The organism is Aquicella siphonis (genome assembly GCF_902459485.1).
In the GTDB taxonomy this organism is placed as follows: domain Bacteria; phylum Pseudomonadota; class Gammaproteobacteria; order DSM-16500; family DSM-16500; genus Aquicella; species Aquicella siphonis.
The window spans coordinates 689,226-804,568 of the sequence record NZ_LR699119.1 but is presented as its reverse complement, the minus strand read 5'-3'; the positions used below and the strand labels follow the sequence as shown (position 1 = coordinate 804,568).

104 protein-coding genes and 1 pseudogene (1 of these 105 only partly in view) are annotated in these 115,343 nt (G+C 42.1%); 39 read left to right on the top strand and 66 right to left on the bottom strand.

All coding sequences use genetic code 11. The features are described 5' to 3' along the window. Positions 1 to 114: 114 nt before the first annotated feature. A complete protein-coding gene (locus AQULUS_RS03815) occupies positions 115 to 1,884 on the top strand; it encodes a cation:proton antiporter (protein WP_148338781.1) in 1,770 nt (589 codons plus the stop codon). Between the two features lie 145 nt (positions 1,885 to 2,029). Here AQULUS_RS03815 and AQULUS_RS03810 read toward each other — a convergent pair whose 3' ends face one another. From AQULUS_RS03810 to AQULUS_RS03795, 4 genes are all read right to left on the bottom strand, one after another. After that, positions 2,030 to 3,322: an APC family permease gene (locus AQULUS_RS03810; protein WP_148338780.1), complete on the bottom strand. Its 1,293-nt coding sequence runs from the start codon at positions 3,320 to 3,322 to the stop codon at positions 2,030 to 2,032. A gap of 176 nt (positions 3,323 to 3,498) precedes the next feature. Continuing rightward, positions 3,499 to 4,197, bottom strand: coding sequence for a hemerythrin domain-containing protein (locus tag AQULUS_RS03805; RefSeq protein WP_148338779.1), 699 nt, complete (start codon positions 4,195 to 4,197; stop codon positions 3,499 to 3,501). A 195-nt stretch (positions 4,198 to 4,392) separates the two neighbouring features. After that, a complete protein-coding gene (locus AQULUS_RS03800; RefSeq protein ID WP_197737286.1) occupies positions 4,393 to 5,487 on the bottom strand; it encodes a PQQ-dependent sugar dehydrogenase in 1,095 nt (364 codons plus the stop codon). A gap of 35 nt (positions 5,488 to 5,522) precedes the next feature. After that, complete coding sequence (locus tag AQULUS_RS03795) at positions 5,523 to 7,991, bottom strand: cation:proton antiporter (protein ID WP_148338777.1); 2,469 nt, start codon at positions 7,989 to 7,991, stop codon at positions 5,523 to 5,525. A gap of 289 nt (positions 7,992 to 8,280) precedes the next feature. Between AQULUS_RS03795 and AQULUS_RS03790 the strand changes: the two genes are divergently transcribed. Beyond that, complete coding sequence (locus AQULUS_RS03790; protein ID WP_148338776.1) at positions 8,281 to 8,760, top strand: hypothetical protein; 480 nt, start codon at positions 8,281 to 8,283, stop codon at positions 8,758 to 8,760. Positions 8,761 to 8,857: 97 nt separating this feature from the next. On the opposite strand, the gene AQULUS_RS03785 is transcribed toward AQULUS_RS03790, so the two are convergent. From AQULUS_RS03785 to AQULUS_RS03765, 5 genes are all read right to left on the bottom strand, one after another. Continuing rightward, on the bottom strand, positions 8,858 to 9,232 hold the full coding sequence (locus AQULUS_RS03785; protein WP_148338775.1) for a hypothetical protein: 375 nt from the start codon (positions 9,230 to 9,232) through the stop codon (positions 8,858 to 8,860). A 191-nt stretch (positions 9,233 to 9,423) separates the two neighbouring features. Further along, positions 9,424 to 10,152: a PEP-CTERM sorting domain-containing protein gene (locus tag AQULUS_RS03780; RefSeq protein WP_148338774.1), complete on the bottom strand. Its 729-nt coding sequence runs from the start codon at positions 10,150 to 10,152 to the stop codon at positions 9,424 to 9,426. A 102-nt stretch (positions 10,153 to 10,254) separates the two neighbouring features. Further along, positions 10,255 to 11,250 (bottom strand): hypothetical protein, encoded by a 996-nt coding sequence (locus AQULUS_RS03775; protein ID WP_148338773.1) that lies wholly within the window; start codon positions 11,248 to 11,250, stop codon positions 10,255 to 10,257. A 49-nt stretch (positions 11,251 to 11,299) separates the two neighbouring features. Then, positions 11,300 to 12,127: a hypothetical protein gene (locus tag AQULUS_RS03770; protein WP_148338772.1), complete on the bottom strand. Its 828-nt coding sequence runs from the start codon at positions 12,125 to 12,127 to the stop codon at positions 11,300 to 11,302. Positions 12,128 to 12,477: 350 nt separating this feature from the next. Continuing rightward, on the bottom strand, positions 12,478 to 14,343 hold the full coding sequence (locus tag AQULUS_RS03765) for a protein kinase domain-containing protein (RefSeq protein ID WP_148338771.1): 1,866 nt from the start codon (positions 14,341 to 14,343) through the stop codon (positions 12,478 to 12,480). Positions 14,344 to 14,752: 409 nt separating this feature from the next. On the opposite strand from AQULUS_RS03765, the gene AQULUS_RS03760 reads away from it, so the two are divergent. Further along, positions 14,753 to 16,624 carry a type III secretion system effector protein gene (locus AQULUS_RS03760; protein ID WP_148338770.1) on the top strand — a complete coding sequence of 624 codons (1,872 nt, stop codon included), beginning with the start codon at positions 14,753 to 14,755 and terminating at the stop codon, positions 16,622 to 16,624. 38 nt (positions 16,625 to 16,662) lie between these two features. Further along, entirely contained in the window at positions 16,663 to 17,433 is a 771-nt protein-coding gene (locus AQULUS_RS03755; RefSeq protein ID WP_148338769.1) for a class I SAM-dependent methyltransferase, read from the top strand. A gap of 22 nt (positions 17,434 to 17,455) precedes the next feature. On the opposite strand, the gene AQULUS_RS03750 is transcribed toward AQULUS_RS03755, so the two are convergent. Further along, a complete protein-coding gene (locus AQULUS_RS03750) occupies positions 17,456 to 17,821 on the bottom strand; it encodes a hypothetical protein (RefSeq protein ID WP_148338768.1) in 366 nt (121 codons plus the stop codon). Between the two features lie 76 nt (positions 17,822 to 17,897). Continuing rightward, entirely contained in the window at positions 17,898 to 18,731 is an 834-nt protein-coding gene (locus AQULUS_RS03745; RefSeq protein ID WP_148338767.1) for an alpha/beta fold hydrolase, read from the bottom strand. A 172-nt stretch (positions 18,732 to 18,903) separates the two neighbouring features. On the opposite strand from AQULUS_RS03745, the gene AQULUS_RS03740 reads away from it, so the two are divergent. Continuing rightward, positions 18,904 to 19,962 carry a histidine phosphatase family protein gene (locus tag AQULUS_RS03740; protein WP_148338766.1) on the top strand — a complete coding sequence of 353 codons (1,059 nt, stop codon included), beginning with the start codon at positions 18,904 to 18,906 and terminating at the stop codon, positions 19,960 to 19,962. Positions 19,963 to 20,049: 87 nt separating this feature from the next. Then, positions 20,050 to 20,670, top strand: coding sequence for a class I SAM-dependent methyltransferase (locus AQULUS_RS03735; RefSeq protein ID WP_148338765.1), 621 nt, complete (start codon positions 20,050 to 20,052; stop codon positions 20,668 to 20,670). A 5-nt stretch (positions 20,671 to 20,675) separates the two neighbouring features. Here the strand turns inward: AQULUS_RS03735 and AQULUS_RS03730 are convergent, their stop codons facing one another. Both AQULUS_RS03730 and AQULUS_RS03725 read right to left on the bottom strand, forming a co-directional pair. After that, positions 20,676 to 21,101 carry an MAPEG family protein gene (locus tag AQULUS_RS03730; protein WP_148338764.1) on the bottom strand — a complete coding sequence of 142 codons (426 nt, stop codon included), beginning with the start codon at positions 21,099 to 21,101 and terminating at the stop codon, positions 20,676 to 20,678. A gap of 53 nt (positions 21,102 to 21,154) precedes the next feature. Continuing rightward, complete coding sequence (locus tag AQULUS_RS03725; protein ID WP_148338763.1) at positions 21,155 to 22,576, bottom strand: CoA transferase; 1,422 nt, start codon at positions 22,574 to 22,576, stop codon at positions 21,155 to 21,157. A gap of 140 nt (positions 22,577 to 22,716) precedes the next feature. Here AQULUS_RS03725 and AQULUS_RS03720 point away from each other — a divergent pair, with 140 nt between their 5' ends. Further along, positions 22,717 to 23,907, top strand: a complete 1,191-nt coding sequence (locus AQULUS_RS03720) for an alpha/beta hydrolase family protein (RefSeq protein ID WP_148338762.1) — start codon at positions 22,717 to 22,719, stop codon at positions 23,905 to 23,907. Positions 23,908 to 23,997: 90 nt separating this feature from the next. Here the strand turns inward: AQULUS_RS03720 and AQULUS_RS03715 are convergent, their stop codons facing one another. Further along, positions 23,998 to 25,149: a hypothetical protein gene (locus AQULUS_RS03715; RefSeq protein WP_148338761.1), complete on the bottom strand. Its 1,152-nt coding sequence runs from the start codon at positions 25,147 to 25,149 to the stop codon at positions 23,998 to 24,000. 301 nt (positions 25,150 to 25,450) lie between these two features. Here AQULUS_RS03715 and AQULUS_RS03710 point away from each other — a divergent pair, with 301 nt between their 5' ends. Then, positions 25,451 to 27,064, top strand: a complete 1,614-nt coding sequence (locus tag AQULUS_RS03710) for a DUF2339 domain-containing protein (RefSeq protein WP_172622724.1) — start codon at positions 25,451 to 25,453, stop codon at positions 27,062 to 27,064. Between the two features lie 56 nt (positions 27,065 to 27,120). On the opposite strand, the gene AQULUS_RS03705 is transcribed toward AQULUS_RS03710, so the two are convergent. After that, positions 27,121 to 27,534 carry a hypothetical protein gene (locus tag AQULUS_RS03705; protein WP_148338759.1) on the bottom strand — a complete coding sequence of 138 codons (414 nt, stop codon included), beginning with the start codon at positions 27,532 to 27,534 and terminating at the stop codon, positions 27,121 to 27,123. 134 nt (positions 27,535 to 27,668) lie between these two features. Here AQULUS_RS03705 and AQULUS_RS03700 point away from each other — a divergent pair, with 134 nt between their 5' ends. Further along, entirely contained in the window at positions 27,669 to 28,514 is an 846-nt protein-coding gene (locus AQULUS_RS03700) for a polysaccharide deacetylase family protein (protein WP_197737285.1), read from the top strand. A gap of 16 nt (positions 28,515 to 28,530) precedes the next feature. Beyond that, entirely contained in the window at positions 28,531 to 28,992 is a 462-nt protein-coding gene (locus AQULUS_RS03695) for a motile sperm domain-containing protein (protein WP_148338758.1), read from the top strand. Positions 28,993 to 29,018: 26 nt separating this feature from the next. Here AQULUS_RS03695 and ceg17 read toward each other — a convergent pair whose 3' ends face one another. Next, the gene (gene ceg17 / locus AQULUS_RS03690) at positions 29,019 to 31,130 is read right to left on the bottom strand and encodes a Dot/Icm T4SS effector Ceg17 (protein ID WP_148338757.1); all 2,112 of its coding nucleotides are present in this window, start codon (positions 31,128 to 31,130) and stop codon (positions 29,019 to 29,021) included. Between the two features lie 183 nt (positions 31,131 to 31,313). Between ceg17 and AQULUS_RS03685 the strand changes: the two genes are divergently transcribed. Beyond that, entirely contained in the window at positions 31,314 to 32,546 is a 1,233-nt protein-coding gene (locus tag AQULUS_RS03685; RefSeq protein WP_148338756.1) for a hypothetical protein, read from the top strand. On the opposite strand, the gene AQULUS_RS03680 is transcribed toward AQULUS_RS03685, so the two are convergent. From AQULUS_RS03680 to AQULUS_RS03660, 5 genes are all read right to left on the bottom strand, one after another. Further along, complete coding sequence (locus AQULUS_RS03680) at positions 32,543 to 33,493, bottom strand: hypothetical protein (RefSeq protein ID WP_148338755.1); 951 nt, start codon at positions 33,491 to 33,493, stop codon at positions 32,543 to 32,545. The two genes, AQULUS_RS03685 and AQULUS_RS03680, sit on opposite strands and share 4 nt — an antisense overlap. Before the next feature lie 209 nt (positions 33,494 to 33,702). After that, positions 33,703 to 36,204, bottom strand: coding sequence for a serine hydrolase domain-containing protein (locus AQULUS_RS03675; protein ID WP_172622723.1), 2,502 nt, complete (start codon positions 36,202 to 36,204; stop codon positions 33,703 to 33,705). A gap of 127 nt (positions 36,205 to 36,331) precedes the next feature. Then, complete coding sequence (locus AQULUS_RS03670) at positions 36,332 to 37,552, bottom strand: poly(ADP-ribose) glycohydrolase domain-containing protein (RefSeq protein ID WP_148338753.1); 1,221 nt, start codon at positions 37,550 to 37,552, stop codon at positions 36,332 to 36,334. Positions 37,553 to 37,658: 106 nt separating this feature from the next. Continuing rightward, positions 37,659 to 38,780, bottom strand: coding sequence for a hypothetical protein (locus AQULUS_RS03665; protein WP_148338752.1), 1,122 nt, complete (start codon positions 38,778 to 38,780; stop codon positions 37,659 to 37,661). Positions 38,781 to 38,923: 143 nt separating this feature from the next. Further along, the gene (locus tag AQULUS_RS03660; protein WP_148338751.1) at positions 38,924 to 39,811 is read right to left on the bottom strand and encodes an arylamine N-acetyltransferase family protein; all 888 of its coding nucleotides are present in this window, start codon (positions 39,809 to 39,811) and stop codon (positions 38,924 to 38,926) included. 260 nt (positions 39,812 to 40,071) lie between these two features. Between AQULUS_RS03660 and AQULUS_RS03655 the strand changes: the two genes are divergently transcribed. Beyond that, positions 40,072 to 40,920 carry an AraC family transcriptional regulator gene (locus tag AQULUS_RS03655; protein ID WP_148338750.1) on the top strand — a complete coding sequence of 283 codons (849 nt, stop codon included), beginning with the start codon at positions 40,072 to 40,074 and terminating at the stop codon, positions 40,918 to 40,920. A gap of 346 nt (positions 40,921 to 41,266) precedes the next feature. After that, positions 41,267 to 41,626, top strand: a complete 360-nt coding sequence (locus tag AQULUS_RS03650) for a hypothetical protein (RefSeq protein ID WP_148338749.1) — start codon at positions 41,267 to 41,269, stop codon at positions 41,624 to 41,626. 118 nt (positions 41,627 to 41,744) lie between these two features. On the opposite strand, the pseudogene AQULUS_RS03645 reads toward AQULUS_RS03650, so the two are convergent. Further along, positions 41,745 to 42,917, bottom strand: a pseudogene (locus AQULUS_RS03645) (serine hydrolase domain-containing protein). A gap of 460 nt (positions 42,918 to 43,377) precedes the next feature. Here AQULUS_RS03645 and AQULUS_RS03635 point away from each other — a divergent pair. Together AQULUS_RS03635 and AQULUS_RS03630 are read left to right on the top strand one after the other, a co-directional pair. Then, a complete protein-coding gene (locus AQULUS_RS03635; protein ID WP_148338746.1) occupies positions 43,378 to 43,908 on the top strand; it encodes a hypothetical protein in 531 nt (176 codons plus the stop codon). Further along, positions 43,896 to 44,828 (top strand): cellulase family glycosylhydrolase, encoded by a 933-nt coding sequence (locus AQULUS_RS03630; protein WP_148338745.1) that lies wholly within the window; start codon positions 43,896 to 43,898, stop codon positions 44,826 to 44,828. The genes AQULUS_RS03635 and AQULUS_RS03630 overlap by 13 nt, the downstream gene beginning before the upstream one ends. A 485-nt stretch (positions 44,829 to 45,313) precedes the next feature. Here the strand turns inward: AQULUS_RS03630 and AQULUS_RS03625 are convergent, their stop codons facing one another. Continuing rightward, positions 45,314 to 46,264 carry an alpha/beta fold hydrolase gene (locus tag AQULUS_RS03625; RefSeq protein WP_172622721.1) on the bottom strand — a complete coding sequence of 317 codons (951 nt, stop codon included), beginning with the start codon at positions 46,262 to 46,264 and terminating at the stop codon, positions 45,314 to 45,316. Between the two features lie 252 nt (positions 46,265 to 46,516). On the opposite strand from AQULUS_RS03625, the gene AQULUS_RS03620 reads away from it, so the two are divergent. Then, positions 46,517 to 46,708 (top strand): hypothetical protein, encoded by a 192-nt coding sequence (locus AQULUS_RS03620; RefSeq protein ID WP_148338743.1) that lies wholly within the window; start codon positions 46,517 to 46,519, stop codon positions 46,706 to 46,708. Positions 46,709 to 46,759: 51 nt separating this feature from the next. Here AQULUS_RS03620 and AQULUS_RS03615 read toward each other — a convergent pair whose 3' ends face one another. The 3 genes from AQULUS_RS03615 to AQULUS_RS03605 form a co-directional block, all read right to left on the bottom strand. After that, positions 46,760 to 49,414 (bottom strand): hypothetical protein, encoded by a 2,655-nt coding sequence (locus AQULUS_RS03615; RefSeq protein ID WP_148338742.1) that lies wholly within the window; start codon positions 49,412 to 49,414, stop codon positions 46,760 to 46,762. Positions 49,415 to 49,424: 10 nt separating this feature from the next. After that, on the bottom strand, positions 49,425 to 50,177 hold the full coding sequence (locus AQULUS_RS03610) for a hypothetical protein (RefSeq protein WP_148338741.1): 753 nt from the start codon (positions 50,175 to 50,177) through the stop codon (positions 49,425 to 49,427). A 241-nt stretch (positions 50,178 to 50,418) separates the two neighbouring features. Next, a complete protein-coding gene (locus AQULUS_RS03605) occupies positions 50,419 to 51,531 on the bottom strand; it encodes a serine hydrolase domain-containing protein (RefSeq protein ID WP_148338740.1) in 1,113 nt (370 codons plus the stop codon). A gap of 125 nt (positions 51,532 to 51,656) precedes the next feature. Here AQULUS_RS03605 and AQULUS_RS13120 point away from each other — a divergent pair, with 125 nt between their 5' ends. Continuing rightward, on the top strand, positions 51,657 to 51,782 hold the full coding sequence (locus AQULUS_RS13120) for a hypothetical protein (protein WP_269472864.1): 126 nt from the start codon (positions 51,657 to 51,659) through the stop codon (positions 51,780 to 51,782). Here AQULUS_RS13120 and AQULUS_RS03600 read toward each other — a convergent pair. After that, positions 51,776 to 52,237 carry a methyltransferase family protein gene (locus AQULUS_RS03600; RefSeq protein ID WP_148338739.1) on the bottom strand — a complete coding sequence of 154 codons (462 nt, stop codon included), beginning with the start codon at positions 52,235 to 52,237 and terminating at the stop codon, positions 51,776 to 51,778. The two genes, AQULUS_RS13120 and AQULUS_RS03600, sit on opposite strands and share 7 nt — an antisense overlap. A gap of 313 nt (positions 52,238 to 52,550) precedes the next feature. Continuing rightward, entirely contained in the window at positions 52,551 to 53,639 is a 1,089-nt protein-coding gene (locus tag AQULUS_RS03595) for an Lpg1974 family pore-forming outer membrane protein (RefSeq protein WP_172622720.1), read from the bottom strand. Positions 53,640 to 53,915: 276 nt separating this feature from the next. On the opposite strand from AQULUS_RS03595, the gene AQULUS_RS03590 reads away from it, so the two are divergent. From AQULUS_RS03590 to AQULUS_RS03570, 5 genes are all read left to right on the top strand, one after another. Beyond that, positions 53,916 to 55,160 (top strand): nucleotidyltransferase domain-containing protein, encoded by a 1,245-nt coding sequence (locus tag AQULUS_RS03590; RefSeq protein WP_148338737.1) that lies wholly within the window; start codon positions 53,916 to 53,918, stop codon positions 55,158 to 55,160. A 113-nt stretch (positions 55,161 to 55,273) separates the two neighbouring features. Continuing rightward, positions 55,274 to 55,558, top strand: a complete 285-nt coding sequence (locus tag AQULUS_RS03585) for a hypothetical protein (RefSeq protein WP_148338736.1) — start codon at positions 55,274 to 55,276, stop codon at positions 55,556 to 55,558. A 215-nt stretch (positions 55,559 to 55,773) separates the two neighbouring features. Further along, positions 55,774 to 56,448, top strand: coding sequence for an ADP-ribosylation factor-like protein (locus tag AQULUS_RS03580; RefSeq protein WP_148338735.1), 675 nt, complete (start codon positions 55,774 to 55,776; stop codon positions 56,446 to 56,448). Positions 56,449 to 56,608: 160 nt separating this feature from the next. Then, entirely contained in the window at positions 56,609 to 57,100 is a 492-nt protein-coding gene (locus AQULUS_RS03575; protein WP_148338733.1) for a hypothetical protein, read from the top strand. A gap of 27 nt (positions 57,101 to 57,127) precedes the next feature. Next, the gene (locus AQULUS_RS03570) at positions 57,128 to 57,334 is read left to right on the top strand and encodes a hypothetical protein (protein WP_148338731.1); all 207 of its coding nucleotides are present in this window, start codon (positions 57,128 to 57,130) and stop codon (positions 57,332 to 57,334) included. 117 nt (positions 57,335 to 57,451) lie between these two features. Here AQULUS_RS03570 and AQULUS_RS03565 read toward each other — a convergent pair whose 3' ends face one another. Next, positions 57,452 to 58,303: a LysR family transcriptional regulator gene (locus AQULUS_RS03565; protein ID WP_148338729.1), complete on the bottom strand. Its 852-nt coding sequence runs from the start codon at positions 58,301 to 58,303 to the stop codon at positions 57,452 to 57,454. A 231-nt stretch (positions 58,304 to 58,534) separates the two neighbouring features. Between AQULUS_RS03565 and AQULUS_RS03560 the strand changes: the two genes are divergently transcribed. Further along, the gene (locus tag AQULUS_RS03560) at positions 58,535 to 58,876 is read left to right on the top strand and encodes a zinc ribbon domain-containing protein YjdM (RefSeq protein WP_148338727.1); all 342 of its coding nucleotides are present in this window, start codon (positions 58,535 to 58,537) and stop codon (positions 58,874 to 58,876) included. Positions 58,877 to 59,003: 127 nt separating this feature from the next. On the opposite strand, the gene AQULUS_RS03555 is transcribed toward AQULUS_RS03560, so the two are convergent. After that, positions 59,004 to 60,752, bottom strand: coding sequence for a M4 family metallopeptidase (locus tag AQULUS_RS03555; protein WP_148338725.1), 1,749 nt, complete (start codon positions 60,750 to 60,752; stop codon positions 59,004 to 59,006). A 311-nt stretch (positions 60,753 to 61,063) separates the two neighbouring features. Between AQULUS_RS03555 and AQULUS_RS03550 the strand changes: the two genes are divergently transcribed. Then, positions 61,064 to 62,026 (top strand): phosphotransferase, encoded by a 963-nt coding sequence (locus tag AQULUS_RS03550; protein WP_148338723.1) that lies wholly within the window; start codon positions 61,064 to 61,066, stop codon positions 62,024 to 62,026. On the opposite strand, the gene AQULUS_RS03545 is transcribed toward AQULUS_RS03550, so the two are convergent. From AQULUS_RS03545 to AQULUS_RS03515, 7 genes are all read right to left on the bottom strand, one after another. After that, positions 62,023 to 62,367, bottom strand: coding sequence for a DMT family protein (locus AQULUS_RS03545; protein ID WP_148338721.1), 345 nt, complete (start codon positions 62,365 to 62,367; stop codon positions 62,023 to 62,025). The two genes, AQULUS_RS03550 and AQULUS_RS03545, sit on opposite strands and share 4 nt — an antisense overlap. Positions 62,368 to 62,501: 134 nt before the next feature. Next, a complete protein-coding gene (locus tag AQULUS_RS03540; protein ID WP_148338718.1) occupies positions 62,502 to 63,290 on the bottom strand; it encodes a DUF3421 domain-containing protein in 789 nt (262 codons plus the stop codon). Between the two features lie 278 nt (positions 63,291 to 63,568). After that, positions 63,569 to 65,827 carry an EAL domain-containing protein gene (locus tag AQULUS_RS03535; protein WP_172622718.1) on the bottom strand — a complete coding sequence of 753 codons (2,259 nt, stop codon included), beginning with the start codon at positions 65,825 to 65,827 and terminating at the stop codon, positions 63,569 to 63,571. Beyond that, a complete protein-coding gene (locus AQULUS_RS03530) occupies positions 65,787 to 67,265 on the bottom strand; it encodes a sensor histidine kinase (protein ID WP_148338714.1) in 1,479 nt (492 codons plus the stop codon). The genes AQULUS_RS03535 and AQULUS_RS03530 overlap by 41 nt, the downstream gene beginning before the upstream one ends. A 16-nt stretch (positions 67,266 to 67,281) precedes the next feature. Continuing rightward, positions 67,282 to 68,436: an FIST signal transduction protein gene (locus AQULUS_RS03525; RefSeq protein WP_148338712.1), complete on the bottom strand. Its 1,155-nt coding sequence runs from the start codon at positions 68,434 to 68,436 to the stop codon at positions 67,282 to 67,284. A gap of 233 nt (positions 68,437 to 68,669) precedes the next feature. Then, on the bottom strand, positions 68,670 to 69,959 hold the full coding sequence (locus tag AQULUS_RS03520) for an MFS transporter (RefSeq protein ID WP_148338711.1): 1,290 nt from the start codon (positions 69,957 to 69,959) through the stop codon (positions 68,670 to 68,672). 215 nt (positions 69,960 to 70,174) lie between these two features. Beyond that, on the bottom strand, positions 70,175 to 71,533 hold the full coding sequence (locus AQULUS_RS03515) for an MATE family efflux transporter (RefSeq protein WP_148338709.1): 1,359 nt from the start codon (positions 71,531 to 71,533) through the stop codon (positions 70,175 to 70,177). 401 nt (positions 71,534 to 71,934) lie between these two features. Between AQULUS_RS03515 and AQULUS_RS03510 the strand changes: the two genes are divergently transcribed. Further along, the gene (locus tag AQULUS_RS03510) at positions 71,935 to 72,720 is read left to right on the top strand and encodes a hypothetical protein (protein ID WP_148338707.1); all 786 of its coding nucleotides are present in this window, start codon (positions 71,935 to 71,937) and stop codon (positions 72,718 to 72,720) included. A 317-nt stretch (positions 72,721 to 73,037) separates the two neighbouring features. Then, positions 73,038 to 73,892: a prohibitin family protein gene (locus AQULUS_RS03505; protein ID WP_148338704.1), complete on the top strand. Its 855-nt coding sequence runs from the start codon at positions 73,038 to 73,040 to the stop codon at positions 73,890 to 73,892. Between the two features lie 100 nt (positions 73,893 to 73,992). Here AQULUS_RS03505 and AQULUS_RS03500 read toward each other — a convergent pair whose 3' ends face one another. The 5 genes from AQULUS_RS03500 to AQULUS_RS03480 all read right to left on the bottom strand — a co-directional run bounded on the left by AQULUS_RS03500 (position 73,993) and on the right by AQULUS_RS03480 (position 79,068). Further along, on the bottom strand, positions 73,993 to 75,018 hold the full coding sequence (locus AQULUS_RS03500) for a DUF5630 domain-containing protein (protein ID WP_148338702.1): 1,026 nt from the start codon (positions 75,016 to 75,018) through the stop codon (positions 73,993 to 73,995). A gap of 34 nt (positions 75,019 to 75,052) precedes the next feature. Further along, positions 75,053 to 76,117, bottom strand: coding sequence for a hypothetical protein (locus tag AQULUS_RS03495; RefSeq protein WP_148338701.1), 1,065 nt, complete (start codon positions 76,115 to 76,117; stop codon positions 75,053 to 75,055). 228 nt (positions 76,118 to 76,345) lie between these two features. After that, positions 76,346 to 77,452, bottom strand: coding sequence for a hypothetical protein (locus AQULUS_RS03490; RefSeq protein WP_148338699.1), 1,107 nt, complete (start codon positions 77,450 to 77,452; stop codon positions 76,346 to 76,348). Between the two features lie 222 nt (positions 77,453 to 77,674). Then, on the bottom strand, positions 77,675 to 78,175 hold the full coding sequence (locus AQULUS_RS03485) for a hypothetical protein (protein ID WP_148338697.1): 501 nt from the start codon (positions 78,173 to 78,175) through the stop codon (positions 77,675 to 77,677). Between the two features lie 554 nt (positions 78,176 to 78,729). Then, positions 78,730 to 79,068: a hypothetical protein gene (locus tag AQULUS_RS03480; protein WP_148338695.1), complete on the bottom strand. Its 339-nt coding sequence runs from the start codon at positions 79,066 to 79,068 to the stop codon at positions 78,730 to 78,732. A 164-nt stretch (positions 79,069 to 79,232) separates the two neighbouring features. Between AQULUS_RS03480 and AQULUS_RS03475 the strand changes: the two genes are divergently transcribed. Beyond that, positions 79,233 to 80,543 (top strand): hypothetical protein, encoded by a 1,311-nt coding sequence (locus AQULUS_RS03475; protein ID WP_148338693.1) that lies wholly within the window; start codon positions 79,233 to 79,235, stop codon positions 80,541 to 80,543. A gap of 23 nt (positions 80,544 to 80,566) precedes the next feature. Here the strand turns inward: AQULUS_RS03475 and AQULUS_RS03470 are convergent, their stop codons facing one another. From AQULUS_RS03470 to budA, 7 genes are all read right to left on the bottom strand, one after another. Continuing rightward, positions 80,567 to 81,007 carry a Rap1a/Tai family immunity protein gene (locus AQULUS_RS03470; protein WP_148338691.1) on the bottom strand — a complete coding sequence of 147 codons (441 nt, stop codon included), beginning with the start codon at positions 81,005 to 81,007 and terminating at the stop codon, positions 80,567 to 80,569. A gap of 15 nt (positions 81,008 to 81,022) precedes the next feature. Then, on the bottom strand, positions 81,023 to 81,418 hold the full coding sequence (locus AQULUS_RS03465) for a Rap1a/Tai family immunity protein (RefSeq protein ID WP_148338689.1): 396 nt from the start codon (positions 81,416 to 81,418) through the stop codon (positions 81,023 to 81,025). 136 nt (positions 81,419 to 81,554) lie between these two features. Next, positions 81,555 to 82,280 carry an RraA family protein gene (locus AQULUS_RS03460; RefSeq protein ID WP_148338687.1) on the bottom strand — a complete coding sequence of 242 codons (726 nt, stop codon included), beginning with the start codon at positions 82,278 to 82,280 and terminating at the stop codon, positions 81,555 to 81,557. Positions 82,281 to 82,316: 36 nt separating this feature from the next. Further along, a complete protein-coding gene (locus tag AQULUS_RS03455; RefSeq protein WP_148338685.1) occupies positions 82,317 to 83,318 on the bottom strand; it encodes a c-type cytochrome in 1,002 nt (333 codons plus the stop codon). Positions 83,319 to 83,321: 3 nt separating this feature from the next. Beyond that, positions 83,322 to 84,896: an FAD/NAD(P)-binding protein gene (locus AQULUS_RS03450; RefSeq protein WP_148338683.1), complete on the bottom strand. Its 1,575-nt coding sequence runs from the start codon at positions 84,894 to 84,896 to the stop codon at positions 83,322 to 83,324. 7 nt (positions 84,897 to 84,903) lie between these two features. After that, positions 84,904 to 85,332 (bottom strand): cupin domain-containing protein, encoded by a 429-nt coding sequence (locus AQULUS_RS03445; protein ID WP_148338681.1) that lies wholly within the window; start codon positions 85,330 to 85,332, stop codon positions 84,904 to 84,906. Positions 85,333 to 85,347: 15 nt separating this feature from the next. Further along, on the bottom strand, positions 85,348 to 86,187 hold the full coding sequence (budA, locus tag AQULUS_RS03440; RefSeq protein ID WP_148338679.1) for an acetolactate decarboxylase: 840 nt from the start codon (positions 86,185 to 86,187) through the stop codon (positions 85,348 to 85,350). Between the two features lie 437 nt (positions 86,188 to 86,624). Here budA and AQULUS_RS03435 point away from each other — a divergent pair, with 437 nt between their 5' ends. Beyond that, the gene (locus AQULUS_RS03435) at positions 86,625 to 87,596 is read left to right on the top strand and encodes a response regulator transcription factor (RefSeq protein ID WP_172622717.1); all 972 of its coding nucleotides are present in this window, start codon (positions 86,625 to 86,627) and stop codon (positions 87,594 to 87,596) included. Positions 87,597 to 87,663: 67 nt separating this feature from the next. Here the strand turns inward: AQULUS_RS03435 and AQULUS_RS03430 are convergent, their stop codons facing one another. From AQULUS_RS03430 to AQULUS_RS03420, 3 genes are all read right to left on the bottom strand, one after another. After that, on the bottom strand, positions 87,664 to 88,152 hold the full coding sequence (locus AQULUS_RS03430) for a GyrI-like domain-containing protein (protein ID WP_148338675.1): 489 nt from the start codon (positions 88,150 to 88,152) through the stop codon (positions 87,664 to 87,666). A gap of 50 nt (positions 88,153 to 88,202) precedes the next feature. Next, complete coding sequence (locus tag AQULUS_RS03425; RefSeq protein ID WP_172622716.1) at positions 88,203 to 88,988, bottom strand: alpha/beta fold hydrolase; 786 nt, start codon at positions 88,986 to 88,988, stop codon at positions 88,203 to 88,205. A gap of 143 nt (positions 88,989 to 89,131) precedes the next feature. Beyond that, positions 89,132 to 89,377, bottom strand: a complete 246-nt coding sequence (locus AQULUS_RS03420) for a hypothetical protein (RefSeq protein WP_148338671.1) — start codon at positions 89,375 to 89,377, stop codon at positions 89,132 to 89,134. Positions 89,378 to 89,493: 116 nt separating this feature from the next. On the opposite strand from AQULUS_RS03420, the gene AQULUS_RS03415 reads away from it, so the two are divergent. The 5 genes from AQULUS_RS03415 (at position 89,494) to AQULUS_RS03395 (ending at position 96,384) form a co-directional block, all read left to right on the top strand. Further along, on the top strand, positions 89,494 to 89,985 hold the full coding sequence (locus AQULUS_RS03415) for a hypothetical protein (RefSeq protein ID WP_148338669.1): 492 nt from the start codon (positions 89,494 to 89,496) through the stop codon (positions 89,983 to 89,985). Positions 89,986 to 90,198: 213 nt separating this feature from the next. Further along, positions 90,199 to 91,338, top strand: coding sequence for a hypothetical protein (locus AQULUS_RS03410; protein ID WP_148338668.1), 1,140 nt, complete (start codon positions 90,199 to 90,201; stop codon positions 91,336 to 91,338). A 131-nt stretch (positions 91,339 to 91,469) separates the two neighbouring features. After that, positions 91,470 to 92,432 (top strand): hypothetical protein, encoded by a 963-nt coding sequence (locus tag AQULUS_RS03405; protein WP_148338666.1) that lies wholly within the window; start codon positions 91,470 to 91,472, stop codon positions 92,430 to 92,432. 133 nt (positions 92,433 to 92,565) lie between these two features. Continuing rightward, complete coding sequence (gene katG, locus AQULUS_RS03400; protein WP_148338664.1) at positions 92,566 to 94,746, top strand: catalase/peroxidase HPI; 2,181 nt, start codon at positions 92,566 to 92,568, stop codon at positions 94,744 to 94,746. A 282-nt stretch (positions 94,747 to 95,028) separates the two neighbouring features. Then, entirely contained in the window at positions 95,029 to 96,384 is a 1,356-nt protein-coding gene (locus AQULUS_RS03395) for a hypothetical protein (protein ID WP_148338662.1), read from the top strand. A gap of 92 nt (positions 96,385 to 96,476) precedes the next feature. Here the strand turns inward: AQULUS_RS03395 and AQULUS_RS03390 are convergent, their stop codons facing one another. After that, on the bottom strand, positions 96,477 to 97,163 hold the full coding sequence (locus AQULUS_RS03390; protein ID WP_148338660.1) for a hypothetical protein: 687 nt from the start codon (positions 97,161 to 97,163) through the stop codon (positions 96,477 to 96,479). Between the two features lie 324 nt (positions 97,164 to 97,487). Between AQULUS_RS03390 and AQULUS_RS03385 the strand changes: the two genes are divergently transcribed. Next, positions 97,488 to 98,468, top strand: coding sequence for a lytic murein transglycosylase (locus AQULUS_RS03385; protein ID WP_148338658.1), 981 nt, complete (start codon positions 97,488 to 97,490; stop codon positions 98,466 to 98,468). 91 nt (positions 98,469 to 98,559) lie between these two features. Here the strand turns inward: AQULUS_RS03385 and AQULUS_RS03380 are convergent, their stop codons facing one another. Genes AQULUS_RS03380 through AQULUS_RS03370 form a run of 3 tightly spaced genes read right to left on the bottom strand, consistent with a single transcriptional unit; the run spans position 98,560 to position 101,828 of the window. After that, a complete protein-coding gene (locus AQULUS_RS03380) occupies positions 98,560 to 98,916 on the bottom strand; it encodes a DUF488 domain-containing protein (protein WP_148338656.1) in 357 nt (118 codons plus the stop codon). Continuing rightward, complete coding sequence (locus AQULUS_RS03375; protein ID WP_148338654.1) at positions 98,885 to 99,832, bottom strand: DNA-3-methyladenine glycosylase family protein; 948 nt, start codon at positions 99,830 to 99,832, stop codon at positions 98,885 to 98,887. Before AQULUS_RS03375 ends, AQULUS_RS03380 begins: the two co-directional genes overlap by 32 nt. 49 nt (positions 99,833 to 99,881) lie before the next feature. Continuing rightward, a complete protein-coding gene (locus AQULUS_RS03370; RefSeq protein WP_232051824.1) occupies positions 99,882 to 101,828 on the bottom strand; it encodes an aconitate hydratase in 1,947 nt (648 codons plus the stop codon). 327 nt (positions 101,829 to 102,155) lie between these two features. Between AQULUS_RS03370 and AQULUS_RS03365 the strand changes: the two genes are divergently transcribed. The 3 genes from AQULUS_RS03365 (at position 102,156) to AQULUS_RS03355 (ending at position 103,555) form a co-directional block, all read left to right on the top strand. After that, positions 102,156 to 102,497, top strand: coding sequence for a hypothetical protein (locus AQULUS_RS03365; protein ID WP_148338652.1), 342 nt, complete (start codon positions 102,156 to 102,158; stop codon positions 102,495 to 102,497). Beyond that, the gene (locus tag AQULUS_RS03360; protein WP_148338650.1) at positions 102,497 to 102,982 is read left to right on the top strand and encodes a DUF2231 domain-containing protein; all 486 of its coding nucleotides are present in this window, start codon (positions 102,497 to 102,499) and stop codon (positions 102,980 to 102,982) included. The genes AQULUS_RS03365 and AQULUS_RS03360 overlap by 1 nt, the downstream gene beginning before the upstream one ends. A gap of 147 nt (positions 102,983 to 103,129) precedes the next feature. Continuing rightward, a complete protein-coding gene (locus AQULUS_RS03355; protein WP_148338648.1) occupies positions 103,130 to 103,555 on the top strand; it encodes a universal stress protein in 426 nt (141 codons plus the stop codon). Between the two features lie 223 nt (positions 103,556 to 103,778). Here AQULUS_RS03355 and AQULUS_RS03350 read toward each other — a convergent pair whose 3' ends face one another. Further along, a complete protein-coding gene (locus tag AQULUS_RS03350) occupies positions 103,779 to 105,752 on the bottom strand; it encodes a SagB/ThcOx family dehydrogenase (protein WP_172622715.1) in 1,974 nt (657 codons plus the stop codon). A gap of 382 nt (positions 105,753 to 106,134) precedes the next feature. Between AQULUS_RS03350 and AQULUS_RS03345 the strand changes: the two genes are divergently transcribed. Then, positions 106,135 to 106,602 carry a Crp/Fnr family transcriptional regulator gene (locus AQULUS_RS03345; protein ID WP_148338644.1) on the top strand — a complete coding sequence of 156 codons (468 nt, stop codon included), beginning with the start codon at positions 106,135 to 106,137 and terminating at the stop codon, positions 106,600 to 106,602. A 111-nt stretch (positions 106,603 to 106,713) separates the two neighbouring features. Here the strand turns inward: AQULUS_RS03345 and AQULUS_RS03340 are convergent, their stop codons facing one another. Further along, on the bottom strand, positions 106,714 to 108,009 hold the full coding sequence (locus AQULUS_RS03340; protein ID WP_148338642.1) for a hypothetical protein: 1,296 nt from the start codon (positions 108,007 to 108,009) through the stop codon (positions 106,714 to 106,716). 235 nt (positions 108,010 to 108,244) lie between these two features. Then, entirely contained in the window at positions 108,245 to 108,718 is a 474-nt protein-coding gene (locus AQULUS_RS03335; RefSeq protein WP_148338640.1) for a Cif family virulence factor, read from the bottom strand. A 221-nt stretch (positions 108,719 to 108,939) separates the two neighbouring features. On the opposite strand from AQULUS_RS03335, the gene AQULUS_RS03330 reads away from it, so the two are divergent. Continuing rightward, positions 108,940 to 109,851, top strand: coding sequence for a polysaccharide deacetylase family protein (locus AQULUS_RS03330; protein ID WP_148338638.1), 912 nt, complete (start codon positions 108,940 to 108,942; stop codon positions 109,849 to 109,851). Between the two features lie 119 nt (positions 109,852 to 109,970). On the opposite strand, the gene AQULUS_RS13180 is transcribed toward AQULUS_RS03330, so the two are convergent. From AQULUS_RS13180 to AQULUS_RS03295, 7 genes are all read right to left on the bottom strand, one after another. Further along, entirely contained in the window at positions 109,971 to 110,180 is a 210-nt protein-coding gene (locus tag AQULUS_RS13180; RefSeq protein ID WP_148338637.1) for an endo alpha-1,4 polygalactosaminidase, read from the bottom strand. Further along, on the bottom strand, positions 110,177 to 111,016 hold the full coding sequence (locus AQULUS_RS03320) for a hypothetical protein (protein WP_148338636.1): 840 nt from the start codon (positions 111,014 to 111,016) through the stop codon (positions 110,177 to 110,179). Before AQULUS_RS03320 ends, AQULUS_RS13180 begins: the two co-directional genes overlap by 4 nt. Before the next feature lie 174 nt (positions 111,017 to 111,190). After that, complete coding sequence (locus AQULUS_RS03315; protein ID WP_172622714.1) at positions 111,191 to 111,964, bottom strand: hypothetical protein; 774 nt, start codon at positions 111,962 to 111,964, stop codon at positions 111,191 to 111,193. A gap of 21 nt (positions 111,965 to 111,985) precedes the next feature. After that, complete coding sequence (locus AQULUS_RS03310) at positions 111,986 to 112,585, bottom strand: hypothetical protein (RefSeq protein ID WP_148338634.1); 600 nt, start codon at positions 112,583 to 112,585, stop codon at positions 111,986 to 111,988. A 174-nt stretch (positions 112,586 to 112,759) separates the two neighbouring features. Further along, the gene (locus AQULUS_RS03305; RefSeq protein WP_148338632.1) at positions 112,760 to 113,884 is read right to left on the bottom strand and encodes a GNAT family N-acetyltransferase; all 1,125 of its coding nucleotides are present in this window, start codon (positions 113,882 to 113,884) and stop codon (positions 112,760 to 112,762) included. Next, the gene (locus tag AQULUS_RS03300) at positions 113,881 to 114,417 is read right to left on the bottom strand and encodes a GNAT family N-acetyltransferase (RefSeq protein WP_148338630.1); all 537 of its coding nucleotides are present in this window, start codon (positions 114,415 to 114,417) and stop codon (positions 113,881 to 113,883) included. The genes AQULUS_RS03305 and AQULUS_RS03300 overlap by 4 nt, the downstream gene beginning before the upstream one ends. Beyond that, positions 114,381 to 115,343: the 3' portion of an MFS transporter gene (locus AQULUS_RS03295; protein WP_148338628.1), read on the bottom strand. It continues 198 nt past the right edge of the window; only the last 963 of its 1,161 coding nucleotides appear in the window; the start codon falls outside the window, past its right edge; it ends in the stop codon at positions 114,381 to 114,383. The genes AQULUS_RS03300 and AQULUS_RS03295 overlap by 37 nt, the downstream gene beginning before the upstream one ends.

Here is a 115,343-nt window from a genome sequence, read left to right as displayed (position 1 = left end):
ATGAAATAATATATAAATGGCAGATCCAGAAATGCCCCAAAGGACAAACCACATGATTTCATTGCCAGTGATTCGTCTCTGTTGCCAGGCTTGATAAAATTGGAAAGGATTTTAATGCATACTCCCGCCATGATATTTATACAGGATTTGGCTATCATCATGTTGATAGCCGGGTTTGTCATTCTATTGTGTCATCAGCTCAGGCAGCCTATCGTATTAGGCTATATCATCGCCGGCGTGATTATTGGCTCGCACACCCCTCCATTTTCTCTGATTACAGACGAAGCCACCATCAAGACCCTGGCTGAGTTAGGCGTTATTTTTCTAATGTTTTCATTAGGGCTGGAGTTTAACTTCCGCAAGCTGGGTAAGGTCGGAAAAACCGCTATTATTGCCGCCGGTTCGGAAATTATCTTCATGGTTTGGCTGGGTTATGAAATTGGTTTGCTGCTTGGCTGGACCCGGATAAACGCCATATTCCTTGGTGCCGTTTTATCAATATCCTCCACCACTATCATTGTGAAAGCCCTGACCGAGCTGAAAATGAAGAACGAAAGTTTCTCACAGATCATTTTCGGAATTCTCATTATAGAAGATATATTCGCCATTCTTATCCTGGCCCTGCTGTCCAGCATAGCCACCTCCGGCACGCTGCAGTTCAAGGACGCCGCCATTACCGCCGCCAAGCTGTCCTCATTTTTAACCGTTTCGCTGATTGCAGGGATCTTGTTTATTCCTCGCTTGCTTTCTTACATTGCCAAATTTAAAAATGATGAAGTGCTGTTGATTACGGTGCTGGGATTATGTTTCGGCTTTTGCCTGCTGGTGGTTGAATTCAATTACAGCGTGGCATTGGGCGCGTTTATCATCGGCGCTATTATTGCCGAATCAAACCAGATCACCAGAATTGAACATTTGATCAATCCCATCCGGGACATGTTCAGCGCCATTTTTTTTGTCTCTGTCGGACTGTTGTTTGATCCCGGAGTATTGGCAGAATATTTTATTCCGATTGTCGTCATTACGATGGTCGTGATTATAGGCAAGGTAATGAGTTGCAGCCTGGGCGTTCTCATCACAGGGCACAGCGGCAGGACTGCCATGCGCGCAGGCATGGGGCTGGCGCAAATTGGCGAATTTTCATTTATTATCGCTTCCCTGGGAATTACATTAAATGTGACAGGCAATTTCCTGTATTCAATTGCGGTATGCGTCTCCATCATCACAACGTTGACTACACCTTTTCTGATCAAATACTCCGATCCGTTTACGCGCCTGATGGCCGGCCTGATACCCCAAAAAATCGCCGCAACATTTAAAATTTACACAAACTGGCTGCAAAATATCCGTCCCTCGGAAGACCAGCTAATGTTAGAAAAAACGATTAACCGCAGCCTTGTTCAAGTGATTATCAATATATTCATTGTCATTGCCATTTTTCTTTCCGGCACTTATATAGCCAATACGGAACTGGGCAACACGATCATCAGGATAACCAATCATCATTTGCAGCAATCGATGATCTGGGCATCCGCTTTAATCATTTCACTGCCATTTTTAATTGCCGCCTACCGAAAAATAATCGCGCTTAGCATGATATTGGCCGAACTGGGCACCAAGGATCGCGCCGGCAGTCACATGACGTATAAAATCAGAAAAATCATATCCGGCGTCATCCCAATGATATTCATTTCCACCATGATGCTTTTAATTTCCCTTTTGAGCGCCAGCATATTGCCGCCGCTGGAATTATTATTCCTTATTCTTATTCTTGCCGGAATATTAATCGCTATTGTCTGGCCCTGGTTCGTTAAGTTGCATGCAAAGCTTCAGATCACCCTGATGGAATCCATTAATAAAGATCAAGGAAAAAAGAATTCATGACACATTCAGGAAACAGACATTATTATTTATATAAAATCATTACCAAAATGTTTCTGACGGTTCCATACCAGTTTTTATTCCGAGCGCTGCTGTAAGCCTTTCTGATCGCACACTTTATATATGTTAAGAAAAAATAGAAATTCACTTATCCATGATGCCATAAACGATTAGCAATCAAATGCCAAAAAAAACCGATTATGATTAATCCCAGTCCGATAGTCCAAATCTTTGCAGGAACCCAAAAGACCAAAAATAGACACGCGATTAATCCGCTTATTGCAAAAACAGGATGATAAAGACGATCCTGCTTTGGTAAATACAAAGCGGCAAGGTTGGTGATAGAGTAATAGATAAGTACTGTAAAAGCACTAAACGCCCATGTGGTTTCAACACTGCCCGTTAAAACAAGTCCAGTAATCGCGGCACCAACGCCAATGACCGCAGCAGATGGAGAACGTTTCCTATCAGATACATGAGCAAAAATAGGCGGTAAATCACCTTTCCTACCCATTGCCAATGCGACACGTGAAAGACCAAGAATCAGATTTAACAAAACACCTAACATCGAAGTGCATGCTCCGATAGCAACAATCGCTCCAAGCCCGGGTGTTCCTATTGCACGAGCAGCGATTTCAAGCGGCGTTGCTTGAGCATGCGCTTCTTGCGCAAGGTTACCTGCGCCAACAGTGCCCACCGCAACCAGGCCAACAGCCACATAAAGAATTGTGCTAACAATGAGTGTGGCAATAATGGCACGCGGAATAAACGTCTTTGGATTCTTTACTTCTTCGCCCAGTGTGGCGACACGGCCATAGCCTGTGTAAGCCACAAACATCAATGCAGTTGCATAGAAGAAACCGCCTGGTCCATTTTCAGAAAAAGGGGAAAATGGTTGTAGATTAGCCACAGAGACGTCTGCCAATCCCAAAAGGACAAATAATATGAGCGCGGTTATGGTCACAGAAACAATCACAATGTTTGTCCAATTGGCTTGTTTGAGGCCACTTAACACTAAAATAGTGAATAGGATAGAGATGGCCGTCGCTATGGGAACAATTGGAATAGGACCCATATTAAATAAATGAATAAGATAACCGGCAAATCCAAGCGCAGCAGTAGCAGCAGACGCGGTCTTTGCGCATAAGAACATCCAGCCCGCTGTAAAACCAAGCGACGGATGCAAATATTTGTACCCATATTCATACGTACCGCCGCTCAATGCGTGACTAGCAGCTAATTGAGCACTAGAAAGCGCATTGCACGCAGCAATGATGGCAGCCAATATAATAGCGAGAATGACGGATGGCCCTGCGTTGCCCGCAGCGATACCAATACTGACAAATATACCGGTGCCCACAATAGAGCCCAACCCCATCATTGTAGCGCCAAATATGCCTAATTCGCGTATTAATCTGTTATGCTGTGGTTTGTTACTCATCGTTTCCCTTATTATTTTGTAGTAGTCATGTCAGATCGGCGACAAATCCACGCACCAAAAGACCATTGACCGCCGCCTCAAAAATAATGACAAGGGAGATGGTGGCTAATCGAGTCATTAGTCCAATGAGCATTAATAAACCATAAGTTATTAACGAATCGATGGTCTTAAATAAATTAAGCGGGTGTAAATTTCGACAGCTCATAAATATTCAATGCCTTTTCTATATCTGCAACTTGCGAAACGATCCCATTAAAGCCACTTTTCCCAAATAATTTATGTTCTTCATTTTCAAATTTTTCGCCCATTTCCTTATACTCGCTTTCCGGAACTATTTTTTGTAAGGCAGGGAAAAGCACTGTGTCTTCTCGTGCGGCATGAGGTTCGTACATGCAAATAAATTGAGAGATAATATTAACAAAATCCTTACCATGAGATTTGAAGTTTTTAGATGCGGCTATTTCCATAATATGGTTTGTCAATTTCCTTCCTGTTCGATGTTGGTTTTTCAGTGCAGTAACAAGATCCGTTAATTGGCCTGCTTTTTCAAAACGAGGAAATAAGAAATTTTCTTCCAGTTTTTCGTGATAGTCTTCAATAAAATGTCGAATAAGATTGGCAGATTTTGTGATCAGAGCAGGGTCCAAGTCCTGTTTCTCCCGAACACGATGAACCGCCTCTCGATAAATAAGAATGATGCGGCGTAATACTCCGTGTTCCCGCATTAAATCTTCATTAGGAGAAACCTCTTCCTCTTTCTCTTCTGAGTTTAAAAGAGATTTTGCAAATGCAAGCGGGCTAATGATTAATGCGCCGCCAGCGATAATAGCAGCTTTTTTAATGAAGCCTCGACGCATTGACAGCTCAGATGACATAAGTTCCTCCTTGAAGAAAATGCGCTTGTTTTAAATGATAAATCACCTTAATAACTATACGCTCAATGTCTCTAATAGCGATACTTTACAGGCAATTATTAAGTAACTTTCTCATTAATTTTTCAACAACGAACACACAACATAGCTCTGACAATGGATATTAACGGCGGAAAGTTCATAAATTGCTCTGGTAAATTATTTTACATATGAGACTCTATAAATCACACCTGCGTGATCATCAGAAACCAGCAAAGCGCCATCCGGCATGACTAACAAATCCACCGGACGCCCCCATACTTTGCCCTCGCTTTCCCAGCCTGTAATAAATGGCCGCACGGAAACGACCTTATCCTTTAACAGGCTGACAACGATGACTTGGTATCCGGCTTTTTCCGTGCGGTTCCATGATCCGTGCTCCGCGATAAAAATCTGGTTTTTATAACTGTCCGGGAACATCTTGCCTGTATAAAATGCCATTCCCAGAGCCGCCACATGGGCAGGCAACTCCAAAACCGGGCCGGTGAAATGGAGAGACAATGAGTCGCCGGCATAATCAGGATCAGGAATTTTTCCATGATAGTAAGGAAAACCGAAATGCATGCCTTTCTGTGTAACATGATTCAATTCATCCGAGGGTAAATTGTCTCCCATCCAGTCTCTGCCATTATCGGTAAACCACAAATCCTTTGACACGGGATCCCAGTCAAATCCCACAGAATTGCGTATCCCACGCGCGTAGACTTCAAAATCCTTTCCGTCTGAATTCATGCGCACAATACTGGCAAAACGAGGGTCTTGTTCGAGACAGACATTGCATGGCGCGCCAATGGCCATATAGAGCTTCTTGTCCGGTCCAAAAGCTATATAACGCCAGCCATGATTTGCTTTGTCCGGGAGACGATTTATTACAATCTGTGGATGCGGCACATGATCAAGCTGGCTCTCAATGTTGACGAACTTTAAAATCCTGTCACGCTCAGCGACGTACAACGCCCCTTCATGAAATGCCACTCCGTTAGGCATCGTTAAATTTTCAGCCACGGTAACGACTTTCGTACCGTACAGCTGTTTTTTATCTGGTAAAATGGCATAAACCTTTCCTTCCTGCCGGGTTCCGACGAACACAATCCCCTTGCTCGCCAAAGTCATTTCACGGGCATCTTTTACCGGATAAGCATAGATTTCGATTTTAAATCCTTCAGGCAAATGCAGCGAATTTAACGGCAAAGGATTGGCCAGGCACAAACTGGAAATGAAGAATGGAATAAGGATGACCAACAGTCTTAGCATAAAAAGTTCCTTGTGCGTCATTCATTGATTTTATCTCAATTCGCATGTTCACCGCGCTTTTTCGCTTCTGTATCAATAGCTTCTTTGATCTGGGGATATCGTTGTATTAACTGATCAAAGCCACGGCGATGAAGCAAATAAAACAGACAGGGAGTAACTGTCTTGCAACTGGCAGTGCGCTTAACATTATATAAAAGCGACATTTCGCCAAAAAAATCCCCTGCAATTAATGTGGCGATTTCCATATTTCCATTATCTTTTTGCTTCATGACTCTGACTACGCCGCGCATGATAAGATAAAACGTATCCTCAACCGCACCCTCATGAATAATCATCATGCCTGAGGGAACATGACGCTCTTCAAACAATCGTATCAATTGGTCAATTTCGTCAGCCGGAACCAATTGTAAAAATGGCACTCGCTGCACCAGTTCATGTGGATCCAGTTTTAATTTTTCAGGATGGCGCCTGCGCAATAAACGGATTCTATGTTCATATTTCTGTATCATGGAGTCGGACACACCCGGAGGAAGCACTCCCTGTCTAAGCTCATCCGAAATCTTGTCCAGCTTTGCATGCAAGAGCAGCCGCGATCCGAGGCGGCGCTGCATGTCATTAACGAATTCTGGAAATTGCTCGGCAATCTCATCCAGATAGCGTGTGGTTACCGCGTGCCATTTGCAAAAGCAGGCGCGGACTTCATTCAAGACATCCTTATCAATAGACTCGATTTTTTCTATCGCATGCAGATAATTGAGAACTGTCACGCAACCCTGATGCAATCCCCACGTTTCTTCATAGTCATTAATGGTCTGGGAGATACGAAATTTCTCCGCCAACCTGTCGAAAAACGGAAATGATTCCAGTGCCTTGATAAATAATAGCGTTATTTTTTTAATGATGCTTACCGGCGTCTTTTCAGGAAGAGCAGAATGGTATCGCATCATATCCATTTCAAGCTCAACATCCTGGCTCAGGTTTCTATAAGCTTGTTCGCTTAAATGGCCCTTGCCATACATTTCATAATACAGATTCTTTTCAACGGAAAAACAGCGAAGATACAACAATCGCCGCTCGTCGCCGCTGGTTAATTTCTTTTCTTTTAAATGGTCAAGCTCTCTGCGACGAAGCGCAAGTCTGCCCTCATGCCTGCTTTGAAGTGCTTGCAGGATCTTGAGTGAAAACAATCCGCCTTTGTGTAATTCTGGTATTCTGGATAATGCCGCCTGCTCCGCTGAAAGCTCCGCTTCCAGTTTGGCAAAGCGATCAAACAACAATAATCTGTCCAGTTTCATCCATTTGATCAACCTATGGATAGTAAGACCTTGGGCGAGTATGGTAAATAACACGGAACCCGTCACCAGCGCTTCCAGGAGTTTCTGATCAGGGAGATGACTCAAACCCAATACTATCGCCAGAGCGATCGCTCCTCGTAACCCTCCCCACCACATGATCGTTTGATAGCGGAGATCAATAGGCTCCGCATTGGGGAGCTTTCCGATCACAGGAATCAGCCCGAATATGACCAACGCGCGCGAGATCAGCATCGCCAGAATCGTGACGCATAAGATACCGAACGAATCAGCCAAAGTCACTAGACTGATCGTAAAACCGACCATCAAAAATATCAGCGCGTTTGCTATATAGGAAAGGAATTCCAGCAGTTGGCGCAGCTGTTTTTCCGCGTTGGTTGACAATTTTGTCCGCCCCCAGCCTGCCATCATGATGCCGGCTGTTATCGTCGCCATAACACCGCTCACATGAAACATCTTGTCTGCGACAATAAATGAAAGATAAGCCAGTATCACTGTCAGGGACAATCCTATCACCGTTTCTTCTTCCGCTAATGCCACCATATAACCGGCAGCCAGAGCCATCACAAATCCCACCGCTATACCACCGAAAAACTCTTCGCAGAATTGCTGGAGACCATGCGCAACCGTTCCAGAAGTCAGGGATCCTGCCAGCATAATAAATAAAATGGTTTTGGCCGTAACAATGGCGGTGGAATCATTTAAAAGGCTTTCGCCCTCCACCAGAATGGTCAGGCGCTTGGGAACACCCAATTGCTTGAAAAGCGCGATGACCGCAACAGGATCAGTTGCGCTTAATATTGCCCCCAACAAAAGCGCCACCAAAAAATCAATGGGCGTGACCAGCCATATAATGGCTCCTATGACCGCAGTAGAAAGAAACAACCCGGGAATCGCAAGCGTCAAAACCGGCACGATATCCCGGCGCAGTAATTTCGCATCCATTGTAAACGCAGACTCAAATATCAGCGTTGGCAAACAGGCATACAATATGATATCCGGATCAATCTTGTAATTAGCAAAAGGCTGAACAAACGCAGGGCCGATTTTGGCGAGATGAGAGAGCAGATAACCCGATATAACCAATAGAATCGTAAAGGGAATTCGTAAATAATGACTTATCCATAATGTCACTCCCGCCATGACAAGAAGAATACTGACGAAGCTAATGACCATGATTGTCAGGTTCATTCATCCATTTCCCTATGATGTCCGTACGTTTTCGGATATGCGCTTGCATACCCTGTAAATGCCAAAAGACATGCGGTTAAAATATCACATCTCTGCATTGACAGATGCCACTGAACCATGATATCACACCACGTCCGAATGCGACATCTGACACCATTTATCCCGGCTTATACTCACCTCGGTCACGGGGCATTGCTCCATACAGGAATGATTTGTTATCTCAGGCCAGATGACACACGGCATTTGAATGAATGGTATTGACAATCACACAAATGAGGAAATCACATAAATGAAAATCAGAATCAAGATTACGCCTGAGCAAGCCGGAACAGAATTGGGGGAACTCTGCGACCCAACCTATCATTATGAATGCCGCGAGTGCGATAAAACCACGGCCGCACTGGATTATCCTGCCGATGGTGAAGCTGTTATCGAGCTGACTGTGGAAGAGATCAGCCCGTCGCTGAAAAACGCCTTTTTCATCTCATTAAATAATTATTTGAATAAAAAGTTCGAACGTGATATGCCCGGACAATGGGACAATGAAACTTATCAGGAGGTTGTAAACAGGATTAGAATGCAAACCATTGCCCGCTCGCCTCATTTTTCCATAGGCGCGGTCATGGGTTTGTTTGCTCCCCCGCTGTTAAGCGATCCAGCCAGCCTGATCCGAAGAGACTTAAGCAATCGTGATTGCCTCCATTCCGCTTCGACGTCAACCACAGCCAGAATCATCGCCATAAATAATACTTTTGGTAAAAGTGTTTAAGAGCGGCGTCTTAGGCATTTGTTTTATTGATTTATGCATTATTTTCTGAACCTGGAGGAAATACCAGGTTCACCAGCCACGTAAAAGAGTTACTGATTCAAATCAACTTGCCAACGTTGCTTGATGGGTTTATCTGATCCGGCTCTTCGCTTTCTGATTCAGCGAAAGACCAGTCAGCCCAAGGATCCATCTCGTTCATTGTTTCCAGCGCCGAGCTTAAGGATGGCCGTTTGGATTTGCTCTCTTTAACCACACGGGTATCATATTCATCCGGGCGGAAAGCAGTTTTGACAGCGGGTTTATTGCTTTGATAATTGACAACACAGGACTGATCATTTCCTGTAAATTGCAGGCTGCCGCCCTTTTTTCTCACTTCTACAGATATCGAATTTTCACTGTTCGCGATTGCAGAAATGATTGTTACTGTGGAGCTTTTGATATTGATATTATTTGCTTTTTTACGGCTTTCCATCTTCACACCTCGTCTTGGTCATTATTAGTTTATATGAATGACATTAGATTGTATCTGACAAGGGCTTGATTGTATATTAATTGATCAGTCATGTCACGGATTAAATCCCATGTCATAGCATGACACGCCCGCGTTAGACGGATTTATTTCGAAAAGCCATGGCTCGCTTGATTTTCATCAAGCGAACTGACTCAATCAGGTTGTTGCTGGAGTGAAACTTTTACTTCGCCGATATAATATTTTGATGCGCCTTCAAAACCAGAATCCGTGCCTGCAAATACCCAAATCTGGCCAGTCTTGTCACTTTTCACCGAGAGCGGGCTGCCAGAATTCGAAACTGTTTGCGGCATATACTGCACATTATCCGGGTTAACTAAAGGATTAGCCAGCTTTCCAACCACCACCGCGTTCTTGCCGCCCTGAAACTGATTACCCTTGTCTACATTGAGAAAATAAGCATTTTTTTTCAGGATTTTTTTAGGTTCTTGTGACGCCGCACCCACCTTAAAAGCGACAGAATCACCCGGTGAACCGCCTATGCCTGATAATCCCGGCGGCACATTACTGGCAAAAGTGACCGACAAAGTGACGGCGTAAGTGGTCTCCGGCTTTAAACCGGTAATCGGCGCTTTGACGAACATGAACAAGTCATCGCTGTGGTTGTTGCCTGAAAGATAAATTCCCTTGGCAAACACGGATTGATTGATAGCACTGTTTTGCGCAGCCGGAAGATTTTCCCAACCCCACGCCAGTTCATAAAACTGTTCTTCATTCTTGGGATAGTCTGTAAAATCACCCGTCCAGTTCTGGCTGCCGGTATCAAAAGTAAAATGGACTACTTTTTCCGGCTCTGAAGCCATGGCGGAAAATGATAATGAATAAACAAGACCAAACATTATAAACGTGCGCAAAGATATCATGACTTACTCCGGTTAGAACTGAAACAACATTAACGCAGCGAGGCGAAATCAACACTCCGCCTCTTGCGCATAGATGATAAACCACTGACAATCACTTATATTTTATGAAGCAGGACGATCAAAATACCTGCCCGGATTCGATAATCCAAAGTTCTGGAAGTGAATGTCCTGATCAGAGATACATTGTTTTAGTGTATCATAATCCATTTTCGCGCCTTCTATCGCTTTCGCCATGAAACAGGCGCTGGATTTTTCACTCGAATACATGAGCAAATCCGTATGACCACCCATATATTCATAAGTATTTGGGCCAGGATTGCGTAAAAAGTCTGACGCGAGCATTGCATTGCCATACATTATATTAGTACCAATAGGATAATTATAAACCTCACACGCGTTAATGACCACCGTTGTATTCTTGAAATTATTCATCATTTCCGGTTGATTGAAAAAACCATAACTGAGCACATCGCCTTTGCCAACAATCATTTCATCAGGCGCGCCATGCCCAACACTATAAACACCTTTCAGATTAGGGCACGAGAGCCAGTTTTTATAAGTTTGTCCATCCGCGTTTTCATCAACAATGGTCATGGTTTTGTATTTCTTTTTTGCCGCTTCCGAGACAATTTCAATAGATTCATTGACTGCCGCAACGCCAGGGTAGGCGGAGATAGCCAAAAATTGAATATTCGAATCCGGACAAACGCCCGGCTTGTCTGCATCGACAGGATTGGAATTGGTCTTGGATGTTAATTCCTTCAGCCCTCCCTGATAATGAGGAATCAGACTGATCATCTTGCCGGATGCATCGAGATCCACTCTGATTTTTTCAGCATCCCAGGTTTTTCCAGACAATGTATACAAGAGGTAATGGTTTTCATTTTTATAAACAATGATCTTATATGAATCCGGCTTGTTGCTCTGGATATCTCTAATGACATCATTCACGGCCTGAGGCGGTTTTCCTGCTTTATATGAATGACCAGTATTGCTTATATCTTTAAACAGCACGGACGGCGCCGAAATAGCCGCATGCGAACATAAAAGCATGGCCCAAGAGGATACTGTCAACAATCGTTTTAATTTGTTTTTCATGCGCTTACACTCCTTTTAATTGAGTCTGCCTGGTGTCGGCCGATAAGACTTATTTTATGACCGCTAGCAGCGGATTTGATGAAGCACTTTTTGTTTCCTGCGCCTCGGCCAACTGCCTTGACTGCCTGAGCTTGTCGGCACTCAAGACTTTTTCAGCCGAATAAGCTGATACCTGTGTTACATCACAAAAGCACGACGGAATAAAGTCTATAAATTTTTTGTAAACGGCTTCACAGGGCGATTTATCCGGCTTTGTCTCGCCTATTTTTTCAAAAAACCCCTTTTTCTTATATGCGCCTTTCCTGGTGTCATAATCATCCATCAAAATACTTAACGTCTGATAGAAGGGATGCTTAAGGAGATCTCCACCGTAATTTTCGTCAGCAGCGGTCTTCAGCATGGTCACAGCAGGCTCTTTTTTCAATAGCTCATACTGACTATCCAGATAGGCGCGCATGACGGGATAAATTGTCTCATATTCCTTGCGCATCAAACTCTTGTCTTCAACACAGGAAACAATCGTCTTTCCCAGATAAATCAGCCATTGCTGTTTGGGGTTATTTTGCGGTGAATAAGAATAGGAATAAAGCTCAAAAAGAGGGGCTGCGACATTACCCAGCAGAAAATTCAATGCAATGACAATATTTGCATTTCGGTGAATAGTTATACTGGGATTGGCCTTGTCCTTGGAAACCACTTCAAAATCTTCCTTTTCCTTAAGACCGCAATGGCAAACCAGTAATGCATGCAGAGCGGAAAGACCAGTCAGCGATTTTTCCCTGGAATCAGAAAGGTAATAATCTCCCCTGCTTGTGAAATCAATCGATAATTGACCTGCCGTCTTGATTTGCAAAGCGTAAGTATGCCTGAATGCCATATGATCAATTCCTCTGAATTGTTGATGGTGATATCAGGCAAGTAAAATATATTTAATTAAATGGACAGTCAAATGATATTGGGAACCATATCACACCTGCCTTGACCAGTATCCCAATGTACGTCTGTAAAGCGCATATAGTCAGATCGTGATTGAGCACGGCATAAGCGAGAGCATTCTCATGCTGCAGCCGGGTGATCACATTATTAACAATATCAGAGCAACAGGCATCCCCTCTATCAGTTTCCATGTTGCTTCTCCAGATACGCCGCTCATAATATGTATGCAGCCATGATGAAATAAACCCACAATAGTAACGTTGTTTACTGCGCCTTCATTTTGGATAACCTTTAATGAGCAGACATGCGCCCAACCAGCATATCCGATGATGAGTGGGATGGGGCAGCATGGCTTGCATCAGGGTTGATTGATATGGGTGGTGAATCCGGATTGGCGGTCATTCCGGATATCCGCGAGACAGAATTTGCCTGTCCAGCGGTTGACGGCGGATTAGAATCAAGCTTTTCGCAGAATGCGTTTGAAAAGAATGTCGAAGAACAGCTTAATGGAGGTATCATTGGCACCGGGCCTGAGGATGAAGATGAAGCAGGTCCGCATGAATTCCCGACTGGATAACCTGTTTCAAACTGAATAATATTAAACGCGGCAAGATATTGATAGTAAGCGTCGTTCATTTTGATACAAAAGAGTGAAAAGGCATCAAAACCGCCAGACAGTTTGCTTGCCTTACCCAGCACATGGCAAACACGGCCGTTCAACTCATCCAGTTTTTTTTGCACCAGAACGCCCGATTTGATTAATACACTGATGCGGCCTGACAATTCAAACAGTCTTTGTTTATTATATTCAAACTCATACATTATACGACCTAGAGTGTCTACAATCTCTTCTTTTGTCCGCATGCAATATAATGATCTTACAGCCAGTGTGTCAGTAAATTCCCTGATAGCGCATTCATCATTTGAAAGCTTGCTCAAATGACCGCATATCATGTTATAAATATCCTGCAAAGGCGCGTCATCTTGAAGCATTTTTGCATACAGCTTTCTCGCGGCCAGTCCTGCCTTATGCGACCTGGAAAGACTTTTGTCAAAACCGCGTATATGTTGGGCGTGCATCTGGCTCAGCCTGAACTGGAGACGTATTTCTTCAAATGCTTTCAATGCCGCCTCCACGGAAATGCGCCGCTCTCGCCTTGCTAGTGTCATGTGCGTAATAACTCTAAAAATGGATTTCCGCATACGGCTATTGAGACCAGGAAGATTATGGAAATCAGTTTTATCAAAGTTGGTATCTTTGTCTGCCAGCTTGAATATCTGCTGAATATCCTGAACGCCTATCGAATCAGCAAGCAAGCGCCACAAGATTGCAATGGTTTTTCCCATGGTATACACATCTGATTTTTCATCAGTGAACTTATTCCTGACCTGTTCACGAGGAGCATATAACGGCGAACCGACCGCCTCATGAATATTCCGTTCATATTTGAACTTGCTAAGCCCAAAGTCAAAGATATGGATCAGATTTGAATCCTTGCAGATTAAAATATTTTCCGGCTTAACATCACGGTGAATAATCCCATGATTATGTACTTGCTCTTGCAGCATTCGCAACAACTCAATACTCCAATCCAGACGCTGCTTCAACGTCAAGGGAGCAGTGCCATCAAGATCAGCCGCCATCACGTCAACAAGTAATTCGCCGGGCAAAAAATGCATGACGTTTAATACCCTGTCGGCCAGAATCACAGGGTCTTTCATGTGCATATGATTGGTCCGCTGTGTATACATAGCTTCATTCAGAATCAATTCCAGTGTATTGCTTTTGTTTATGGCCTGGATCTTAACCACACGCCTAATCTTATTGTTAAACACCAAACGCCCTGAATCATCAGGAGCAAGAGTTCCGACAATGCGCATGACTTTTCCGATTGCTCCCGCACCAATCTGTCCACCATCATCGATTATTTCATATCTGTCTTCGCCGGGTTTCGTGGCACGCTTGCGGTGCAAAATGGAATAGGCCAATTGGAACCGATAGATTCCATGATTATGCTTGATATGAAATGTTTGATATGCACTGAACAAACCAACTGTTTTACCATTCTCAAGAAATCGAGATAATACTTTGTTCTGCAGATCATCTGTCAAATTTGAAGGATCAATGATCCCCAGGTTGATATTTTTTTTACTCATGCAACTCTCCTGCAAGGCGATATAATTTATTAATTGACTGCAGTGTAGGGATTTCAACTTAAGACAATGTTAACAACGTTTTTGGCGGATCGCAGGAAGCATCATGGTCAAAAACATTTGTTCCATTTAACTTCTGATGAAAAGTTCATATTATATAGTAAATTAAATTGATATTTCGCCACTCTCGGCTGTAGCTGCATTCAGCAAATGAAAACCTGACATTTACATTCAATTAACCTTCTATTAAGAATAAGCGCATGTTTTTTTCACAGAGACAGCCGGTTACAAAGACACCGGCCTGCGAGGCACAAGTTACTGATATAATACGGCATATTGCAAAATCGAAACGGAGGAAGTCATTTCGTGCATCAATTATACTTAGTTATAGACTTAACAGACGAAACGCACAATGATGACTACAACTCGATTACAGGCTGACATACAGACTTTCAATTCATTAAAGCAGAGCGGCGCCGATGTTATCATATTAATGGCGTCGCTGGACGACATTCAACACCGTGCCTATCAATCAATAGAAAACCTGTATACTGCATACCATCCGAAGATGTCTAAGGAAGATCAAATTGCATTATTCAAGGATATTATTGCCATAAAACGCACCGTAAGGGATTTGCAATATGAACAAATGGATTTGACAAACAAGTTAATTGCCATACGCGGCATTTATATTGCTGATCCCTCCAAAGCGGAAGTATCCGATAAATATGTTATATCCAGCCTAAAAGAATACCCTCAATCAGAGATTGTAAAGGAAAATTTTTATCGATTATTGGAAAAAGTTCATCGCAATAACAAACTCAATCATGATGAAACTTCGTATATCAACTCGCTATTAATGCAAATTGCGGCAAGGCCTGCCGGACAGCGTTTGATAGTCAAACTTAACTACTTACTTGAAAGCAAAAACGCCGAAATTTCATTTGTGGCCAGCGAAAGCTTTACCTGCGGGAAAACCAGTGGAGGCGTCGCCAACCTGTCAGATACCTCTCAAGTCGAGCCGAGCGGACGAGATTATCAATCCATTATTAAAAAATCCATTTCCAGATCGGAAGGATCCAAAAGAAACCTGGTTATGGTCAAGGCTGACTATCTTAAATCGGATTCCGCGGTTGCGGTCGAAGCCTATGCCTCGACAGGCAAGGGACTGACAGATACAGGGCCGGCTTTCATATTGTTAGCTCATGAACTCATTCATGCGATTCATAACCTGGAAGGCAGCTCAAGAGACAATGTGCGCCCATTCTTTGAAAGCATCAGAAAAAACGATGACTTCATGATGGAAATGTTATATCCGGTTGAAAAAAGTTTTGGATCATACGGCCAGGAAGCGGAAGAATACTGGACCATTGAAGGAGGTAAACTCTGTGAAAATGCCATCAGGCTGGAAAACGGACTGTCGCTGCGAACTGGACATATGACAGCCGAACCTGGTGAGGAGGGATTTCGTGATTTGTACTATCTGGGTTTATGCAGAAGTTATCAGGCCGACCACATACAAACATACATTGAATTTATCAACGCCAAGGAATCCAGCGAAAGCACTGAAATTCAGAAAATGGCTGTTGATGACAAGTATGTTGCCAATACGCTTGAGCTGGAAATATTAAATTCGCGCCGGCTGTCAATTGACGATCTCCTTGAAAAAATTGAGAACATTGTCCCCAGACAAATCACCAGGGCTATTTCGTCCCTCATGAAATCCGCACACCCTGGCACTAAAACTGATGATCCCAGCGAAACCTGGATGTCATTTTTATTTACTCTGCCTGCGCAAATTCGTGAAATATTTTCCGCTGTCCGCGCCATGGATTTAAAGATGCTTCAAGCTGATCAGGACCATGACAATCGAGCGATCAGCTGGCGACAGTTATTAATGAGCAGCAAACATCACGCTGATTCGCAATATTTATCAGGCATCTTGGAAAAGTGGAAAAGTTTATCTACAATATTTAACTATTATTGTGATTCAAGTTTTGCCAGCCATTCCATGGAAAATTTTGCCAGCGCCATCACATCAGCAGCAACCTTGTCTCTACATCCGCATGAGCATGATTCCACACAAGCTGTTTTAAGCCTTTTGCATGCGTCAGGCGGAGTATCCTTTCAAGCCATGCACGAGCAGACAAAACTTTCTGATGAGACGCGCGCAGGCAATACATCAACCAGCTCCATGACAGATCCGCCCGGCACGGTCAAACCCGATATAAAGAAAAGGAATGATGACGAAGATGATTCAGAGCACGTTACCCCAAAAACTTAAGCTATTCCTATCAACATTTAACAGGTAATTTAAAAACAATGACATCCCACACCAGCGCCAAACCCTCTCACTACGATCAGGAAGCGAAATATTATGATGAATTCAATGAATCGAATTCCCGGGCAATCAATCGATTTCTGGAAAAATCGCTTAAATCTTATCAATCCAAAACCGTCCTCGACCTTGCCTGCGGCACCGGATCGCAGCTTTTCTGGCTTGCTAACCGCGGCTTTGATGTTACGGGATGCGACATCAACGCGAACATGTTAAAAATTGCCCGGTACAAGGCCAGGAAAAGAAAAATGGATATTCAGCTTATTAAAGGCGACATGCGCACTACTTATGCCGGCGAATTTGATGCTGTCATTACGATTTTCAACGCCATAGGACATCTTACCAAGCATGATTTTGAGAAAGCACTGCGTAATATTCACAGGAACCTGAAACGTGGCGGCATATACCTGTTCGACATTTTCAATCTGAATTATCTGATCAAAAACGACCGCATTACCACTCTCACGATAGACTGGCTAAAGCATACCGGCAAAACCCGCATGCGTGAAATCCAGTATAGCACGATAAACCAGCACGGTATTCTTGCTTCTTATACAACTTCCATAACCTGGACAAATCACGGTAAACCAGCGAAATCGACCCACTCCCAGACTTTGCAGATTTACACCGCGAAGCAGCTCAGGGAAATATTGACAAGAAATGGTTTTAAGGTTATCAGGCAATGTGGGATTGACGGATCAAGATTTTCTGACAACAAAACCGAGCGCTTTATCACCATTGCAGCCAAGCGGTAATCCTGTATATAAAGTGAGCGGCTTATAACATTAACGCCATACCCAGTGTAAGAGTTGCGAAACAGGTGAGCGCGGAAAACAGAACAGCCTTTTTTGAATACTGACTGTTGAATTTATTTTTCCGCAAAAATTTCACGTAGTCGATTTCAATATAAATTCCTATGCCTGTGCCCGCCAACAGATAAGCCGCCAAAGTCATTTTATATGGAAACAGATAAATACCCAGATAACCAAGCAATATGGCAATCAAACAAACCAGATCTTGCCTGCCCGCCAGGTCATTGTCCATTTTTCTGAGGGAGACATCCAGGGTTTTTCTTGCCATATACCAGTAATATTGGCATGGCAGAATAATCAGCAACAGTGCAATCAACACGAATGTTTTCATATATGCCCATGGCGCACACAGGTATCAACCAGGCAAAATGGCTGCTGCCTTCATAGGAAGACTGACACCGCACCGGCTATCCCTTGATAAATGCCAGCAAATCGTTATTTACCTGATTTTTGTGTGTAGCACACAAGCCATGCGAGGCGCCCGGATAGACTTTCAGAACAGCATCCTTAATTATCTTTGATGTCAGCATTGCCGAAGCGCTTATTGGCACGATTTGATCATCATCACCATGCATGACGAGAGTAGGAATATCGAACTTTTTAAGGTCTTCAGTAAAATCGGTTTCAGAAAACGCCTTGATGCAGTCAAACAAGCCTTTGAAACCGCCTTGCATGCCTTGCAGCCAGAATGAATCTTTCAAGCCTTGAGATACTTTGGAATCGGGTCTGTTAGCGCCATAGAATGGCACAGCCAGATCCTTGAAAAATTGTGAACGATCAGCAAGCGTGTTGGCGCGGATACCATCAAAAATCTCGATAGGCAGGCCGCCAGGATTAGCGCTGGTTTTCAGCATGAGAGGAGGTACGGCGCCAATCAAAACCGCTTTAGCCATATTTTTCGTGCCGTGACGGCCAATATATCTAGCCACTTCGCCGCCGCCTGTGGAATGGCCGACGTGAACGACATTCCTCAGTTCCAGTGTCTTGACAAGCATGGCCAGATCGTCAGCATAAGTATCCATGTTATTCCCGGTCCAGGGCTGACTAGAACGTCCATGACCACGGCGGTCATGCGCAATGCAACGGTATCCATGGGAAGCCAGAAAAAGCATTTGATCCTCCCAGGCATCTGCTGTCAATGGCCAGCCATGACTGAAAACAACAGGCTGTCCCGCGCCCCAATCCTTGTAATAAATTGTGATATCAACAGAATTTTCTTTGCCGACGATAATATGATTCATACCCGATATCCTTATCATGAAGAATTAATTGTTAATCAGCAGCTATATAATGTCAATCAACATAAAAATCGAATAATTGCTTATCGCTTGAAGATGGATTATAAAAGCAGGCGGCTCACCCTCTGAAATGAAGACGGACAACAATTTATTTATTCATGAAGGATTCTAACATATGAACAACAAGTTACGATTGGCTCTCGTATTTTTGCTGTGTACCCCTTCCCTCTTGTTCGCGGCTGACAGGCTTGTTTTTGCGGTTGATATCATCCGCCACGGCGACAGAACACCGATAGGATTGCTGCCCGCAGTTAACTTCCAATGGAAGGAAGGCCTGGGTCAATTAACCGCCGAAGGCATGCGGCAGGAATATGAAATGGGTGTTAGGTTTCGCAAAAGATATGTAGAACAGACACACCTTTTGCCTGAACATTATGCGGCGGGCACCTTGTATGTCCGCTCCACAAATTACGACCGCACCTTGATGAGCGCGGAATCGCTCTTGATGGGCCTTTATCCTCCCGGAACCGGGCCTGATACCTCGGAACCGGCGAAACCGGCCCTTCCCCACGCCTTTCAGCCCATCCCCGTTTTTTCCGCACCTTCTCAATATGACGATGTCATTATAAAAAACATAGACAATAGTGAACGCACCAAATTAATGCAGCGTTATGTATACTCAACCAGGGAATGGCAGCAAAAAAATAATGAACTGCAGCCCAAATTCGCGACATGGAGCCGGCTGACCGGCGTCAACATCAAGTCCCTGAATGACCTGATAATGGTCGGTGACACTTTATATATTCATCAAGTCCATAAGGCTCCGATGCCCCCAGGGTTAAGCGCCAGGGATATTGAAACCATTATCAACGCCAGCGACTGGGTCTTTGCGGCAGCAGAACGACCGCCGCAGGTAGCAGCCGTGTATAGCACACAACTTATGACGAACATCGCGAATTATCTTCAAAAAGGCAGCCAGGAAACTTCCAGACTAAAATATGTTTTATTATCTGCGCATGACACCACGATTGCCAGTGCTCTCAGTTATATGGGCGCGCCTTTAAACACGTCACCGCCTTATGCATCCAATCTTAATTTCTCGCTTTACGCAAGCGGCCCAAATCATTATACGGTAAAAATCACATATAATGGCTCACCCGTCCCTATTCCGGCTTGCGGCGGTACGGTGTGTGATTTGGAACAATTTGTGGAATTGGCCAAAGGATTCAAATAACCAAAGGCTGTCATGATGGAAGTGCATGTCATTGCCTTCCCTCATGTCTCGACAATGCTTGAAAATCCGTTAATTTGAGATGTGGCCATGTTAAAAATTCTTGCGGTTGTCATCGCTCTGGTAATATTTACTTCCATCATCTGGCGTTTGCTGTCCCGTCGTCACGCGCTTCCTTGCCCAACATGGTTAAGCTGGATGGTTGAAATGGACAATCCCTTCACCAAAGTGAATCGCGCCGCTGTCATTATTGAATGCTTGAATTTGAAGCCGGACATGACACTTCTGGATGCAGGCTGCGGACCTGGCAGAATCAGCATTCCCGCCTCCAGGCTTGTGAAAGAAGTCGTCGCCATGGATATTCAAACCGGCATGCTGCAACGAGTGCAGCAAAAAGCAAAAAATGCCGGCATCAGCAATATTCAATACCTGCATGCCGGACTTGGCGAAGGAAAACTCGATATAAACAGATTTGACCGGGCGGTATTAGTGACTGTTTTGGGAGAAATTCCCAACCGCTTGGCAGCACTAAAGGAAATATTCCATGCACTCAAACCGGGCGGGATACTCTCGGTCACTGAAATTATTTTCGATCCGCATTTCCAGCGCCGAAAAACCGTTCTTGACCTGGCAAAAACCATAGGATTTCGGGAAAAATCCCGCTTTGGAAACAGTATTGCGTATACCCTGCATCTGGAAAAGCCTGAATGATTTCCTCAAGCGCTCGCAACACAAACTGCCCATACAGCCATCCAGAACATGATAATCAACTGAGTAAAGAAGAACGCAAATCTGATCAAGACCATGCGGTTTGTATCGGTAAAAGCCACATGGGTAATGGTCTGACAGATTCTCGCGGTCATAAAAGTGACTGCCAGGACATCAAGTAACGCATTATCCAGTTTCAACAAAGTAATGATGAATATTATGGAGCCATACACAGGCAGGTTTTCCACGCAATTAACATGCGCCCGCATGGCGCGGCGATAGCGGGGACTGCCATGCGGCTCATCAGCGCGAAATTCTCTAGGCTGGTTTTGACCACATAAAATCAAATACCAGCGCGTGATTCCTATGGTGGATATAAGAACCAGTAAAGTCCAAACGGCAAAACCAAGCAATGTCCATTGGGGAATAGTCATGAGTATGGTTCCTGTTTCAAGACATGTCATGCTCAACTATCACAATAATGTTATCACCATCTGGGCTCGTGCGCACCGAATGGCGATACAGGAAATAATTTAATATCCGGCATATCTGAAAATGTGATCGCTGAAGACAAATGTGACAGCTTTCCGTAAGGTGTATCTTCCACAATTAATTTATAGGGATAATTATCTTGTTCAGGCGCATGTCCTAGCGCTTCATGATCTATGACGCCAAGTTCCTGCACCCACATGGCACTTCTGGCCAGAGAAACCTTGACATGATAGCTTCCGCCTTCTACCGCTCGTCTCAACAGAGCGGACATCATACCCGCTGCCGCAAAATAAGCTGTAATCAGATCGGTCAAGTAAAATACCGGGGAAAATTTTGGATTTTTCAGCGTTCCTTCTCTAACAGCAAAACCTGATGCCACCTGGCCATTCTGATCAAACCCGGGACGTTTTTGCCACGGCCCTTCATGGCCGTAGGCATTGACCGATAGATAGATAATCCCGTTTTTTGTCATTTTTGCCGCTTCTGCGGCAGTCAGCCCGAATCGTTCAACCACGGAAGGGCGGTAAGAGTTAGCAAATACATCCGCTTGCGATAATAACTCGCGCATCTTTTCCAGGTCTTTTGAATTGGTCAAGTCGAGATAAGCCGATCGTTTTCCATGATCAACAGCAAAGTTTTGAGCAAGCGTATCTCTATGATAAGGCGAACTGATATGCAAAACATGTGCGCCAAACTCCGCCAGCGTTCTGGTACTTCTCGGCCCTGCCAACACATGAGTAAAATCCAATACCTTGATACCCGAAAGCGGCGACATGGACTCATGCGAGAAATCAACAGGATGGCCTGACGCTATTTTTTCAATTTCCACGACAGGTGTTCGCGCCAGTATTTTACCCTGCTCATGATCAAGCCACTCATTTCTTGTATATGCGATACACCCCGGCAATCCCAAATCAGCCAATGCATTTTCAAGTTTCAGCGCGTCCCATTCAGCAATCACTTTGCCAAGAGCGTTTCTGTTGTTGCCGCAATTAAAAAAATTTAAATACCCTGTTTCCAGTTTTCTATATGGCGGACCGGATTCAATCATGATCATGCGCCCATCAGCACATCGAAATAGTCCATTTGTGGGGACTGACTCCGCTCCCAGATCAATTTTATATCCTGATTGCCAGATAAAATGTGTTGGATGCAAGTAATGGATCGCATCATAAATACTCAGGCTGATATTGTTTTTCTTTCCTGTACGGTATTTCCAGATTGATGCCGCGCCAACCGCATCCAGCGCCAGCACATAACTGACGGCCTCGCCTAGGTAATGCGGCGATTTAAGAATGGGATCAGACCCTGAAAGTGACAGGATACCATCGAAATAAGGCTTAAATCCCAGGTCTGACAGCAAAATATCCAGTGGATTCAATGTCCCGTCTGACAGGTATCGGTTGCCTGGTTTCATGTGCTGCTTCCTCTTGTATTGTCTAGGATCCAAGGTTATCTGTTTCAAACGAATAATCAAGCTGGGTATCTTGCTGCGTTGATAATCCCCATTAAATATGCAATCATCACACGTTCTTAGAATACAAGGAATGTAATCACATGAAGCTGCCACTTCCCGTAAGGCAAATTATGATCAGCTGTTTCTGCTTGCTCACCTTTCTTAGCGTTTCAGCAGTATTCGCGCAACATAGCAGGCTGGTGAACTATACATATATAGGCGAATTTACCACGGACACTGCCAGGCTGGCTTTGCAAAAAATGCCGCCGCTTGATACGCTGGAGCCTGTATACACTCTTGATTTATACAAAATTCAATACAAAACTCCTGCACCGAATGGAATGACGGCAAGAGCCTCCGGCTTGGTTGCCATGCCAGCGTTGCCCATGAACAAGGTTTCCATTGTCAGTTTTCACCACGGCACCAGAGTGGCGCGCAGCGACGCCCCATCCAGCAACAAGGCAACCAATTATATTTATCCTGCTGTTTTTGCCAGCAGCGGCGGCTACATGCTGGTCATGCCGGATTATCTTGGCCTGGGAGATAGCGATTTGCCTCTTCACCCTTATGTACATTCGGAAACCCTGGCCAGCAGCAGCATTGACATGCTGATCGCAGCAAAAGAATTAGCGGCTGTCTTGCATTATCCAATTAACGACAAACTGTTTTTGGCGGGATATTCCGAAGGCGGCTTTACCACCATGGTGACCTATGAGGCTCTGTTGAAAAATCACAAAGAGCTTCCTGTGACAGCGGCAGCACCCGGTTCAGCCCCTTATGACTGGAATGAAACACTGCGCTTCATCACACAGCAGCCGGGCCCGCGCGCATCGCTTTATCTGGCGTATTTCTTTTATTCCATGCAAACTTACTTCCATTACTGGAATGGGCTTGATGTCATCTTTAAGGCACCGTATAACACGCTGGTTCCGCTTTTATTCGATGGACTCCATGAAGGATCGGAAATACTTCAGGCACTGCCTTCTGATCCGCGTCATATGCTTCAGGAAGCATTTTTAGATTCCATGATCAATGGATCTGATCCAAATATTAAAAACCTCATCAGCAACTTCAATCATTATGATTTTAAATCCACGTCTCCCCTGCTGCTGGTTGGCACCAAAGGCGATCATAATGTGCCTTATCATGGCGCTGAAATTGCCTATCAACAATTAAAGAGTAAAAGCGACATGGTATACATCAAACATGTCAGCGATGTGCTAGACCACGTGCAAGCCGCGCCGTTTGTTTTGAAAGAACAACTGGAGTTTTTCAAACGATACGAGAATTAATACGCAACAAGCCCGAATGTTGAAATACATTCGGGCCTGACCGCGGGTGAATTTGCCTCTATAGATATGCGAGGCATATACCAACAACCATCAAAAGCCATAACTTCTTGTTATTCTGTGTACCTCTGCCTCTCTGGGAATCATGGGATTGGAGAAAGCATCACAGCAGAGATTATATAAGGCAGCGGAAAAACCTCTTACAAGATTTTGTTCGTCAACATGACAAACCACCTCTGATGAATTGAGCATGGCATTGACATCCGCGCACGGCACGACGGCAATGTGACTGTCATTCTCATAGCGTATAACGAAATGGCGCGACAAGGGATTGTTTCCGATCATATTAATGCCTCGGGTTATACTCTCATTGTCTCCGAAATATAAAACCACATTTGAGCGTCTCACTGAGCCTGCCAGAATACTGGTAAACCGCTCCATTCCTGCGACATCCCACACGTTTAATGTAATGTTTCGGTCCGTATTGATACGAAAAAAATCTACGCCCACTGTCCCATCCGCATTCCTGATGCAGAAGTTGAATAATTGCGGGGAATTATCAAACCCAAGATTATGGACATTTAAATGGGTAGTCGTACGCTGATTTAATCCGCTGACAATGACCGGATCAGCAATAATGGTGAACCCCCTAGGCAAGTGAATACCGTTCGCAGCGCTGCTCCTTCGCGCCATATTAAATGCCTGGGGAGCAGGCTGGAATAGACGAGAGTTTCGCGCATGATGCCGCTGCGCGTGTACAGGCGCGGACTGCTGGCGGTCAGCCTGAAGATCATGCTGGGCTGACGTGATAGCAATCAAATCATCCGCGTCCGGATCAGCCGGCTGACGATGCGCAGACGCCGGAGGCACACGATTATCAGACACTAACACGTATCTTTCTTGTTTGATGGCTTCTTCAATTTTTTTATAATCCGGATGCTTTTTATTTTCGACAAGAAACTCCCCAATCAGGGTTTCTACTGCTTCTCTTGTTTTGCTGTCTGTTGCAATGCGGTTTAATTCATCCAATGTCATGGGTTCATTGGTAAGCGGATTTTTACCATTGACCCGGATAGCCTCAGCAACAAACTCCCTTTCTACCGGATCGGTTGAGCCTGGTATGATGACAGGGTCAAGAAAAACCAGACCTGTTAATTCAGAAATTAATTTTAGTCTGTCAGCCTTCTTTCTGAACTCAGTCAATATAACAAAATAATCTTGATGGACAGGATTTCTTGTCTCCATGGTCACTCCTCGTATGGCATTGTATTTTAATGTTTTTATGGTCTTAATCTGAATAGCAGCCTGGCTGGCTGCGTGAGCAGTCCATTCAGCATCTTAACCTTCATTTGCGAAGGCAACAGAGCTGGATCACTTCATCACGTTAATCAAACTGTCAAATCTTATCAATACGGTATAATTACCGTATCCATCACGACGTTAAGAAATTTTTCTGATCTTTCCGATATATATAACCCCGGTTATACTATTCTATATAAGAGCATTACGTGATTATCGCCTGGAGGCACACCTAATGAGTGACAACATGGATGCACGATTGAGCGAGCTGGAACGTCGCCTCGCCAGAATTGAAGCTCATCTTGATATCAAACTCCCCAGCTCCATTCCCGAGCACCATGGCGAACCAAAGCCAAAACCCGAAGCCAAACCAGAAGTTCCCACCGAAACGGCCAAATCCGGCAACTGGCTGGGTGTGACCGCCATCATTTGTTTTATACTGGCCGCCGGTTTTATTATTAAATTAGCGGTTGACTCGGGATGGCTGACGCCCCCGCGTCAAATTGCCATCGCAGTCATATTCGGCCTCACCCTGATCATGACCGGGCTTGCGTTATTGAGAACAGACAAGGCATATGCCGGATTGCTGCCGGCAGCAGGTGTAATCGTATTATATCTTTCAGTGTTCGGTGCTTATCAGTATTATCATCTGATCAATTTTCCTGCGGCGATAGCTTCGACCAGTCTGGTTTCCGCACTTTGTATCGTTTTCTATCTACGCATCAGGCATGATGTTTACGCCATTATTTCAGCTATCGGAGCTTATATTGCGCCTGTTTTACTGGAACTTGACGCCGTATCCATTTTTTCACTCTATTATTTTGTTTTTTGCTCTCTTACTTTTGCCACCATTTCAATCTGGGTCCGCTCGCGGGTATTTGTCATTCTGGCAGCGTATCTGGCCATTCTGGTCAACGGCGTAGTCGGGTTTGATCTGGGCATGGATATATTGATTGCCGTCATTCTGCTTTTGCATTTTCTTGTTTTTTCATTTGGAACATTTCTTTATACCTATTATTCCAGGACACCGCTGACTCAAAACGAATCCTGGGGCTTTTTCCCGGTACTGCTGTTGTTTTACGCGCTGGAGTATTATTTCATCAACCGCGTTTATCCAGATGCCGCCCCCTGGATATCGCTCGCGTTCACAGCAGTTTTATTAGGACTGTATTTATCGGCAAAAAAACTCTTTCCTGGCCGTGTCATGAACAGCCAAAGCATGATTATCGCATTTATCACATTGGCACTCTTTCATTCCGTCTATATCGAGATCATACCTTCAGATCTCAGACCCTGGCTGTTTGCATTCATCGTAATCGTTTTTGCCTATCTGCCAGCCTATTTTTTAACGTCAGCCAAAGAAACCAGCGTTTTCCCTTTAATCGCTTTATTCATCATACTGGGTGTTGAATACGATAGAATGATTTATCATCTTATCGCGGATTACCAGACTTCCTGGCTGACGGTTTCCATGGCCGCATTCGCAAGCATCTGGTTGCTGCTCCTTCGTCAACATGAACAGATAGTGAAAAAAGACGAGTTTGGTTACGCGATTCTGGGCTGTGCTCATTTACTGGCTGTTACAGGATTATATCAGCTGACCACAGACCATGGCTCTCTGGCTGTTTCCACATCCTGGCTGTTCTACGCCCTTCTCGTTATCGGCATTGCTTTCGCACGCAAGGATAAAATCATGGCGAAATCAGCCTTGTTTGTACTGGGCTTCGCGGCAGCGAAAGCATTATTGTATGATGCCGCATCGGCGCCCACCGTCGTGCGCATCCTGTGCCTGCTGTTGACTGGCGCAGTGTTATATGGCGCCGGATTTCTTTTTAGACACATTGCAGGCTGGAAATCGTGAATTAAATATGTGGAAAACCCTGGGTGTCACCCACAAGGTTTTTCCGCGTGAAATCCTCAATCTTGTATTTTTTTTCCATAACACTGGATAGTGGCATTGGATCCCGCAACATAAAACACTTTAATATTGCCAACATCCGCTTTTTCATCTGTCAATGTCCAGATGAAGGGTCCATTCATTCCTTCATTTAATGGTGTGACAGGCAGATTGTATTCATTATCAAAATTCTTGCCTGTTCTTAACAAGGCTTTCACCCCTTCTTCCCCGGCGGCTGCTCCGCGTAAATCACATTTGAATTCAACCTTGCCCGCAGTCCCGTTCGCAAAATACGACGCAACACCGGATTTTGCATCAATTGACCATTCTTTCCCTTCTTCTATGTCGCCCGCCTGGAATAATGGCGCGGAATGTGCGATAGATGAAACTGCCTGGATGACAAGAAACAAACCAAAAAGGTGTCTGATTTTCATACCAATCTCCCATAAATGTCAAATAGATTGCCCAAAATGCCGCATAGTACCTTAACCTGTCAGTGTTCTCAATATCGGTCAAATTACGATGAAAAATGGGGTAAAATAAAGATATTAACCATTAAGGATGATATATGCTGCACTTGATCAGAACTATCTATTGTCTTTGCATGGCTGTCATTCTCGCAATTCCCACCGTCTTGTTTGCGAGCAATAACATCAATATCCCGATTCTTTGCTATCACAATCTGAATCCTGTCGTTCCCGGCAGCATGAACATGACGCCACAAAGATTTGAAGAACAGATAAAGTGGATCAAGCAAAATGGCTTTACAGTCATTCCACTCAAGGAAGCTGTTGAATACCTGCAAGGCACACGCGCATCATTACCGGAAAAATCTGTTGTCATCACGGCGGATGACGGATGGAAATCCGTTTATACTTATATGCTGCCGATAGTACGAAAATATAAAATTCCAGTGACACTCTTTATATATCCTCAAACCATCTCGAATGGAAAAAACGCGATGACATGGGATCAATTAAAGGAATTACAACAAACAGGGCTCTTCGATATACAAGGCCATACTTATTCGCATCCCAATTTTAAGCGGACAAAGAAAAAACTGTCACGTCCTGCTTACGAGAAATTTGTAAAAAATGAATTGGTATCATCGAAAAAAATTCTGGAAGAAAAATTGGGCACTAAAATTACCTTTCTGGCATGGCCTTTTGGGATTTATGATGATTATCTGGAACAAGAAGCCAAAAATGCGGATTATACTATGGCATTCAGCATTGACGCCAAAACCGCCAATAAAACATACAAATCCATGGCGCAGCCGCGCTTTATGATTATTGAGAGTCAAACGATGAAAACATATGCCGCCATACTAAAAGGCGCGACAGCCAAGCCGCGCATGGCAAGCACTACCCCTGCCACGCCGGATCCGCACCCTGAGACGTCACAGACAAGATAAGACAAGGATTCATGTCATGAAAGCTATCAGGCACATCCTGCCCGTTCTTTTTTCCTGCATTGCGCTGTCTGCCTATGCTAACACCCAGGCAGATGAAAATTCGACATTGCACGTCACTCTCACCAATCATACCCATGATCAGCTGCGGTTTGACCGCGTCACATCCAGCAGACCCGGCAGCCATTTTTCTGTTTATCCCGAAACAATCAATCCGGGTGAAACGACCATAGTCACAGTTGAAAAATTATCCAATAACGACATCCAAGGCATGCTTGCTTTTACCAGTGCCAATGGTGATGAAGCGGTTCTGTTTATTTTGGATCAGGAACAAATTCATTTCGGGCAGCCAGTATTTCATTTTAGCGGATCCAGATATGCTTCCTCGCTCATTTTAAAGACACGCAATAGAAATATTGGCCCGCGTTATTTGACTTACATAGAAGCCAGATTGAATATAGTGACACCGGACATCGTATAAAAACGCCCGGCATTTCACTATGCGCCTTACGCCCCATTCATCAAGCTTATCGCTGCAGCGCCTATTGTCAAACTGACTGCGGCAACTGGAACCACTGTCTTTGTAAAGAATTGACACCAGGTATTCCCCTTGTGCCGAACGCGTGCGGAAGACAGGTCAGGATGATATGCATCCTGAGTCACAGACGGCTGATCTGTCACGCGCCTGCCAAGATAAGGACACACACCCACGCCTGACAGATGATGCTCTTCCCTGCTGTCCGCTTCCTCTTCAGCCTCTTCAACGCGCGGTCTCGTAACCGTCTTTTCCCTGACGGCTGTCCTGGTCTTGATTGCTTCTTTGATTTCACCTTCCTCAACCAGATGAGTATATAACGCAGGCGCAAGCGCGCGAATGACCGGGACAATTCCAGCATTCAGGCCTCTTGAACCCTGATGGGCAGCCGAAGTCGTCTCCAGAGTTTGCAAAACGTTGCCTGCGTGGAATAGATTGAACAAGGCGCTCTTTTTGATCTTCATGGAATGGCTGCCTTCAGCATAAATTTGTCTTGCGGCATCAGCCAAATGGTCAAATCCCAGCGCGGTTCTAAGCATATCGATTAAAGGTTCACAGGATTTGACTTGCAGTCCCAAAATCGGTCCCCGGCTATCGCCCGGTATCTCTTTTGCCATTGCCTTTAGCCTGAAATACAATGCATGATTATTTAATATCTTCTGCAAGGCTAGCGCATTGGGATGTTCATCACCAAACACGCATGCGTCTCTTAATAATTGTTCCAGCAGCATTTGTTCCGCTATCAGAATCCCGGACGCAAGCAATGCAGCCGCATGCCTGGGGTTGCTTAAATCAGGGTCTTGCAAATCACCGTTAAGACGCACATCAGTCAAACGTTCATCCGATTCATATACCGGCTTGTCATCTGCGAGCAACAAAGCAGGCGAACCATCCGGTTTTTGCAGGTCATATGCATAGGCAAACGCCTTGGCACTGTTCAGAGTAATATCGAACGAATTGGTAAATTCGTGAGGCAGCCTGGGACGAGAACTTCTTGATTCCGTCAATTTCAAAACCTGGGCCATTTCTGTAATCAGAATACCGGTCAAAAAGTCTTCGACCACATCCGTCTCTTTCATTCTCGACTGAATGAGATTATAGGAAGTGGAAATTGCCGAGCCGATCAATTTGACAGGGTCGAACCCATATTCACGTTCGAGTTCCTGCACAACATCGTCCAGAAGATTTAACGTCCTGTTCTGTGTGAACCGCACACCGTCTGTTTTGGCGCGCATTTCATTCAAAAGCAGGGAGTATTCTGCCTTGGATAATTGATGCGTTTTACCCTTGGCAATGCGTATGACACGAAGCAAATCTTCTGTATATTGCGGGTCAACTAATTGATCTTGCTCACCGGAATGCAGCATCCATCCGACCGGAGCTGCTTTTCCATGGTGTGAAATGACAAATCCATTCTTTTGGCTAGTCATTTTATGCTCGGGATCCAATGAAATCTCCAGCTCGGGCACACGCGCAATTTCAAGACAATGCCTTGATTCAGTCAGAATACAAGCCTTGTCATCAATCATGGTTCTTTCAAAGGAGCCATCATTCAGCTCCCGGGTGATTAACGCATAACTAGGTTCATCCAGACTCTCCGGACAGCAAACGTATTCAAACCCTTGCCTGGCAAGCTGGCCGGCCAGGTTCAATCCTATGGCCCAGACGGGTGAATGAAGCGCATCCCATAAGTATTCTTCGCCGTGTAATTGCTTTGTGTTATGCCTGATTTGCGGCTGCGTTCTTTCATTCAGGATTTTCCCGCGCCCCAAGGTATAATGAGCGATTTGTTCCAGCGACCTGGTTGTCTGGCAAACGGAGGAGGCAGACTGGGGAATTGAAAAGAGATCATCCTGGTTCCCTCCTTCCCCTTTCTCGTGAGCAGGATTATCGCAATAATCTTCCCTGCATATGCTTTGCAGTAATGCCGCTCTTTGGGCCTGTCCCAGCTGTATACGCATGACAAGCGCACCGACATTCTTGAATGCATGCCTGAATATCATGGAACGCGATTCATGATTTCTTTCATTGACAAATTCGCAGGCTTTTTTTCCTGTATACGCCAAATCAACGCCGCTTAGCATACTTCCACCCTCGTTTGAATATGTTATTGTTATGTCAAATTTTATGGCCAATTAATATACATTACCTTGATTTCGCAGGCAAGCCGGTTTTTGCATGCGATAGCAACGGGTTCTTGACACCCGGCGGCATTAAAAAATAATATCGTGGCATAACATAACGATAAACCGCCAACGAGGAAGCCCGTGAATAAATTCATCGCTACCGCATTAATCAGCTTTCTGACAGCTGCCGCATTCGCAAACAGTCTGCCTGTCAGCCAACCCGGGAATCTTTATTATCACTTGACCTTTCCCGTCCGCATTGATGAAAAAACTGAATCCATACGCCTGGATGCCAATTACACCGACCTCATCATGTCAAATTTTGTCGCGGGGGCACTCTACTCTTACTTGCTGCATCAAGAATATCCCTCACTGCAGCTTGATGAAGCCTACATCTCGGGCTCATTGTTCGCGCAATTACTTCAGGAAAATCTTCAGACCAGTGATTATCAGGCTTCAACTCCCTGGATCAATCCGAATCCCGACATCAGGAAAATGCTTCTTGCACCCGGACAGGGCGGACCGTATCAACTTAATGATTACTCCAAGCGATTGGAGCACAAGATTGGCATGATCAACTTTGCCGTATTGCAAAAAAGCCTGGGCTACGCCATAGAAGACCAGGACAGCGGTGTCCAGACCCGAAAAACCGGCCCTGCCTCACTGGACGACAAGTATTTTGGACCGCTTGCTGCCGCCTATTTCCAATTTAATGACATGCTGCGTATCCAGTCCATCAACCAGGATCCCTGGGGCCCGTCCGCTCAGTATTTTTCAGCCTGTCTAAAGGCTCTGGAAAGCTCCGAAAACAATTTTCTTGATATGATTCTGAATGCAACCTATAACGCGGGACCATGGGCAGACATCACCAAAACCTATATTGAAATATGCGCGAACAGCCAAAATCCGGCCTATGCTCAAAAAATCAGGCACATCAATGATTACCAGCTGGGTGACAGCGCCTATCAGCAAAGCGTAGGAACACATGAGTCCACAGGCAGCACTTTTATTCTATATCCGCGGCAGATACGCTTTTATCTGGATCAACTTTATAATAATGAAACAGGGCTGAATACCCATCATTCCATCCCGTTTGCCCTGGAACCGCTAAAACAAGTGTTTGCAAGCTCCCTGTCTACACTTGCATACGTCAACAAAAACGGGGCGTACGAATTTATTTCCGCACAGGATGCACGACAGGCATTTGAAAGCGCCAGGGAAAGCCTCCATCTCTCCGTCAACCAAGCTCTTGATCTCGGCAATGCGCAAGAGCGAAAATTGATCTTCTCATTACTGCAAACAGCCATCCGAAATTTATCCCTGGCACTGAATATCAATTTTGCTGAGGTCACTGAACGAAATTTAAATTCTTAATTGTTGGATATTTCAGGCACAGACTGGCATCGCAGCGTTTCATGCCGCGCAAATATCAGCGCATTGTCCAGGAAATCCAGCATAAACCTGATTTTTTGATATGATTCCAGTAATTTTTTGTCCTTCTCCGGGATTTTTCTCAACTCATGGCTGATCAGCAAGCAAGCATCAACCCACAGAATCCTGCCGTCTCGGGCCTGATTGAGACAATTTAAAATATACTTGTCTCTTATGGTCACCTTATCCTGATGACCATCAAAAAAGCGGACTTTTCTTCCTTTAAACATTCCAGGTTCACGGTTTAATTCAGCGATATCATCATGAATATACATGGCGACTTTTCTGGCGATCGTTTCATCCTCACTGCCATCCACCAACAAAGCAAAGTATGATCCATCATTCATCACACAAAATGTCGTACTGCCCTGGCTGTAAAGAAAATTACGCCTCTCAATCTCACGTTTTCCCATCAAGCGGGAAACCTGGTTAACCATCGTCATGACCTGGTCAAATGCAAGGTTTTCATCCGGGTAATTGACATTTTCAATTTCAAATTCCTTGTTATGAATAATGACTCTGACATTTTCCACATCGTCGATGTCGAACAAGAAATTATAAATGGCACGGATAAGATTTTTAGAATCGACCTCACAAAACCGGCGCACAAAAGGGGTACCCAATGTTTCCACAACCAATTTATCATCGCAATAAGAGTGTTCGCTATAAGAGTGATAAAGCCCGAATTTCTTGACCTTGCCCTCTCTCCAATAATACAAACCAATACCCACGCAAGCAGTGATTTCCGTTGTAAACAGAAAAGGCAACTGGCTTGCTTCAGCGACAAGATAGTGTGTCCCACCGGAATAACTGGTATTCAGGTAAAAAGGGTTTGGATCCTGAGATCTTAAAGGCTTGGGTGCGGCATTTTTTTCCGATCGCGCCTCCATCACGCACTCCATAGATAGTTTTTGTCAATTCAATTGGTTACAGAATCGATCATGAATCATTTTGGCATCATAAAGCCTGGTTGTCCATATTTGCCAAAATGCAGTCTCCGTAAGAACGCATCTCAATATAACGCATCGCATCATTAACGTTGAAATAAATCAGGCATTAATAAATCAGATATTAATGTACTTCCGAATGATAAAATAATCTAGCCACCTCTTTTTCTAAGCACGGCAATTTTCTCGCCTTCCTGCTTGTCAACTCTGATGGATTCATGTGAATGCGAGAAAATGGATTTCGATGTAATAGACGGATGTGAAATTGCCTGTCTGGCCTCATTTAAAATGACCGGTTTATTTTCTCCTCTTCCTTTTAGCCAATTTAATGCGGGACTTAAATCACCCACGACGGATTCCGCAACTTGTTTAAATATAGACGGCCCATTGGCGCTATTCGTCAGACAGACCACTGCATTGCCTGTTTTCAAATTAATAGCACAGAATGATCGATTGGTGTTAACATCACCCCAGTGAAATGCAATAGTTCCTTGATCCGTTTGTTGCAGCCCAATACCCAGTCCCCACCCCAGGCTATCCAATACAGAGGATGGCACATCAGCATCGATAGCTTTCTGGTCTTTTCCCGCCAGGTGTATTTGTTCTTCAAACATATGTTTTATTATAAAAGGATCTTCGGCACAAACGCGCAAGAATTTCAAATAATCCTCGGCAGTTGTAATTAACGATGCCGCAGGATGCGGTGGAAACTGACGCGGGAAATGGTCTGTTTCATCTTTTTTACCATTCGAATCATGGCCGATTGCTCTCATTTGTCTTTGCGGGCTGCTTTCAGGATAAGGAATAAAACTGCTATTCCTCATTCCCAGCTCATCGGAATTAAAAATTACCTGTGATAAATCATGCAGTGTCATTCCTGTAACATGCTCAATGACTTCATTTAAAAATCGATAGGCTTCGCCTGAATAATCAAATCGCGTTCCGGCTGCCGCCGCATATTTTTCACCATATGAACCAAATTCATTAGGCAACCCAGACTGGTGTGACAAAAGCAGTCGCGCTGTGAGCAGTTTGTAACTTGGATCATCACGCATATGAGGCGGGCCAAAATCACATATTTCATGTAAAGGACGATCCAAGCCGCTTTCAGGTGACTTACCAGGTTTGCTTAACAGCCCTTTTTCAATTTGTTTCAAGACAATGTAAGCAAAAACGGTCTTGCTTAAGGATGCCGCTTCAAATATCGTTTGATTTGTAACAGGCTGCATATTGCTTGCGTCAATCGTGCCTGCCGAGTAAGATTCTATGCTATTATTTTGTTTTATTGCGACAGATACGCCCGGAATGTTTCTATTCGTAATCATCCGCTGCAAGTGAGACGAAACACTCTGCGAATCCAAATACTTGCCAATTTGTTCAAATCTGGCCTTTTCCTTCTTCTGCCAGTCTGGTTCGATTTTTATGGCAAAACCATATTTATTGGAAAAATAGTCAAGCGCATACTCCAGTTTAACGTACGGAGTAATAATTTGGCTTGCAAGTATATGCCCATTTTTCGCATTGGAAAAATAAACTATTGCCGTCTTGTTCTCAAGATCAATCGCTACCTGAGCTCTCCATTGATTCATGTCGCCGGTTTTATAGGCTAATGGTTTTTTACCCTCCCCATTTACCTCTAATTCAAAACCCATGCCGCAGGCAAGATTTTCCAGATTTTCAGATCGTATGTTCACGCCTTTTGCCCATTCATCCTTTGTCATCGGGATAATGGGTTCAAATGCGTATTGCAACTCTTCATCATTCATCCATGCTATAACAAAGCGTGCATAATCTTCCGCCGTGGTGAATAAGCTATTGGGCGCGCTTGCCGGCGGTATATCATGTGTTTTTGACACATGAACCAGGATGGTTGATAACCACTTATCTTTTGACTGAATGATTTCAGATATATTCCTTGGAAAATCCCTTGGTAATTGATGCCATGGAATCATGTTATGCCACGGCGTATTACTATCCTCGGTTAGCACTTCATACACCAAACCATGTTTCGCGGCCTTTAGGTAGATCCTTCCAGGCTCCCTGCCTTCCTCAGACATCGAGGATAAATCAAATCCGGGATAGAAACTGCTATGTTTCATTTCTAAAGGTTCAAATACATATTTTTTGGCAAGATCTTCAAGTGTTGCGCCAGTCAGTTTTTCGATGACTTTTTGCAAGTATAAAAGAGGCAAGCCTGAATACCGATACTCCATTCCGGGATCAAAGCGAGAATCAATTCTTCCCTTGAATAAATCAAATCCTGTGGTATGTGATAGAATCATTTTTGCACTTAATGATTGCGCTCGTTTCAAATCGTCAGCTGTTTTTTCCCACTGACAATTATATTCCTGGCAAAATTGATCGCAAAAATGTTCAAAAGATAAAATCTCATTAAGAGGTTGCTTTAAATCCAATATACCTTCTTGCGCCATCTTTAATATTAAATAAGAAAATACGGGCTTGCTGAGTGACGCCGCCCCAAAAATTGTTGCCGAAGTTACCAGGTCGGCCGAATCCTTTTTGGTAACACCTAGCTCTTGTGTTGCAATGGTTCCCTGGTCATCAACAAAAGCAATCGCCACGCCTGGAATATCAGCCTCCCCCATTGTTTTTAAAACTTGTTCCGCATCAACAACTTCTGGGCGTGATTGCATTGCGAGTATTCCCGGAATTATTCTTGGCATTTATGTATTTATTATAGGATAAACCGCTTGAACTCATGAAGTCTGGATATAAAAATTAAATATAAGCAATGAGTTAATTTAACAGCGTCTAATCAATCTATTCCTTGAATCCCAGACGAATGGATTTTTCCAGATTGAGTCTCGCTTTTGCACCTAATGGCAAGCCATGTAATTCTTTTTCGAAAGCAGGAAAATTATCGCGGCCATAACCGGGATGGTAAATCGCAAAAACAATGTGTTCAAAGTGCACAGCCCTTTCTTCTATCGATTCCCGATAAATTCCGGCAACCTCTTCTGCTCTATTCTTGAAAGCGCCACAACCAAACGCACATAACACAGCATGCCTGATACCATTTAGCAAGACTGTATCCAGTTGCGCATCAATACGCCGCTTGGTTTCCTTTTTGAACCACTCAACAAACTCCCTATCATTCCAATCAGCCTCTATGTCTGTATCAGTCAAATCGATCGCCGCTGACCGTAATTCATGAAAAGGAAATATTTCACTATCGCTTAAATACGCAAAGCTCCCGTCCTTCACACTTAATGCGATACGTCCTGATGATTTAGGTTCATCAAAGAATCCGGATCCTTGAATATTTGCAAATAATTCGGGACCACGAAAACATACTTCAGGCTCTTGAGTGTCCATATGCACTTTATAGGCATGATCAATGATTTTTCCACATATCGCGCTCAACCTGGCCAGCTCATCAGGCGTCATGCGGGTTTTTGCGTTGATTAAATCAGTCATTTCCGGTTTATATCGATAGACATTATTTTTATCGAGATAAATGTGACTCCCTTCCGCGAGGATATGATTGGAGCAAGATGTGCGCGCGAACATATTTTCTTCCTGGGCGCCGCCCCCGTCCAAAAAAGCGCCGCCGACAAAATATGCATTAGCCATATTTAAAACAGCATAGATTTCACCGTATTTCCTTGTTTCTCGCTGTGCGACTTCGCCCCAATCACCTCTAAACACTTCAATCTGATGAGGACTGGGCTGTTTATCATGATTCCACAGCGCAAGATTCTGTGTCGCCCGCGACAATAACGCCTGAAATTTAACCGCATCTACTACCGATACAGTGGTTTCTTCCTGTACTTTATGATGCGTTCTTTTTTCCTGGTCAAACCATGGCTCATGTTCATGCAAAGCTTTTATTAACGTATTCGGATCATCTGGTTTAGGCGTCTTGTTTTCACCTGAAAGTCTATGCCAGAATGAGTTTGTGAACTTGTTCCAGAATGAATAATTTCTGCGGACCTGATACAGTCGGCGATTAACCATTCGATGACCAAGACGGCTATACATGCATTTACCCTCACATATATTTATGCTGAATACTAATACTAATCAATGTCACTGTAATTACAATACAGCAACAATCTGAAATCTTGTACTGATATATGCCAGCCCTCTACTCTTTATGAACTCGCGGCGAGAGATTTCTATCCATGTAATCATGCTGGATTTCTGTTACACAGCTATGCTGCTCCCTAAATAAAGAATGCTCCTTGATGAGAAATTGCACAACCCTGGGTGAGCCAACGGGATAGTCCTCTGGAACATATTTAAGTATGTGCACATGGCTGTGCTGATTATTATAGCTTGCAGGAAAAATACGTATTAACTCGGGAAATATGGCAACCGCATCGTCTACCGTGAGCGGCCGCGAATATGGCGGAATGAGAGTTTTGTCACGAGATGACGCGAGCATTTTGGAATAATTTCTTTCATCTACCGGGCAAAGGACTTCAATAGCCCAGTCACGCCGCATGGGAAGATGAGCGATTGGAGCCGGATCACTGACAAAAGTATAACTTCTGAATCCTCCACATATAAAATTGATATTCAGAATCATTTCATTTGCCATGGGTCGAAAATCACATGTACCATTCGGGGTATTGATGACCATGTCGACCTCCTGCTGAGATCGGGACAAAATACTCGCATTGACCGGAGGAGTGTACTTAGTCCCATTTTCATGGCACGTATGCATCTCTTTTGCACGATAATATTGATGATATGAATCAAATACAGATTGATCCAGCATGGCATGGTCAGCTGGCACCGTGAAAACGGGAGGCAGATTTGTTCTTACTAAAGCATAGAAATTTGGCAGCACATTAATGCCTGCATAGTTTGCAGCACTGGTCGCATCACGCGCAAAAGACAGGATCAAATTGGAATTATTTTCCTGTACATGCTCAGGCATATGGAGATGAGCGTGTTTTTTAAGTGCATGGTACGAAGACGACCTTGGATCATTACCGATTATATCTGTATTAATAGCATGAGCAAGCTCAGCCACACTCATTAGCCGAAAAATGGCAGTCGTACTCTCTTCCAAGTTAAGCGTATCCGGTGTCGCCACTATTGGCGTTGAAAATGCATGATATCTTTTTGGCAGCTTATTTGCCTTTTCAGCCAGGCTTAGTTCATTCCCATCACTTTTTTCCCGGTGAGATTTGCGGTATTGCCTGATCATGTTAGAAAAATGATGTTTGAGCTTGATGAGTTGAGCTCCCCTGGCATACATATTATTGTTCCCTCGTTGTTATCGCCATTATATATAAACCGATTTTAAAATATACTTAATTTTATGAATTTTATTATATGCTTATAATTTAAAATGTTTATATTTTGCACTGTCAGCCTTGGGGAGCCGCGCGGACAGAATGATTAGTGAGTTCCAAATTTTTTTTTCGCAAATGCCTCAACCTCTTCATAACTGGAAAATTTCCTGGTTTTAGGCGCATCGTCACTGTCTTTCTTGATCGATCTAAAAATACCAAATCCTGCACCAGTACACAGCCACATCAGATATTTTCTTTTTTCCAGTGTGGTTTGCCCGATCAGCAATTTGTCGTCACGTATGGGTATGCTTTTCTCCGTCAGGTATAAATTGATGTGTGCTTTTTCAATTTCATTATGCTGCACAGGTGTGTTAAAAAATTGATACAAACAAAGCCATTCATTATCTCTGACCGTTTTGGTATCCAGACGCCACAATTCACCCGTTTTAATCAAGCGATACTGATCATCATCAATGGTTTGCTCGCCTTCTTTTAGCTCCAACGGCCCGCGAATGCTTTGATTTGCCATACCAACATCAACCAGGTAATGCTTCCCGTCAAGGTGAACAACCAATGATTCGTGCGTTTTAGGCAAATCAGGCATGTCAGCCGAATCAAGCTGCGCGCAAGGCTGCATAATCACTTTTGCCAAGCGCCTGTCTACATTGAAACCGGCGGCGGATAAAACCGCAAACAACAATTCCAAATGCTGAAAACAATAACCGCCCTTTTTTCTGATCATAAGCGCAAATAAATCGTTTATATCAAGCGTAGGGATTACCCGCGTATCGGCGGGCATTTTGCCTGCATTATATAAAATGGAATTTTGATAATTAAAAGTTGACAGATGATGCTCAATAATGGTTTTTAAAGCCTGTAGTGTTAACTGTGCAGGGAAAAATCCAGACAATCCCACATAGAGAAAATACTTTTCCAGACTGAATGCTGCACTGCCTGCCTGGCATTGATCATTAGTATCTTTATACGATTGCATATAGCGAACCCTGATAGTTTGATATATTCGTTCCAACTGCAGCCCGGAACACGCCTGGCGCGGATTTTACCACATAAGTATATGCAAATTAAAGAAATTTTAATGCAGTCAGCAGATTCTGCCCCACCATTGCGATATGCGGTCTTTACAGCCATTTATGATATTCTCTACTAAGTTAGCAATAACGATCAAATATTGACTTAATTGGCACTATAACCTTGTACTTGTTAACCAAGCGGCAGTTTGAAGGTGAGTGAAGCATGAATTATCAGCGTCAATTAAATAAAGTGATAGAATTTATAGGCAAACACCTTGATGAAGAACTATCACTCACACAATTGAGTGCTATAGCATGCTTTTCAAAATTTCATTTTCATCGCTTGTTTACAGCTTATACCGGATTGTCTTTACAGCAGTACATACGCTGGCTGCGATTAAAACGCGCAGCGCATCAACTTATTGTTGATAAGGACAGAACGATTATTGAAATCGCAATCAATGCGGGGTTTGATTCTCATGAAGCTTTTACCAGAGCGTTTAAACAAACATGCGGCTTGAGTCCCAGTGAATTTAGACGTCAATCAAGCTGGGAAGCGTGGGAACAACCGCCTTATTGGTTGCTCAAACAAGGTGACATAGCAATGAACGTTAATATTAAAAAAATGAGTGCCCGCCGCCTGGCCGTGCTGGAACATCGCGGCGATCCCAAACTTATCGGCGAGAGTGTCAGCAAGCTTATAAAATGGGCCAAATCACAGCCAGTAAGCGTTAAGCCTAAAGCGGGCGAAGCATTCGCCTTTGCTTATGATGATCCCAGCATCACGCCTGCATCCGAATTTCGGTTTGATTTAGGGATAACAGTGCCGGAACAATTGAAGCTTGAAGGCGGCATAGTTGAAAAACGATTACCTGCCGGACGATACGCCATAGCAATACACAAAGGGTCTCGCGATAACATCAGTGATACCGTGTATGCGTTATACCGTGACTGGCTCCCGAATTCCGGCGAGGAGTTAGGCGATTTACCGTGTATATTTTGTTATTACAATTTTGATCATGAGGTGGCTGAAACTGAATTACTGACTGAATGCTGGTTATTATTAAAGTAATTCAATTTGTGAAAAAAAGTATTGTTGGGCCAGGCAACGCTGCGCCCAACAATATTATAAATGTCATGCGCATAACCTGCATCACGCATACGGCAGAACCAAAGCCAGCTTTACCATATTGATCTATGGGCTGATTAACAAATCGAATGCTGCAGAGAAAGCGGGCCTTAGGCCCGATACCTGTTTGGCCGACCCCGGCCCAAGCCCATGATCTGAAGATAAATAGACCAATTCTTAAGAATTCATTTCGCAATGTGTATGAAACCACAGCAATTAATATTTCAGCACTTAATAGAGATAAAATATATTTATCACCAGCTTTACATATCAAAATGAGGAGGTTTGTATGAAAGGCCATCTGCTAAAAATCGCGTTATCCCTAGGCGCAGCGGCAAGTCTTTGCGCTGCGGGCGCAGCACAAGCAGGCATGTGTTGTTATGGAGGATCACAGTATTATGATACTGTAACCGGCGTAAATGTATATGTGGGAAGCGGGATGAGTTATTACGGTTCCTATTATAATTCCGCGTGCGGAAATCAATGCACCATGGTGCCAGCGCATAAATATAACGGATATTATTATCCGGCACAAAAAGTTTGTTATAAAGGCGGATATTATAACAGCACGATTCTATGCGGTTGGGTAAAAGGTTATTGGAAACATAAAACCAAGATCCCTGGTCACGATGTTTGCTGGCGATATTAATCACTTAACAGACTGCGAGCACAAAGCTTAGATAGCCTTGTTAAGATAGTTCTCCCAAGGCGCTCCAGCTTTCCAGATAAAAGGCAAGACTGGAACGTTTTGGGAGTGGCTATTATTGTCAATCATCACAATTGTATCGGGGGTAGGCAGTAATAATCTCATCATAAATCTTAAACATCAGCTCAAGAATATGATCTCCTTCCGGTGCATTGGGATTTCCTTCACCCCCTTTTGAGTTCAATGCGGCAGCGACGGTTACATTGTTACATGATTTCCATATATATGCCGTCCTATAACCCAGGCCGCTGCCTTCATAATACCAAAATTGACCGCCAGGATCTTTATATAACGACCCGACTCCAAGGCCAAAGCCATTTGGATCCTGCGGCGTAACTGTTGCAATGGACCGCCCTGTTTTCATGGATACAACTGATTTAAGGTTTTTCAATTCCCGGTCTTTATATTTGTCCGGAAAAATCTTGCCATGGTATAGAGCCTGTACCCAATGTATGATGTCTGTTGTATTAGAAATCATCGCGCCCGCCGCAGCACCCCATGACAGATTATTCGCTGTCGTGTCAAGAAGCTTTTTTGTCTCATGGTCGTAAAAATAACCATGGACCATGCGCGGCATGATTGAATCTTGTATCGCTTTCCAGTTTTTTCCGGCAACATAATAAGTGTTTTTTAAACTATAGCTGCTGTTATCCAAAATGCGTTTATGTAACTGGTTTGCCAGGGAATCATTGGTAATTTTTTCTATTATCATGCCTGCCAGTATGTAATTCGTGTTTGAGTAGTCAAATTTATTTTGACCAGATTCAATGGGTTCATCGGGATGAGCATAGCTGACAAGCTCCTCATCGGTCCATTCCGCCCTGATGTCGTTTTCCAGCTTTTCGGAAAATACGGGATCACGAGTATAGGAAGGGATGCCGCTGGTCATATTAAGCAGTTGCCTGATGGTCACTTAATTCCATTGTTTATACTGTGGCAGCCATTTTTCCAGGGTGTCATCAAGAGCGAGTTTATTCTCAGCTTGTAATTGTAAAATAACCGCTGACACAAAAGATTTTGTGATACTTCCAATTTCAAACAAGCTATTCTCGTTTACGGGCTTATTCAAAGGCGGATACCCGGCGACACCGGCATAATAATTTCTCAAATCGCCCGTTAGAGGCGCGCTTTCATAGGGTAAAAAAATGGAAACACTGACCGCGGTGATGCGTTCAGGGAATTTCCTGGTATCGGGGTTATTCAGACTGTTCTCATTTAAATATGTGTTAATCATCTGATCAATGCGGCCATCGATAGCCTGAGACGGATGCCTGGCTGAACAAATCACAGGATATACACTCATTACAGAAATAATTACAGCACATGTAAGACAAGGGATTTTCATGACCGCCTCGTATTGTTAATTTTATAAATTATGCGTTTTCATTTAATTCAGTATACAGCCAGGATCAATAAGTTGCATATACAACATTGTCCGCTAAACTACCCGACTACATGGAGATAAAATACACCGGAGCTTAATGAATGCATACGAACCATTCCAAATGAACTCCGTCTCTATATCATATAATACCGGCTTGCTGCCCTCCAAGAACAACAATATTCTTTAACATTGCGTCTAATCGTGGTATTGATATCCACCCAGAATGCCTGGATTTAAACCAGCCACAACGGTGATATTACTTATTTATTTGAATTATAATAAAAATTTCATATAACCCATGAAAACTTACATGCGCAATACCCTCATCGCTATAATCATCATGAATAACCTCTCTCTGCCGGGCTTAATTTCCAATGCGTGGGCTTATCACACGGATAATGGACGCATGATGGATGAAAACAATCATCAAATTATTATCGATGGGGTAAATTGGGCCGGATTTCAAGATGCCGGATTTGTTGATGAACTCTATGGAACAATTCCTTTTTATTCACTAGCCAAACCTTATCAACCGCAAATACCCGCGGGACTCATGGATCTGCTGAAAAATCCCGGGAAATTTTCCGATCTGACCAATGTCAAGGAAACAAACAGTGTTTCATTCAAAACTATTCGCTTACCGATTAATCCAAATAATTTACACGACTCCGGAATCAATAATCATTTTCGCATGGATTTGACTGATGCGAGAAACAAGGCAAGTGGAAACGGGCCGTTTTGCAAGATCTGGAATGATACTGATTGCACACAACCATTAAGCATTACCGAATCTCTCTATCAAATCATGGATGAGTTCAAAAAAACAATATACGTGTATTAGTCGATTTTCATCAGACACCGTCAGGACGAAACGGGAATGTCGTCACCAATAATTATTCTCTGCATGATTATCAGAATGATGTCGCTGAATTAGCAAAAAATTTAAAAGTAAAAAACCTGGATAATGTGCTAGGAATAGATGTATTTAATGAACCTCATAATTTATTCTGGTTTTCAGAAAATGGTGATCAGCCTGCCTGGGTAGATGTTATTGCAGCTGCCGCAAGCGCTGTTTATCAAAACAATCCTGATCTTCTTTTGTTTGTGGAGGGTCCAAGTTCAGAAGAAGCCGGTCCCGCAATCTGTATTCCTCATGGTCAAATTCCGGAAGATATCAGCGCATATAGTATTGACCGCAATGCGTGCGGTAACGGGCTTGATGCGATTCATTTCAAATCCAACTGGGGCGAAAATTTCAGAGCGTTATTGGATGCTGATGCAGCAAAAAATAGTGAATTTAAATTAGGCGGCGAATTGCGGTCACAGCTGCTCAAACGATTGCCGGTTGAAATGGTTAACTGGTTATTAGGCCAGCCTGACGACTCCAGTCATAATGGATCACATCTTGTTTTTTCACCGCATATTTACGGTTCCCATGTTGCCACATGGCAATCTTCTCCCGAAGCAAGCCCATACCGTTTTAATTGGAATTTCGGATTTTTGCAGGATTCCAACTATTCTGTTGTTATCGGAGAAACGGGTTACCTGACAGATCAGGTTTTGGATGTTTCTTTCTTTAAAGATTCAATCAGCCCCTATTTAATCAAGAAAAATATGAATCACCAATTATTTTACTGGACGTTCAATTCAAATAGCGGCGACACCGGCGGCATCAGGGAGAATGCCAATACAGCAGCTCTGGTTGTTGACAAGGAACGAGCATTACATGATTTGTTTTATTATAAGCAATCTTCAAACTGATTAAACGCAAGTGAACCTGTCTGCCTGAAAGCGTTTTTGACGACTTTTGACCGGCGGTGCTTCCAAAGCAGCGACATAGCCTGTAACCCGGCAGGCCTGGAAACGATGTCAGTCATTTTGATGACCTTTTAATATGCGGACACCGTATATCTAGTTAAGTTTAAAAGTAAAGCTTTTATCTCCCTTGCCGCAACCCCCTACTGACTGACCGCACATCCAGCCTGCGGGAATATGACCCTCTTGAAAAGCCTTATAAACCCGCTTTGCGTCTGCGCATGAAAGGCCGCCGCTGGTAACAATTTTATGTCCCATGTATTTTCCGCAATTACGCGCCTGGGTGGCAGTAGTCATGAATAATGAAAACAAGAAAATCATAATTATGAATAATGTAGATAAAATCCTCATGGAATAGCCTTATAGTTTAAAATGTAAGCAATCATATCACTATACATTCTGCCAGGTAAATAATATATAACCATACCAGATCAAGCTAGGCACTCGCTCCGGGGAATTGATTGCCCAGCCTCAAAAGTGCATATAGGCGTTAAAAACCGTTCTATGACCTGATTAACATAGTTTGCAGATGTGGCAAAAACAAAATGATCAGCACCATTTATTTCAACCAGCTGTGAATCAGGAATGTTACGTCGCAGATAAAGACCCACTTCTTGCGGCACTTCCAGTCCCAGGTTACTGGTAATAATCAAAGTGGGCACATGAATTTTTTTCAGTAATGGCCTGAAATTCTCGTGCGCAATATGATTGAAAAATCCTAGTAAGGTTTTTTTACTTGACATCATCCCCATTTTATAAAATCTGGCTCTGAGTTCATCAAGACCGCAATTACATTTTTCTTGCGTTGCCACATTGATGATGGATTCAATCGTATTTTTAAAATCATTATGGGTGATTTTTTCAACGATTGACTTATTTTTTCCAGAGGTAAATCCATACGGCCAATCCGGACCTTGATTGAATTGCGGTGATGAATTAATTACGATGAGTTTATCAACCTGGTCAGGATAGGTAGCGCTGAATTTCATCCCAATGTGTCCTGCTGACGCGAACCCAATGAAGACAACATTCTTTACGCCCAGTTTTTTCAGGAAATGACTGATAACATTCGCATACCATGCAGATAATTCAGCAGGAATCGGAGTTGGCAGTGAAGTCGATAATCCATATCCAGGCAAATCCAAGGCAATAACACGATATTTCTTTTGAAAATTCTCAAGCTGAGGCCGCCAGGAATCCGCGTTAAGCGGCAGACCATGTACAAATAAAATGACATTGCTTCCATTATTATTATCATAATAATGAATTCTGACGCGATTGTTTAGATTAATGAAATTACTTTTGATCGATTTGCCGAAAGCAGGCGCGACTAAAAGCAAAAACATGATCGAGCAGCCTATTTTTTTGAGTTGGCTAATCATGCCCATTTCCATCTGATTATTTATTGGTAAAGAAGTGTAATAATGCCAGGAATCATACCCGTAATGGCTATGATAGGCCAGTTAAAATTTCAATGTATGATGCCTGGAAATATTGCAGTAGTAACGACGAGATAGTTATTTACTCGTATTACGATATTATTATAATATTTGGATTGACAGCGTTGAATGCAGAAATGCAGCGAGCAATATTGTATTATAACGCACCGCAGGATAATCAGGATAATGGAAAACATGAAATTTTTGATTTCGATCGCAGGTTTTCTGGCCTTCGCCATGGGATTGCTCTGGATAGGCCAAGGCTTGGGTTATATCAAATGGCCGTCTAGCAGTTTCATGATTAGCCGGATTCAATGGGCATATTATGGCGGCTGCCTAGCGGCCGCCGGACTGGCCCTCATCTTTTACGCCAGACACCGTGGTTAAATTACAAGAATGCTCATTGTCACATCCAATTTGACTTAAGCGCCAGTCCAATCAAATCAAAATCCGTCTCTCACGAAAAAATATTTTTTCATATTGTGTTTTCTTGTCGTCAACATCGATATTGACTCTGTTGAGATAATCCTCCACGTCGGGATTGTTCAGGTCAGTATCGCCATTCCATGGCGTAATAAATTTGTTAAATGCCAGCAAATATGTTTTAAATGAATGATTGTTATAAGCCCCATCCAGTAAACCATTAGAATTGTTAATGAGCGAGTGGTATACTGATTTTAACGCATGCACATACGCCTCGGGTTCCTGATCCACATCAATACCTTTCACCGCAGCAGAAAGTGATAAATTGAATTTACGCGCCACGCTGCGTCCATGCCGGCCATGAAAGAATATTAAACTTGTGCTTTGTTTATTATAATTTATATAATGTTCAGAAAATTCGTTAAACCTGTCCAGAAAAAATTGCTGTCTGGACAAGTTGCCAAGCCGATTTTCACTGCGCGCTTTATCTGCGCTCAAATCCCGTATTCTCATATCTTGCCTAACAATCAATTCAGCTTGCGCAGTATTCTTTTTAAACAAATTCTGATTTTCAACATCTCTGGCTTGATTAGCCAGCCTCAGTTCGTTATTTTCAGTTTTCAATCGTTGTGATTCAGCTTGCTGCCGCAGAATTTCATCTCTTAAGGTCTGGATATGAACTTCCTTATTCTGCAGCGTTTGATTCAAGTGTATGATCTCAGCATCTTTTTGAGCCACTTGCCTGGCCAGTGTTTCGCCAAGCGCTTGCTGCTCTCGATGTGACTTATCCAGAACAGAGTAATTATTGCTTAATTCATCAAACCTGCGCTGCAGTTTCTCCTCATCCATTTTTCTGGTTGTCACTCTAGCCGGGATTGGGGATAATTGATGGTCTGATTCTGTTTTTTCTGCATGATCACGATTAAGCCCAGACTGACCATTTGTATTCAAGCGAAGGAGTATACGTTTAATTTGATTTTCATCTGGATTCAAGTAGAGCAAGGATAATTGATTCTCCAATTCAGCCAGCTCATCGGCTTCAAACATGGGGCCATTCAATTCTTCATCCAAAATAAAAGGCAAGCTTTCATCACGCACACACTGTTTAGCATTCAGCAAGCGCGCATGCGCATGCAGCAATCCTGAAATTTTTTTCTCATACTCAGGCACATTAAAATCCTTTCCAAGAAAAGGATGCGCCAGGACAAATTCAGTGAGAGCAGATAAATTACACGGTTTATCTGTTGCACAAAAATATTTGTCGAATTCATCCTGCTTAATGTGAAAATATCCGGCATGAACTAACCCGACGGTTTGTTTATCCTGCCGGTAAACCGAATCCTCAAAATCACAATAATGCCCCAGGACAGCCCTGATTCTGTCGCACTCCATCCGATACTTCACTCTTACTTCAAATCCGGCAGCCTCTTCATCGATTAATCCTTGAAGTTGATTTTCTACACGTTCCAGATAAATTATTTCATCCGTGCGCCGCATGACATTTCTTTTGTAACGTTCCAGATTATCCGAAACCATGCCCGCAATCCTGTCAATGAATATATAACGTTCATCGTGACAATTCGGGTATTTTTGCTCAAGATCTGCCTTGATATTCTTGATTCTGATTTTTAGTCCATGTTCGATACGATCAAGCTCGGACAACAAATCAAGCCTGTCTTTCAAATTGGAAAAATCGGCCTCGATTATTTCCTGAAGTTTAATATCATATGCGTCAAAATCGATTTCCTGATCCAGGTCAATCATCAAGGCATTCAGAAGTGAGCTTGTGCTTTTTTCATTTTGTTCCGATATTATTTTAATATGGTCTTTATATTTTAGCGCCAATTGCTTCATTCTTTCATCTATCAACAAAAGCAATCGTTTTTTTATCTCTTCAAGCTTGTCTTTTTGCACAGATTGCCTCAACTGACTGGCCAGCATCCCAAATTGGGATTCAATCCTGTCATTAATCATCACTTCCATGTTTTTTAAATCTTTTTGGGAAAGGCTATGACAAAACAGTACACATTCCCTTTCCATTGCATTCAGGTGCATACTTATCTGCGTTCTTAGTTTTGAGACATAGCCGGCAATATCACTTTTCCTGCCTGAATAAATCTTCTCCAGGACTGCTTGTTTATTAGCAATCAGCAGATCCATATTGGCACTGAGACCGGATAGTATTTTTCTAACGGAACTTATCTTTGCGTCAAATATGCTTTTCGCACAGTCATAAGAGGGTCTGGCCGCGCTCGAATCACATGCCTGGACGTACTTGTCGTTAAAAGCAAAACCTTCTCCCCGGCATCTCAATATGACTGGTGTATAACCAAGGTATTTTGACTCATTTGCCGCAACCATTGTCTTCAATAAATGGGTATGCAGAATCCCTGATTCATTCTTGCTCCAGTAATATTTTCCCTTCAGGCTTGTTAACAAGCCGGCGATAATACCTTCTATCTCCTTGTAATCCAGGGTAATCAAATATATTTTCGGATCACAGGAATGCTGCCTGACCGCCTCCAAAATGAGCGCCGCCTGGTCTCTCATGCCTTCATTTTCATATTCTTTTGCCGCAGACAGTAAGGCGCCGCACACAAACATCTTTGCGTCTTCTGCCGCAATTTTCGTGCAAGCCTCATTTGCATCAACTGGTAGACGAGTATTCATTTATGATGCCTCACATCATGTTTAACTGACCATTCCTTTTAATCAGATTTACGTCATCCAAAAGCGTCTTGATTGCCACAGCTGTTTTGCTATTGGAACTATTGCCTTTTAAATTGGCCACAAGGTCATCCAGCTTGTTAGAAAGCGCAGATAAATCATTACTGTCATTTAGCTGTTCTAATGTTATTTCTATTAATTGATCTCGCACCCTATTATGTCCGCGCGCTTGCGCATCGGATAATATAATTGAAAGTTGATATTGAACATACAAATGATATTTATCATTAGTGCGGAATGTCTGTAAAACATAATTTAACAACTCTCGCTCACAACTGGCCAGATCGCCTCGTTTGCGTGTCGCATCCATTGCCACTCCTGTTCCCGTGGGTAACAAAGTCGCTCCAAAAAATGAAAGGCCGATTAACACTGGGGCGCTTAACCCCAGACTAAAGAAAACGCTGGCTCCGCTTGTAACCAGCAAACCGCCGCCTGTCACTGCTGATGTAATTCCCCATCCTCTTCGGGTCGAAGCAGCGGATTCATGCAGACCAATTTGTTGATGAAGCCTGGTAACGCATTGGACGGGCGGCTGAGTACTTATTAACTGGGCAATACAGGTTAAGTCATCCAATATCATCTCACTGCTTGCGCCTTCTTTAATGTAAGCCGCATGTAAATAGCAAATCTGCCCTATTGCCGCCTTAAGGTATTTTACAAATTCCTGATCAGGATGATTTTCACAAACTGTGATTAATGCCATCAAGACAGCGTCGATTTCTTCAGATTGATTTTTGTATTGGTCAGCGTTGTTCAACCGAGCTTGCATAGTGAATCTCCTCGCCTTATGCACTCTGTAGCAATTGTTTTGCTTTCATTTATTTGATATCAGAGTTTGATCTAAACCGCAACGCTCCGCCTTTGTACAAATAATACACAGGCCTGATTTGTTACATCAAGCTGACCGTCTTGCTGGCATACGGGATGATTCGCTTCTTTGCAGAATATCAGCGCGAGACAGGTATGGGATAATCAGGAGCCAAATCCATTGCCAAATCACGCAACAATTCCACGCTATAATTTGTATCATCCGGCCTGGATTCATTTAGCGTATTTACAGCGATAAAAACCATATTCTTTTCAGGCAATACGCCAAAAACACCGCTATAGCCGCCGAAGCTTGGATTTTGAATCAGCCAATGGTTCACATTGACAAAGCCCATGGCGAAATAAAAATCGTTTGTATTTTTACCTTTGCCTACAGTATCCGGGGCTCGTAGAATTTGTATGGATTTTTCTGTTAACAATCCCTTACGCATCCATGCGTGAGCCCATTTGCCTATGTCAGTAATATTAGAAACAACCGCCCCGGAATTTGAAGTCCAGGATGGATTCCAATAGGTAGACTCTTCATAAATTCCTCTATCCTGACTGAAGGCGTGAAGTACAGGATGAGGCATCATGGCATTCAGATTAAACTGCGTATTATTCATGCCAACACGTTTGAATATATAGTTGTTTAGCAGTTCGTTAGTGGACAAATGACTGACCTGACTTAAGATACTCCCAAGAATGACAAAGTCAGTATGAGAATAATGCTGGCTTGTTCCGGGCTTGAACTTCGGTTTTTCCATCGTGGCATAATCAATCAAGTCTTTGTCTGTCCATGATCTGAACGGGTTATTGATCACTTCATCGATGAATTTTCTGTTATAAACATAGTCAGGATAGCCGCTAGTACAGTTAGCCAGCATCTTGACGGTAACGAGATCGGCATTAGGTAAATCAGGATACCAGCGCGAGATTTTATCGTCCAGGCGAATTCTGTTTTCTTCCACCAGTAACATCAACGCTGCAGTCAGCATTGTTTCAGTAATACCGCCTATGCGGTAATGCATATTAACTGTGGCGGGAACACCTGTCATCGACTCACCCACCGCATTGATGCTGACAGGTGTGCCATCAATCCATAAACCATAAATCATTGCCTTGACCGGCTTGTTCTTGACAAAAGCCTTAACCTTGCTATCCAGCCAGTTTTTATCAACAACAGCATAGACCGGATTGATCAAGAACAGGATAGAGATGACAAAAATAAAAATCTTACGATATCCCTTCATATTTACATCCCCCCTGTTAATACAATTATTTTACAAGAGTAAGAGTAAAATGCACAACATTGTCAAATATGTCATGACCACCCATTTTTGCATTCTTGCGGGAAAACGCAGATGGAACTATCACCATGAGTGTTGAATTTGATTGGCATGGATTTTCAAATGAAAATAAACCCATGATCACGACAACACAACATACCTGGACTTTAAAAAATGAACGCTCTCTCTTTATCCGGCAAGCACAATTTCAATAAATATATGGAATGATTTTCTTAGTGACGCGCGCTTGATATCCGGCATACCCTGGGTATGTTTCGCATAATAATTTTTCTTCCATTTTTAACTTTATGACAAACAGCAATCCTAATAAAAGAGTGAGCAGCATGGCCAACACAGAACCCCAAAGTATAGACCACCCCATTGAGAACAGTATTGCCCCGCCATACATGGGATGACGAACAATACCATAAAGTCCGGATGTGACCATTTGGCCTTCATGAGCAGGCTTGATCGTGGGTGTCAGTGCGGGTCCTAATTGTCTGGCAGCAATCGCCAATATAGACAAACCAGCGGCTGACAGGATTATCCCAGACACTAACCCGCCCAAATGCAGATTGATACGAGCAAAAAGCGTTGCCAGGGGCATAACCCCGATAAGAATGCGCTGAGTGACCACATACTTATCTAAGTGTTTGAATAAATTATTCATTTATTTGTCAGATTCAATATGAACATGATGTTTGAAATAATGCAATCATTGCTGCGCAATTAAACCACATCCTATTTTAACCCGCATTAAAAATGCAGACCCGCTTTCACACATCGTCACCAGTAGATATAGGCATAAATGCATCCCTGACGCACCATCACAATAAAACGTTGCTCATAAGAAACAAAAACGGGCAATTACCTGTTTATATTATAAACAGATAGTCGCCCGCCTTCAGATAGTGTTTGCCAAATCCCCCATAGATTCATCATCCCGACTCATCACGTCTAACCGGGATATGCATTCGCTAATATCAAACCCAGTCTGTGCCAAGCCTGACGCCAACAAACAAGCCTTGATCGCTAAAGTTGCTGGTCTTAGTGCCGGCAAAACCGGAATCTGGGGCTTGCATTGCCCTGACGTTATTTGTTGTTACATCAAAGTATCCATTATCAGGTCGTTCAATTGCATGAATGTAGGACTCGACTTGCCATCCAGCGTCCACCGTCAACGTCGTTGTTCTGCATGGCGCCCCCTCCCCTCCAGCCTGTCCCCACACATAGGAGTAACTGGCGCCAAGACGCATGCCAAATCTTGGGATCACCACTTTTCGGGTTGTAAAATCAGACGAATAATTGATGTATGTGTTATCGAATATATCGTGAGACACTGCAACCGTCGGATCAAGTGAAATTTCACGGTCACTCACCAGCAGAGCAGCATTTGTATTTCCAAACAAGGCAAAACCATAAGGTAAATGATAAGTCATATCCAATTCGACTCGCGGTCCTATACCCTTTGTTTCATTTTTTGCTTCGAAACCTATATTGCTTTCACCCGAATAACTGGAATCTGAAGCAATCCTTAGCTTGCTATGCAGCTTTGCATACTCTAATCCTCCTGCAAAACGCACACTCCATGGGTTACTGAAGTTAATGGTGTGACCCCAGACTGCATACGCATCATCCAGATCAAATGTCACTCGGCCTGTCACATTATTCCAGATATTGTTCCCGCCTATCCAGCGTGGCGCAGAGGGGCCAAAACCACTGACTGATCCTGCCGGCGAGACTGAATCACTATCGCTGGTGTTCATACTAAACCAGCTAAGTGTGAGATCATCGTTTTCAGTAAAATTAATGCCGCCGAATACTCGCCAGCCCCAATCATATGATGTCGATATTCCTCTGGTATAGAAAGATCCCCCGCTGTTTGCGGGAAAAATAGTGACATAATCCAGATCACCATTCATTGGCCGTAAATTTAATCCTTCAACACCGATAAACGCACCCGAAAAGTGAGTAGTCCATGGTGTATTATTGCCGGGCATGCCTGCAGATGCCGAGGCCGTCACACCCAATACAATGACACTGATCGCGCTTCTTTTGAAAAATTCCTTCATTTCCATATACTCCCTGCGATATACCAGTTTGAGTTTTTGCAAGCACATATAATAGAAGAATTTTATTATTTAAATCAAACACATTTTATTATCCCGCCTGTACATGTCATCCAGTCATTGCAAGCAACTGTTCCAGCAGCTTTTGGCACGCTGCCAGTGACCATGGAAAATGGCAATCGCATCGTGATTATGATACTTTGCGTAAAGCATGAGACTCATTAATCATTCACGGCCAGATTTTCAGCTTTAGATACCAAACTATCGTTGGTGCTTATCATGACATTCAATTACAAAAATACAGGTGTGACAGCTTATCAAGATGTGAATGAAGTATTATTGAAAATATCGAATGGCATTGCTGAAATTATCGGTAACAATCTCATTGGCTTATATCTATTCGGATCTCTGGCTTACGGCGATTTTAATACAGACAGCAGTGACATTGACCTGATAGCAATTACAAAACAGCCACTCAATCATCATGATCTTGATCTGATCAAGCAGATGCACAAGAAAACAGAAGCACATTGTTCAAAATGGAACAACAGACTGGAATGCTCTTATACGCCTATAGATATGCTTAGTCATATTTTACCGCCAAAAGAACCTCGCCCGTATTATGGCGGAGGAATTTTTTATGATCAGGCTCCTTATGGAAATGAATGGATTATTAACAACCATTTATTATATAAACACGGCATCTCACTCATAGGTCCTGATATCAAAGAGTTGATCAAACCTGTTGATATTATCGAAGTTCAGAAAGCATGCATCAGGGATTTATTCCAGGAATGGCTGCCCAAAATGACAGATTCAGAATGGCTGGATAACAGCCATTATCAATCGTATCTTGTCATGAATTTGTGCCGTATTCTCTATACTGTTATGAATGGTGTCGCCAGTACAAAAAGAATTTCGGCTGAATGGGTAAAAAACAGATATGGATCAATCTGGACTCATCTTATTGAAACCGCCGAGAGCTGGAAATACGGAAAGGAAATGTCATTAAAAAATAAATCGATTGAATTTATCAAATTCGCGGCAGATAAAGTTAAAGAAACTACACTTTTTCAGGAAATGTATGCCAATGAAATTTATCTTGGCCAGAGAAGGAGTGATCTCCAGCGTATAACCGGCTTTCTCGATGATGTTATCAATTGGGCCAAACAGAATAATGAAATAATAGGCATTGCGTTGGTGGGTTCCTACGCCAGGAATCAGGCGAAAGAAGATTCCGATATTGATTTGGTGATATTATCCTGTAAACCGGAAAAATATCTATCAAACAATGAGTGGCTAAAAAAATTTGGCAAATGCATAAACATCAAGCGGGAAAATTATGGCGCAGTAACCTCATGGCATGTTAGTTATCAAGACGGCCATGAAGTTGAATTTGGAATCGCCTCGCCAAGCTGGGCTGATATACCGGCAGAACAAGGAACAAAAGAAGTTGTCACTCATGGAATAGTTATTATTTATGATCCCAAGGCATTATTTATCAGACTGATCACATGCCTGTGACTATGGAACATAGCAATCGCATCGTGATTATGATACTTTGCGTAAAGCATGAGACTCATTAATCATTCACGGCCAGGTTTTCAGCTTTAGATACTATACAAGAGGAAAAAACCATGTCAAACATGAATCCCGTACTTCCTGAAGACGTTTTACCCGATGGAGTCGATACCACTGCTATCAATGGAAAAATAGTAAGAAAAGGCACAATTGCCGCATTCCTGGCTAACGCGGATATTCTTGAAAACCCGGCCGCTACGCAGCAACAAAAACAGCAAGCCATTAATACCATGCAAGAGCTGGCGCCAGCGGTAATTACCATAGGTTTGCATAAACACGTTGTATTCAGGAATGCTCAAGTGGAACAGATTCTAGTAGATGCCGAACTGTCTACAAAATAATAGCTTGATGAGATTAAATCATTTCAGGAAACCTGATCTGAATCAGCGGCATTGGCAATCATTATAAATATAAGACCGGCAGTCACTATTCCATTAGCATCCGTTATATGACTGAAATGTTTATAACAAGCCAAATGCACGTATAATCCATGCCCATCCATGTGGATATTAGCCAGTAGAAGACTAAAACATATTAACTAAAACGAGGATACAGGATGGAAGCGCGCAAAGATTGTAAAGTCATATTAATAGGCAGTGCGGATTCAAAAAAAGCGTTCATGGACCAGGCTGAAGACAAAGATTGCTTGCCTATGCCAAGAACAGTAGGAATGGACTTTATCGTCGTCCACGTGAATAACAGAAGATTTCAGCTTTGGGACATGACCGGCCAGGAGCACTTTCGTTCAATCACATCAATCTATACTAAAAATGCCGATGTCTATATCTATATTGATGCTGATCCTGAGACAATTAAAAAATTTGAAAGTCTGAGAGATAAAAACACATGTATCGCTGTTAATTTCAATTCCTTTAATCATAGTCCAAGAGACTTATTGGGAAAAATTGACTTCCTGTTTAAATCAGAAGAACGGAATGAAAAATTAAACGAAATCAATATAATTAATAAATCGGCACTAATCATGTGCGCCAATCTTTTTGATGATAAATCTCTGTTTAAACTGTTACCTCCAGAAATAGCCAGCGAAATAACCAAGGCTTATTACTCAACCAAAGACCATTATTATAAGCAGCAAATTTTCTTTAAATGCCCACCACAAACAGAACAAGCTGTAGAATCTCATAAAAAAGATGGCAGAGTGGAAATTTCAAACAGGCGTGACACGGAAGACCACTCTCGCGGTCCACGTTCAGGGTGCAGCATTCAATAACAAGGAAGCCGGTTGAATTTCTATTTTTTGTATTTGATCAATCGCCAGACATAACATTACGGTCGGTATACAACGAAAACCACACCATAAATGCAAAGATTGCAATTTTTTCGTAATACACATATTATCTCATAGCCTGTAAAAGAAAGGATTTCTTGATATGTTTAAAAAAGGATTCTCGACCCTTTTCTATTTTTTAACAATTTTTCTAACAGCCGCCACTGTATATGCCGATGATAAAACCGGCTGGAACAATAGCCGTAGATACATGGCAAAAGGCATTTGTGAAAGCAATTATAAGGACATGTGCAGCGGAAAAGGCGTTTGCGATACGGGCGGTGTTGTCAGCAAATGCAACACGGGTTGCGGACAAATTCCTGGTGGATGGTATACCTTTTCATATTATTGCTCCCCGCCGCCGGCAAATGTTTGCACGGGCAATACTGTAACGAAAAATTATAATTATCCAGACCAGAGTTGTGATGTATATTGCACAGGATGGGGAGTTCACTATTGTTTTATTCTGGATGGCACATTCAAGCAATGCACATATGGGAATGACCCTGGTTACTGCATGTGTGGAGAAATTATCGGCACAACGCCAGGCTGCACGCCCGTCCCACCCGATGGCGGTGAAAATGTGAAGCAATAAGGACATATAGGTTTTAAGGAGTTACACATGATTAGACTTCGCGATTTTCTCATTTTTTTAGCAGGCGCCGCATTTTTCCATACCATCAGCCATGCCATGTTACCCTATTTTGTGGCTTTGCCATGGCCCCTGGGCTTTATGACATTGACTCAATATGGTAATTATTGGATTATTGCAGGCAGCGCATTAATGACAGTATTACTGTTGTGGTGGGCCAGCAGATTGCCGCGATAATCAATATCCAACATTTCAACCTTACGGATCATAAGCATCCAGTAATAAACGGCTAAACTGCTTATTCGCAGGATAATGATTGGCCTGCGGCGGCAACAAACAGAATTTCAGACAAATCTAGTCCTGGACAATAGATGTAATTGTCTTTTTTAGCATCTTAAACAAACTATCTTGCGGATGGTCTTTATGTTTGATCAGGAATGCGCGTTGTTTGGCTTGCTGTACCTTGGGTATAGCCAGCTCAACCAGATCAGGATAATTCCTGGCAACAAACTTTGGTATGAATATGGCGCATAATCCTTGCCGCACCAATTCCAGTCCGGTTGACAAAAGATTGACTGAATACTTTCTATTTCTGGGCGTCACACTCTCTAGCCAGCCATCACGCTCTTTTATTCCCAAAGGATTGTTTGATATCCCTTGAGCAGGGACAGCGAATGGGATATCACTGATGTCCATTCCTTTAAAACAACCTTTTAAGCAATAACAGCCTAACTGATACTTACCGATTTCCGTAATTTCAACGCCATCCATGGGATAAGGCGCATAAGTAACGCCATAATCCAGCTGCCTGTCTGCGATTAACTGTTCAATTTGCCCCGGATTCAAATCCAGAAGAGTGAAATTGTAGTTATCAAGCTGTGATTGCTTGAGCCGCCTGCATTGTGCCAATAAAAAGACTTCAACCGTACCTATTCTTACCGATTTTTGTTGAACCCTTGGTGTGGCGCTAAATAATTGCTCTTCAAGTGCCAAAAATTGTTTGGCGTTTTGATAAATCCGCACACCGTCTTCAGTTAACGCCAGCCCCCTGCCGGCTGGACGCAGCAAGGAAAAACCCAGTTCCTCTTGCAATAATTTCATGGACTTGGATAAACCTGAATGGGTAATGCATAACAGTTCCGCAGCTTTAGTCATACTGCCGGTATCTGCTATCACACAAAATTGTCGCAATCGATTTGTATCCATATGGAACGAATTATAGGAAAATAATCACTTTTATTCAACAAATGTCGTCGTTATTTTCCTCTGAGAAGTCAGTATAGGCGGCAGTATTTAAAGTGATACGTTCCAATTGTATCTCCGAGCCGATTGGACAAGATGGAAGATGAGTAATTTTCATGATGTCACAGGCTTCTTTCTTATGTATACTTCAAGCCAATATCATATTGGCACAATTGCATATTGCAGGAATAAACGATGAACACCTTGCCCAAATGCCCAAAATGCGATTCAGAATTCACCTATAAGGATGGCATGCTTTTGATCTGCCCCGAGTGCGCACACGAATGGTCAAATGATGCGGATGATAAAACAGATGAAGCGCCATTAAGCATAAAAGATGCTAATGGCAACCCGCTACAAGATGGCGACACGGTTACTGTGATAAAGGATTTAAAAGTCAAAGGTTCATCACTGGTAGTTAAAGTGGGTACTAAAGTTAAAAACATCAGACTGGTTGAAGGGGATCATGATATTGACTGCAAGATTGATGGAATTGGCTCCATGAAATTAAAATCGCAGTTCGTAAAAAAGGTGTAATCCATTTCTCAACCAGGCAGGCTCCCCGCGCAATCGCCAAACTTCTAACCGCTTCAGCCAATCTGGCGCCACATAAAGAAGCAAGCTCTTCCAGAAATGGAAGAACCTGCTCTTTTTCCTTTATAAATTATTTTGCATCGCAATTATCAGTATCAACGCCAACCTTGGCAAACGCAATGCGCACATCAGCGACATCATAGCCATAATCTTTTGTCGCTGAAACCACACCGCAAGCCGCATCGTTAAACGTATTCATACTTGATGTCCAGTAATGCATATTGGCTTTAACCATGACATCAAAGGCCTTGCGTGTATTCCAGCCTTTTGTTGTAGCCAGCAGGTAAAATGCCTTATTGGTCACGCCCGCGCCTCCATGCGCCTCCGTATCATCAAAATTCTTCATATGGTCGATTGAAGTGCCATCCTTAGTTGGATTATCAAGATAACGCAACGCTCCCTCATCTTTCTTGATTTCACGGCCAATATCCCAGCCATTCTTGCCAGTCATATAGTTTTCAACCGCAATGGCAGCCATATCGGAAAATGACTCATGCAATGCGGCCATTTGCGGTTTTGAACCGTCTATGCCTGAATGTGTCTCGGTAAAACCGTGGCTGATTTCATGCGCGGTCACACCTACAGAAGTGAGGGGGTAAAACATACTGCCGCCGTCACCAAAAGTCATTTGCTCCCCATCCCAGAAAGCGTTGTCAAATTTTCGCCCAAAGTGAACACGCATCAGATATTTCATGGGCTTGCCTTCCTCGTCAATCAAAGCCGGCACACCAAACCAGTCCTGATACAGACTTTTGACCATCACAGCAGCATAAAATGCATCAAGCGATGGTGAATAACCTTCATTCATTTCATCCGCGTCCCAGCGTGTCTGGTTTTTATTCATGCTGAGCCAGGCAATTCCCTTGTGCAGTCTTGAATTTGGCATGCATATGTCGATTACAACCTCGCTTCCCGTGGCCGTATCAACAACACTAATATCATCATTCATAAGAACGCAAAAAGTCATTTTATAGGGATTTCCAGGAATCATTTCCACTTCCATGTCCATGGCCTTCATGTTTAACGCAGGCTTATTGCCTTGTCCACCATCATAAATCACCTCGCCTGATTTTGGGTTTCCGCCAATGCCGCCCGCGGCAATGTCATACAGACCAGGCTGAGCAGGATCGTCATTATTCAACATTTTTTTTACTTTAGCGCGCGCCGTGTTGATGGCTTCCTCTTCTTGAACATGTGCAGTGAAAATACCCTCCCAGCTGCGATAAACATGGTGTGTAACCGCGTCGACAATCGAAGTGGGACGATGCATCGCAGATGCGGTTGCATAAGTAAAGCTGGTCAGGTAGGCATGATGTGCTTGTTTGTTATCATCAATGAAAATAATAGGCAGTGACTTTCCATTCTTGAAAGAATCAACAGTCAAACGTGATTTTCTTGCGTGCCAATTTTTTGCAGCTTCCAGGGCTTTAGATGCCGCGCTTGATGTTAATGCGGCCGCAGGTGTACCGATCAAATCCTTTTCTATATTTTCATAAATGACGCCGTTCATGGTCGTATTGACATCAATATTGACAAGCATATTTTTACGAATCTTATTATTCCTGGGGGTATGAATGACACCCGTCGCATCCCATACAGGTATGCCATTATAGAATTGGCGAATTCGAGTATGCGTGGCGCCATTGAAATCAGTGTCTGTGCGCATTTTTTCAATTTTCACTATGCTATTATGAGTCTGCATAGAAAGCTTGTTTTCAATATAGGATACTGACTGACGGCGCAAGTCAATTTCCGTAGCAGCGCAAGCAATATTTGCCATCACTAAAGCCACTGTCAGTGCAGTCAAGCGAAACTTCATACCTATCTCCTTTTTGTTAGTAGTCTATCCGGGAATCGCACGTATATCATGGAAAATAAAGGGAATGATTATGACACTGGAGATGCGGCACCACAAGACGAAATATCATGACGTTATGAGTTTTTTCATCTGAAATATAATTTGCGGCCGCCTGGCCGCACTGTCGATGATAATGTTAGAATGATTGGCTAACCATGATAATTCTCATCATGCGTATTGGTTACCGTTATACTGACTGATATTACACTCCGGATATATAGGGATACTTAATGATAGAAAACGCATTATGCGGTTCGCGGGAAAAGTAAATAATGACTAACTCTCACATGCTTTGGGCCATCACTGTTTTAAAGGATGCCGGATATCTGATTCATGCCTCTCAGCCTGAAATTATTCAGAAAACACCATGGTCAATGGTTTGCTGCATTAAAACAAATCAAGGCCCGGTCTATTTAAAGAAAGTACCGCCAGCACTGTCATTGGAATCCAGGATAATTAATATCTTATCCAATGAATTCCACGCCAATGTTCCATCCATAATTGCGGTCAATCAAAGGCAGCATTGTTTTTTAATGAAAAACGCAGGAAAACCCTTACATGATTATTTCAAACAAAATTTCCAACCTGATATTTTAATCCAGGCTATGCAGGATTATACCAGGCTGCAGATATCGACCTCTGATAAAATCCATAGATTTCTGGATACAGGCGTGCCTGACTGGCGATTAAAAAATCTGCCGAAACTGTATCAAGACCTGATTGCTCAAGAAATGCTTTTGATTAATGACGGATTAAATAACGATGAGTTAATGCAATTAAGAGTTTTAGAGCCAGCGCTCTTTTCAATTTGCGAGGAATTGTCACATTATAAAATCAAGGAAACATTTGGTCATGCTGATTTTCATGATAAAAATATTTTAATTGACCTTTCCACCAAAAAATCAACAATCATTGATTTGGGTGAAGTAGTCATCACTCATCCTTTTTTTTCATTTCTCAATTGCCTGCACAGGGCAAAGCTGAATTTCTCACTGTCAGAAAGTCAATACCAACAACTTCAACATGCATGTTTCAAACCCTGGCTTGCGCTGGACACATCAGATCATTTAATCGAAATCCTGACGCTTATACAGCAATGCTGGCCTATCCATTCGGTCCTGGGTGAATTTCGACTGATGAATAGTGTGGACAAATCAGCGTTTCAGGAATTACACAGACAAGGGCGGCTATCAAATAATCTGCGTCACTGGATTAATCATATGTCGTCAAGTTAGCGGAAAATAAAGTAAACCGCTCCTGCCAAACACAATCCTGCCCAAAGAAAATTCCATGATATGGGTTGGCGCATATACAAGATGGCGAACGGGACAAAAATGGCCAGGGTAATGACTTCCTGCAGAATTTTTAGTTGCGCCAGTGATAAAACACCATTGGCAAAACCAATGCGGTTAGCCGGGACTTGAAACATATATTCAAAAAATGCGATGCCCCAGCTTGTAAGAATTGCTATCCATAAGGCTTTATTTTCAAGGTTTTTTAAATGACCATACCAGGCAAAAGTCATAAAAGCATTAGAACAAACAAGTAATATTACGGTTTTATAAATCGATAACATACGCCATTCTCTTTTGTGCAACTTCACTTTGTTGTGTATTAAATTACCATAAATTGCCTAAAGAGACCACTAATTTAGCCAAAATACCCGCTGCGCAGACCTGCCTATCCCGCGACAAATATTGGGCCTGTTTTCTAGTTGAGTAATTTATTACCGCTTGTCGCCTGATTTAACAGCTCATCGGTAAGATTATTGCACTTTGATTGCGGATTAGCACAAAACAATAATTCATAAGTATTCTGGACGCTGACTTCCTTCCCGTTCACACCCACATGGCAGGCATCCTGATCTTTGTTATTACTGGCAGTGAAAAATACCTGCCTCCCGATCGCGTATCCGCCATTTTGCCTGACCCGGCAGATCAACACAGGATTACCATTTCCATAACCTCCTATAATGGCTGCACCACCGTTAATCAGCAGACCTGAATAAGGGCGTATTGTATCTGAAAATGATACGCCCAAAACAAAAGGAGGATAGTTCACAGGCACGTCAAATGCCGGTAAATCTCTCACAAGCGTGGCAGGATTGCCAGAAGAATTGTTTGCTGTGCCAATGGATTTTTTGACATCAGCAATCGGTATCCAGCGTAATTCATTATCCTGACCAGACAATAAATAAAATCGACTGATAACTTTGGTGGTACCGTCATAAGCAATTTCACACCCGCCAGGTGTCAGCATTCCAGGATACATGACTGTTTGTTGTGTTGCCTGCGCCGTAGAAGCGGGAAGCGGTGCGCGGCAAATATTAATCGGATGATCAGGCAATCCGCCGTTTGCATAATGTATTCTGGGCATTTCCATATTTTTGACCGGCAGCCAATGCATATCACCCGTACCGGAAACTATAATCTGATTTGCCTGACAAAAGAGGGGGTAAATGCTTAACAGTAAATATACAAGCAGTTTGATTGGCGTCATGGATTATCTGCTCACATGGTCATTAGTCCATTAATAACATATATCCTCACCCAACTCAATTCAGACAATCACCACGCGGCTTAATCATGTTATTAAATAATCATGAGAATAGCGTTATCATTACTTGGCTTTCAATGTCATAACAGGCACGTATATTAAAACAAATATTATGAATTAACAGTTATTGTCATAGCTAAACTATAAAAGGCCTGTCAATTGCCGGCCTTTTATTTATTTGTCTTGATCCCTGGTCATTTTGATGTGACGCTTCATAATGCCTAGACCAAAGTTTCGTCCTCCAGATTTGATGTGACGCATTGTCTTAACAATTTCTCACAATCATTTGCAGATATGGGTTTGCTAAAATAAAATCCTTGCACTTCTCCGCATTTCTGTTTTTTTAGATATTCGAGCTGGCTTTCAGATTCCACACCTTCTGCGAGGACCTCCAGATTCATGCCCTTGGCCATCGCAATAATGGCTTGTATAATGACATCGTCGCCGCGCTTGGAATCAATGTTCTGGACATAAGACTGGTCTATCTTCAAACGGTCAATTGGAATTTGACGCAGATAATTCAGGCTGGAATATCCTGTCCCGAAATCGTCAAGCACAATTTGAATGCCCATTTTTTTCAGCTGATGAACCGTATTAATGATATCGACATTATTGATAATCATATTCTCTGTTAATTCCAGTTCAAGAAATTTAGGCTCGACTCTTGTTTCCTTTAGAATTTCCGTGATGGTATTGACCAGATTGTATAGTTTGAACTGTTTTGTTGTGATATTGACAGCGACGCGTATTTCTGGAAGCCCTTCATTTTGCCATTTTTTAATTTGTTTCAGCGCAGACCGCAAAACCCATTCCCCGATAGGAACAATGAGTCCGGTTTCTTCTGCCAGCGGAATGAAATCAAGAGGGGGAATTAAACCTCTGGCCGGATGCTGCCAGCGAATCAAGGCTTCCACAGAAACTAATTTTTCACTTTTTAAATCAAATTGTGGTTGAAAATACAGAATGAACTCGTTGTTTTCAATAGCCTGCCTCAGCTCCATTTCCTTCATCAGGCGTTCGTGGTTTTTTTCATTAAGCTCATCTGTATAGAATTGATATTGATTCGCACCCAATTCTTTAGCGTGATACATGGCGATATCCGCGTTCCGCAAAAGCAGATCAACATTTTTCCCATCGTCAGGATACAGACAAACGCCTATACTCGTGCTTAACATGACTTCGTTACCTTCAACGATGAAATGATCATCAAACGTTTCCAGCAGTTTTTTGGCCAGGTCAGCAAGATTATTAATATTTTTGATGTTATTGGCAATGACAATAAACTCGTCGCCACCCAGCCTGGCCAGTGTATCTTCATTACGCAATACTGATTTCAGTCTTTCAGTGACTGAACAAAGAATATAATCTCCTGCTTCATGACTGATACTGTCATTAATCAGTTTGAAGCGATCCAAGTCCAGGAATAAAATGCCAAATTGAACATAATTGCGATCATAATTCGCCATTGCCTGCTTTAAACGGTCGCGCAGCAAGACCCGATTGGGCAGGCCTGTCAAAAGATCATGTGTCGCCTGATATTGAAGCTCTTCTTCAAGTGAAGCACGTATTGAAATATCACGAAAACTCCATACTCTGCCTATCATCTGATTGTCGATTGTATATGGCTGCGCATAATATTCAAAAATCCGGTTGTCCTTGAATTTGATGTGACCGAGAATGATCTCGCCAGGATTAACTCTGACTTTATTAATTTGCTCGCTGAATTCATCGGCATTATTAATAATTGTAAAAATATATTCCAGCATGATGTCAAACTTATGCGTATTGATAACAGACTCGGGAAAATGCCATATATCAATAAATTTATTGTTGAAATCACTTATCGTTCCATCATTGCTCACAACCAGGATTCCATCCGCGGATGATTCCAGTGTCGCACGCATCATAGATAATGATTTATTCAGCGACTCAGTGCGCCTCCGCACACGCTCTTCAAGCGATGAAGTATATTCTTTTGATTCCTGCATCAGCTGCCATTTTTTTGTCAATGCACATGCCAGTTGACGCACTGATACAGTATCGAATGGTTTCTTGAGAATAAGCAAATTATCTTTATGTCCAAGCTGTTCAACAGTTTCTTCCCAGGTATAATCCGAATACGCCGTGCAAATGACGATTTGTATGCTGGAATCCAGTTCCCATATATGTTTGATTGTTTCAATGCCGTCCCAGCCAGGCGGCATCCTGATATCCACAAATGCAAGCGCATAGGGATTTCCATTATTGACTGCCCTGGCAATTTTTTCAAAACCCTCCTTGCCTTGCGTAGCGGTGTCAATTTCAAACTGCGGCAACAGATTCTCCTTATTTTCCTCTCCGAAGAGTGTTTTTTCCATTAACTGAATGTCTGTCTCTTGTTTTTCCCTGGGCTTGGATGTCATTAATATTTTAATGAAGTCCTGATGAATGGCGGGATTATCATCTATGATGATGAGACGCAAGTTCTGGTTCTGACTCATTTTCACTTCTCCTCTCATAATGATGCAGCGGAAGTGTCAATTCAAACAAGGCTCCTTGTCTGGGTCCGTCGCTATGGGCCTCCAGTTTCCCTCCTAACTCTTTGGCAGCAAGCGCGCTGCTGTGCAGGCCAAATCCGTGACCTGTCGTTTTAGTCGTAAAGCCAAATGAAAATATTTTAGTCAGATTTTTATACTCAATCCCGATTCCATTATCCTTAACCTGCAGCGATAGAAATTCATGGGATATTTTTTTTATGCTTATAATAATACTCTTCTTTTTCACGCTACTATCTGCCAATAAAGCGTCTTTGGCGTTATTTATTAAATTAACAAGAATTTGTATCAGCTTTGAATTGTCAGTACAAATAAATGGCATCTCTTCAAAATTTTTTATAATTGCAATGCCGCTTTTTTCTATATTATTACCGCACATTTTTATGGCTGTATCAATGGACTCAGGTAGATATACTTTTTCAACAACACCAGATACGCCGCTAAGTGATTTTTGCATCTCAGTGATTGTTTTTATGTGCCCAATCTGTTCAGTCAGATTACGCAATTCAATCCTGACTTTTTCAACATTGTCTTGCAATTTTTCCGTATAAACCAACAAATACTTTGGGATCAATTTTCCTTTTTCATTCTGAGTCAGATATTCAGCAATATTGGCTTCATTTTCCATCATCATGCGCTCAACTTTCAGTAACTTGTGAATATCAGATTCCTTGATATACTCACTGATCAGATTAATTGACACATTGACGCTGTTCAATACATTCCCAACATTGTGTAAAATGGAGGTAGCTACATCCGCCATGCCAGCCCGCCGCGCTGATGTCATTAATTGTCTTTGCAATGACGAGACTTCTTCTTCAGCAATTTTACGCTTGGTAATATCCATTGCAACCCCGGCAAGTTCAGTAATTGGCATGTCATTAACTTTCCTTGGCCGGCCTATGATGTGATACCAGTGATAATCATCTTTGGTGTTGATTACTTTCATTCGAATTTCCGTTTCGTAATCTTGACCCTCATTAAATGCCTTACTCACAAGCCCTTTTATCTTTTCCCGGTCTTGTTCATGCACCAAGTCGAATATTTGATCTATCGTCGGCACCGGCTTGTCAAAGTCCAGCTTGAACATTTTGTACAATTCTTTAGACCAGATATTTTCCTTAGTCATCGTGTTATGATACCAATAACCCAGCGACGCCATATGCTGGGATTCCTCCAGCTTTGAATTTAAGTCTTTCATTTCAGCGGAGGAAATCTCCATTGACCGTTCTAAAAGATAACGCTCTTGATCAGATTCCCGATACGCTTGATTGACTCTTTTAATTAATTCCTTCCATTTATTTATATCATCCGGCAAAACATCCAAGCTAAAACCGAAGCGGTTTAACTGCCTTTGCAATGATTTATGCAAACTGTTTTCCATACTCGCACCTTTTTCCTTAATCTTCACACAGGGTCGTCAATGTCATAGTCTGATTATGCAAATCACATTTTCCAGTCGTATGAGGAGAAAGCTCACCATAAGAATAAAACCCGATCTGCTGGGCACTTTTTGGCAAGGCTTCAAGCACAGATTCTGTTTCTTCCTCCGTTCTTTCACCCAGCAATAACCGGCGGCCCACACAGCTGATCGCCACAGCCAGCACTGGTTTTGTTATTTCTCCTTCCGTACCCAGCATGATTTTTGCCGCGACTTCACCAGCTTCATCTGCGGCGCTTATAATTCTATCAAAATTGGCGCGCATTAATTGCGCAAGATAGCCTGTAGGCATATCACCGGCAAATGTCAGTGATTGCGCAGACTCATCCACGGCGAGAATTGTTCTTACTAATTGATGAGAATCGTTTTCATCTTTACGTATCGCCAGCGGGAACAACAAACCTGTCGCGGGCAGCCCGGATGCTCTATCCCCCAGATATTCCTTATACAAAGTCAGGGCAGGCTTGTAATCAAGCTCATACAAAATATTATTTTCTGAACGTGTAATGCGCCGCTCCGGTCCAAAAATATCCCAGCCACCGCGTGAACCATGTCCAATTTGAATATGGTTCCCATAAAATCCAACAGCGATCACACTGTTATTAATAATTTCACCATTAAATACCGACCACGTTTCCTGGAACCTGCTGCCATCACCTGCCAACCCTCCCGTGATGGATATATTCCCTTTCTGAATTGTATTTAAACCCCTGACGAGGTCAGTTCCATTTACTTTTAATCCGTCAGACAAGACAAACAATCCGCGCAAGTCATTTTGGTTCAATTCTTTTGCAATCTCTTCTCCCGCCTTATACGAATCAGCCGCGCCATTAATTTCAGTCTTGACGATTTTTATTGGTGTTCTTTCAAATTTGGCAACAGCCACAGAAATACTATGATCATTTACATTATTGCCGGCAATTTCACCTGCACTTGAGCAACCTATAATTTTGGATTTGGGAAAATATTTGGCGAGCTCATGAATAATTTGCGGCTGATTTTTAAAATCAGGCGAGCAAAATAATAATACAAGCGTGTTTTCTGAATCCAGATCAGGAAATGAACTGACTGACCATCCTTGCTTGTCTCTATATTGAAATGTTTGCAATTGCATGGCATTACTCCCCATATATATATTCATGATAATATGATTTGGATACAGGAAGATTAAATTGATAATCAGGCAATATTTCAAAAGCTTGAAATTAGCTCTTTTCTGATGATTAGCTATCAATATGGTGAAAAATCTGCCTCCTTGCTTTTTAGAAAGTGTATATTGAAAAAACAGCAAACAAACCAGCAGCTCATTGTCATTTTTACCTGCCACACGCCCAATGGCGAGCGCGATCAGACAGCAGGATTAGAAGAATCTTTTGGCAGGCGCAAGGACATCAGACAGCATATTATAATAACAATCAGGAGGACTGATAATGCGGTTGTATATTCACTCGTATTATAAAAACGCACACCGCCGTCACTCGCCCGGCCAGACCATAACCGATCCAGCACCCAGCCAATAAGCTGTTGTAATACGCCGCCTCCCAACATGTTTAATGTATTCACCACCCCTAGTGTGGTCCCTACATTGCGCGCATGTGTATATCGGCTTGCACCAGTAAAGCACAGCATTTCGACACCACAAAATATACCCAATAGAATGAGTGTGATTTTAAGCGCGAGAGGAGACAGGACGGGGCCGTAAAGCAAGAATGCAAATACGCCCAAGACACCAAAAACGCAAACCTGGATGCTGCGATTCAGGAAGTGATATTTCTCACTAAGCCAGGGAAGAATGAGACATCCCAGTCCAAGCCCGAAATACATCATCATGCTGATCTCGGCGGCTTGCGTGCGATCCAGCGTGTATTTTTGCATGATGAATGACACACCCCACAAATCAGCCAATACAGAAAGCGGCGTATACACACCAATTGCCAGTATGGAATACATCATGATGGCCCGTGTCTTGAAAACATCGATCAAAGAGCGGGAGACAGTACGCACGATATCTTGTGACACCGGAATTAACAATTCCTTACGTGGCCGCGGCAGAAATAGAAAGGTTATCAATAAAATGACCAAGCCAAACAGAGCGGTATATGAAACAGTTGGCCGCCAGCCAACGTGATCTGCCAATGAGGCAAGCGGTTTTCCAGCCACAATTGCGCCCAGGGTACCCAGCGTCAAGGTGGTTCCCATAAGAAAACCACGCTTCCCAACGGGCAAATAATCCACAACGATTTTTAACGAACACATAAATGCGCACGCAGAACCTATGCCGACTAATATTCTGCTGATCTGCAAGACTTCCAACGTCGGCGCAAAAGATAATAGAAACGTGCCGCTTAAACACAGCATAATGGAAGCGATTACTGTTTTACGTACACCAATATAATCGACAATAATTCCAAGAGGGATTTGGCACAAGGAATAGGCGTAAAGATAAAATGCACCGAGTGTCGCAAACTGCTCTGCGGTTAAATGAAAGGTCTGACGCAAATCGGTCACCAAAACACCCGGAGCAACGCGCAGTATGTATTGGTAAAAATAAAATAAAGCGATAGCTAACCAGCCTGCATAGACAAAAGAGATCGTACGGTTTTCTTTTGCGACGGCATTAGCATTAATAGCGTTCATCGGTCTTACCACTCTCGTTTATACTGCGCTAATATTTAATTTTTGTTTGATAGATATTTGATTTGCCTCATTATACACGATTCAATCCTATTCCAAAGCACGTTCCACAGCCTCCGGATGCGAAGGGCCGGACACTGATATCTGTTTGATTTTCTAATAAATTTATTAGCACTTCGCGAATTGATTTGGCAACCCCGATACTTACCCTCGCCCTGTTAGCCGGGATAATACTGCTTCATCTTCCCTTTAAACCGCCGCTGCAACAATAACACACTCAATCCCGCCCCCATGACCATACCCCACCAGAAACCCGGGCCGCCTGCTTTCAGGTAGATCGCCAACAGATAGCCGACAGGCAATGCTATGCACCAGAAGCTGATGATAGAAGTCAGCAAGGTAAATTGCGTGTCTTTCAAACCGCGCAGGGAACCGAATAATGTGATGCGTACTCCCTCAATGATCTGGAATATGGCACTCACCGCCAGCAGGCTTTTTATTTCGCTGATAATTATCTGATTATCGGGATTCTGTATATCAAAATCGATTGAGATTAACAGCGCGGGAAACGCCCAATACGCTATGGCGACCAGGCTCATAAACGCGGCGGCGATACCAATGCCTATATAGTTTACCTTTTCTGCCGAATGGATATCTTTCGCTCCCAGCAAATGGCCCATTCTGACAGTCACGGCTTGTGCAATCGCAAACATGGCTGACATAAACAAGCCCAGATATTGCAGTGCCACCTGATTGGCGGCTTGCATACGGCTGCTGATCAATCCCATGCATAACGTGAGCGCGAAGAAAAATGCCACTTCCACGCAAAACATAAACCCCATGGGCAAGCCGATTTGCAATAATTCCATCAAACAGGAAGGTTTGATCAATTTTAATACATGACGAAAAAAGACCTTGTACTGCTTGTTGGCCAGTATAAACACGATCAGCAATAATGCCGCAAGCCAGGAGCTGACAGTCATCCCCCATCCTGCGCCGGCAATGCCAAATGCCGGAAAACCCAGCTTTCCAAAGATTAAAATGTAACTCCAGCTGATGTTGAGTGACACCCAGACAATGTTAAATGCCAGAATTAACCGCGCGTGGCCTATTCCCATGATGACTTCCAGACAAGCCATGGCCATGAAATTGGCGAGCATTCCCCATGATAAGGCATGTAAATAAGTTTTAGCCAAAACGACGATTGATTCCGGCTGGCCGAACAGGCGAAAGACCGGTGACATGTTCCAGAATAACAGGATGGCAGGGATCACCAGCAAGACAGCCATCAGCAATCCGTCACGCGCAACCAGCGCAATGCCTTCCTGGTCGTTTTCACCGTGTTTATGCGCCACCAGAATGTTGATAGCACTCAACGCTCCAAACAAAATGACTGCCAAAGTACCAAACAGCCAGCTCACCAGTGAACCCGCAGCCAGCGTATCCGGTCCCAAATGCGCCAAAAATATTGTCTCAAAGAACCAGACAGCCGATTGCACAAACCCGGTCAAGGCAAGCGGTATGGCCAGCTTTAGCAAAGGCACAATATCTTGTTTTAAAAAAAACGTATTTCTCATTCCATCCTGCCTGTTTCAGCAACAAGATCTCTGCACTCCAACTCCTTAGCAAGAACCTGATATATGCCGCCTTACAATGAGTAATAATCTCATCTTGGCCAAAACCGGCTGACCACCCAGGTATTGAAATACCGGATTTCCGGTCTTGTCATCCTGTCAATGCCATTTTCATCATACCCTATAAATTCATAATCACATAAATACGGAATAGTGAATTTGCGATGTTAAGGAGGTAAGGAGCCGATTGCTAAAAACAAGATAACTAAAACTTGATCCCGACTGCCGGGCCAGCGTTATTTACAGCTTGATTGTTTATATGCTTAAATACGCCTCGAAGAATTCACACACTTCTTATCGCAAAACCATGCGCGCTCATTAGAAATGAAACCGGAGTCATTTTTATGTTATTTGGATTTTTTACGTTCCAGGGAGCATCCAGGAACTTGTCTGATGAAGAAAAAATCATTGCCGCCTTACAAATATGCCAGAAAGCTGTCAATGATCTGGAAAAAACCATAACCGATGAAATGTGCCAGTATGCACGAAAAACCAATAACTACAAAAAAGACCTTGAAGTTTTTACTGAATTATATGAGATAGAATTTCTGCAGCCCTACCTGCTAAATAGTCCTTCCATTTTAGCCGCTTATAAAAAAAGAGACTTTTTCCTGAATTTACAGGCGATACTGCTTGGCGACGAGCCGGATGACTACATAGGAACCGGAAAGATTTTAGCCAGCACAAAGCATGCGCCTGTAAGCAAAACCATAGGTGAATATAAAAATAATATCGGAATTCATCTCTGTCCTCAGGACCCCGAAATACGCAACGCCATCATTCGCGAGAAACCGGCAACAATCGCGCTGAAAGAAAAAGTGCAGAAAGCCATAAGCAATCCGGTCAATACGGAAACAAAAACACCCCGTCAGTCACCCGCTGCCCGCATCAGAAAAGCCTCATATTTCCACCAAGACCACATATCCATGCTCCAGTCATTTCGCGATACATCCGATGTTGACGGCTGGTTTTGGGGAGTTATCAGACAGCTGGGCCGACTCTTTCAAACCAACTGCCGCACGTCTGCCATCTCTGATGAAATCAAGCCCCTGTTGACGACACAATCCAATACTCATCCCGACTCTCAATACATCTCTCTGGAAAGGACGCATCAGACACTACGAAATTGAAACAGGAGAACTGGATGTATATATTATGGTCGAATGTGTTGAACACCGATTTGGCAATATTGGCAGACAATTCCATAAAGCGCGTTATTAATACAATTTAATAAAACAAATATAATATTTGAGCAAAGATAAAATAATTATCTCGTGACACCATCAAGCAAAATTTCAACAGGATTAATTCGCATCTGCCTATATCAATCTGGTGGAATACAACGTCCTATTTTGCATCCTATTAATCAATACGGTACGATTAACTTATAATTATCCTGCCGATGGATAACATGATCAAACCAGTCTTCACAACCTAGGATGCAAGCATGACAAATTACCCTGATCAACCCTTTAATAATTTCAAAGCGCCGCCGGGCTCGAGCAAATATGTTCTGATCGCATTATTCGGCATTGCCGTCATCCTGGTGGTCTTTTCCAGTGTCGGAGTGGTCGGGGCTGGTTACCGCGGAGTCATGCTGCGATTTGGCGCCGTCACCGGGCGAATAGTGAATGAAGGTCTGTATTTCAAAGTACCCTTCATTGAAGAAGTAGTACCCATGTCCACTCAAATCCAGAAATATACCACTCAGACAACCGCTTCCAGTAAAGACCTGCAGGTTGTGACAACAGAAGTCACCTTAAATTATCAGCTTGATCAGAACGACGTTGCCACTATTTATCGAAATTTAAGACAGGATTATGAACAACGTATTATACAGCCGTTTGTACAGGAAGCAGTTAAATCCGTAGCGGCAAATTATGATGCGGAACAGTTGATTACCCAACGCCCAATAGTCAAGACTGAATTGCAATCCTTATTAACCAAACGACTGGCAGACCTAGGAATCAATGTGGTAGAACTGTCCATCACTGAATTCAAATTTACCCAGGTTTTTCAGGATTCTATTGAGGCAAAAGTCAAAGCCACGCAACAGGCACTGGAAGCGGCAAACGCTCTAAAACGGGTTGAATATGAAGCACAGCAAGCCATAGTAAAAGCACAAGCCGAAGCAAAAGGACTGGAATTACAAAAATCCCAAATTACTGAACAATTATTAGAGTTGAGAAAAATTGAAGTCCAGCGTGCCGCGGTCGCAAAATGGGATGGCGTGCTGCCCTCGGTTGTCACCGGAAGTGGTCCTGTGCCAATGCTGGATGTGTTCAAGCCGCAATCCAAATAAAAACTGACTTAAACCACCTTTATATTTAAGGGGGGCGTCTTATCAGTGCCGGATCAAGCGAGCGGATAACAGGTCTCAGTCTATGAGGATACTGCCGGCATTATCTTAAGTTCAACTGGGATAAGTCCTGCGGCAGTTCGAATTCAGGATAGCGCGCATTAACTGTCTTGATTGAGTGTTGAAACGCATTTCGGCAAAACGATTCAACCAAGGGAATATTAAGCATATTCAGTTTTTTCACGACCAGGCTTTGCAATTCCCCTGGATTTGCAAAATGCTCTTCAAAATCCGCTATCAATCCTTTTCCATGTGAAATTTGATCAGAAATGGCATTTGATTGCGGAAAATCAGAAAGCAGCCTGGCAATGTATAAATTCTCCACAGCAGCTTCCAGTATAAGAATAGGATAAGGAGCATTTTTATCGTCATATTGGGTCATCCATGAGAAGTGGTTCGTTTTGGCAAGCATGAAGAATCGCTCTATAGAAAGCTTGTAATTTGATGCCTCGAAATAATAGTTAACAATATTAAATAAAATAAGAGCCGCATCAATACAGCCAATTGCCCAGTACAGATTACTTAATTTATTAACATCTCTCAAAATAAATTGAATATAGGTATCAATTTCGTCATGATTATTCTTGTTCCCGCTCCGTTTTACAATTAATTCAGAAATATAATTTAGCCGCCGAACAAGCGCGTGAAACATTCCAATCTCGCAGGCTTTATTCAGTATTGCGAATGAGTTTGGATTTTTCAAATCAGGATGTTTGTTCAATTCACTTAACAGAAAAGCGCCTTTTAATTGTGAAAACAGTGAAATTTTCCTTGTCTGATCAAACGATACAATAGGGATAGAGGGGTATCCCAATTTTTTCAACATGGAAGACCAGCACGAATTGAGATAATCATTCGATTCCAGCAATTCATTTATTTCAGGACTTCTTTCAGATAACGCATACAAGAGCCTGAGGGGATAAGTAGCAAGGATTTTGATGATTTTTTCTTTGTCGGCAGCTTTATCATTCCCGGCATGAAGAATATCCAAAATAATATTCAATATTTTTTCTTCATTTGAATTTAATGAAGACAGGGCAGCCAACCCTTCCGTTGATAATGAATGCATAGTATGTTGATACTCCATTATTTAGCATATTGATTCAGGTTTTTAGTGTACGGGATTGGACTTGTTCCACGCCTTTCTTCTCACCTTTCTCTTCTTTCTCTTCAGTTTTCTTCTCATTTTTCCCTGTCTGGGCTAACGAGCCGGGTTCGGCTCGAACAGACTGTGCTTTTGAAACACCCTCGGTCGGATCAGACACTGTGGCACTCTTCAAGATTGTATCCGTGTCCGTACTCGCCCGGGAAAATTGCGATGCCAACAAACTTGTGGAAGATTTCGGCTGCTGGAGATTATTTCTTTCTTGCACTATAAGCGGATTGTCCGTCTGTACTTTCGCCAGGGCGGATTTAAGAGTTGCATCGTCAAAATCGAGTTTTATCATGTCCATATATATTTTCAACGCTTCTCCCATTAATGCCTTTGTGTATTTCATTTCATCTTTATCCATGGCGCTTGGCTTTGATTCGGTAGCCAATCTTTGCAATACTGTCGCAATTATTGTTGTCTTTTCCTTTTCTCCCTCTATTGACGCACGGTTAGATATATTTGATAACTGCATGACGAGGTCTATTACTTCACGCATATCTTTGGGAGGAGTTTTGAACAAGTCAATGATATTTCCGGTTTCGGCTTGCACAACATAATTATAATTTTGATCCACTTTTTCCTTTGCCTGAACTGAAGCTACAGTACTGGTTTCGGCAGGTTGAGTTTCAACTGTTGGAATAACCACGTGCTCAAGATTTTTTCTCTCTGCCACTATAAGCGGGTTATTCGTTTGTACCTTCGCCAGAGCGGATTTCAGGGCTGCGTCGTCAAAGTCCATTTTTACCATATCCATATATATTTTCAACGCTTCACCCATCAGCGCCTTTTTATATTTCATTTCATCGGAATCTGCGGCGCTTGGCTTGGATTCGGTAGCCAATCTTTGCAATGCTGTCGCCATTACTATGGTTCTTTCAGCGTCACCCTCCATTGAGGCGTGGGTAGAGATGTTTGACAAGCCCATGGCTAGCTGTAATACATCCGACATGTTATTAAGCGGAGGCACAAACAAGGCGTTTATCTGGTTCACATAATCAGCAAACTGGTATTTCATGAACGATTCAAGCATTTCATTATTCTTGTTTTCGCGACCTTTCATTTTACACCTCGCCAATACTGAATAATTTATATTGATAATAAAAGTATAGCAGGCGCGCCGTGCTTCGCTTTCCCATTAAATTTTTAATGAAATTAACCATATACCACTAATTAAATGGTAATAAATAAAAATGCGGCCTGGCTGGCCGCATTCATTAATGAAAGAAGAATGCCGCAATGAAAGCTATCTTAATTTCGCGGAATTTGCCTTCTCTGCGCCAATTTGAATTCCTTCAAAGGCTTCCATGGCTTTGTTGATTTTAGGCTGAAGCGAGCTGTTGGACTGGCAATATCCAGAAAAGAAAGACAGACAACCGCCAAAAAGACCGGTTCTATAATACTTGTTCTCCTTATTTTGAATTTTAGATAAAATCTCACCTATTTCCTTTTTAGCTTCAGCAGCCGCCTTGAAAAAACCTTCCCTCTTCATGGTATCGGAAAATGAATTTTTCATGATTTTCATTTTACTTTCGAACTGACTGACAATATTAATCTTATTGCTTCCCGAATATTTTTTAATTTCATTTTCTATTTCATTTACGGCCCGTATGAACCGCTCTTTTTGATCGGGTATATTCAGGACTTGTGAAATAAAATCATCCGGCCTCTGAAATGAAATTGCTTTACTCACCATTTGATCAAAGCTTTGATACTTTATGTCAAAAGGATTCATTTCATCTCTTTCGAATTTTTGACTTCTATGCTGATAGCCGTATCTCGTATACGCCCCGCTGAAATTGAATCTTTCCAGTCTTTCAATAAAGACAGTCTGAACATCAATACTGGCATCGTCATCCAGCTGCATCAGTGTGCATTCATTTTCAAGACTTGGGAATTTATCATTTATGAATACTGTTAATGCGTCTCCAACATAAGCATTTTGTTTTTCTATCAATTTTTCTATACGTTCATTAATGCATTTTTTACAATATGTGGTGTCTTCAGCTTGTGAGATTGGCCCGTCGGGAGAGAGCAAGGGAATTACTGAAGTCATATAATTTCTGAAGGCATCATAATCAATGGCTTTTGAATCCTTGCTTTTTGTTTTGAATACGCGGCTGAAAAACTTTTTCCTGTCATGCACAACGCCTTCCAATTGCGTGAGAAACTTGTATTTCAATTCATCAGCATTATGTTCATTAGAAATTCGGCATACTCTGTCTATTCTTTTCAAAGATTCATCTATGAAAGTATTAAGCGCATCCTCTCTGTGTATACTTTGAGCGCGCACGTCTTTTAATAGTTTGATTATACGGTCATTGATTACTAAACCGGGCTTCCGTCGAAACATATTCATATCCTCGTTTTGTTTATCTCTAGTTTTATTTCTTTATTTCACTGGAGCGTTTGTATTTTACGGAATGCTCATATACGCAGAGATGACAGAACGATTACAGTTATGTAATATTCACACGATATGGACAATAATTAATCAAATCGCGGGTGACAGAATGCGTGATCATCAAAAAAGTCATCCAGTTTTGGCAAACCGGATGACTTTGGAGGAACAGAGTTAAACTAACCCGATACTATAAGTAGCATAGCAATTATAATCTAATGGATTAATAGTCTTAGTGCCAGGCACCATGCTGATGACTACCGCAGCGCCATTTCCCGCGGTTTGAATTCCATCAAAAATCACCGTATGATTTTTGTCATCCTTAATTTTCATTTGTTTGGATTTAAGTTTAACGCCGTCAAATCTGACACCAGAAAAAGTTCTGCCGTCATTTTTATTGTTTACATCGAATCTGAAAGTGATTGGATATTTATTTCCGATATCGAGCACAACTTTGCAAATCACATTATAGGTAAAACCCGGATTCAATGTGTCCAAACTGATACTTTTGGAGGGATTCTCACCTTCAGTCGGAAGAGAAATAAAACCTTCGCCATTCGGCAAGAATATTTTATCTCTTTTACTTACCATCTCTTCTTTGCCCGCAAACGCGCAGCCATATACACAAGCTGTGATTAACAGACACGATAAACTCACAAACCGCCTTACTTTCATACACGCTCTCCTCGTTAAAGAAAACACCCGATAGAATTATTGATTGTTTACTAATTGATCATCGGGCTACACTATATCAAATTGATTTTTATTAAACAATATACTAGATTATGATTAATATTAAATCCTTCAATATAACACCTTGATGCAAGTTCATGGGTGGTATCAAAATTCTGCAAAACGATTAGCTTTAACAGTAATATCATCGTAAGTAACTGATTATAATCATTTTATATTGAAAACAGTAATAAATGAATGGCGTTGCCAAATTTTGCCTCTATCTGTAAAGGCAGGTGTAATTGTTGGATTTTGTCACGCTGGATAATTTATTGTATGCTCTGATTGGCTGCGTCAAGGATGAGTGCCGCAAGACTCAGGGTGACTGGATAATGTATGCGGGATAATACCATTATCGCAAAAGGGGGTGTTTAATCTATTCTCAGCAACGCGCAAGGGTATGCTTTGCCATCCATTCCAGAATCGCTCCGTCATTTTTTAATAAAGACATATCTATCCTGGAGGTAAAACAAATGATTATTCAAGTCCGTTGAAAATCACTTGCCTTCACTTTGCCGCACACATGCCTTGATGCCTTCCTGTGAAAATGCATTCAACACAGCAAACTCAATTGCTTTTGAAATACATTTGGAGTCCTTTATATCGCATTTTTTTAATTCATTATCATCAATTTTAGCGGAGGCGCTATCAGCCAAACAAGTACAAACGTTATCTGTCGCTCCAATCATTTTATCCTTGCACATTTGAAAAGACGATGATTTGGTTTTTGAGTGTATGTATATAATACCGTCATCATCCATCAAATCAGCGAATAGCAGAGAGCTATGAAATGCAAATGATGTACAAGCAACAAATAAAATGATTTTTTTATGCATAAATTCCCTATTTCAGCTTGTATACCAGTTTTAATTATATCATAAAGATAATGCTTACAAGATAATAAAACCACATGGCGTGTTAATAACGCGTTAATAATACGTAACTATAATTACTTGAACTATTTAAATAATTCAAAATCACTCATAGAAACGAGTAAATTATGCAATCTTTCATTAATCACGTAGACAAGCTGATATGCGATATTGACAACTCTATTATCAATTTGCGAATAAAATATTCCATGTCCGCCATCATCGGTTCCGGTAAAAAATCCGGTTTTTACCTATTTGAAAATAATAATGACAGTCAGCCAAAAATACTCGCCGAACACATGCGTAAATTATTATCCATCAGAAAGGAACTACGAGAAAAAATCAACCAGGATACAGACAAGATATATTACCGGGATCATTATAAATTAACCCAGCAAGATCAGATTAGAGCTCAGATTCTTTATAAAAACATCCAGGATTATCTGTATCTGCAACAAGCTTTTATCAAGGCATCCGAAGTTTATCTGCAATTAAGCGAGCATGAAAAATCCGTATATTGGTCATTGATCAAGCCTGATCATCCCGCTTCTATCCAAGCTGAATTTCATCGATTTTTACAACAGTGCGATTTTAGCAAAATAGCCGTCAATCACAACAATTATTTAAAAGCGTTTTCATATTTATTTCAAAACTTCCATTCTGACAAGGCACGCGATCTTCTTAACCAGATCGTTATCCTGGCAAATCAAAATCAGGTTACATTTGTTTATCAAATGGGAAATCAAAACGAAATTCAACCCGTGGTAGCGGGAGAATCACCTGATGAGGAACTCAAAATAAAAGAAACGATATTTTCCAAATTCAGGAACCCCTTGCCGCAACAGACGGCAAATGAATTATTTGCCTCAAATCTGGAAGCATATCTCATCTTCCTAAAAGAAAACCTATGCCGCGGAAATGTCAGTGCAATCAAATCACTGATAGTCATCATCCCGAAGAATGATGAAATCCACTTCTGTCACGCGGTGAAATATATTGACAATAAGCCGGTAGTCACGTGTTGTATGCTTGATTTCGCCCAGCTTAATCTGCATGAATTCGCGCATGGGCATGCGTATTTACAAGGTCATTGTATACACCCTGACGTCAATATCGTCCCGTTACCAAGAGACGTCGTTATTTATAACAATGCGGAAGAGTTGCGCAATATTACTCAGAGCCCGTTTTCCGAAAATATCCTTGATGTAGAGGGTCCGCAGCGCATTGGCCACAAAGGCATCCTGTCGTGGGCACCAGGAGAACTTGACGCTGATGAACTCTATTACATGCGTGACGCCAATTATGATCTGGCCAATCAGGCCATTGAAGTCTTATATAATTCCAATTACTGCAGAGTCAAACCATACACACAAGCAATTGATCCACCCGCACAGCCTCAGGAAGTTAATCCGCCGCCGCGTCACGACATCAAAAATTAATGCGTGAAAAGTGATTCAAGTCATCACTTGCAAGGGTAATCTTGAGAAAATGCATTTAACACGGATGAACACGCATCCTTGTTGGCTTCTTCAGGATGTTTATGCATATAATCAACAAAGATTTGCACATATTTCTTGTTCAGCATAGATGGAGGAAGACAGAAGAGCGCATTTTTTCTCATATCTGCATCAGTAGCGTTAGCTTTGCTTTTGATTGCAAGAGTAACCGAGTAGGCCAGTTCCATATGAATAAATCCCTTGATATAGCCAAGACAGAACCCACTGTTATACGCATCGTCAGGACTGAGGTTTGTCCAGCCTTTTTCAGCTGACTTTATGCCAATTTCACACGTTTTCAGCAAATCGCCGCTACTAAACGTTCCGCAGCTTCCATACGCAAAAACGGGAACCAAGAAAAGCGTTAATGTGATCAGAAATGTATGGATGATATTATTGATTTTCATTCCACACTCCATAAACTAACAGGGATATTTTTCCATCAAAGCTTTTATCACTATCTTGCCGGCTTCTTCTGCATTAAGTTCCGGATGTCTTTTTAAATAGTCTATAAAAGCCGCACTCATCGCATCAAGAGACACACCATCCGGCAGACAATACAGCCACACCTTTTTGCTTTTGTCTTTTTGCATTGAATAGCGCAAATACAGCATGTCATCCAGGCCTTTCATATAACCCACACAAAAACCAGCCTTGAATTGGTCATCTGTTGTAATTTTTATATTATTATTAGCATCCAGATTTTTCATACAATCTATGTATAACTGATCTGCTGCATAATCTATTGCAAACACGGGTGACATGGCTAGAACGCAAATCAGTACGAGCATTAAAGAAATGCGCATTTTATTTTTCATATCCATTCCTTAAAGCTCATTTTTTAATTCCTGGATGTAATAAGTTAATTATAACGCGCAACCTGCCAGAGAGACTGCATATTCCAAAAATCCATATAATTAATAATTGCTTAGCACTTGCACATAAAACATCGCTCTAGAGGGTTAATCTTAATTTTGAAGAAGTGCCTGATCGAAGATTCTCAATATGCTCGTCTATATTACATATTTGATTGAATCTGGCGCCGTCTTGTATTCTTTGTAATGCAATTTCTTCCTTCATTTGTATCTCTTCACCTTTTTCAATGGCCGATACAGCCTCTTCCTTGTCCATGATAACAACGCCATCAATGTCAGCAAATACGATATCGCCCGGATTAACGGCAACGCCGCCGCATTCAATTTTTTCTCGAATCGTCCCTACCCTGTTTTTTGATCCGGATCTGGCACACTTCCCTTTGGCAAAAAACGGAAGTTCGCTTGCTTGTATTTCCTTAATATCCCGGCAAAAACCGTCTGTCACAATGCCGCCAAATCCGTTATGTTTAGCTACAGCGGCACACATCCCCCCAGCCAGAGCATGAGGCGCGCCACAGGAGGCGATAATAAGTATCGTTGGAGCAATGTCTGTGTCGCTATTCAAAAATGCCAAAAATGCCTGTAAGTCGTCTAAAGCCTGCATAGTTGATAAAGAATCCTGAGCACTATTGACTGTATAAGCGCGACCAATGCACTGATTCTTTTCTCCAATAGGCACAATTGCTGAATCCATTAAACGTATGTGTGGAGATGCGTCACATATGAGCGGCGTCGTAAGCCCGGCTAACCGCTGACATATCTCTGTATAACTGCTTCCTGTTGTAAGTGCAGGGCGTGATTTCATGGCATTTCTCCTTGATTGAGTGATTTTCAATAAATTCTACATGGCATAGGGATGTTTATAAGGGCCCAAGATCTTGCTGTATAAGCCTTTCTTCAATTTCACTGTCGCTAGAAATGAATCCGGCCTAAAAGTTTGATCGGGAAATTCCTTGCTTCTGTCCGGATTATATTTTTTCGGCAGATCTATATTAATATAGGCCGCGATATCATAAGCGTCACCAATACTCAATGCAGGCTTGTTATAACTCGATTTTCCATATGGCATGTTCACGTAAATGAAACTTGCAAGAACCGGGATCATATAAAGGTAGCCAGTATCAACTGGCGGAATAATATATCCGCCGCCGTAATCAAAATTCGCTCTCTTGATCCCTTCGCCTGATTTGCCATGACATTGCATGCAATTTTGCTGGTAAAGCATTTTACCGCGCCCAGGCTTGGCCATACGCGATAAATATATTTTATACAATCCTGTGCCTTCCATTTGATGTCCCTTTTTTGCAAATTGATTTAGCCATCGAAAGTATTTCATAATCAGCCTGATTTCATCAGATTGAGGTGTCAACGCCACCTTGCCATTACCAAACATCTTAATGATACGCTGTTCTAATGAAATAATTTGCATGGACTTGGTATCAAGTTTGGGATAATCATTAATTACATTCACCCAGGGCAAGCTATATATTTTAGTACCTGGCAGCTTCGAATTACCCGCTTGATGACAATTAACACAATTTAAATCATGACCAGCATGACGCTTGGCTGCATCGCGGTTATTCGCTCCCATATAAACAGACGTTTTCGTGAGTATGAGAATGGCTTTTCTGATATCATCACCTTCTCTTCCTTTAGGAATATCGCCCATATCAGGAACAGTAAATTTTTGTTTCGGGCGCCCATAATACGCCTGGATATATTGTCTTGCCTGATCGGTTGTCAAATGTTCGCCGATTTTGAACTTGTCTCTATCAAACGCGAGACTTTTTTCTGACATAATTGCCGCGAGAATGTAAATACAAATCTGAAACACACGCAGCATACCTTAAAGCGCCTTTAATTGAAAAGAAGTTGTATTGAAAGTTAACGCGGATAATGCTTTTTGAACGGCATCTATCGCAATGAAAGAAGCGTAAGGCGTAGGCACCGGATGACAGTACGAGGCGGCTGGCCCGATACAGATAAGATTGGATTGTAATTCATTCTCCCCATTGAATGCCTGACCATAGTCATTTAACTGTATCCCTCCAAATCGGGCCGGCACAAGATAACCTTTCGTGACCAAGTTTGAGAGTAGTGAAAAATTTGCATTCTGTTTACTAATATCATAACCTAATCCGCTGGAGTCAATGAGATATTCAGCCTCCTCTTCGTCATCATTTGAAAATTTAAGAATAAATCGCTTCTTATTACTGTCATATCGGACAGATGTTAGTCCGTTTTCTTCAACTATCAGATCGCGGTCGTATAACTCAAGCAATAACTGAGCATTTAACGGCGTAATTCCAGTCAGGTAGGCAAAAATGAATGAATAAAGCCGCTGATTAAAATCGGCCTTATCCTCATCTTTCAATTTATCCCAAAACTCAGCGTAGCAGCCGCTAAAATAGAAATTGAAAATGAACGATCTTAGTTCATCCACATTGCCAATTGAGTCATCACTGAGCGGATCTTTTTTATATTTTTTTATCTGATAGGAAAGAGCCGTTTGCGGTCTTGGTAGCTTGGACAAATCAACGGGCTTTTTTGCCGCAACGCTGTAAGCATTCCAAAATAACGACTCGGCTTCAGACAAACGTAATGTGTTCTTTTTATACCGGGTTTTCAAGATATTAGTCAGCCCATGGATCGATGACGCGTCACATGCGTCATTATTACCTTTGGTCGTAATAATTGGCGGATTTCGGGTAATGACATGTATACGTCCCGCATGATGATTGTCATAGGCCAGCCAAAGTGCAATATCAACAAAGGTCGCCTGTCCGCCGATAATATAGACATCCACATCTTTTGGAATCCGCTTCAAATCATCAACGCGGGTACCCGCAGGAAAAAAGTTACGTGATTCTTTTAAATGGGAGAATTGATTGTTTGGGGCGTGGCCAAGACATAAAAATAAAGTATTAATCGAAAAATGACGCTGGCAATTAGTAATCAAGTTCCATTTATCATGGTCTCGCTCAAGATCAATCACTTCTTCGATATATTCCTCAATGACTATACCATGAGCAAGTGCCTTGCTTTTATAACTCGTATATTGATCTTTTAAAAACAAGCCCACTAATGCACGCGGCGGATATTCCTCACTGATACCGTGAAATGATGGCTCCCATTTCTCTCTGGCGATATTCATCCAATCAGCCATCGTTATACCATTAGCCATCAATTTGAGTTTGGCAGCTGGATTATTCAACGTCCATATCGACGGAGAGTCCGTTGTATAGGGGACACCCGTAGCAAATTGTTCCTTTTCTTTTTCGAACAATAAGATTTTATGTGTTTCAGTGGAGGTTTCGATTAACTTGTCTACCATCTGACAAAACGCTGCAATACCGCTTAGTCCGGAGCCTACAATGGCAATTATGTTATCAGAATGATTGTTGTTATGTTGTGAAAACATTTATGATTTACTCATATCTCGGCTTCCAGGGACCCATGCCGCTTATCTGAATAACAGCTCCTTCAGGACCAGTCCAACCATAATGGGACAGACGCGGAGGAATTGAGACAAACGTACCCGCTGTCGCTAATACCCCATTTCTCTTTTTAAACTCATTTCCCCTGGCGATATAACAGCTACCAGATATCACAGTGTCGTATTCATAATGATCATGGTAATGCGGCGCAATAGAATAATTGGCTGGAAATTTTATTCTGATAACAAATAAATCTTCCCTTTTTGGATCTCCGGCAATAATAGCATATTTGCCCGCCGAATTGGGCATATCTATCCATTTCAAATCTCCGTCAGCTCTAACAACGTGAATATTATTTGCAAATACGCCGGCTGACAAAAAACAAAGAATTACCAGCAAACCCATTCGTTTGATTTTCATGCATTCCTCACTTAATCAGTTTGCGCCATTCATTTGCGCCCTATTGTATCTATCTAATGTTGCGGCAGTAATTTTTGCATTTTTGTAAACATGTGTTTGCGGAAACGCTAATTCGATTTGATTAATTCTATTGATCGTGACATCGACATTTTCCGCTTTTAACTCTAATACATGACCTGACAGCCTTCTGTCATCCGCAATAAAATGAAAATGAAATTCGGGAACAGTGAGACTGAGCAAGTATTCAGGAAACCAAAATCCCACCAACGTACCTTTAACATTTTCCACAAAATAGGTTTCCTCAATCACATCTTGCGTCCGCAGCGCGACCCTGGGTGAACGGCTTCGTAATTTTAGAAACTTGAATATTCCTGTGACTTTTATTGCATAGGGAATATTTTTATTTTCTAATTTAGACGAAATGGATTGCTTCAATACTACATAATCTCTTACCATATCGAAATGCACCGCCTTATTTTGAGAAAATGTGACCAGCTCCACAAAAGGCGTTTTCCAGTCCGGATTGACCGGAATCGTTTCCCCTTTTTGCCCGATTTTGTAGAAGTTCCCATCCAATGCGACCATTTCTCCGCGGATACCATTGAATGTTCCCAGCCCAAAGTCACCTTTCGTTTTTAACTGACGATAGGTTATCTCACCTTCAATCGCGCCTGAAAATAATGCACTGGCATTTCCCAATTGAAACAATGACACAGCGGGAGCCGCCAATCTTATCTCATGGATTGGTCCAGCATATACACTGCAGCTTAGAACAAACAGACTTATGTAACTGCCCAACCGTGAATAGACAGCATTTGTACTGGAACAATTCTTCAAATCATAATCTTCTTTCATAATATAGCCGCCCTAACTGTTCATTTGTTCTACAAATATTCATGCGATGCCATTTCAGCACGAGGTATAAGTGTGAGCGACATTACCATCATTAAAGACGAGAGAATATCCGTGAAATCACGGAAAGACATTTTTTTGCCATTCCAAATAACCACTTTGAATATTATTTTTCCTTCCATTGACACGATTATGCTTATTTATTAAGCAATTTTGTCAGATCAGATCAGGATTGAACTTACAGGGTAAATATAGAGAGAATGGCGCATAACTAGATCTTTACAATTTTCAATAATATGAACAACATAATGCTTTTCCAAAGGGTGATAAACAGTTAGCTCCATTCAGTCTTGATTTGGAACGTAAAGCCGATAACCATGACAGTTGCGAATTCATCTTTGGCAATAGCCAATTTAGATATCAATTCACTTATCCGGGACATGCCAGGTTTCGTAATCATCAAGGATCTCAGCTCCAATTACCTGAATGCAAATTTGAATACTGTAAATGAATTCGGTTTGAAAAATTCAGATCTATTATTTGGCTACTCAGACCTGACCATACCACATCCGTTATCACACAATGGACAATTCTACAGAAATCTTGATCTCGAAGTAATACAAACGGGTGAACCTATGAAAGGGATTTGTACTTTTCCATTTCAAGGTCTCATTCGTCCATACCGCTTCAGGAAATCAATACTGAAAGATCTGGAAGGAAATAACATCGCAACTTACTCTCATGCCGAAGAATGCATGGATCCATTACTCATTCGATTCATTCACAATCTTGTTGCTGGCCATCCACTCAAACACAAAAACAATAAAACAACCGTGACAAACAGTTTCATCTTGAATAAAGAATACCGCGGCACAGCCTTATCAACACCCGAATCATGTTGTTTATTTTTTCTAATCCGCCGAAAAACAATATCTGAAATTGCAGGTTTGTTAAATTTGCCTGTTGATGTCATTAGCTCCTGTGTAGAAAATATTAAAAATCAGTTAAATGCAAATAGTATCCGTGATATCTTGGATATATCCATCGAGAAAGGATACATTAACATCGTTCCGCCAGGCGTTCTCGCCCAACGCCATCACACACAGAATCAATCACTCTCATTGAATACTCAAAAACCTGAAAATTCTGAAACGGCAATCTTGCCTGATAATCCCAAAGCAGATTATCCAGTCAAATTAACAAACCGTGAACTTGATTGCGCCAGGTTATTGATGAAGGGCTGCAAGATCAAGGAAATCGCATCCATCATCAACTTATCACCCCGAACGGTTGAAACGCACATAAACAATCTCAAAATGAAATTTTCCTGTCGCGACAAGGTAGAGTTGATAATCAGATTGAGGGATATAAAAAATATGGACCAGATAAAGCATCAATTCAATTTGGATTGATTATATTGCGAAAAGTAATCGCGCCCCCGTTGCCAAGAAACAGCCATCACGATTTTGAGCAGTCAGGTTATTTAATTCCAATATAAATATCCAGGCTTGTATTAGCAGGGTCGCTTGCTCGTTGATCGTAAACTTCAAAATCCGCTATATAAGCCCTCTCACCACCGAAGTCATTCGCTGACATCTTCCAAATTTCCTGCCAGGCATTAATGACCACCTCCGGCATTTTTCCTGCCGGCGTTGTGAATTTTTGATATCTAGCCTCGGGTATGGTCAACCGCTGCAAATCTTCGGAAACATTTTCAAATAAATCGACTTCTTCGCCAATAAAATAGGTATAATCACCATGTTCATTGCTGTCATATTTGGTATAAACAGATAAAGTCACACCAGGATTCTTTCTATTGGGAATCTGGCCGGCGATATTCTGGCTCCAAAAGCGGCTTGCCAATTCCCCAATTTTAGACGTTTGCGGATTCATTTCATTTTTATTATTTGTGCGAACAGCCAATCCCACTAACTTTATTTCTGCTTTGACTGCCAACTCTTTTTCCACGGCGTTTCTCCAGTAACAATATCATTTTCATAACTACAGGGTTTGCAGAATCAGGCATTGCTCTTGTTTTCTGTGATATCAAGAAATCGCTTGATCATGCTATTTACCTGATCAGGAACCTCAAGCGTAGCCCAGTGCCCCGAACCAACAACTTTACCAGCCATTAAATGTGGACAATGTGTTCGCAAAGCATCTTCTGTGCAAAATGGTTCGCCAGATTGAATATACAAAACAGGCATTGTGCAACTTTGCAACTTCCTGACACTCTCTTTATCCCATGCCAATAAGTTTTCATAAGTTGAAGCAAGCGCTGTCTTGGCGGTGGTTTCAAAAGCGTTGATTGCCACTTGTTTTTTATCCGGTGTGATATTTAAAAATACCGCCTCAGCCAATGTTTCAGCAAAATTTTCATGCGCAGGTTTGTTGAGGTCATCAATGTGTTCTTGAACCAATTGTATAACCCATGGCTCCATTAAAACAGGAGGATCAATTAATACAAGATGAGAAACCAGCGAAGATATATTTGCCAGTTCTATAGCGACATTGACGCCATAATTCAACCCAACAAAAACAGCTTTTTTGATATCATGCGCTTGGCATAAATAAACAATATCTTCAGCAAAACCTTCTACAGTATAATTTTGTTCCGGCTTATCACTCTCGCCATGTCCACGCAAGTCTACGTTTAGAACCCGGGCTGTGCACGACAAATATTCCAATTGATCATTCATGAATTGGCGGCTGCCGCCTGCATTATGAACAAGAACGAAATTTAATGTGCCGTTGCCTGCAATTTTATAGCTTAAATTGATGCCATCACGATTTTTCATCATCATGTTTTTATTCGTCATAAATCTTGTGCATATGAATTTAAATTGAAAATCCCTAGTTAATGCGGGAGCAAGTAATCAGGACTATCGGCATAAGGAATTACCAATGGAAGCCAAATGGCAGCTGGCGCCAGCTGCCATCCAGGCTGTTACATGCCTTTTCTTTTACAGACTTGGATATCGCCATAATTGATTTGGTCTTGATGAGCCGAACCCTTATCTTTGTCATTGTAAAATAACATATTATACGCTAGTGCATTTAGGTAGGCAGACTCGCAGTCAGTAGAACGCTTAATAATATCCTCCTTGGTAACGCTACCATTCTTAATCTTTTCAACTCTTTCCATGAACTCAGGCTTAAACTCTACAGTAACAGTCGGTCTTGAATTTGCCATAAATTACTCCCGATACTAATAAAATATTAAGAATAACCCCTTATAATAAGCATGCTGAAAATCATCTTAGCACTAAAATTTTAAATAAGCATACACAAAATTGAGGAATGGTAATTATGAATAACCGCGACAAGAAATCACAAGAACAACCCAAAAAACAAAGAGCCAACGTGAAGCTAGACTCGACTGTCTCACCGTTGGGCGGCTGGTTTGGACAATTCAGTTGTCATGCCTGCGGCACGGCAGATGTCGAAGTTAAAGGTGACAGAGCTGAAGTCTCAGACATTGACCTTCGCCTGGATACAGCAAGAAGCAGCCGTTTGTGCCTGGCATCCAGAATCAGAGGCCGCGCAGTTTTAACCCGAAGATCACCTTCATCTGCCCAGATTGAAACCGATATGCAGCTTGAAGGTGTTGGCAAAACTTTAAAAACAGATGTTGACGCAACCTACACAAAAGAAGTAGACACCAAGAAGAATCTTGAAACTTACAATGCTCGATTTAGAGTATTTGAGTTTGGCAACAGAACGGACCATGACCTTACAGTTGAAGTGCCGGTCACATCAACATTCTCACCAGGAAAAAATAATGGCAGCAGCCAAAGCTAATCAGGCATGTAAAAAAAGCGGCTGAAACGCCGCTTTTTTTATGCCCAAAGTTTGAAACCGCACGAAACCCATACCTATCGTTTACTGTTGTACAGCACCAATATTCCTGTTGTATAATTCGCAGCTGCAAAAAAATGTGCAGATAAATTAACTATTAATCAAAAACTTATATAAAAATAATCCGTTACAACCCCAACAGGCGAGGATAAGACAATGTTTTTGCGAACATCAAACACAAATACGCACGCCAATACCCAGGTAAAACGCCACTGTACTGGCTCAGACATGAGTTTTAGTTTCCTTTTTGGCGCGGCTGCGTCCGCTTTTGTCAGAAGCCAGGAGGGAGGCTTGTTGTTTAGCCTGGCCGTGGGCGCCATGGTCTGCATTACATCATTTGGGGTCAGTTTTTTGTATTCGAGAAAATCATCAATTGAATCAATTAAATCGGCAAATAATAAGCTAAAGTCAAATGAATCAACTCCCGATTTTTCGGACAAATCGCCAAAGCGGAAAAATCAACTTCCCGCGATTAAAGACAAGCATATGTCTGATACAGATCCAGACCAGATTAATGATGAGGATCAGTTTTATTTGGGCTTCTGTATTAAAAGAGGATTTGCTGAATGGCTGGAAGGCGGGCTGATTGAAAAATCACCTTTGAAGCACTCTTCAGTAGTCCTGGTGCCTATGCGTATCATGTATGAACTTAATCGCCTGTCGGTTCATGAACATGATACCTATCTCACTCAAGAGCGGGGAATCATTGTATTCGGCAGACAAAGCACCATCTTTCGAAAGTCGAGCACTCTGGGATTTTGGGGAGCCTCGCATTCGGAAAGAGTAAGAACGCAAATTGATAATGAAGGAAAGTACTCATTCTTTCCAGGCGCACCTTTTGAACCCATGATGTCGGAAGTCTTGTTTTCAGGGAAAGAAATCAAAGCTGTGATCAAACAAGTGGACAGCATTATTTGCAACGGGAAAGGCCAGCTTTGCGATATGATCAACTCAAATTGTTATTCCGCTTCGGTATGTATTCTGGCAGTGGCGATAGAAAAACTTCATGATCGATATCACAATCACCTTCATCAACTTAACGGACGCTATGATATAGACATGCACCCGGCCGCAAGTAAAAAAATGCATTTTCTGATAAAGGATTTATGCTTGTTGATGCTGGATGTAATCTCGCATAATTATGGACAAGGCGTGTTGAATAATCAGGCAGTGGTAGCTCAGGTAAACAAGGCGTTAGAAATTGCATCTGAATTTGATTGCGATCAATCAGCCAAGTTAATACGTCAAAATTTGACCGAACAACGCAGCAGCCTGACCATTCGATCAAGCTTCTGATCTGTTCAAATTCACGTAATGGTCACACGCCCCGCGATTATCCATGGGGCATGTGGCTAATATAAATTCACATTGTATTAAAAGCATAATCTCTATATCATCGAGATACAATAGCTCGAGAGATATAAACAATGGAAAGCTCAAGAAAGGATATGGCGGGTTTTGACACATCTCTGGAACAGGTTCCAACGACCAGTGTTCATGTTCATACAAACAGCGAATTTAACAGTGACAAACTCCTGGTCCCTGTGTCCAATCAAAGTTGTTTGGGGTTTTTCGGTTCTGTAATTAAAAGAATATCGAAATACAGCATGTTGTATGATTTCTTCATCACTGCAGATATCCATAATCAAAAAGAAACCACCACTTATACAGAAATTTCCGATGCGCAAATGCTGGATACCAATCTGGACGATATCGCTGACGATCAGTTGTTCCAGTTAGGTATTGCCCGCAAACTCTGTCTCTCCCTGCCCATGACTGTTCATCATGCTTCTCTCGCATTCCGCTCTGCGTCCGGAGAATTTCTCATTATTGGAAGGCAGAATGCCCAATTTTTGAAATCACCAGACAGTAACGCATCCTCTTTTGCATGGTGGCTGGTCACTCATATAAACTTAAGCGCCATCTATAATTTTACAGATACGCATATGGGTAATGAAAAGAAATATGAATTTTTTCCCGGCAGCTTTTTTGACGCTGAAATGACAGATGTCATATTGTCCGGCGCCGAGATCAAGAAATTGGTCAAGGATGCAGAAGAAGATATCTGCAGTCAGCGTTATGATGTTGTGCATTCAAATTGCTATTCTGCGGTTTTCTATGGCCTGACTAAAGCCGTTGATCTGATCGCTGCCAGAGCTGGCAAAGGCCAAGGACAAGGCAGTTATGAGGCTTTAAAGAGTATCTTTACCATCATCAGCTCTGCCTTTCAGGATAATCATCGCTTGGGTTTGGGCGGGATTGATAATGATGTTATCGTGAAATCACTCGCTAACATGATAAAAAAGCTGGAAAGACTGGGATTGTTGGAAGTGATGGCGCCAGCAGGGTGTGCCGAGATTTCAACAAGGTGCAGCAAGAGAAGTTTATAGCTCCATGCGCCCCGAATGCTTCCTTCCGCCTTATTAGCACCACACTATCGACAGCCCGTGGTTTCACTTATTTTGGTATAATCCAGACTGACTTGTCGGGAAGGCTTACCCTATCAATCCAAGGAGAGAACATATGTCAACTGAAACCAAGTGCCCTTTCCATCAAGCTGCGGGGAAAGGAATGTCGACCCGCGACTGGTGGCCGCATCAGTTGAAGCTGAATCTCCTGCATCAGCACTCTTCCCTGTCTGACCCAATGGGTGAGGATTTCAATTACGCCAAAGAATTCAACAGCTTAGATCTGGCAGCCGTGAAGAAGGACCTTCAGACCCTGATGACTGACTCGCAAGACTGGTGGCCAGCGGATTTTGGGCACTACGGACCTCTGTTCATTCGTATGGCTTGGCATAGCGCCGGCACATATCGCATAGGCGACGGCCGGGGCGGCGCAGGCAGGGGCAGCCAGCGGTTTGCGCCCATTAATAGCTGGCCAGACAACATCAACCTTGATAAGGCACGCAGACTGCTCTGGCCAGTCAAACAAAAATATGGCCAAAAAATTTCCTGGGCCGACCTGATCATTCTCGCGGGTAACGTCGCGCTCGAATCCATGGGTTTCAAGACCTTCGGTTTTGCTGGCGGGCGCAAGGACATCTGGGAACCGCAAGAAGATATCTACTGGGGCTCCGAGAACAAATGGCTAGATGATAAACGGTACACGGGCGAGCGGGACCTCGAAAACCCGCTTGCCGCCGTGCAAATGGGTCTGATTTACGTCAATCCTGAAGGCCCGAACGGCAACCCGGATCCACTCGCCGCGGCAAGAGATATCCGTGAAACCTTCGCTCGCATGGCAATGAATGATGAAGAAACGGTTGCGCTTATCGCGGGAGGACACACCTTCGGCAAGACCCACGGCGCGGGTGATGTGAAACATGTGGGTCCCGAGCCCGAAGCAGCCGGCATCGAAGAACAAGGTCTGGGCTGGAGGAACAGCTTTGGCCGCGGCAAAGGCGGCGACACAATCTCCAGCGGCCTGGAAGTCACCTGGACTGCCACACCCACAAAGTGGAGCAACCACTTTTTCGAGAATCTGTTTGGCTATGAATGGGAACTGACGAAGAGCCCTGCCGGCGCACACCAGTGGATTGCAAAAGGCGGCGCGGGTGCTGGAACCATTCCTGATGCCCATGATCCGTCCAGGCATCACGCGCCAACCATGCTGACCACAGACCTCGCTTTGCGCTTTGATCCAGTCTACGAAAAGATTTCAAAACACTTTCTTGAACATCCAGATCAATTCGCGGACGCCTTTGCCCGGGCATGGTTCAAGCTGACACACCGTGATATGGGCCCGCGCGCTCGCTATCTTGGCCCAGAGGTTCCAGGCGAAGAACTTATCTGGCAAGATCCCATCCCCCCCGTCAATCACAAGCTGGTTAATGAAACAGATATTGCCTTTCTCAAGGATAAAATTTTGGCTTCCGGCCTGACTGTTTCCGAACTGGTATCCACTGCCTGGGCATCGGCGTCCACATTCCGCGGTTCTGACAAACGCGGCGGTGCAAATGGAGCCCGTATTCGTCTGGCACCACAGAAGGATTGGGAAGTCAATCAGCCTGCCCAGCTTGCGAAAGTGCTCAAAACCCTGGCGGGCATTCAGGGCACCTTTAATAACGCTCAGACTGACGGAAAGAAAGTCTCGCTGGCTGATCTGATCGTTCTTGCCGGCTGCGCCGGTATCGAGCGGGCAGCAAAAAATGCTGGTCACAAAGTGACCGTTCCGTTTGCGCCGGGACGCATGGACGCCTCGCAGGAGCAAACCGATGTCCATGCTTTTGCTGTGTTAGAACCCTATGCGGACGGCTTTCGCAACTATCAAAAGAGCCGGTATTCCGTGTCAGCCGAAGAATTGCTGGTGGATAAGGCACAATTACTAACGCTGACCGCACCCGAAATGACCGTTCTGGTGGGTGGATTGCGCGTTCTTGATACTAACGCGGATCACTCTCAATATGGCGTTTTCACCAGGCAGCCGGGGACGCTGACTAACGATTTCTTCGTGAATCTGCTTGATATGGGCATAACATGGAAGGCTGTCTCGGCAGACGCTGACGTATTTGAAGCGCGCGATCGCGCCACAGGTGAGGTCAAGTGGACTGGCACCCGTGTCGATCTCATTTTTGGTTCCAACTCCCAGCTCAGGGCTTTGGCTGAAGTTTATGCCTGCGCGGATGCGAAGAAAAAGTTTGTTCAGGATTTCATCGCCGCATGGACCAAGGTAATGAATCTGGACCGCTTTGATCTTGCATAACCAATCCGCTTGATAAAGCTTACAGACAACGCCTGGCAATTGTTTTTTTTAGCCTGATTATTTGGCGATCCAGTCATAATACGCCGACATGTTTCTATTCATGTGATTTTTCCGTCCGATGTATATTGTCATAATGAATACAATGGCAGCGCGCATATAAATTAATCTGATCCAGCATGGCTGTTTAATAGCGCGGAAGCAGGATTGTCAAATTTATTGTTGCAATATAACAATTAAATTGATATTACATAAAATATCGAAAGAAAATAATTGAGGCGTGGAATGAAAGTCACTCTTATTATTGATCCTGATATTTTTTTTCAAAGTTATCATGGAAGCTATCGCTTACATCCCATCATTACTCACTGGATTCAAAAAATCAAAACGGATGCGAGCATGGACGAATTCCACATTTACTTATTAAATCAAACTCCTGGCTCACCTCAAATTAAAATAAACACAGAAAAGAAATCATTTGAACTGCCTATTGGTCCAGTCTTTTTTGATATGCTTTCGGAAGACGCACTTGAATATATCAAAGAATTATGGCAAGGGAAGCTTCAATTTGCTGATCAGTCCTCGGCCGCGCCAACAGGGATATGGCAATACAGCGATAATTACCAGGTTTCAAAAGATGAAATGATCGTAGTCACCGCGAATAAAGAAGTCAGTTCATTTTTTAAAATGCGAGGCATTGCTGTTTCTGAGCTGAAATCATCATGCTATCCCATCACCAACCCGGATTTTGAAGAAATAGCCAGTCATGAAAACGTGGAAATATATTGTGATTTTGATGGGACACTGTTCGATGTGGAAAAATTATTATTACTTTCTGCGCTCAAAGCCAGAGATGACGATTCGGGCATCAGCCCGCTACAATCAGAACTGGAACTCGTGATGAGTGAGAACAGCGGCTTAAGAATGATTAATACAGATATAGTTAATCTTTTGCTGCAATTAGCGAAACATCCAACTTATCTTTTAACCCAAAGGGCTTTTGCGGTAGATAAAGAGCAGCCTTGTTATAATTCAGCTTTCAAACTCGTTAATTGTATCAATTCAGAATATGAATTAAATATTCAAAGTTCTGAAATGAGTTATTTAAATGCGTCAGAACAGATGAAAGGCACATCAGAAAGAAAAAGTTATACAAAAAAAATCGAGCACATTTATTGGCGGATAAAAACACGCTCGCCTGAAAGTAAACCTGTATCCATTTTGTTAATTGATGATAATCTGGAAGAGCATGCAAAAGTTGAAATGGCCAAACCATATTTTGAACAATTAGGTATAAAAATCAGCTCGGTATTAGTGGTAAATCCAATTTATTTTTCAGAAGCCTATCTGGCATCATTCAAGCAATATGCACCCTCCCTGTTTGAACAATTGGATATGATTTTTTCAAGCGAATCGGATAAATTGCATTCCGCCCTTTTGTGTGTAAAAGAACATCAGTCAGAAAAAGCCAAAATTGACGAGCAAGAATCAGCTTCTGCACTTGTATCAACATCCGCGAAAGACAAGAAAGATGAAAGTTATAATATCGACAATAGTCATTTATTATTCTCTGCTCGTGATTTTCTGGATGAAGATGATTATCCAACGACTAGTTTTACAAATCTTTGTCCATTATTCTAGAATGGATACTTCAAGAGTAAAATAGCTCGCTGCAACGCTCTCTGGACAAAGATTCCCGGCTGCAGAGACATGTAAATAATCCTGAACCTGAATCAGGATTTAAATTTTATCTCATTTTCAAGCTGATCATCTGGTGAACCATTTGATTCATCAATGTCTTTTTTCATGTCTTGATTAGTCAATGGTTTATTCTTGCTCTTACTGACAGTAGTCATCGCTTGCTGCCAAATACTATTTGGCACACCGCCTGAGTAAAACTTTTTAGTTGGAATAACCTCATCAGAACAGTCCGCGCTAGGCGGAGGATTGAGAACTTCGTGCACCATGGATTGTACTTTTGTACAAGCCGCGATCTTGCTGTCAAGAAATTGGGGTATAATTTTTTTCTCGCCGCCCAATATTGACGAATCAAGGGTGTTTAATATGTTCGCAACAGCACTGACACAATTATTTCCTAGCAACTTATACCCGGTGGTATTAAAGTCCCCCGCTTTAATTCGCGCAGTAGTGTAAAGTTTCTTTGTCTCTTTTGCTTTTTGACGAATATCCTTATCGGACGATTTTAAATCTTCTTCCACACTATCCGGCAATTCCACTTTAATCATGCGATGAATACCTATTTTATAATAGGTCACATCAATTCCCTTGATAGTGAAGCCAATGGCTTCAGGCGTTCCGCCATAGAAATCCTTGCATTTCTGTAAAATATTATCATACTGCGAGTCCATGCTGGTTAGAGCACAAACAGGACCACCGTAATTGACCAGGAAACTTGGCATACAGGCTCCCTCTCGTTTACTTGATCACTTATTCAATAATAATCCAACAATAAGGAAGAAGCCACCGCGAAACACGATCTGCCAGCAATCAGCCTTATGACTAGTTTTTGATGTTAAATATTTTTATATCTTATAGATTCTATTGAAAATCTAGCAGTCGGGCCCGAACCCGCGACCTGCTGATTACAAAACTGCCAGTCATTTTTTTGTTATGATTACTATAAGGAAAATCGGTAATCTCATATGATGCGCCCATTCGTTACGAAGATGCCACTATTTACATTGCAGCCAATGTATCAAGTTAATCGCAGGGAGTATGGTTCTATGAAGCAAAGCGTAACAGTCACTCTGGGCATTTTCTTCATCAGCATTTTTTTTAGTCCATCACTATATGCAAAACAAAGCTGGCAGGATTTCTTGCAGGAAATACGACAGGAAGCGATTCATCAAGGGATACGTCCCGACACGGTTGATGCAGCATTTCAAGGAATGGACGTACCAAACTGGAAAGTACTGAATTACGATAGAACCCAGCCTGAAAAACGCATCACGTTTCAACAATATCGCAATACACGCGCCGACTCGTACCGAATCAGCCTTGGCAAAAAGGAATTAAGAAAACACCAGGGATTACTATCAAAAATTGCTCAGCGTTACGGCGTTAACGAATGTTTTATCGTTTCATTATGGGGACTGGAAACCAGTTATGGTCATTTTATGGGAAATTTTCCAGTAATACATTCACTTGCCACCCTGGCATACGATGGCCGGCGATCTGCCTTGTTTCGTAAAGAGTTATTTTTAGCATTGCATATATTAAATGACAAACATGTAAAATTGAAATATTTTAAAGGCGAGTGGGCAGGCGCAAGCGGTCATCCACAATTTTTACCTTCAAGCTGGCATGATTACGCGGTGGATTACGATGGCGATGGATACAAGGATATCTGGAAAAGCCTGCCGGATGCATTTGCATCGATTGCCAATTATCTAGATAAAAATGGATGGAGACGTGACGAGCCATGGGCAATTCCGGTTGCCATACCAGAAAATTTTGACAAAGATCTGATGTCACTGGATGTCAGAAAAACAATAAAACAATGGGAACGTCTTGGCGTGAGCGCACAAGACGGTGAGCAACTGCCAAACAATAACTATCAGGCTTCTATCATACAACCTTATGGCGGCCCCGTCTTAATGGTCTTTAATAACTTTAATGTCATCATGAACTGGAACCACTCGACATACTATGCGGGAACCGTAGGCTATATGGCAGAAAAAATATGTCAGACACCGATACGCTAAAATGGAAGTGATAAGCTGTGTCGCCAAGACACAGCGCCCAAATCATCGATGATATAAATGACCGCATCCACCCATGGGTGCATTATGAACATTATTTCAATTTCAATGTTAGATAATTGAGTAATGCCACGGCGTTATTATGTTCAGATTCTTTGGCGCCAAATAATAGCGTCACCGTTTTGGATTTTGCTTCCTTTTTTATAGATTTGATTAATTCCTGTTTATCCACCAATTCCTTTGCATAGCGCTTCTGAAATTCAGACCATTTCCTGGGTTCATGATTAAACCATTTTCGCAGTGAATCACTGGGCGCAATGTCTTTCAGCCATAAATCGACAGCCGCCTTTTCCTTTTTAACACCACGCGGCCACAATCTGTCTACCAATATCCTGAATCCATCCGACTTGTCTGGCTCTTCATATACTCGCTTGACTTTTATCATTGGCATTGATCAACACTCCTTTTTGATTTAGCTTGCGAAGCAACAAATGAAAATAGACCAAACCTGCGTATGGATGCCATTTCCGGATAATTTTTGAAATCGCCCCATAATCAGGCTTATTGACAAGATGTAGCAAATCTTGCAAATTATTTTGCGCTCCAATATCATCTCTCGGAAAGACATCAATTTTTCCCATCCCGCGCAATAAAACATATTCCGCTGTCCACCGGCCCACACCGTTATATTTGCATAATCTGTTGATAATGTCGTCATTCGACATCGCGCCCAGGCCATCAAACAAATTTCCCTCTTTTAATATGGAAGATGCCAAATGAATAAGAGCCTCGCTCTTGCGCAAGCTATAACCTATTCGCCTTAACTCTTTTACAGAACAGCACGCCAGGGATCCGGGATCGGGAAAGGCATAAAATAGATTATTATCTTCAGCAATCTGTATACCGATTTTCTGTATCAATCGATTTTGTATCTGCAATCCCGCCTCAAATGAAATTTGCTGACAAGATATCGCATTAACCAGAGCTTCGAACACAGTAGGAAACCTTGGCGGCTTAAAACCTTTAAATTGATTAACAAGAGAATTTAAATACTCATCTTTTTTCGATATTCGATAAAAATTCCGCAAATCCTGCTTCAAACCCAGCATCATCTCTAATATTTCAGCAAGTTCATTTTTCAATTCCTGATTAATTTTTTTATTTACAGAGACATCAATTACCGAGTCATCCGGAGTGCCGCATTGCTTGACGACCACTTTGACAGGCTTATTCTGAATGACAAATAACCGTGTATACTCATTTCCATCCCATCTATCGATTAAGTTTTTACTTATTCTGCGCAGTGCCCACACTGTATAATCCAGCCTGAAGGGCGAAACCGGAGCCAAGATAAATGAAGTTCTCATGTGTATTAATGTATCCCATTGCGGCTAGTGAGGCATCCGATTCCTTTTTCTAGCCATGTTTCTTGACCCAATTGATTAAGCCGCCCGATTCCAGAACATCGATTTGCCTTCTTGACAAATTATGCCGCAATGTTATTTCAAAAGATTTTCCATCAATATTTGCTTTTAAAATATCGCCTGACTTTATTGAGTCAAAAATATTTTTGATGACAATAAAATCTCCCTGTTCAATTTTCCTATAATCATCAAAATTGACAAAGGTCAATGGCAAAATGCCAAAATTAATCAAATTCTGCCAATGAATACGCGCATAACTCTTGGCAATAACCAGTTGCAATCCAAGATATGCAGGCGCCAGCGCCGCATGTTCACGACTGGATCCTTGTCCATAATTATCACCTCCGATAACCGCATGATGTTCATTTTTTTCTTTCAATTCCTTCGCTCGCCTGGAATAAGTTTCATCGATCATGTCAAATGCAAAATCACTGATCCTAGGAATATTACTGCGATAAGGGAGAACACGCGCTCCGGCAGGAAGAATTTCATCTGTTGAAACATTATCATTCATTTTTAACAGTACGGCTAATTTAACATCTTTTGAGATTGGTTTTAGTTCTGGAATTGAGCTTATGTTTGGTCCTTTCACCAATTTGATTCTGACAGATTCAAATGGTGATAAGGGCGATTGCATCATATTCCTATTCACAATTATTTTTTTCGGCTTCCTTACTTTCGGACAAGGAAAATCTAAATCACGAGGGTCCGTAATGATTCCTTTAAGCGCGGATGCCGTCGCGACTTCAGGGCTGCACAAATATACACTGTCTTCTCTTGACCCTGATCGTCCCGGAAAATTTCTTGGCACCGTGCGCAGACTATTTCGTCCGGTGGCTGGCGCCTGGCCCATACCAATGCATCCATTGCAACCGGCTTGATGAATGCGCGCGCCAGCATGAATAAGATTTGCCAGCAATCCATTTTCAGCTAACTCTTCCAATATGTTACGCGTTGCCGGATTGATATCAAAAGAAACATTTGGATTGATTTGTCTGCCGCTCACCATTAATGCTGAAATGGCAAGATCACGATAACCAGGGTTACCTGATGAGCCAATATAGGATTGATATATATCCCGTCCTTTTACTTCACGTACAAGCTTTACATTTCCCGGACTGGAAGGCAAAGCAATCAGAGGTTCAAGCTCAGACAGGTTGATCACATCATTCTTATCGTAGTTTGCATTCTTATCCGACGACAGCTCAAGCCAGTCGCTTTCACGTCCGTGCATTTTCAAAAATTCCAATGTTTTTTTATCTGACGGGAATATTGTTCCCGTTGCACCCAATTCCGCGCCCATATTAGCAATAACATGCCTGTCCCACAAATCTAGGTGTTTCAATCCATTGCCATAATATTCAATAACATAGCCTACTCCGCCTTTCACACCATGACGACGAAGCATTTCTAAAATAATATCTTTCGCACTCACCCATTCTGGCATTTTTCCAGTCAGTTCAATCCCCATTACTTTTGGCATTTTGACAAAAAACGGATAACCTGCCATCGACATTGCGACCTCCAATCCGCCCGTGCCGATGGCAAGCATTCCTATGGCACCACCCGCGCAAGTATGACTGTCAGAACCCACCAGAGTTTTCCCTGGTTTACCAAAGAATTCCATATGAAGCGGATGACTAACGCCGTTTCCAGCTCTGCTAAACCATACCCCATAACGCTGCGCTGCACTTTGCAAAAACAAATGATCATCCGCGTTTTTAAAATCTTCCTGGATAAGATTATGGTCGACATATTGCACCGATAATTCAGTTTTAACGCGGTCAAGTCCCATGGCTTCGAGTTCCAGCATTACTAACGTACCGGTTGCATCCTGACAAAGCGTCTGATCAATCTTCATGGCAATTTCCTTGCCGGCTATCATTTCACCTTCAACAAGATGTGAGTGGATAATTTTTTGCGTTATATTCATAGGCATCGCACTACACTCCTTTGCTTGCAAAATTGGTACTATAGAAGAAGCACGCGAGTCTATTTATATTCTAGCTGATTTAAATTGCCAGATAATTAAAGATATAAATTTAATCATTTATGGTCTTATTAAGATATTTTTATACATCACAACATCTTGATATTGTGATACCTGACCAGAGAATTCATTTTGACAGCGTTGCTTTTGAAATCTTTTAAGCTCAATACCTTCCTGACAAGTTGCGCTGTCAATGATTCATGTGTAACACAAGTCCTTGAAAATACATTAAAATTGTGTGTATATTATCTATAACAGACATACAAGGAGAGTATTATGTTAATAACAGCAATCATCTTGTTCATTATTGCCGCTATCTTTGGCTTGATTGTGCTGACAGCTATTCTGAAGGACAAGCCTACACCCAAACCTGCCGTATTTACACATGGGCCCATTGCAGCGACGGCGTTAGTCATTGTAATTATTTATGCAGCCATGGGACATATGCACCCTCTGCTTATCACCAGCATAGTCTTATTTGTTCTTGCCGCACTTGGCGGTCTAACATTATTCATGATTGACATGAAAAAAAGGCCTATTCCCAAATTATTGGCAATTCTTCATCCTGTTTTTGCAGTTATAGCACTCGTAACACTAATCATTTACGTGTTGCAATAATGATAAATTCATCATTCCTTGCTCAATTATTACGAGCCAGAATAGCCGGTCATCCCGTGCATTCTATGCTTGTACATTTTCCATCTGCACTTTTTCCGATGAGCTTGATATTTGATATCCTGTCCATTTTCACACAAAATCAATGTCTAGCCTGTGCAGCATTTTATTGCCTTGGTGGAGGAATAATACTCGGTTTATCTGCCGCATTTGCTGGTGCAATCGATTATTCACATTTACCCTCCACTCATACCGCATGGTACAAAGCTTCACTGCACGCATTGCTCAATGTGACATGGATTATTCTTTTTTCTATTGTTTTTGGCATAAAAATGAAAAAATTTCCGAATATCGCCTACGCAAGTCCGATAGAGATAATTATTTCTTCAGCCAGTGTCATTGGCCTTATTTATTCAAACTACCTGGGCGGCGATCTCGTCTTTCGCGATAAGTTAGGCTTTGACCAGACAAATAAAAATAATGACTAGCCCGGCTCAATTTCTTTATATCATGAACATTAACACAGCACTCACTCCGATAGCTTCAGCATAAATCCCGATGAGAAATGTGATAAAATTAGAGATGTCATATCCAGAAATTCTCTACCTATTCATAGTTGCATATGGGAGCCGTACATGTACCATAATATATTATTTGCAGTGGAATTTACCGAAACCGCACATTTGGCAGGAAAAAAGATAAAAAAAATGGCTGATATATTTCAAGCAAAATTACATCTTATACATATAATAGAGTTACCACAAATAAATATTTTTCCTGACATACCCAATAAAGAAAAATTATATATTGATGAAGCAAGGAATAGAATGAAAGGGATTGCAAAAAATTTGAATGTTCCCATATCACATCAACATATTGATGTAGGTAATCCACGCATTTCAATCCCCGAATTTATTGAAAAACATCATATTGATCTTCTGGTGGTAGGACATAACGAAAGAAACGGGATTGATCGTATTTTAGGATCAACCACACACGCATTATTGGAGCGCACAAAGTGCGAAATATTGGTTATTCCTTATCCAGTCAAATTTACTTAAGGCAAGAAGCGCCACATTAAAAATGATGAATAATACTCACTTAACTTGTTTATCGTTGTTAGCCGATTTTCCGACGTAAAACAAAGCATGAAAAATATTTATTTGCCTTAACAGGCATATGACAGCTGTAATTTCACACACTAGCCCCGTATGCTTGAGCGATGAAATAATAATCACATTATGACATTATTTACAATTAAGGTGATTGAAAATAATTTTCATATCAATCATATTCTTGCCCTATTGCTGTTAACAAAATCACACGCTTGGATGTTCCGTCTATTTTTAACATTTTCTGGATCTCATCGTCATAGAATGCCCCTACCGCACAGGCACCTAATTTGCGTGCTTGCGCAGAAAGATAAGCTGTTTCACTGCCGATACCGCATTCCATGTCTGCATATCGATAATCTCTTTCACCATGCAGCACTCCTATCCTGTTTAAATCAATTACCCATGCCATGACAAATGCCGCTCGCTTGAGTACCTCCTGGGAAAGACCAGTTTTGTATATTTCATTTGAGAAGTCACCGTTGACAATTTTTTGCAACGCTGATTTTTCAGGAATGTAACGATATATGCCTTTTGGCAAGTTTTGCACATTGGTAACTATGGCGAACAGTTCGACCCGCCCGCCGTTTTCGACAATATGCGGATTTCTCAGCGGCAAAAATGATTCATGCAGGATACCTGAAAAATCATTAAAACTGATTTCACGATGCGAAAATTTCCGAAACGATCTACGATTTTTGATGATAGAAAAAACATCATTTTTTTCTGGCGCACCATCCGGTAATTTAATCAGTGTTTCGGTTAATGAAAAATCATCGTTTGGCATGTTCGAAGTGGCAACGGGAATGGTTACTGAACCAGCCAGCCACTTCAGGGAAGTCAGTTTATGCGAAAGACGGGTTATCTCCATATCATTGGCATTTTTTGGCAGATCTACTGCAGTGAATCGATGAATTTGATTAAGCGATGTCAACTTTTTCTTTCCAAGTACAATCATGGATAATACGCCTTCGTCATGTTGCGATAACGCAAGAACTTTTCCCATTTTTTCATCGTCAAAAATGCCGGTAATAATATATGGTACTTTCATTGCTGATGTTGCGGCTGTCAGATTACCCAAAATGTGACCCGCATCCGGCAGAATATAACGATAAGAACGTTCATGATACTTCCAGACTGTTCGATCAAAATAGGCTGAAATAATGATAATAGCCGCGGCATTCTTTAATAAGTCTGGATATGGACCCGCCTCGGCCAGCGACTGAAATAATCCTTGGTCGCCAATCCTGATCAGACTGTGATTGGCCGGATGATAATAATAGATGCCTGGCTTTATCCCTTTTATGTTGATTACTGCAACATACAAATCATTTGGATACAGCGCGCCCGCTGATGCGGCTGCGCGCAATTGCAATTGTCCGCCGGGGTAATTTCGTGTTTCTGTCACTCCATTTGAATAGTAAAGTATGTTTGATAAACTCTGCACGCTCACAGCTGCGACAGATTCAGATGAGTTTTGAGATAATGCCTGAGAAAGAGATATGCCCGAGTAGCCGGCTGGTGTAGGTAATGAAATAACCGGGTAGCCGGGGTACGATTTATATATAGAAGGCTTGGTGATATTAAATCTGGGAAGAAACGCGCCGCGGCGAGTAATATCACCTTGCTGATGAAGATAGCTAGCAGCGGTTATTTTCTCTCCCTTGCTCAAAAGCCAGAGTCTATTTGTCAGTATTTCCGGTTTGCTTTCAATGATGGTTATAGTTGCCGGGCTAAGGAATTCATATATTATGATTGTGATAGCGGAAAAAATAATGGCAGTGACAATAAAGAGAAATATATTTCTGACCAATGGCTTCCATTGACTATGTGTTTCATCAACAAGAATGGATGGGCTGTTTTTTCTAAGCCATGCAAGAACAAGAGGCAGCTGAAACCACAGGTGCACACCAACTAGAAATAACAAACAGTAGCCAAATAAATAATGCAGGTCAAAAGCCGGCAAATCCATTCTGGCCACCCAGAACAACCCGAGTCCGGCCGTAATAAGCACATAAAAAATCAGGTAAATTGCAGATATCATATTTATATCACGCTTGCTAACGGGATTCTTGATAGCAGCGCGGAAAAGTATATAGGCAAGCATCAGGGTGATAGGAAGAGAAAACCAGAAAAATTTATCCATAAAATATACTTGCTCCGAGTGATGGGGCCAAGTCTGGAAATTTGACATATATCCAACTTATCATACAATTTCGATTTAAACGATGTAGCAATAACCTTACATTCCGAATCCAGACTTGAATCTTTCATTTCCAAAAAACGAATAATGCATATAAAACTGAACAACTGCCAATAACCACATATAACCCATTGATTGTCAACTGCACATCTAATTGACTTGCCCCAAAGACTACCGCCATTTTTAGAATGCTCTGGCTGTTTTGAAGATACTGTAAGGCCATGTTTTAAATCGCGTTTGAAACAAGGGATTCACCATATTTCATTATATTACTCTATAATATTTATATGGATTGCTCATTTATACAACAGCAGGTATATCCAGCATGGGTAACTTTATAGACTTGTTATTAAAGGATGACTCATTCAAAAAATCTGTAAAATTTTCATATATAAAAGTCCACCCTGATGAGCAAATATTAGAAGAGGGTAAAATGCACTCTTCGCTCTATTTAATCAAATCAGGAACACTGAGAATCGTCGTTAATAGTGTATCAGGTGACAATCCGATTATACACCCGGGGATCGCCCATCTAGGACAGGGTGAAATTGTCGGTGAATTCACCTTTATTGATAATTCGCCTGCGAGTGCCGATGTGTTTGCCAATACTGAGGCGGAACTCATTGAAATTGACATTGACTCATTCAGAAAATATTTAGATTCACACCCTGATATGGGATATAAAATATTTTTTGAAATATTAAAAATCTTCGTTCACCGCTACCGACGAACAAATAAAACCATTTTACATTTACTTGAATGGGGTATTAAAGTGCAACAGAGTTCACAGTAACCCTCTATTGTCGAGTCACAGTTTAGTGGAGCGGTTTGGCAAAACAGAAATTCTTACAGACTTGCAGATGAAGCAATCCAGAACCATGGATTGCTTCGCCGCAAATATCTTTTACTGATTTTCGCTTCCGAAACCACAAGAACTCTTGGAAGTTTTCTTTTCGTCCTTTTTTTCAACCATTTCATCAATAACCTGCAACAAGTCACGCTTTTCTAATATATCTATCGTGTCTTGAATACTCTCATTAACCACGGTGTTATTGATGCTGCCAAATCCTGCTTTATGATTATCCTGCATAGCAAGGCCGATCAAGGTGAAAATACGCTTTAAGTCCTTATTCTGCTTTATTATACTAACTTCATCATCCTTGCATTCCCTGGCGGCAATCATTTTAAATGCTGTTGTCAAACCAAAGAAAACTGATGAGTAACAATTGGAGTGAATGGCATCGTAACATTGGGATAGACAAATATTTTCATCTACTGCCTTTATCATCGCCTTAATTTCCGCTCCGGTCAATGCGACTTCAGTCATTTCTGCATTAAAAGGCGTACCCGGAAAGAAATCATATTTCTTTTCATTATCCATTTTTGTTGTTGTGAAATTCCAGTAGGAATGATAATCCACCACATTTTTGATCGTCCACCATGCAAATGTGGTCCAGTTAAATGTGGCTGAAAATGGTTGACTGCTTGGGTCCACTTTTAAAAACTGGCTGTTCTGACGGCCGACAATGAGAAATTTGCCAGTTTCCACATCACGAAATGCGAGCGAACCATGCGTAATGCCAGTGCCTGTGCAGATTTTACGAGTAAAACCCAAGTGATAAACTCTTTCGTCATCCAGCTTATCCACATCATCAAGCAGCATATCATCAGGATTAATATCCGGGTAACTAGTAATTATTTGTGTTGATGTCATTTCTGAATCAATGAGCAAATTGTATAAGGTAGCTGCATTATAAGCTCTGTTTGTAATAGGAGCGAAAAAACCATCAGAAAAATGTTTTCTCTCTTGCCTGGGCGATGGCAGGGGCGAATTTTCTTCCGATGTTGACTCTGATACGGTTGGTGAAAATGACGTTGGCGTTGAAATCAAACCCCATGAAAGGCGTCTTAGTCTGTTTCTTGGTTTAAGCTGGATAACGGATTGTGCCTTCTGTAGAGCAAAATCTGCCGAAGCTGATCGCGCAGCCGGTTCTTTCTTTTCAAGGCTTCTGCCACGTCCTGATTCACTCACTGAAACAGAATCAGTCTTGGTTTGTTCAGATTTTGGCGGTTCGATGACAGTAATGGTTATTGATGGCCCAGAAGTCTGAATGTTTGAATCTTTTGTTTCTTTTATTTCTTTTGCTTCAGTCTTCGGTTTGATCTGTTCTGTATCTTCCTTTGGATTGGGACGAAACATGACTTTCTCCTCGTATTTGATTGTATTTAAAGGGTTTTTATAAAGGCGCTCTCGTTTTGATAATAAAAGATTATGCCATCCCCCTCATTAGGGCAATATTGTACTTTTATTATTCATGCAAATCAAGAATGTTCTTGTTTTTAAATTAAAATCAGCTTGCGCAGCGAGGATGAAATCGAGGCAGAGTTGAATGAGATGATAGAAAATAATAATGAATACATAATGCATATTTTTTCTATCCTTGCTGAGAAACTGGATAGGCTATAAAGTTTACAATTTGCCATTGATTATTTGATTGTTTCTGAAGAATATCCAGTCCTTCTTCCTGTATTGTAGAAACGTGTGCTCCATTTTTATATATATCCAAATACCAGGTAATCCTGACAGCAGCCAGGTTATTTGAGTGATATATTTTATGGATTTTAAAATTATTGTGATAAACCATGTTTTTTTCTTTAAATATTTTTTTGAAACCGAAACATAATTTAGAATAATTTTTTCTTTGTGATCCTTGATAATCAGCAACAATTGATTTAGAGAACAAATCACACACCTCTGGATATTTTTTTTGATTAAATGTTTTCGTCCAGGACTTAAATAACTCCTGAAACAGGACTTTATCATTCGCTTTGCTTGCATAGCCATTAGACGTAAGTGAAACTGAAATTAACGAAATTACCAATAGGTAAAATAATCTAAAGATATACATAGACACTCCATGTTAAAATTAACTGCCAAACCTCAAAATAAATTCACCTTAATACATTTCACACCAATAATGCCAGCCAAAGCAAATTAACAAAAAATCTACAAAATCAGATGAACCAGCAATTCGCCTATTACACAGCATATTCATGATATTGTCTAAAAAAACGGCTATAATGAAACAATTCAATCTATATCCTGATCGCCGTAAGGGAGATTTAATTGATGGAGTCAAAAATCGCAGTTAACATTTTCTTCCTGACATGTTTGTTATTTTGTTTAAACAATTCGGCGCTTCCTGCTTTTGAAATTGCCATCACAATTGATGACTTGCCTGTATCCGGCGAACTACCCGTTGGCCAGTCACGATTGGAAATTGCGAACACTATCCTGGCGACGTTAAAGAAACATCATGTGGAAGGAGTTTATGGATTTGTGATTGGCAAGGAAGTCACCAATAATCCAGACGGCTCTAAAATTTTGCAAACGTGGATAAAAGACGGAAATCAATTAGGCAACCATACTTATTCACACTTGGACTTATCTCAGGTTACATCGACACAATACGTTGATGATATCAAGCGCAATGACATGATATTAACATCCTATTCGACAAATCAGAATCACAAATATTTCAGGTACCCATTTTTATCTGAAGGTAATACAGCAGAAAAGCGTGAAACAGTACGCCGCTTTCTGCTCAACAACAATTATCAGATTGCCCCGGTAACACTCGACTTTTCAGATTACGAATGGAATCAAGTCTATGCAAAGTGCCTTTTTAAAAAGAACGAGAATGGCATAAATTGGCTGCGAAAAAGCTACATTGAGCATGCATTAGCAGCGCTGGAGAATTCCCGACGCATGTCAAAACACCTTTATGGACGAGACATAAAATACATCTTGCTTTTGCATCTGGGAGCTTTTGATGCCGTCATGATGGATGAGCTTTTAACCTCCTATGAAAAGCATGGCGCCAAATTTATTTCACTATCACGGGCGCTGAGTGATCCTTTTTATAAAATCAGCCCTGACATAGTCAGCAGCATCGGTTGTAATTATCTTATTCAGTTCAGCTTGGGAACCTGTTGGAAAAGTTTGCAGCATTTAAACCTTTTAGAAAAGAGTCATTGTTAACAAGACAACAGTTTTTCGTGCCTAAAACTCACGTGACAGCATTGACGATACTGTTTATGGTTTATGGCCTATGGCGTGACACCGTATACCTGGCATGTTCCTATCGATATAGCCAGCGATCAATTACAGAATGTCACCGGATTGCCCAGGCTAAGCTTTTTCTTGATTGAACTGAACTTCATTGAAGCCGCCTTCGAGAAAAAATTTGAAGTTGATAATTTATATTCAACGTTAAATACTGCTTTTCCAGAGTTGATAAAGGGAATCAGCGCCTCGCATTCCTTATATTGAAAACGCTGTTCATTTTTTGCAAACCCATTCTGGATCATGATTTATTTTTTCGTACAAATCCAGCCCACAGCTCCGGATTTTCTTCCCAGGGGGCTTTTACCTTTTGGCCATTTCGCCAAAATGTTACATGACTTGATAGTGTCTTGCCATTAACCGGCATGTCTTTGTTTTTATAAATATGCCGCAATTCTTTTGCGGTAATAATAGTTCCCGCTTTTCCTTCTTTTTTAACGACTGCATCCATATCCCAAGCATGATTACCACTGTCTAGAATGAAATGAATCTGATTCCCTTTTAAAGCTGTTTCTTCTATCTTGGCTTTGCAAGATCTGGTGATATATTTCATCCTTTGGGCTTTGGCTCGTAAATCGCCTTCACTAATACGGTCACGGTATTTTGCCAGATCCTGATATTTCGCATTAGCATGTGTATTGAGAAAATCATGATACTCCTTTACTTTCATATCCACTTCGGACAAATTGGCGCCGGCATCATCACCACTCTCTGGAACAATATATCGATTCTGCATATCAACGGTAGGCACTCCGCCCAATGCCATTGCTTCACCGCCCAGAGCTTTATGTATATATTGGGCACGCGGACGGCTCATTCCGTAAATAAAATCATGACTCCTGTTAAATTCGGTTCGGAAAAGATCATAAGTCGAATCATAACTTCCAATGCTCACGCCCAACTTTGTAGCTTCATCAGCTTTTATTGATTCATCGACATTGATCTGAGCGTCAGCAGCCACTTTTTCCCTGAACTTGCCCATCACATAGGCGTTGGTAGAGCTTGCTTCAGGTGATTCAGTGTCCGCCTTTTTATTTAAATTTTTTTCTAAATTTTTCGCAATGACTTTTCTTAATAACATATGAATTCATCCTCGTTCGACTAGTTCAATTTGAATTTTAAGGAATCATGTTGTTATCATTTTTAAGTATAGTCGAAAATATACTCATTGAGATGTTTGATAATATAAACGCAAGCTATTGATAATAATATAATATTATTTATTCAATTGATCTTCATGACGAGAAAATCACGCTTACGAGGAACGTTTCATACCAATACTTTGACGATTATTTTGCACGACTTCACGCTTAATCTCATCAATATGCTTGTGCATGGTATCCGCGGTTTTTTTGTCAATCAAACCTTGATTCGCGATAGCCTTGATTGCCGTATGAGCATCCATATCGAACTTGTCACTAGTCCTGTCCGCGCTTAATGACTGTTGAAAAGTTGTCAGTACTTGTCCCAGCGTTTTTTGCACACCGGCGTCAACATCGGACTGTCTGATATAATCAAACGCACTCTTGAATTTCTTATTTTCGCCATCATGCAATCCAGCCGAGGCCTGAAATGTTGCGTTCGCTCTTGATTGTGGTTGTGCCGCATCGTGTACCAGCGCACTATACATGGAATGCGGCTGAGTGCGGCCGCGCGTAGGAACATGTAACTTTTCAAAAACCTTCTGCGCTCGCTCTGGCCCAAATATGACCGATCCGTCCGAACCCCTGGCAGCATTACCCGCAAAACGGGCAAATGCCTGTGCGGATGTCTCATCTTTGAAATAGATCTTAATTACCTTTTGCTTTTTGCCTGGATCTTTATCATTTGCCACAACCAGATCACTGGGCTGAAAATGCCCTGACGGATTCAGATGCATGCCAGCAATGGCTTTTAATACTCTTGCCTTGCTGCTGAGAGTCTCTGAGTGAGGGTGCGCAATAAACTGGGGCTTTGCAGTTGTGTGATGCGGCGATGACATTTGCGGCGGTGAAGAGCGGGATACCCGCGGCACTTGTTGCTGAGGCATTTGTGGCTGCGGCATGGCGGTTTATTGCGGCGACACTGGAGCTGTTGCAGTGAATTGCCGACCTGGCCCGGATGGCGCATACCGGCTCTGCATATCCAACAATGTAGATTGGATTTTCTGAGTTTGCTGAGAAGTCAGCACAGATGAAATGCCGCCGCCGATGGCAAACGGCGATTTCGTATTGGATACGGTATCTTGATTTTGCCAGCCAAGCATCGCGCCGCCGCTAGAGGCAAATTGCTGCACATGGTCCAAATCTTCCTGCAGCCACCGATCGTGAACTGCACCAACACCGCCAGCCTGTGCGCAAGTGGTAATGGGTAAAATCTGAAAAACAGATCTCAAATGTTGGTACCGGGGATCAGTCAGAAGTAAATGTTCAACTTCAGCCATGATCCTGGCCTGATTTCCGCCGTCTGTTCCTGTCTGCCAGTGTCCCTCTCGGTAGGCATCACGAATTTGAACGCTTTGATCATGGTTGGCTGAATACGTAATTCCGACTTTTTGATGACCTTGCGCATGCAGGGCTGCAACACGATCCAGTATATCTGTTGCCTGCTTCCTGGTTCCAGTAGTGTAATTCAAATTAAGCGCTTGAAAGACGCCAGAGGTTGGAGCCATACTGAAAACCTCCATTGCCCGTTAAGACACATAACCCTCACATTTGCTGTCTTAACAAGAATTAATAAGGTTAATGCATATATTTTTATTATAGGACAATAAAAATTCATCAGGTCAGCATAAAGATAATCACATAAATACATGGAGTTACATGTTACAAAGTGGGGCATTCCTTTAAATCCATGTCACTTTCAAATCGGGTAAATCGTTTAAATCATTTCTCACGTAAACCAAGGTATCGGAAGCCATCCCGGTTGCCGGCTTGATCCGGTTGAATTTCATTCGTGATTCAAGACGATACCCCAGTCGCTCAGGAACTTTCTTGCTTCGCTCATTATCAACATCACAAGTGATTGCCAGTCGTTTTAATCGAAGCGCTTCAAAAGCATATCTCGTGACAGCATTCACCGCCTCTGTCATATATCCCTGACCAGCATATTTTCTGCGAATCCAATATCCCGTTTCAGCACACGGCACATCCCAGTCAACATGATGAAATCCTGTTGCACCTACAAAGTCATTTGTATTTTTGGAAAAAATCATTATCATCAATTCGTCATCATGTTTTTTTCTATATATCCAGTTTGATGACTCCCGCCTGACAACATCTTCTGATTCTTCCAGCGCGGGTCTGTCTTTAGCCCACAACATGAATTTGTTAAGCGTCTCAAAGCTTTCTAGAATTGCTTCATTCAATTTTTTCCCGTCACCAATTTGCGGAGGTCTCAAGATTAATCTGGGTGTTTCAATTGGCACGGGAATATCAAGTTCAATTTCGTCTGCATTAAGCAGCGACTTTTTAAAATATAATATCAACTCATCATCAACCATGATCTGATGATTGTAAGGAACAGGCTGTTGATGAGAATGCAACCCGTTTCCATCCGGTATATAGCCTAGATTGACATAAAGCTTTTGAGCATCGCCATAATCCGCAGTCAACCCTACGCCAATGCCAATAGCAGCATATCCGTTCTTCAAGGCATGGAACTCACATTTCTTAATTAATCTGGTCGCTATCCCTTGACGACGATAATCAGGCAATACATTTAGATCGCATATTTCAGGCGTCCTGTTTTGACGAAAATGCGGATAGCCAGACTCCCATTTAAGAGTGACGTAACCACAAAACCTACCCTCTTTTTTGGCAACATATACTAGTCTGATATTTCGTGACTGCTCAGAAAGATACATATCATACAAGTTCTTAGGTTTATGCCAGCCAATCGCTTTAAAGGCCGGGATAATTTCGTCAATGTCGTTTTGTTGTAAAAGGAAAAGAGAGAGCTTGTCATTCATATTGTAATACTCATGACTGTTACACGATGTCCCAAATAGCTGTCATAACCGATATGTTTCCATCCCAGTTTTGCATACCAATCCGGGATTGTAGGGTCGAATGCCAATAAATATAATATTTCATGGCCTCTTGATTTGGCCAGCGCTTTAATTTGATTAATTAGATTTTCGCCTAGCCTTTTACCGCGAAATTGAGGATCCACCACCAGACTGCCAAGCCATGGCTTCATTTCTGGTCGAATGCCATCTGATTCTCGCAGACACGCCATGCCTATGGGTTTATCTTGATTTAATGCGACAATAGCGAGAGGCATTTTATCAATCTGAGCATGCCTATGCAGTGCTTCTGCGGCCTTTTCAACGGAGGCTTCGCTGTTCCAATGGCGGCTGATTTCTTCGTACCAGAGCCTAGCGAGTGCCGGGATATGCTTTTTGCAATCGTGCAAGTATTTAACCTCAATCATTATTGAATTTTCACCTGCAATCTCGAAAATAATTATTGTGACCGGATCTTTTTCATCAGCAAATAACATATACAATTAACAAAAAGATATGTCAACGCTATTGGCATAACTTTGTTTACCGGCAAAAAAGTCGCATAGTAAGTATACGCCCCGAATGCCAGCCATGTGGTTGCAAATAAAAATGCGTTACTGGATGCCGCAAGATCAGGGAATTGTGACAACGACTCGCTCACAAACATGGCAAACATGATAGCCGCACAAAATATGATGATAAATAGAGGCACAAGAAAAGAAGCAACTGTTATTACTTCAAAATAGGAAAATGCCGCCAGAATGACGATCATCATTGACTGCACAAAAAGCGATGAAATCACTTTAATGTTATGCTCAACATTAAATAAAATACGATTTGTCAAATTACCCAGAAACCACGCAAGACCGAGAGACAAGGCAACATAACCATACTCCACTGCCGACAAGCCCAATGTATTCTGAAAAATGAATGGGCCTAAAATACTGCTTAAAGCGGTATACCCGAATAAGACGCTCAAAAATAAGGTACGAAACATATAAGACTTGCTGGCCATGATGATTTTGTAATTATGAATCAAATGACGCATGGAGAATTGACGTTTTATTTTTATCGTTTCAGTTGTAAAACATAGCATTAAGATCAATAAAATAATGATATATGCCAAAAGAAAATAAAATGATGCCTGCCATCCAAAATAATATTCACAATAACCGCCAATGAACGGCGCCACAATAGGCGCCAATGCAAAACTGATCGTGAGATAATTGAATTTTTTCTTTAATTCATTTCCTTCAAAATTGTCATTAAGCAAAGCCCTTGCAGGCACTATCATAAATGCGCAGGCAATTCCTTGCAGAGCTCGCGTGGCTATAATCAACGACACGATTGGCACATGAATGATTGTAACGACGGTTATGAATTGAATCACAAGAGAGGTAACGATCAAACTTTTTCTGCCTAT

Excerpts from the sequence above, each read along its gene's own strand:
- AQULUS_RS03815 (WP_148338781.1), top strand. The coding sequence starts at position 115 with ATGCATACTCCCGCCATGATATTTATACAGGATTTGGCTATCATCATG.
- AQULUS_RS03810 (WP_148338780.1), bottom strand. The coding sequence starts at position 3,322 with ATGAGTAACAAACCACAGCATAACAGATTAATACGCGAATTAGGCATA.
- AQULUS_RS03805 (WP_148338779.1), bottom strand. The coding sequence starts at position 4,197 with ATGTCATCTGAGCTGTCAATGCGTCGAGGCTTCATTAAAAAAGCTGCT.
- AQULUS_RS03800 (WP_197737286.1), bottom strand. The coding sequence starts at position 5,487 with ATGCTAAGACTGTTGGTCATCCTTATTCCATTCTTCATTTCCAGTTTG.
- AQULUS_RS03795 (WP_148338777.1), bottom strand. The coding sequence starts at position 7,991 with ATGAACCTGACAATCATGGTCATTAGCTTCGTCAGTATTCTTCTTGTC.
- AQULUS_RS03790 (WP_148338776.1), top strand. The coding sequence starts at position 8,281 with ATGAAAATCAGAATCAAGATTACGCCTGAGCAAGCCGGAACAGAATTG.
- AQULUS_RS03785 (WP_148338775.1), bottom strand. The coding sequence starts at position 9,232 with ATGGAAAGCCGTAAAAAAGCAAATAATATCAATATCAAAAGCTCCACA.
- AQULUS_RS03780 (WP_148338774.1), bottom strand. The coding sequence starts at position 10,152 with ATGATATCTTTGCGCACGTTTATAATGTTTGGTCTTGTTTATTCATTA.
- AQULUS_RS03775 (WP_148338773.1), bottom strand. The coding sequence starts at position 11,250 with ATGAAAAACAAATTAAAACGATTGTTGACAGTATCCTCTTGGGCCATG.
- AQULUS_RS03770 (WP_148338772.1), bottom strand. The coding sequence starts at position 12,127 with ATGGCATTCAGGCATACTTACGCTTTGCAAATCAAGACGGCAGGTCAA.
- AQULUS_RS03765 (WP_148338771.1), bottom strand. The coding sequence starts at position 14,343 with ATGAGTAAAAAAAATATCAACCTGGGGATCATTGATCCTTCAAATTTG.
- AQULUS_RS03760 (WP_148338770.1), top strand. The coding sequence starts at position 14,753 with ATGATGACTACAACTCGATTACAGGCTGACATACAGACTTTCAATTCA.
- AQULUS_RS03755 (WP_148338769.1), top strand. The coding sequence starts at position 16,663 with ATGACATCCCACACCAGCGCCAAACCCTCTCACTACGATCAGGAAGCG.
- AQULUS_RS03750 (WP_148338768.1), bottom strand. The coding sequence starts at position 17,821 with ATGAAAACATTCGTGTTGATTGCACTGTTGCTGATTATTCTGCCATGC.
- AQULUS_RS03745 (WP_148338767.1), bottom strand. The coding sequence starts at position 18,731 with ATGAATCATATTATCGTCGGCAAAGAAAATTCTGTTGATATCACAATT.
- AQULUS_RS03740 (WP_148338766.1), top strand. The coding sequence starts at position 18,904 with ATGAACAACAAGTTACGATTGGCTCTCGTATTTTTGCTGTGTACCCCT.
- AQULUS_RS03735 (WP_148338765.1), top strand. The coding sequence starts at position 20,050 with ATGTTAAAAATTCTTGCGGTTGTCATCGCTCTGGTAATATTTACTTCC.
- AQULUS_RS03730 (WP_148338764.1), bottom strand. The coding sequence starts at position 21,101 with ATGACTATTCCCCAATGGACATTGCTTGGTTTTGCCGTTTGGACTTTA.
- AQULUS_RS03725 (WP_148338763.1), bottom strand. The coding sequence starts at position 22,576 with ATGAAACCAGGCAACCGATACCTGTCAGACGGGACATTGAATCCACTG.
- AQULUS_RS03720 (WP_148338762.1), top strand. The coding sequence starts at position 22,717 with ATGAAGCTGCCACTTCCCGTAAGGCAAATTATGATCAGCTGTTTCTGC.
- AQULUS_RS03715 (WP_148338761.1), bottom strand. The coding sequence starts at position 25,149 with ATGGAGACAAGAAATCCTGTCCATCAAGATTATTTTGTTATATTGACT.
- AQULUS_RS03710 (WP_172622724.1), top strand. The coding sequence starts at position 25,451 with ATGGATGCACGATTGAGCGAGCTGGAACGTCGCCTCGCCAGAATTGAA.
- AQULUS_RS03705 (WP_148338759.1), bottom strand. The coding sequence starts at position 27,534 with ATGAAAATCAGACACCTTTTTGGTTTGTTTCTTGTCATCCAGGCAGTT.
- AQULUS_RS03700 (WP_197737285.1), top strand. The coding sequence starts at position 27,669 with ATGCTGCACTTGATCAGAACTATCTATTGTCTTTGCATGGCTGTCATT.
- AQULUS_RS03695 (WP_148338758.1), top strand. The coding sequence starts at position 28,531 with ATGAAAGCTATCAGGCACATCCTGCCCGTTCTTTTTTCCTGCATTGCG.
- ceg17 (WP_148338757.1), bottom strand. The coding sequence starts at position 31,130 with ATGCTAAGCGGCGTTGATTTGGCGTATACAGGAAAAAAAGCCTGCGAA.
- AQULUS_RS03680 (WP_148338755.1), bottom strand. The coding sequence starts at position 33,493 with ATGGAGGCGCGATCGGAAAAAAATGCCGCACCCAAGCCTTTAAGATCT.
- AQULUS_RS03675 (WP_172622723.1), bottom strand. The coding sequence starts at position 36,204 with ATGCAATCACGCCCAGAAGTTGTTGATGCGGAACAAGTTTTAAAAACA.
- AQULUS_RS03670 (WP_148338753.1), bottom strand. The coding sequence starts at position 37,552 with ATGTATAGCCGTCTTGGTCATCGAATGGTTAATCGCCGACTGTATCAG.
- AQULUS_RS03665 (WP_148338752.1), bottom strand. The coding sequence starts at position 38,780 with ATGTATGCCAGGGGAGCTCAACTCATCAAGCTCAAACATCATTTTTCT.
- AQULUS_RS03660 (WP_148338751.1), bottom strand. The coding sequence starts at position 39,811 with ATGCAATCGTATAAAGATACTAATGATCAATGCCAGGCAGGCAGTGCA.
- AQULUS_RS03655 (WP_148338750.1), top strand. The coding sequence starts at position 40,072 with ATGAATTATCAGCGTCAATTAAATAAAGTGATAGAATTTATAGGCAAA.
- AQULUS_RS03650 (WP_148338749.1), top strand. The coding sequence starts at position 41,267 with ATGAAAGGCCATCTGCTAAAAATCGCGTTATCCCTAGGCGCAGCGGCA.
- AQULUS_RS03635 (WP_148338746.1), top strand. The coding sequence starts at position 43,378 with ATGCGCAATACCCTCATCGCTATAATCATCATGAATAACCTCTCTCTG.
- AQULUS_RS03625 (WP_172622721.1), bottom strand. The coding sequence starts at position 46,264 with ATGATTAGCCAACTCAAAAAAATAGGCTGCTCGATCATGTTTTTGCTT.
- AQULUS_RS03620 (WP_148338743.1), top strand. The coding sequence starts at position 46,517 with ATGAAATTTTTGATTTCGATCGCAGGTTTTCTGGCCTTCGCCATGGGA.
- AQULUS_RS03615 (WP_148338742.1), bottom strand. The coding sequence starts at position 49,414 with ATGAATACTCGTCTACCAGTTGATGCAAATGAGGCTTGCACGAAAATT.
- AQULUS_RS03605 (WP_148338740.1), bottom strand. The coding sequence starts at position 51,531 with ATGAAGGGATATCGTAAGATTTTTATTTTTGTCATCTCTATCCTGTTC.
- AQULUS_RS13120 (WP_269472864.1), top strand. The coding sequence starts at position 51,657 with ATGAGTGTTGAATTTGATTGGCATGGATTTTCAAATGAAAATAAACCC.
- AQULUS_RS03600 (WP_148338739.1), bottom strand. The coding sequence starts at position 52,237 with ATGAATAATTTATTCAAACACTTAGATAAGTATGTGGTCACTCAGCGC.
- AQULUS_RS03595 (WP_172622720.1), bottom strand. The coding sequence starts at position 53,639 with ATGAAGGAATTTTTCAAAAGAAGCGCGATCAGTGTCATTGTATTGGGT.
- AQULUS_RS03590 (WP_148338737.1), top strand. The coding sequence starts at position 53,916 with ATGACATTCAATTACAAAAATACAGGTGTGACAGCTTATCAAGATGTG.
- AQULUS_RS03585 (WP_148338736.1), top strand. The coding sequence starts at position 55,274 with ATGTCAAACATGAATCCCGTACTTCCTGAAGACGTTTTACCCGATGGA.
- AQULUS_RS03580 (WP_148338735.1), top strand. The coding sequence starts at position 55,774 with ATGGAAGCGCGCAAAGATTGTAAAGTCATATTAATAGGCAGTGCGGAT.
- AQULUS_RS03575 (WP_148338733.1), top strand. The coding sequence starts at position 56,609 with ATGTTTAAAAAAGGATTCTCGACCCTTTTCTATTTTTTAACAATTTTT.
- AQULUS_RS03570 (WP_148338731.1), top strand. The coding sequence starts at position 57,128 with ATGATTAGACTTCGCGATTTTCTCATTTTTTTAGCAGGCGCCGCATTT.
- AQULUS_RS03565 (WP_148338729.1), bottom strand. The coding sequence starts at position 58,303 with ATGGATACAAATCGATTGCGACAATTTTGTGTGATAGCAGATACCGGC.
- AQULUS_RS03560 (WP_148338727.1), top strand. The coding sequence starts at position 58,535 with ATGAACACCTTGCCCAAATGCCCAAAATGCGATTCAGAATTCACCTAT.
- AQULUS_RS03555 (WP_148338725.1), bottom strand. The coding sequence starts at position 60,752 with ATGAAGTTTCGCTTGACTGCACTGACAGTGGCTTTAGTGATGGCAAAT.
- AQULUS_RS03550 (WP_148338723.1), top strand. The coding sequence starts at position 61,064 with ATGACTAACTCTCACATGCTTTGGGCCATCACTGTTTTAAAGGATGCC.
- AQULUS_RS03545 (WP_148338721.1), bottom strand. The coding sequence starts at position 62,367 with ATGTTATCGATTTATAAAACCGTAATATTACTTGTTTGTTCTAATGCT.
- AQULUS_RS03540 (WP_148338718.1), bottom strand. The coding sequence starts at position 63,290 with ATGACGCCAATCAAACTGCTTGTATATTTACTGTTAAGCATTTACCCC.
- AQULUS_RS03535 (WP_172622718.1), bottom strand. The coding sequence starts at position 65,827 with ATGAGTCAGAACCAGAACTTGCGTCTCATCATCATAGATGATAATCCC.
- AQULUS_RS03530 (WP_148338714.1), bottom strand. The coding sequence starts at position 67,265 with ATGGAAAACAGTTTGCATAAATCATTGCAAAGGCAGTTAAACCGCTTC.
- AQULUS_RS03525 (WP_148338712.1), bottom strand. The coding sequence starts at position 68,436 with ATGCAATTGCAAACATTTCAATATAGAGACAAGCAAGGATGGTCAGTC.
- AQULUS_RS03520 (WP_148338711.1), bottom strand. The coding sequence starts at position 69,959 with ATGAACGCTATTAATGCTAATGCCGTCGCAAAAGAAAACCGTACGATC.
- AQULUS_RS03515 (WP_148338709.1), bottom strand. The coding sequence starts at position 71,533 with ATGAGAAATACGTTTTTTTTAAAACAAGATATTGTGCCTTTGCTAAAG.
- AQULUS_RS03510 (WP_148338707.1), top strand. The coding sequence starts at position 71,935 with ATGTTATTTGGATTTTTTACGTTCCAGGGAGCATCCAGGAACTTGTCT.
- AQULUS_RS03505 (WP_148338704.1), top strand. The coding sequence starts at position 73,038 with ATGACAAATTACCCTGATCAACCCTTTAATAATTTCAAAGCGCCGCCG.
- AQULUS_RS03500 (WP_148338702.1), bottom strand. The coding sequence starts at position 75,018 with ATGCATTCATTATCAACGGAAGGGTTGGCTGCCCTGTCTTCATTAAAT.
- AQULUS_RS03495 (WP_148338701.1), bottom strand. The coding sequence starts at position 76,117 with ATGAAATACCAGTTTGCTGATTATGTGAACCAGATAAACGCCTTGTTT.
- AQULUS_RS03490 (WP_148338699.1), bottom strand. The coding sequence starts at position 77,452 with ATGTTTCGACGGAAGCCCGGTTTAGTAATCAATGACCGTATAATCAAA.
- AQULUS_RS03485 (WP_148338697.1), bottom strand. The coding sequence starts at position 78,175 with ATGAAAGTAAGGCGGTTTGTGAGTTTATCGTGTCTGTTAATCACAGCT.
- AQULUS_RS03480 (WP_148338695.1), bottom strand. The coding sequence starts at position 79,068 with ATGCATAAAAAAATCATTTTATTTGTTGCTTGTACATCATTTGCATTT.
- AQULUS_RS03475 (WP_148338693.1), top strand. The coding sequence starts at position 79,233 with ATGCAATCTTTCATTAATCACGTAGACAAGCTGATATGCGATATTGAC.
- AQULUS_RS03470 (WP_148338691.1), bottom strand. The coding sequence starts at position 81,007 with ATGAAAATCAATAATATCATCCATACATTTCTGATCACATTAACGCTT.
- AQULUS_RS03465 (WP_148338689.1), bottom strand. The coding sequence starts at position 81,418 with ATGAAAAATAAAATGCGCATTTCTTTAATGCTCGTACTGATTTGCGTT.
- AQULUS_RS03460 (WP_148338687.1), bottom strand. The coding sequence starts at position 82,280 with ATGAAATCACGCCCTGCACTTACAACAGGAAGCAGTTATACAGAGATA.
- AQULUS_RS03455 (WP_148338685.1), bottom strand. The coding sequence starts at position 83,318 with ATGCTGCGTGTGTTTCAGATTTGTATTTACATTCTCGCGGCAATTATG.
- AQULUS_RS03450 (WP_148338683.1), bottom strand. The coding sequence starts at position 84,896 with ATGTTTTCACAACATAACAACAATCATTCTGATAACATAATTGCCATT.
- AQULUS_RS03445 (WP_148338681.1), bottom strand. The coding sequence starts at position 85,332 with ATGAAAATCAAACGAATGGGTTTGCTGGTAATTCTTTGTTTTTTGTCA.
- budA (WP_148338679.1), bottom strand. The coding sequence starts at position 86,187 with ATGAAAGAAGATTATGATTTGAAGAATTGTTCCAGTACAAATGCTGTC.
- AQULUS_RS03435 (WP_172622717.1), top strand. The coding sequence starts at position 86,625 with ATGCCAGGTTTCGTAATCATCAAGGATCTCAGCTCCAATTACCTGAAT.
- AQULUS_RS03425 (WP_172622716.1), bottom strand. The coding sequence starts at position 88,988 with ATGATGATGAAAAATCGTGATGGCATCAATTTAAGCTATAAAATTGCA.
- AQULUS_RS03420 (WP_148338671.1), bottom strand. The coding sequence starts at position 89,377 with ATGGCAAATTCAAGACCGACTGTTACTGTAGAGTTTAAGCCTGAGTTC.
- AQULUS_RS03415 (WP_148338669.1), top strand. The coding sequence starts at position 89,494 with ATGAATAACCGCGACAAGAAATCACAAGAACAACCCAAAAAACAAAGA.
- AQULUS_RS03410 (WP_148338668.1), top strand. The coding sequence starts at position 90,199 with ATGTTTTTGCGAACATCAAACACAAATACGCACGCCAATACCCAGGTA.
- AQULUS_RS03405 (WP_148338666.1), top strand. The coding sequence starts at position 91,470 with ATGGAAAGCTCAAGAAAGGATATGGCGGGTTTTGACACATCTCTGGAA.
- katG (WP_148338664.1), top strand. The coding sequence starts at position 92,566 with ATGTCAACTGAAACCAAGTGCCCTTTCCATCAAGCTGCGGGGAAAGGA.
- AQULUS_RS03395 (WP_148338662.1), top strand. The coding sequence starts at position 95,029 with ATGAAAGTCACTCTTATTATTGATCCTGATATTTTTTTTCAAAGTTAT.
- AQULUS_RS03390 (WP_148338660.1), bottom strand. The coding sequence starts at position 97,163 with ATGCCAAGTTTCCTGGTCAATTACGGTGGTCCTGTTTGTGCTCTAACC.
- AQULUS_RS03385 (WP_148338658.1), top strand. The coding sequence starts at position 97,488 with ATGAAGCAAAGCGTAACAGTCACTCTGGGCATTTTCTTCATCAGCATT.
- AQULUS_RS03380 (WP_148338656.1), bottom strand. The coding sequence starts at position 98,916 with ATGCCAATGATAAAAGTCAAGCGAGTATATGAAGAGCCAGACAAGTCG.
- AQULUS_RS03375 (WP_148338654.1), bottom strand. The coding sequence starts at position 99,832 with ATGAGAACTTCATTTATCTTGGCTCCGGTTTCGCCCTTCAGGCTGGAT.
- AQULUS_RS03370 (WP_232051824.1), bottom strand. The coding sequence starts at position 101,828 with ATGCCTATGAATATAACGCAAAAAATTATCCACTCACATCTTGTTGAA.
- AQULUS_RS03365 (WP_148338652.1), top strand. The coding sequence starts at position 102,156 with ATGTTAATAACAGCAATCATCTTGTTCATTATTGCCGCTATCTTTGGC.
- AQULUS_RS03360 (WP_148338650.1), top strand. The coding sequence starts at position 102,497 with ATGATAAATTCATCATTCCTTGCTCAATTATTACGAGCCAGAATAGCC.
- AQULUS_RS03355 (WP_148338648.1), top strand. The coding sequence starts at position 103,130 with ATGTACCATAATATATTATTTGCAGTGGAATTTACCGAAACCGCACAT.
- AQULUS_RS03350 (WP_172622715.1), bottom strand. The coding sequence starts at position 105,752 with ATGGATAAATTTTTCTGGTTTTCTCTTCCTATCACCCTGATGCTTGCC.
- AQULUS_RS03345 (WP_148338644.1), top strand. The coding sequence starts at position 106,135 with ATGGGTAACTTTATAGACTTGTTATTAAAGGATGACTCATTCAAAAAA.
- AQULUS_RS03340 (WP_148338642.1), bottom strand. The coding sequence starts at position 108,009 with ATGTTTCGTCCCAATCCAAAGGAAGATACAGAACAGATCAAACCGAAG.
- AQULUS_RS03335 (WP_148338640.1), bottom strand. The coding sequence starts at position 108,718 with ATGTATATCTTTAGATTATTTTACCTATTGGTAATTTCGTTAATTTCA.
- AQULUS_RS03330 (WP_148338638.1), top strand. The coding sequence starts at position 108,940 with ATGGAGTCAAAAATCGCAGTTAACATTTTCTTCCTGACATGTTTGTTA.
- AQULUS_RS13180 (WP_148338637.1), bottom strand. The coding sequence starts at position 110,180 with ATGATCCAGAATGGGTTTGCAAAAAATGAACAGCGTTTTCAATATAAG.
- AQULUS_RS03320 (WP_148338636.1), bottom strand. The coding sequence starts at position 111,016 with ATGTTATTAAGAAAAGTCATTGCGAAAAATTTAGAAAAAAATTTAAAT.
- AQULUS_RS03315 (WP_172622714.1), bottom strand. The coding sequence starts at position 111,964 with ATGCCTCAGCAACAAGTGCCGCGGGTATCCCGCTCTTCACCGCCGCAA.
- AQULUS_RS03310 (WP_148338634.1), bottom strand. The coding sequence starts at position 112,585 with ATGGCTCCAACCTCTGGCGTCTTTCAAGCGCTTAATTTGAATTACACT.
- AQULUS_RS03305 (WP_148338632.1), bottom strand. The coding sequence starts at position 113,884 with ATGAATGACAAGCTCTCTCTTTTCCTTTTACAACAAAACGACATTGAC.
- AQULUS_RS03300 (WP_148338630.1), bottom strand. The coding sequence starts at position 114,417 with ATGTTATTTGCTGATGAAAAAGATCCGGTCACAATAATTATTTTCGAG.